The organism is Anoxybacillus tepidamans PS2 (genome assembly GCF_000620165.1).
Lineage (GTDB): Bacteria > Bacillota > Bacilli > Bacillales > Anoxybacillaceae > Anoxybacteroides > Anoxybacteroides tepidamans_A.
This window is the reverse complement of record NZ_JHVN01000006.1, coordinates 57437-171530: the sequence shown is the minus strand read 5'-3', so window position 1 is coordinate 171530 and position 114094 is coordinate 57437. Positions and strand designations below refer to the sequence as shown.

At 45.3% G+C, this 114094-nt stretch carries 123 protein-coding genes, 1 other RNA gene, 1 pseudogene and 3 riboswitches (2 of these 128 cut by a window edge); of the genes and pseudogenes, 25 read left to right on the top strand and 100 right to left on the bottom strand.

Going from position 1 to position 114094, the window contains the following annotated elements; genetic code table 11:
- Together bioB and N667_RS0108555 are read right to left on the bottom strand one after the other, a co-directional pair.
- On the bottom strand, positions 1-954 hold the 5' portion of the coding sequence (bioB, locus tag N667_RS0108560) for a biotin synthase BioB (protein WP_027409191.1). It extends 39 nt beyond the left edge of the window; 954 of the gene's 993 nt are visible here — the first part of the coding sequence; the start codon lies at positions 952-954; the stop codon falls past the left edge of the window.
- Positions 955-1077: 123 nt separating this feature from the next.
- Entirely contained in the window at positions 1078-2517 is a 1440-nt protein-coding gene (locus N667_RS0108555; RefSeq protein WP_027409190.1) for an NAD(P)/FAD-dependent oxidoreductase, read from the bottom strand.
- Positions 2518-2701: 184 nt separating this feature from the next.
- On the opposite strand from N667_RS0108555, the gene N667_RS0108550 reads away from it, so the two are divergent.
- On the top strand, positions 2702-3295 hold the full coding sequence (locus tag N667_RS0108550) for a DUF502 domain-containing protein (protein ID WP_027409189.1): 594 nt from the start codon (positions 2702-2704) through the stop codon (positions 3293-3295).
- 135 nt (positions 3296-3430) lie between these two features.
- Here N667_RS0108550 and N667_RS0108545 read toward each other — a convergent pair whose 3' ends face one another.
- Together N667_RS0108545 and N667_RS19995 are read right to left on the bottom strand one after the other, a co-directional pair.
- On the bottom strand, positions 3431-4369 hold the full coding sequence (locus N667_RS0108545) for a magnesium transporter CorA family protein (RefSeq protein ID WP_027409188.1): 939 nt from the start codon (positions 4367-4369) through the stop codon (positions 3431-3433).
- Between the two features lie 285 nt (positions 4370-4654).
- Complete coding sequence (locus tag N667_RS19995) at positions 4655-4792, bottom strand: hypothetical protein (protein WP_198020531.1); 138 nt, start codon at positions 4790-4792, stop codon at positions 4655-4657.
- 181 nt (positions 4793-4973) lie between these two features.
- Between N667_RS19995 and N667_RS0108535 the strand changes: the two genes are divergently transcribed.
- Positions 4974-5261, top strand: coding sequence for a HesB/YadR/YfhF family protein (locus N667_RS0108535; protein WP_027409187.1), 288 nt, complete (start codon positions 4974-4976; stop codon positions 5259-5261).
- A gap of 30 nt (positions 5262-5291) precedes the next feature.
- On the opposite strand, the gene N667_RS0108530 is transcribed toward N667_RS0108535, so the two are convergent.
- From N667_RS0108530 to N667_RS0108450, 17 genes are all read right to left on the bottom strand, one after another.
- The gene (locus N667_RS0108530) at positions 5292-5687 is read right to left on the bottom strand and encodes a hotdog fold thioesterase (protein ID WP_084279055.1); all 396 of its coding nucleotides are present in this window, start codon (positions 5685-5687) and stop codon (positions 5292-5294) included.
- Positions 5688-5705: 18 nt separating this feature from the next.
- Positions 5706-6005 (bottom strand): hypothetical protein, encoded by a 300-nt coding sequence (locus N667_RS0108525; protein ID WP_027409185.1) that lies wholly within the window; start codon positions 6003-6005, stop codon positions 5706-5708.
- Between the two features lie 10 nt (positions 6006-6015).
- Positions 6016-6432 carry an acyl-CoA thioesterase gene (locus N667_RS0108520; RefSeq protein ID WP_027409184.1) on the bottom strand — a complete coding sequence of 139 codons (417 nt, stop codon included), beginning with the start codon at positions 6430-6432 and terminating at the stop codon, positions 6016-6018.
- A 108-nt stretch (positions 6433-6540) separates the two neighbouring features.
- Complete coding sequence (tlp, locus tag N667_RS0108515) at positions 6541-6771, bottom strand: small acid-soluble spore protein Tlp (RefSeq protein ID WP_027409183.1); 231 nt, start codon at positions 6769-6771, stop codon at positions 6541-6543.
- Positions 6772-6832: 61 nt separating this feature from the next.
- Positions 6833-6976 (bottom strand): acid-soluble spore protein N, encoded by a 144-nt coding sequence (locus N667_RS0108510; protein WP_017437393.1) that lies wholly within the window; start codon positions 6974-6976, stop codon positions 6833-6835.
- A 54-nt stretch (positions 6977-7030) separates the two neighbouring features.
- Complete coding sequence (locus N667_RS19415) at positions 7031-7162, bottom strand: FbpB family small basic protein (protein WP_084279050.1); 132 nt, start codon at positions 7160-7162, stop codon at positions 7031-7033.
- A gap of 109 nt (positions 7163-7271) precedes the next feature.
- Positions 7272-7790, bottom strand: coding sequence for a TlpA family protein disulfide reductase (locus N667_RS0108500; RefSeq protein WP_027409182.1), 519 nt, complete (start codon positions 7788-7790; stop codon positions 7272-7274).
- A 74-nt stretch (positions 7791-7864) separates the two neighbouring features.
- Positions 7865-8005: a hypothetical protein gene (locus N667_RS19990; protein WP_183250836.1), complete on the bottom strand. Its 141-nt coding sequence runs from the start codon at positions 8003-8005 to the stop codon at positions 7865-7867.
- Between the two features lie 66 nt (positions 8006-8071).
- Positions 8072-8908, bottom strand: a complete 837-nt coding sequence (locus N667_RS0108490; RefSeq protein WP_027409181.1) for a sulfurtransferase — start codon at positions 8906-8908, stop codon at positions 8072-8074.
- Positions 8909-9184 carry a YpbS family protein gene (locus N667_RS0108485; RefSeq protein WP_027409180.1) on the bottom strand — a complete coding sequence of 92 codons (276 nt, stop codon included), beginning with the start codon at positions 9182-9184 and terminating at the stop codon, positions 8909-8911.
- The gene (locus N667_RS0108480) at positions 9177-9371 is read right to left on the bottom strand and encodes a hypothetical protein (protein ID WP_027409179.1); all 195 of its coding nucleotides are present in this window, start codon (positions 9369-9371) and stop codon (positions 9177-9179) included. Before N667_RS0108480 ends, N667_RS0108485 begins: the two co-directional genes overlap by 8 nt.
- Positions 9372-9440: 69 nt before the next feature.
- Complete coding sequence (locus tag N667_RS0108475; protein ID WP_027409178.1) at positions 9441-13133, bottom strand: dynamin family protein; 3693 nt, start codon at positions 13131-13133, stop codon at positions 9441-9443.
- A 96-nt stretch (positions 13134-13229) separates the two neighbouring features.
- Positions 13230-13754, bottom strand: a complete 525-nt coding sequence (locus N667_RS0108470; RefSeq protein WP_198020534.1) for an isoprenylcysteine carboxyl methyltransferase family protein — start codon at positions 13752-13754, stop codon at positions 13230-13232.
- Positions 13755-13795: 41 nt separating this feature from the next.
- Complete coding sequence (locus N667_RS0108465; protein ID WP_027409176.1) at positions 13796-14866, bottom strand: type III polyketide synthase; 1071 nt, start codon at positions 14864-14866, stop codon at positions 13796-13798.
- A gap of 427 nt (positions 14867-15293) precedes the next feature.
- Complete coding sequence (locus N667_RS0108460) at positions 15294-16013, bottom strand: YebC/PmpR family DNA-binding transcriptional regulator (RefSeq protein ID WP_027409175.1); 720 nt, start codon at positions 16011-16013, stop codon at positions 15294-15296.
- A gap of 224 nt (positions 16014-16237) precedes the next feature.
- Positions 16238-17548, bottom strand: a complete 1311-nt coding sequence (locus N667_RS0108455; protein ID WP_027409174.1) for a nucleobase:cation symporter-2 family protein — start codon at positions 17546-17548, stop codon at positions 16238-16240.
- Positions 17545-18132 (bottom strand): xanthine phosphoribosyltransferase, encoded by a 588-nt coding sequence (locus tag N667_RS0108450; protein ID WP_027409173.1) that lies wholly within the window; start codon positions 18130-18132, stop codon positions 17545-17547. Before N667_RS0108450 ends, N667_RS0108455 begins: the two co-directional genes overlap by 4 nt.
- 143 nt (positions 18133-18275) lie before the next feature.
- Positions 18276-18377, bottom strand: a riboswitch (purine riboswitch).
- 441 nt (positions 18378-18818) lie between these two features.
- Here N667_RS0108450 and N667_RS0108445 point away from each other — a divergent pair.
- The 4 genes from N667_RS0108445 (at position 18819) to N667_RS0108425 (ending at position 22712) form a co-directional block, all read left to right on the top strand.
- Positions 18819-19814 (top strand): HD-GYP domain-containing protein, encoded by a 996-nt coding sequence (locus tag N667_RS0108445; protein WP_027409172.1) that lies wholly within the window; start codon positions 18819-18821, stop codon positions 19812-19814.
- A gap of 624 nt (positions 19815-20438) precedes the next feature.
- Positions 20439-20570, top strand: coding sequence for a hypothetical protein (locus tag N667_RS0108435; protein ID WP_027409171.1), 132 nt, complete (start codon positions 20439-20441; stop codon positions 20568-20570).
- Between the two features lie 22 nt (positions 20571-20592).
- Positions 20593-21081 carry a cytochrome c oxidase subunit II gene (locus N667_RS0108430; RefSeq protein ID WP_027409170.1) on the top strand — a complete coding sequence of 163 codons (489 nt, stop codon included), beginning with the start codon at positions 20593-20595 and terminating at the stop codon, positions 21079-21081.
- Positions 21066-22712 carry a b(o/a)3-type cytochrome-c oxidase subunit 1 gene (locus tag N667_RS0108425; RefSeq protein ID WP_027409169.1) on the top strand — a complete coding sequence of 549 codons (1647 nt, stop codon included), beginning with the start codon at positions 21066-21068 and terminating at the stop codon, positions 22710-22712. Before N667_RS0108430 ends, N667_RS0108425 begins: the two co-directional genes overlap by 16 nt.
- A 36-nt stretch (positions 22713-22748) precedes the next feature.
- Here the strand turns inward: N667_RS0108425 and N667_RS0108420 are convergent, their stop codons facing one another.
- From N667_RS0108420 to N667_RS19985, 3 genes are all read right to left on the bottom strand, one after another.
- Positions 22749-24257: a carboxypeptidase M32 gene (locus N667_RS0108420; protein ID WP_027409168.1), complete on the bottom strand. Its 1509-nt coding sequence runs from the start codon at positions 24255-24257 to the stop codon at positions 22749-22751.
- A gap of 153 nt (positions 24258-24410) precedes the next feature.
- Positions 24411-26348 carry an ATP-dependent DNA helicase gene (locus N667_RS0108415; protein ID WP_027409167.1) on the bottom strand — a complete coding sequence of 646 codons (1938 nt, stop codon included), beginning with the start codon at positions 26346-26348 and terminating at the stop codon, positions 24411-24413.
- A gap of 103 nt (positions 26349-26451) precedes the next feature.
- A complete protein-coding gene (locus N667_RS19985; protein ID WP_198020530.1) occupies positions 26452-26622 on the bottom strand; it encodes a hypothetical protein in 171 nt (56 codons plus the stop codon).
- Between the two features lie 182 nt (positions 26623-26804).
- On the opposite strand from N667_RS19985, the gene N667_RS0108405 reads away from it, so the two are divergent.
- Positions 26805-27356, top strand: a complete 552-nt coding sequence (locus N667_RS0108405; RefSeq protein ID WP_027409166.1) for a DUF3231 family protein — start codon at positions 26805-26807, stop codon at positions 27354-27356.
- A 73-nt stretch (positions 27357-27429) separates the two neighbouring features.
- Here N667_RS0108405 and N667_RS19980 read toward each other — a convergent pair whose 3' ends face one another.
- The 11 genes from N667_RS19980 to N667_RS0108355 form a co-directional block, all read right to left on the bottom strand.
- Positions 27430-27600 carry a hypothetical protein gene (locus tag N667_RS19980; RefSeq protein ID WP_198020529.1) on the bottom strand — a complete coding sequence of 57 codons (171 nt, stop codon included), beginning with the start codon at positions 27598-27600 and terminating at the stop codon, positions 27430-27432.
- A gap of 198 nt (positions 27601-27798) precedes the next feature.
- Positions 27799-28932 (bottom strand): class I SAM-dependent RNA methyltransferase, encoded by a 1134-nt coding sequence (locus N667_RS0108395; RefSeq protein ID WP_027409165.1) that lies wholly within the window; start codon positions 28930-28932, stop codon positions 27799-27801.
- A gap of 23 nt (positions 28933-28955) precedes the next feature.
- Positions 28956-29102: an EAL domain-containing protein gene (locus N667_RS19410; RefSeq protein WP_232223915.1), complete on the bottom strand. Its 147-nt coding sequence runs from the start codon at positions 29100-29102 to the stop codon at positions 28956-28958.
- A gap of 165 nt (positions 29103-29267) precedes the next feature.
- Positions 29268-29660, bottom strand: an RNA gene (gene rnpB / locus N667_RS19405) — RNase P RNA component class B.
- A gap of 80 nt (positions 29661-29740) precedes the next feature.
- Positions 29741-30040, bottom strand: a complete 300-nt coding sequence (gene gpsB, locus N667_RS0108385) for a cell division regulator GpsB (protein ID WP_027409164.1) — start codon at positions 30038-30040, stop codon at positions 29741-29743.
- Between the two features lie 56 nt (positions 30041-30096).
- Positions 30097-30657 carry a DUF1273 domain-containing protein gene (locus N667_RS0108380; protein WP_027409163.1) on the bottom strand — a complete coding sequence of 187 codons (561 nt, stop codon included), beginning with the start codon at positions 30655-30657 and terminating at the stop codon, positions 30097-30099.
- A gap of 67 nt (positions 30658-30724) precedes the next feature.
- Positions 30725-30958: a spore coat protein gene (locus tag N667_RS19400; RefSeq protein WP_084279036.1), complete on the bottom strand. Its 234-nt coding sequence runs from the start codon at positions 30956-30958 to the stop codon at positions 30725-30727.
- Positions 30959-31290: 332 nt separating this feature from the next.
- The gene (locus N667_RS0108370) at positions 31291-32529 is read right to left on the bottom strand and encodes a ribonuclease H-like domain-containing protein (RefSeq protein WP_027409162.1); all 1239 of its coding nucleotides are present in this window, start codon (positions 32527-32529) and stop codon (positions 31291-31293) included.
- Positions 32530-32547: 18 nt separating this feature from the next.
- Positions 32548-34806 (bottom strand): DEAD/DEAH box helicase, encoded by a 2259-nt coding sequence (locus N667_RS0108365; protein ID WP_027409161.1) that lies wholly within the window; start codon positions 34804-34806, stop codon positions 32548-32550.
- A gap of 77 nt (positions 34807-34883) precedes the next feature.
- Positions 34884-36233 (bottom strand): aldehyde dehydrogenase, encoded by a 1350-nt coding sequence (locus N667_RS0108360; protein ID WP_027409160.1) that lies wholly within the window; start codon positions 36231-36233, stop codon positions 34884-34886.
- Positions 36230-36814: a TetR/AcrR family transcriptional regulator gene (locus N667_RS0108355; RefSeq protein ID WP_027409159.1), complete on the bottom strand. Its 585-nt coding sequence runs from the start codon at positions 36812-36814 to the stop codon at positions 36230-36232. Before N667_RS0108355 ends, N667_RS0108360 begins: the two co-directional genes overlap by 4 nt.
- A gap of 160 nt (positions 36815-36974) precedes the next feature.
- Between N667_RS0108355 and N667_RS0108350 the strand changes: the two genes are divergently transcribed.
- A complete protein-coding gene (locus tag N667_RS0108350; protein ID WP_027409158.1) occupies positions 36975-37862 on the top strand; it encodes an ABC transporter ATP-binding protein in 888 nt (295 codons plus the stop codon).
- Positions 37859-38665: an ABC transporter permease subunit gene (locus tag N667_RS0108345; protein WP_027409157.1), complete on the top strand. Its 807-nt coding sequence runs from the start codon at positions 37859-37861 to the stop codon at positions 38663-38665. The genes N667_RS0108350 and N667_RS0108345 overlap by 4 nt, the downstream gene beginning before the upstream one ends.
- A gap of 54 nt (positions 38666-38719) precedes the next feature.
- On the opposite strand, the gene cysK is transcribed toward N667_RS0108345, so the two are convergent.
- From cysK to N667_RS0108325, 4 genes are all read right to left on the bottom strand, one after another.
- Positions 38720-39643, bottom strand: coding sequence for a cysteine synthase A (cysK, locus tag N667_RS0108340; RefSeq protein ID WP_027409156.1), 924 nt, complete (start codon positions 39641-39643; stop codon positions 38720-38722).
- A gap of 370 nt (positions 39644-40013) precedes the next feature.
- The gene (locus N667_RS0108335) at positions 40014-41423 is read right to left on the bottom strand and encodes a sensor histidine kinase (protein WP_027409155.1); all 1410 of its coding nucleotides are present in this window, start codon (positions 41421-41423) and stop codon (positions 40014-40016) included.
- Between the two features lie 3 nt (positions 41424-41426).
- Positions 41427-42098 (bottom strand): response regulator transcription factor, encoded by a 672-nt coding sequence (locus N667_RS0108330; protein ID WP_027409154.1) that lies wholly within the window; start codon positions 42096-42098, stop codon positions 41427-41429.
- Positions 42067-43071, bottom strand: coding sequence for a YncE family protein (locus N667_RS0108325; RefSeq protein ID WP_027409153.1), 1005 nt, complete (start codon positions 43069-43071; stop codon positions 42067-42069). The genes N667_RS0108330 and N667_RS0108325 overlap by 32 nt, the downstream gene beginning before the upstream one ends.
- Positions 43072-43260: 189 nt before the next feature.
- Here N667_RS0108325 and N667_RS0108320 point away from each other — a divergent pair, with 189 nt between their 5' ends.
- Positions 43261-44388, top strand: a complete 1128-nt coding sequence (locus N667_RS0108320) for a histidine kinase N-terminal domain-containing protein (RefSeq protein ID WP_027409152.1) — start codon at positions 43261-43263, stop codon at positions 44386-44388.
- A 12-nt stretch (positions 44389-44400) separates the two neighbouring features.
- Here N667_RS0108320 and N667_RS0108315 read toward each other — a convergent pair whose 3' ends face one another.
- Entirely contained in the window at positions 44401-45081 is a 681-nt protein-coding gene (locus tag N667_RS0108315; protein WP_035098415.1) for a thermonuclease family protein, read from the bottom strand.
- 246 nt (positions 45082-45327) lie between these two features.
- Here N667_RS0108315 and N667_RS0108310 point away from each other — a divergent pair, with 246 nt between their 5' ends.
- A complete protein-coding gene (locus N667_RS0108310) occupies positions 45328-46719 on the top strand; it encodes a peptide MFS transporter (protein WP_027409150.1) in 1392 nt (463 codons plus the stop codon).
- Between the two features lie 304 nt (positions 46720-47023).
- Here N667_RS0108310 and N667_RS0108305 read toward each other — a convergent pair whose 3' ends face one another.
- Positions 47024-47590 carry a YitT family protein gene (locus N667_RS0108305; RefSeq protein WP_027409149.1) on the bottom strand — a complete coding sequence of 189 codons (567 nt, stop codon included), beginning with the start codon at positions 47588-47590 and terminating at the stop codon, positions 47024-47026.
- A gap of 170 nt (positions 47591-47760) precedes the next feature.
- Positions 47761-47948, top strand: a riboswitch (Lysine riboswitch).
- A gap of 108 nt (positions 47949-48056) precedes the next feature.
- Between N667_RS0108305 and N667_RS0108295 the strand changes: the two genes are divergently transcribed.
- Positions 48057-49523: an amino acid permease gene (locus tag N667_RS0108295; RefSeq protein WP_027409147.1), complete on the top strand. Its 1467-nt coding sequence runs from the start codon at positions 48057-48059 to the stop codon at positions 49521-49523.
- A gap of 30 nt (positions 49524-49553) precedes the next feature.
- On the opposite strand, the gene N667_RS0108290 is transcribed toward N667_RS0108295, so the two are convergent.
- The 8 genes from N667_RS0108290 to N667_RS0108255 all read right to left on the bottom strand — a co-directional run bounded on the left by N667_RS0108290 (position 49554) and on the right by N667_RS0108255 (position 55501).
- Positions 49554-49727 carry a twin-arginine translocase TatA/TatE family subunit gene (locus N667_RS0108290; protein WP_027409146.1) on the bottom strand — a complete coding sequence of 58 codons (174 nt, stop codon included), beginning with the start codon at positions 49725-49727 and terminating at the stop codon, positions 49554-49556.
- Between the two features lie 82 nt (positions 49728-49809).
- Complete coding sequence (locus tag N667_RS0108285) at positions 49810-49989, bottom strand: H-type small acid-soluble spore protein (protein WP_027409145.1); 180 nt, start codon at positions 49987-49989, stop codon at positions 49810-49812.
- A 5-nt stretch (positions 49990-49994) separates the two neighbouring features.
- Positions 49995-50192 carry a hypothetical protein gene (locus N667_RS0108280; RefSeq protein WP_027409144.1) on the bottom strand — a complete coding sequence of 66 codons (198 nt, stop codon included), beginning with the start codon at positions 50190-50192 and terminating at the stop codon, positions 49995-49997.
- 64 nt (positions 50193-50256) lie between these two features.
- A complete protein-coding gene (thiE, locus tag N667_RS0108275) occupies positions 50257-50916 on the bottom strand; it encodes a thiamine phosphate synthase (protein ID WP_027409143.1) in 660 nt (219 codons plus the stop codon).
- A 9-nt stretch (positions 50917-50925) separates the two neighbouring features.
- Positions 50926-51741 (bottom strand): bifunctional hydroxymethylpyrimidine kinase/phosphomethylpyrimidine kinase, encoded by an 816-nt coding sequence (thiD, locus tag N667_RS0108270; protein WP_027409142.1) that lies wholly within the window; start codon positions 51739-51741, stop codon positions 50926-50928.
- A gap of 14 nt (positions 51742-51755) precedes the next feature.
- Positions 51756-52565 (bottom strand): hydroxyethylthiazole kinase, encoded by an 810-nt coding sequence (thiM, locus tag N667_RS0108265; RefSeq protein WP_027409141.1) that lies wholly within the window; start codon positions 52563-52565, stop codon positions 51756-51758.
- A gap of 70 nt (positions 52566-52635) precedes the next feature.
- Positions 52636-52745: riboswitch (TPP riboswitch) on the bottom strand.
- 61 nt (positions 52746-52806) lie between these two features.
- Complete coding sequence (locus N667_RS0108260) at positions 52807-53820, bottom strand: glycosyltransferase family 2 protein (protein ID WP_027409140.1); 1014 nt, start codon at positions 53818-53820, stop codon at positions 52807-52809.
- A 13-nt stretch (positions 53821-53833) separates the two neighbouring features.
- Entirely contained in the window at positions 53834-55501 is a 1668-nt protein-coding gene (locus tag N667_RS0108255) for a DUF6044 family protein (protein ID WP_027409139.1), read from the bottom strand.
- Between the two features lie 169 nt (positions 55502-55670).
- Here N667_RS0108255 and N667_RS0108250 point away from each other — a divergent pair, with 169 nt between their 5' ends.
- Complete coding sequence (locus N667_RS0108250; RefSeq protein WP_027409138.1) at positions 55671-56009, top strand: YmaF family protein; 339 nt, start codon at positions 55671-55673, stop codon at positions 56007-56009.
- 75 nt (positions 56010-56084) lie between these two features.
- Here N667_RS0108250 and N667_RS0108245 read toward each other — a convergent pair whose 3' ends face one another.
- Positions 56085-56927 (bottom strand): HAD family hydrolase, encoded by an 843-nt coding sequence (locus tag N667_RS0108245; RefSeq protein ID WP_027409137.1) that lies wholly within the window; start codon positions 56925-56927, stop codon positions 56085-56087.
- Between the two features lie 119 nt (positions 56928-57046).
- Positions 57047-59380, bottom strand: a complete 2334-nt coding sequence (locus N667_RS0108240; protein WP_027409136.1) for an FdhF/YdeP family oxidoreductase — start codon at positions 59378-59380, stop codon at positions 57047-57049.
- Between the two features lie 127 nt (positions 59381-59507).
- On the opposite strand from N667_RS0108240, the gene fdhD reads away from it, so the two are divergent.
- Positions 59508-60278 (top strand): formate dehydrogenase accessory sulfurtransferase FdhD, encoded by a 771-nt coding sequence (gene fdhD / locus N667_RS0108235; protein ID WP_035098464.1) that lies wholly within the window; start codon positions 59508-59510, stop codon positions 60276-60278.
- Between the two features lie 98 nt (positions 60279-60376).
- Here fdhD and N667_RS0108230 read toward each other — a convergent pair whose 3' ends face one another.
- The 17 genes and pseudogenes from N667_RS0108230 to N667_RS0108155 form a co-directional block, all read right to left on the bottom strand.
- Positions 60377-60976, bottom strand: a complete 600-nt coding sequence (locus N667_RS0108230; RefSeq protein ID WP_027409134.1) for a hypothetical protein — start codon at positions 60974-60976, stop codon at positions 60377-60379.
- Positions 60977-61049: 73 nt separating this feature from the next.
- Positions 61050-62018 carry a YbgA family protein gene (locus N667_RS0108225; protein WP_027409133.1) on the bottom strand — a complete coding sequence of 323 codons (969 nt, stop codon included), beginning with the start codon at positions 62016-62018 and terminating at the stop codon, positions 61050-61052.
- A gap of 16 nt (positions 62019-62034) precedes the next feature.
- Positions 62035-62514 (bottom strand): GNAT family N-acetyltransferase, encoded by a 480-nt coding sequence (locus N667_RS0108220; protein WP_027409132.1) that lies wholly within the window; start codon positions 62512-62514, stop codon positions 62035-62037.
- A gap of 65 nt (positions 62515-62579) precedes the next feature.
- Positions 62580-63335 (bottom strand): LamB/YcsF family protein, encoded by a 756-nt coding sequence (locus N667_RS0108215; protein WP_027409131.1) that lies wholly within the window; start codon positions 63333-63335, stop codon positions 62580-62582.
- The gene (locus tag N667_RS0108210) at positions 63322-64302 is read right to left on the bottom strand and encodes a biotin-dependent carboxyltransferase family protein (RefSeq protein WP_027409130.1); all 981 of its coding nucleotides are present in this window, start codon (positions 64300-64302) and stop codon (positions 63322-63324) included. Before N667_RS0108210 ends, N667_RS0108215 begins: the two co-directional genes overlap by 14 nt.
- Positions 64283-64984, bottom strand: a complete 702-nt coding sequence (gene pxpB, locus N667_RS0108205; RefSeq protein ID WP_027409129.1) for a 5-oxoprolinase subunit PxpB — start codon at positions 64982-64984, stop codon at positions 64283-64285. The genes N667_RS0108210 and pxpB overlap by 20 nt, the downstream gene beginning before the upstream one ends.
- On the bottom strand, positions 64984-66516 hold the full coding sequence (locus tag N667_RS0108200; protein WP_027409128.1) for an NAD(P)H-hydrate dehydratase: 1533 nt from the start codon (positions 66514-66516) through the stop codon (positions 64984-64986). Before N667_RS0108200 ends, pxpB begins: the two co-directional genes overlap by 1 nt.
- A gap of 457 nt (positions 66517-66973) precedes the next feature.
- Positions 66974-68014 carry a LysM peptidoglycan-binding domain-containing protein gene (locus tag N667_RS0108195; protein ID WP_027409127.1) on the bottom strand — a complete coding sequence of 347 codons (1041 nt, stop codon included), beginning with the start codon at positions 68012-68014 and terminating at the stop codon, positions 66974-66976.
- 354 nt (positions 68015-68368) lie between these two features.
- Positions 68369-68708, bottom strand: a pseudogene (locus tag N667_RS19395) (cupin domain-containing protein).
- Positions 68683-69114, bottom strand: a complete 432-nt coding sequence (locus N667_RS0108190; protein ID WP_027409126.1) for a nucleoside 2-deoxyribosyltransferase — start codon at positions 69112-69114, stop codon at positions 68683-68685. Before N667_RS0108190 ends, N667_RS19395 begins: the two are co-directional and overlap by 26 nt.
- Positions 69115-69142: 28 nt before the next feature.
- Positions 69143-69529 (bottom strand): thiol-disulfide oxidoreductase DCC family protein, encoded by a 387-nt coding sequence (locus N667_RS0108185; protein WP_027409125.1) that lies wholly within the window; start codon positions 69527-69529, stop codon positions 69143-69145.
- Positions 69530-69693: 164 nt separating this feature from the next.
- Positions 69694-70857, bottom strand: coding sequence for a tryptophan synthase subunit beta (gene trpB, locus N667_RS0108180; protein WP_027409124.1), 1164 nt, complete (start codon positions 70855-70857; stop codon positions 69694-69696).
- A 60-nt stretch (positions 70858-70917) separates the two neighbouring features.
- Positions 70918-71508, bottom strand: a complete 591-nt coding sequence (locus tag N667_RS0108175; protein WP_027409123.1) for a hypothetical protein — start codon at positions 71506-71508, stop codon at positions 70918-70920.
- Between the two features lie 15 nt (positions 71509-71523).
- The gene (locus tag N667_RS19085) at positions 71524-72054 is read right to left on the bottom strand and encodes a YdbC family protein (RefSeq protein WP_051529991.1); all 531 of its coding nucleotides are present in this window, start codon (positions 72052-72054) and stop codon (positions 71524-71526) included.
- On the bottom strand, positions 72035-72586 hold the full coding sequence (locus N667_RS0108165; protein WP_035098413.1) for a GrpB family protein: 552 nt from the start codon (positions 72584-72586) through the stop codon (positions 72035-72037). Before N667_RS0108165 ends, N667_RS19085 begins: the two co-directional genes overlap by 20 nt.
- A gap of 72 nt (positions 72587-72658) precedes the next feature.
- Positions 72659-73054 (bottom strand): hypothetical protein, encoded by a 396-nt coding sequence (locus tag N667_RS18430; RefSeq protein ID WP_232223909.1) that lies wholly within the window; start codon positions 73052-73054, stop codon positions 72659-72661.
- Between the two features lie 258 nt (positions 73055-73312).
- Entirely contained in the window at positions 73313-74260 is a 948-nt protein-coding gene (locus tag N667_RS0108155) for an alpha/beta hydrolase (RefSeq protein WP_035098412.1), read from the bottom strand.
- A gap of 299 nt (positions 74261-74559) precedes the next feature.
- Here N667_RS0108155 and trhA point away from each other — a divergent pair, with 299 nt between their 5' ends.
- A complete protein-coding gene (trhA, locus tag N667_RS0108150) occupies positions 74560-75204 on the top strand; it encodes a PAQR family membrane homeostasis protein TrhA (RefSeq protein WP_027409120.1) in 645 nt (214 codons plus the stop codon).
- A gap of 80 nt (positions 75205-75284) precedes the next feature.
- On the opposite strand, the gene N667_RS20150 is transcribed toward trhA, so the two are convergent.
- From N667_RS20150 to N667_RS0108105, 9 genes are all read right to left on the bottom strand, one after another.
- Positions 75285-75452, bottom strand: a complete 168-nt coding sequence (locus N667_RS20150; protein ID WP_232223908.1) for a DUF5680 domain-containing protein — start codon at positions 75450-75452, stop codon at positions 75285-75287.
- Complete coding sequence (locus N667_RS20145; protein WP_232223941.1) at positions 75413-75655, bottom strand: hypothetical protein; 243 nt, start codon at positions 75653-75655, stop codon at positions 75413-75415. The genes N667_RS20150 and N667_RS20145 overlap by 40 nt, the downstream gene beginning before the upstream one ends.
- 112 nt (positions 75656-75767) lie before the next feature.
- The gene (locus tag N667_RS0108140; RefSeq protein WP_027409119.1) at positions 75768-76547 is read right to left on the bottom strand and encodes a GNAT family N-acetyltransferase; all 780 of its coding nucleotides are present in this window, start codon (positions 76545-76547) and stop codon (positions 75768-75770) included.
- A gap of 103 nt (positions 76548-76650) precedes the next feature.
- Positions 76651-78321, bottom strand: a complete 1671-nt coding sequence (locus N667_RS0108135; protein ID WP_027409118.1) for an acyl-CoA dehydrogenase family protein — start codon at positions 78319-78321, stop codon at positions 76651-76653.
- Positions 78299-79828: a class I adenylate-forming enzyme family protein gene (locus N667_RS0108130; RefSeq protein WP_027409117.1), complete on the bottom strand. Its 1530-nt coding sequence runs from the start codon at positions 79826-79828 to the stop codon at positions 78299-78301. The genes N667_RS0108135 and N667_RS0108130 overlap by 23 nt, the downstream gene beginning before the upstream one ends.
- Complete coding sequence (locus tag N667_RS0108125; RefSeq protein WP_027409116.1) at positions 79825-80211, bottom strand: MerR family transcriptional regulator; 387 nt, start codon at positions 80209-80211, stop codon at positions 79825-79827. The genes N667_RS0108130 and N667_RS0108125 overlap by 4 nt, the downstream gene beginning before the upstream one ends.
- 331 nt (positions 80212-80542) lie before the next feature.
- The gene (locus tag N667_RS0108115; protein WP_027409115.1) at positions 80543-81358 is read right to left on the bottom strand and encodes a lipid II flippase Amj family protein; all 816 of its coding nucleotides are present in this window, start codon (positions 81356-81358) and stop codon (positions 80543-80545) included.
- Between the two features lie 50 nt (positions 81359-81408).
- Positions 81409-82149: an SDR family NAD(P)-dependent oxidoreductase gene (locus N667_RS0108110; RefSeq protein ID WP_027409114.1), complete on the bottom strand. Its 741-nt coding sequence runs from the start codon at positions 82147-82149 to the stop codon at positions 81409-81411.
- Between the two features lie 70 nt (positions 82150-82219).
- The gene (locus N667_RS0108105) at positions 82220-82831 is read right to left on the bottom strand and encodes a dienelactone hydrolase family protein (RefSeq protein WP_027409113.1); all 612 of its coding nucleotides are present in this window, start codon (positions 82829-82831) and stop codon (positions 82220-82222) included.
- Between the two features lie 484 nt (positions 82832-83315).
- Between N667_RS0108105 and N667_RS0108100 the strand changes: the two genes are divergently transcribed.
- Positions 83316-83882, top strand: coding sequence for a dihydrofolate reductase family protein (locus N667_RS0108100; RefSeq protein ID WP_027409112.1), 567 nt, complete (start codon positions 83316-83318; stop codon positions 83880-83882).
- Between the two features lie 216 nt (positions 83883-84098).
- Here the strand turns inward: N667_RS0108100 and N667_RS0108095 are convergent, their stop codons facing one another.
- Complete coding sequence (locus N667_RS0108095) at positions 84099-86087, bottom strand: acetoacetate--CoA ligase (RefSeq protein WP_027409111.1); 1989 nt, start codon at positions 86085-86087, stop codon at positions 84099-84101.
- Between the two features lie 252 nt (positions 86088-86339).
- Here N667_RS0108095 and N667_RS0108090 point away from each other — a divergent pair, with 252 nt between their 5' ends.
- Genes N667_RS0108090 through N667_RS0108080 form a run of 3 tightly spaced genes read left to right on the top strand, consistent with a single transcriptional unit; the run spans position 86340 to position 88684 of the window.
- Complete coding sequence (locus N667_RS0108090) at positions 86340-86600, top strand: ferrous iron transport protein A (RefSeq protein ID WP_027409110.1); 261 nt, start codon at positions 86340-86342, stop codon at positions 86598-86600.
- Positions 86584-87321 carry a FeoB small GTPase domain-containing protein gene (locus N667_RS0108085; RefSeq protein ID WP_027409109.1) on the top strand — a complete coding sequence of 246 codons (738 nt, stop codon included), beginning with the start codon at positions 86584-86586 and terminating at the stop codon, positions 87319-87321. Before N667_RS0108090 ends, N667_RS0108085 begins: the two co-directional genes overlap by 17 nt.
- A gap of 7 nt (positions 87322-87328) precedes the next feature.
- Entirely contained in the window at positions 87329-88684 is a 1356-nt protein-coding gene (locus N667_RS0108080; RefSeq protein ID WP_409978178.1) for a nucleoside recognition domain-containing protein, read from the top strand.
- 42 nt (positions 88685-88726) lie between these two features.
- Here the strand turns inward: N667_RS0108080 and N667_RS0108075 are convergent, their stop codons facing one another.
- From N667_RS0108075 to N667_RS0108055, 4 genes are all read right to left on the bottom strand, one after another.
- Positions 88727-89350 carry a histidine phosphatase family protein gene (locus N667_RS0108075; RefSeq protein WP_027409107.1) on the bottom strand — a complete coding sequence of 208 codons (624 nt, stop codon included), beginning with the start codon at positions 89348-89350 and terminating at the stop codon, positions 88727-88729.
- 294 nt (positions 89351-89644) lie between these two features.
- On the bottom strand, positions 89645-89950 hold the full coding sequence (locus tag N667_RS0108065; protein WP_027409106.1) for a DUF5634 family protein: 306 nt from the start codon (positions 89948-89950) through the stop codon (positions 89645-89647).
- Between the two features lie 14 nt (positions 89951-89964).
- Positions 89965-90576, bottom strand: a complete 612-nt coding sequence (cdaS, locus tag N667_RS0108060) for a sporulation-specific diadenylate cyclase CdaS (protein WP_027409105.1) — start codon at positions 90574-90576, stop codon at positions 89965-89967.
- Between the two features lie 89 nt (positions 90577-90665).
- Positions 90666-92669 carry an EAL domain-containing protein gene (locus N667_RS0108055; RefSeq protein ID WP_027409104.1) on the bottom strand — a complete coding sequence of 668 codons (2004 nt, stop codon included), beginning with the start codon at positions 92667-92669 and terminating at the stop codon, positions 90666-90668.
- A 380-nt stretch (positions 92670-93049) separates the two neighbouring features.
- On the opposite strand from N667_RS0108055, the gene N667_RS0108050 reads away from it, so the two are divergent.
- The gene (locus N667_RS0108050; RefSeq protein WP_027409103.1) at positions 93050-93535 is read left to right on the top strand and encodes a PCYCGC motif-containing (lipo)protein; all 486 of its coding nucleotides are present in this window, start codon (positions 93050-93052) and stop codon (positions 93533-93535) included.
- 189 nt (positions 93536-93724) lie between these two features.
- Here N667_RS0108050 and N667_RS0108045 read toward each other — a convergent pair whose 3' ends face one another.
- The 3 genes from N667_RS0108045 to N667_RS0108035 form a co-directional block, all read right to left on the bottom strand.
- On the bottom strand, positions 93725-95029 hold the full coding sequence (locus N667_RS0108045) for an ammonium transporter (RefSeq protein ID WP_027409102.1): 1305 nt from the start codon (positions 95027-95029) through the stop codon (positions 93725-93727).
- A gap of 490 nt (positions 95030-95519) precedes the next feature.
- A complete protein-coding gene (locus N667_RS0108040; RefSeq protein ID WP_027409101.1) occupies positions 95520-96350 on the bottom strand; it encodes a DMT family transporter in 831 nt (276 codons plus the stop codon).
- Between the two features lie 75 nt (positions 96351-96425).
- On the bottom strand, positions 96426-96647 hold the full coding sequence (locus tag N667_RS0108035; RefSeq protein ID WP_027409100.1) for a YozQ family protein: 222 nt from the start codon (positions 96645-96647) through the stop codon (positions 96426-96428).
- A gap of 287 nt (positions 96648-96934) precedes the next feature.
- Here N667_RS0108035 and N667_RS0108025 point away from each other — a divergent pair, with 287 nt between their 5' ends.
- The gene (locus N667_RS0108025; RefSeq protein WP_027409099.1) at positions 96935-97396 is read left to right on the top strand and encodes a DUF2512 family protein; all 462 of its coding nucleotides are present in this window, start codon (positions 96935-96937) and stop codon (positions 97394-97396) included.
- Between the two features lie 30 nt (positions 97397-97426).
- On the opposite strand, the gene N667_RS0108020 is transcribed toward N667_RS0108025, so the two are convergent.
- Together N667_RS0108020 and N667_RS0108015 are read right to left on the bottom strand one after the other, a co-directional pair.
- A complete protein-coding gene (locus tag N667_RS0108020) occupies positions 97427-98620 on the bottom strand; it encodes a toxic anion resistance protein (protein WP_027409098.1) in 1194 nt (397 codons plus the stop codon).
- Entirely contained in the window at positions 98604-99269 is a 666-nt protein-coding gene (locus N667_RS0108015; protein ID WP_027409097.1) for a 5-bromo-4-chloroindolyl phosphate hydrolysis family protein, read from the bottom strand. Before N667_RS0108015 ends, N667_RS0108020 begins: the two co-directional genes overlap by 17 nt.
- Before the next feature lie 165 nt (positions 99270-99434).
- Between N667_RS0108015 and N667_RS20325 the strand changes: the two genes are divergently transcribed.
- Positions 99435-99566: a hypothetical protein gene (locus tag N667_RS20325; RefSeq protein WP_269528347.1), complete on the top strand. Its 132-nt coding sequence runs from the start codon at positions 99435-99437 to the stop codon at positions 99564-99566.
- Between the two features lie 18 nt (positions 99567-99584).
- Complete coding sequence (locus N667_RS0108005) at positions 99585-100265, top strand: SIMPL domain-containing protein (protein WP_051529990.1); 681 nt, start codon at positions 99585-99587, stop codon at positions 100263-100265.
- A 51-nt stretch (positions 100266-100316) separates the two neighbouring features.
- On the opposite strand, the gene N667_RS0108000 is transcribed toward N667_RS0108005, so the two are convergent.
- From N667_RS0108000 to N667_RS0107985, 4 genes are all read right to left on the bottom strand, one after another.
- Positions 100317-100841, bottom strand: a complete 525-nt coding sequence (locus N667_RS0108000) for a GNAT family N-acetyltransferase (protein WP_027409095.1) — start codon at positions 100839-100841, stop codon at positions 100317-100319.
- Positions 100842-100962: 121 nt separating this feature from the next.
- The gene (locus N667_RS18420; protein ID WP_051529989.1) at positions 100963-101679 is read right to left on the bottom strand and encodes a hypothetical protein; all 717 of its coding nucleotides are present in this window, start codon (positions 101677-101679) and stop codon (positions 100963-100965) included.
- A 97-nt stretch (positions 101680-101776) separates the two neighbouring features.
- Positions 101777-102235 carry a histidine phosphatase family protein gene (locus N667_RS18415; protein WP_232223906.1) on the bottom strand — a complete coding sequence of 153 codons (459 nt, stop codon included), beginning with the start codon at positions 102233-102235 and terminating at the stop codon, positions 101777-101779.
- Between the two features lie 124 nt (positions 102236-102359).
- Positions 102360-103631, bottom strand: a complete 1272-nt coding sequence (locus N667_RS0107985) for an MDR family MFS transporter (RefSeq protein WP_027409094.1) — start codon at positions 103629-103631, stop codon at positions 102360-102362.
- 241 nt (positions 103632-103872) lie between these two features.
- Between N667_RS0107985 and N667_RS0107980 the strand changes: the two genes are divergently transcribed.
- A complete protein-coding gene (locus tag N667_RS0107980; protein ID WP_027409093.1) occupies positions 103873-104175 on the top strand; it encodes a hypothetical protein in 303 nt (100 codons plus the stop codon).
- Here N667_RS0107980 and lpdA read toward each other — a convergent pair.
- From lpdA to N667_RS0107945, 7 genes are all read right to left on the bottom strand, one after another.
- A complete protein-coding gene (gene lpdA, locus N667_RS0107975) occupies positions 104167-105603 on the bottom strand; it encodes a dihydrolipoyl dehydrogenase (protein ID WP_027409092.1) in 1437 nt (478 codons plus the stop codon). The two genes, N667_RS0107980 and lpdA, sit on opposite strands and share 9 nt — an antisense overlap.
- Positions 105604-106887, bottom strand: coding sequence for a dihydrolipoamide acetyltransferase family protein (locus N667_RS0107970; RefSeq protein ID WP_027409091.1), 1284 nt, complete (start codon positions 106885-106887; stop codon positions 105604-105606).
- 18 nt (positions 106888-106905) lie between these two features.
- The gene (locus tag N667_RS0107965; RefSeq protein ID WP_027409090.1) at positions 106906-107901 is read right to left on the bottom strand and encodes an alpha-ketoacid dehydrogenase subunit beta; all 996 of its coding nucleotides are present in this window, start codon (positions 107899-107901) and stop codon (positions 106906-106908) included.
- Positions 107898-108968 carry a pyruvate dehydrogenase (acetyl-transferring) E1 component subunit alpha gene (gene pdhA / locus N667_RS0107960; RefSeq protein ID WP_027409089.1) on the bottom strand — a complete coding sequence of 357 codons (1071 nt, stop codon included), beginning with the start codon at positions 108966-108968 and terminating at the stop codon, positions 107898-107900. Before pdhA ends, N667_RS0107965 begins: the two co-directional genes overlap by 4 nt.
- A 25-nt stretch (positions 108969-108993) precedes the next feature.
- Positions 108994-110130, bottom strand: coding sequence for a Leu/Phe/Val dehydrogenase (locus tag N667_RS0107955; protein WP_027409088.1), 1137 nt, complete (start codon positions 110128-110130; stop codon positions 108994-108996).
- A gap of 19 nt (positions 110131-110149) precedes the next feature.
- Positions 110150-110548 (bottom strand): thioesterase family protein, encoded by a 399-nt coding sequence (locus N667_RS0107950; RefSeq protein WP_027409087.1) that lies wholly within the window; start codon positions 110546-110548, stop codon positions 110150-110152.
- 339 nt (positions 110549-110887) lie between these two features.
- The gene (locus N667_RS0107945; protein WP_027409086.1) at positions 110888-111838 is read right to left on the bottom strand and encodes an NAD(P)H-dependent flavin oxidoreductase; all 951 of its coding nucleotides are present in this window, start codon (positions 111836-111838) and stop codon (positions 110888-110890) included.
- Between the two features lie 69 nt (positions 111839-111907).
- Between N667_RS0107945 and N667_RS0107940 the strand changes: the two genes are divergently transcribed.
- Positions 111908-112429 carry a gamma carbonic anhydrase family protein gene (locus tag N667_RS0107940; RefSeq protein ID WP_027409085.1) on the top strand — a complete coding sequence of 174 codons (522 nt, stop codon included), beginning with the start codon at positions 111908-111910 and terminating at the stop codon, positions 112427-112429.
- Between the two features lie 53 nt (positions 112430-112482).
- Here N667_RS0107940 and paaX read toward each other — a convergent pair whose 3' ends face one another.
- Entirely contained in the window at positions 112483-113358 is an 876-nt protein-coding gene (paaX, locus tag N667_RS0107935) for a phenylacetic acid degradation operon negative regulatory protein PaaX (protein WP_027409084.1), read from the bottom strand.
- Between the two features lie 203 nt (positions 113359-113561).
- On the bottom strand, positions 113562-114094 hold the 3' portion of the coding sequence (locus N667_RS0107930; protein WP_027409083.1) for an enoyl-CoA hydratase-related protein. Its footprint extends 244 nt past the window's final position; only the last 533 of its 777 coding nucleotides appear in the window; its start codon lies off the right edge, out of view; its stop codon occupies positions 113562-113564.

Genomic DNA, 114094 nt, shown 5'->3' with positions numbered 1-114094 from the left:
CCCGAGATCTTCAAGCATCCGATAGTCTTCTGACTTTTCTTGGCCAGCCGTTGTTAAATAATCGCCAACAAAGATGGAATTCGCCGCATATAAACCAAGCGGCTGAAGCGAACGCAAGTTGACTTCTCGTCCGCCGGAAATGCGAATTTCTTTTGTTGGGTTCATGTAGCGAAACAGCGCAAGCACTTTTAAACAATAGCGCGGGTCGAGCTCATTGGTCCCCGCAAGCGGTGTGCCATCAATTGCATGTAAAAAATTTACTGGAATCGAATCGGCATCGAGGACTCGCAAACTGCGCGCCATATTAATAACATCTTGCTTTGTTTCCCTCATGCCGATAATGACACCCGAACAAGGGGAAATGCCGGCTTGTTTGACCGTTTGTACCGTTTGAACACGGTCATCGTATGTATGCGATGTCGTAATATTTGGATGGTGCTCTTTTGACGTATTAATGTTGTGATTGTAGCGGTCGACGCCTGCTTCTTTTAGGCGAACGGCTTGTTCTGGTTTTAAAATACCTAGACAAGCACATATTTTAAGTCCAAATCGTTCCTTAATTTCTTTAACTGCGGAAACGACCGTATCGATTTCTTTGTCGCTTGGCCCGCGGCCGCTTGCAACGATGCAATATGTGCCAACTTGTAAGCGGTGTGCCTCTTCCGCGCCGCGAATGAGAGTTTCCTTGTCGACCATTTTATACGTTTTGACAGGCGCGTTTGAGATCGATGACTGCGAACAATATCCACAGTTTTCTGGACATAGCCCTGATTTGGCGTTAATAATCATGTTCAGCTTGACTTTATTTCCGTAGTAGGCTCTGCGAATATTGTAAGCCCCCTGCATCAGTATAAGCAACTCTTCATCCGGACAATTAAGGATCTCCATTCCTTCTTCATCTGTTAACTCATGTCCTTCTAAAACGCGCTCAGCCAATTCAATCCAATTTTGCATCTTCTCTCTCCCCTTTCCATCTGATTACATTTATCGTATGGCAAAGAGTAACAAAATGTCAACCTATTTTAAAATAAAGTTTACTAAAATCATAAAAAAGAGGATGAGCGTCTCTCATCCTTGTTATTTCGTTAATTTTTCCACAATGTCACGAGCGATCCATACACCGCATGCACTCGCCTGCGCAAGACCGCGCGTAATCCCTGCGCCGTCACCGCCGACATAAAGGCCGGCAATTTCCGTTTCAAAACGGTCGTTCAGCTTCGGACGCGCTGAGTAAAATTTCGCCTCGACTCCATAGAATAACGTGTGTTCCGAGGCAATCCCCGGCGTTACATGATTAAGCGCTTCGGTCATTTCAATTAAGCTTTTCATCGTGTTATATGGAAGTACAAGGCCTAAATCACCTGGGACAGCTTCCTTTAACGTCGGTTCGACAAATCCTTCCTTAATGCGCTTTTCTGTCGAGCGTCTTCCCTTTAGAATATCACCGTATTTTTGCACAATGATCCCGCCGTTTGATAAGGCGTTGGCAAGCCGAGAAATTTCATGCGCATATTCATTCGGCTTATCGAACGGCTCCGAAAATTTATGGGATACAAGCAGTGCAAAGTTCGTATTGCTGCTACCAAGCTTTGGATCTTTGTAAGCATGGCCATTCGCAAGCATAATACCGGAGTGATTTTCAACAACCACATGTCCAGACGGATTACTGCAAAATGTCCGAACTTGCGTGCCGACGGATGTGTTGAAAATAAACTTTCCTTCGTATAGATGTTCATTAATTTCTTCCATCACGATATTCGACGTTTCCACGCGCACGCCGATGTCCACTTGGTTGTTAATCATGCGAAGGCGGCGCTTTTTTAACACTTTTGTAAGCCATGCTGAACCGTCGCGGCCCGGAGCCACGACTACTTTTTCCGCCGTTATAATATCGCCGCCTTTTAAAATGACTCCTTTAACGACATGGCCTTCCTCTCCTCTTTCCGTAAGCAAGTCGTCAACTTCTGTTTGGAAGGCCATATCGATTCGTTCACGCAAATACTCATAAATACTTTTCAAAATTTCTAAGTTTTGCTCCGTTCCTAAATGACGAACGTTCGCCCTTAACAGCTTCAAACCAGCCGCATAGGCGCGCCGCTCAATTTCTTTCACTTTCTCCGTCGTCGGATCGGTGATCAACGGTGTCGCTCCATGCTTCAAATTAATATCATCAACATAGCGAATCAATTCAAGAACGGTCGAAGCAGGTAAATAATCCGTCATCCAGCCGCCAAATTCGCTTGTAATATTGAATTTTCCATCGGAATAGGCTCCAGCGCCGCCGAATCCATTCGTGATCGAGCAAGCGGGCACACATCCGGCGTAATCTTTTTTCCCAGCTGGCGGCGGACATTTTTCAATCTTTTTTTGCAAAATCGGGCAATGACGTTTATAAATATCATGTCCTTTGTCAATTAAAAGGACTGCTGCTCCTTTTAGCTTCAATGTTAGCTCGTAGCATGCAAAAATCCCCGCTGGTCCAGCGCCAACAACAATGACATCATAATGTGGCTTCATGACAAAATCCCCCAACATATCATTTTTTCCATTTGTAACTATAGCAAGGATTGGATGGATCGTCAACTATAAACACGAACTTTTATGCATTTTTTATTTTATAACGTTCGTATTTTCATAAACTTGTATTTTTAAAGAAAAGTTGATAAGGTGATAAAGAACGAAGATGAAAGGATGTAGAGTGATGAAATTTTTGGCGAAAAATTTTATCAATGGTGTGTTGACGATTGTACCGATTATTCTAGCACTCTATGTGTTCTTCAAAGTGTTCACATTTTTTGACGGGCTGCTAGGAAGATATTTGCGGCCGTACCTTCATGAAACATACATACCCGGTATCGGCATTGCCTGCACCGTGATTTTAATTACCGTTTTAGGCTGGCTGTCTACGCAATACATTAGCGGCCGTCTCATTAAGCTGATTGATCGGTTGCTAGAAAGCATCCCGCTCATCAAAACGGTTTATTCCGTCTTAAAAGACACGATGGCCTCCTTCATTGGAGAAAAACGGTCGTTTTCGAAAGTTGTACTTGTGGAATTGCCGCATACCGGAATGAAATGCATCGGCTTTATTACATCAGAAGAAGTGGAACATCTTTTTTCTTCATTGCAAAACCATGTAGCCGTCTACATTCCGCAAACGTTTCAAATGGCGGGCATCACCGTGTTAGTGCCAAAGGAGCAAATCGAGGTAGTAGATGTTAAACCAGAGGATGCGATGAAATTTGTTCTTTCTGGGGGAATGACGGCAACTAAAAACAAAGAAGGGCTTTCTTAATGACAGGATCGCCCTTCTTATTTTCCTTCATACGCTATCCTTGACCAGACATATCCCCAATACAGTTGATATCACCTCTAGCTTCGCCTTGATCATAACAAAAAACCGCCTTCTTGAGCGAAAGGCGGTTTTTTGTTAAAAATATCGTTTTTTCCAAAAAACAAACGCTGTAATGCTTGAAAGTAAAGCAGCCAATAGCATCGCGATCATAAACGCATATGGAGAATGCTGATACGGAATCGGCACGTTCATTCCATAGAAGCTCGCGACCATCGTTGGCAGCGAAATAACAATGGTAATAGCTGTCAAAAACTTCATGACAATGTTTAAGTTGTTAGAAATGACCGAGGCAAAAGCGTCCATCATTCCGCTCAAAATGCTGCTATACACTTCCGCCATCTCAATCGCCTGCTTATTTTCAATGATGACATCCTCAAGCAGTTCTTGGTCATCGTCGTACATGCGCAAATAGTTGAGGCGCATCAATCGCTCCATAACAATGTTGTTCGCTTTTAGCGACGTCATAAAGTACACTAAGCTTTTTTCCATGCTTAACAAGGAGAACAGTTCTTGGTTTTTCATCGATTGATGCAACTCTTTTTCAATTTCGCTCGTCCGGCGGTTGATTTGTTTTAAGTAGCGCAAATAATAGGTTGAAATCATATAAAGCATTTGCAATGCAAAGCGCGTTTTCATAAACGTATAGAAATTTTTAATCTTGTTGTTTGCAAACTCCTCGAAAATCGGATTTTCTTGAAGGCAAACAGTAATAAAGCACGTATTCGTAATAATCATGCCGATCGGGATCGTTTCATAAATAGGCCCATCGACTTCATCGTGGGTAATAATCGGGATATCAACGATAATAAGCACATGGTTATCTTCTTTTTCAACGCGCGAACGCTCTTCATCGTCGAGAGCGTCTTTAATAGAATCGATCGGGATATCCAAATGGTTCGCAATATAGCGAATCTCTTCTTCCGTCGGCGCTATGAGTTTAATCCAACAGCCGTTTTTTAATTCATGGATCTCTTCAATTTTTCCGTTTGCGTTTGACAAATACATCTTCATCATACGTACACTTCCTCCTTTTCAAAGCGAGGAAGGTCGCGATTTTTTCCTTTCGAATGGAGCTCGTTTTCGAATGGTGAGTAGCTCGTTCATTCGAAAAGAAAAAGGCAATGCTTCCCCGCTGTATTCCGGTTCAGGTTCGTTTGAACTTCGACTACTCATACGCGAAAACGTCACCCCTTCTCCAAAAATTTCTGTCCTTATTAATAATAGCGTTGAAACAATCATTTGTATAGTAAAAATTTGTTTGTTTTTTTAAATAAAAAAGTAGCCGCGTTCATGGCTACTTTATTCACTTGCCTGCGTTGTGTTAAAAAAGTCTTTGTTTTCATTTTTTGCTGTTGACGATGGCTGTTTCTTTTCTGGTTTTCCCATCATTCCATCCGATTCATAGCTTAAAGGAAATTTTGGCTGTTTTTCGCTCATTTCTTCATTCCTCCTTCAACTTTGTATCTTTACTTTATGTAATAGTCCTCTTGTTTAATCAATCTTTTGAACCTGTACCAGTCTACACTCTGTTTAGCGTGGAACTTTCAGTGGCTCTTTGAGTAAATGTTGGCCGTTTCGGAGAGGAATGCTTTATAATAAAAAACAAGGAGGGTTCTTAATGGAAATTACGATTCAACCGAAAGCACTTGCTTGGTATAAAGAAGAACTTAATTTGCAGGAAGGGGATTTTATTCGTTTTTTTGCGCGGTACGGTGGATGCAGCACGGCACAGAAGGGCTTTTCGCTTGGCATCGAAAAAGCAGCTCCTTCCGATCCAAAAGCACAAACGACCGTTGATGGAATTACGTTTTTTATTGAAGATAGCGATGCATGGTATTTTGATGGACATAATTTGATCGTTCGATTTAACGAACAATTAAACGAACCGGTGTTTTCGCTCGAATAATGACAAAAAACGCTAGCTTTCCGAGGGAAGCTAGCGTTTTTTTATTACCGCGATCGTACAGCGAGATACGCAGACGAGCCGCTTTTGTTCATCGACGATTTTAATATCCCACACCATCGTCGTTTTACCGCGATGAAGCACAGTGCCTGTAGCGGTTACAACGCCGCTTTGAACAGGACGAACGTGGTTAGCATTGATCTCAAGGCCGGCAACGCTTTCAGTTTCATGGTCAACCAGCGCATATGCCCCGATGCTTGCAACCGTTTCTGCAAGCGCGACAGACGCTCCTCCGTGCAAAAGGCCGAACGGTTGATGCGTGCGATGGTCGACCGGCATCGTTGCGGTCACATGCCCCTCTCCCAGTTCAGTAATTTCAATGCCGAGCGCTTCTAATAACGTACCTTTGCCCATGTCTTTAACATTCATTGTTCTTTCCATTCCCCTCTACAACTGAAATCGTTCTAAATGATCGATAAGTCCTTCGCTTCGTAAAATCTCTTTTTGTTTGTCTCCTAATAGATCAAAGTGAGGAAATGTGTGACGCTTATGGACCCATTCAGGGCGAAGGGCATATTTCGCTCCCCATGCGAACAATTTTTCAAGATCGCTGCATCCTACTTTCGTCACGGTTGTATAGTTCGGAAAGCGAGGATCATACCAAAAGTGGGTAAGAAAGGCGATTTCCCCATCTATAACTTTCTTCTTCCACTCTGCCAATTCCTTCTTTCGAACGCCAAATGCCATATGTATCGCCCTACTTTTTTGCCCGTTCGTAAGCTTCATGCCAGTCAGGGAAGTATTTGCGAATTAAAATCGGGCGAAATGACTCGCGTTTGACGCAAACGTGCTGCGACTTACCGACCGCCGCTAGCTCGCCGTCCGGTGTCAAAATTTCATAACCGTATGTAACCCGGATGCCATCATATGTGTCGATCCACGTTTTGACCGTTGCAACCTCCCCATAGCGTAGCGGTTTTTTATAAGAAATTTGTAAATCAGTGACGGGCGAAAGAATCCCTTCCTTTTCCATATCCGCGTAATGAAATCCAAGCTGTTTAATGAGCTCGGTGCGGCCTATTTCCATCCAAACGAGATAATTTGCGTGGTAAACAACGCCCATTTGATCTGTTTCTGCATAACGTACTTCGATTTGTTTTTCGGCAATTTTCATGTTTTTCCCCCATTCTTTTCGTTTTTTTTTATTTTACCATACGAACGGGTATGAGCCCAAAATAAACGTAAAGCGATCCGTCTTTCGCCGGATCGCTTGTTACAGTTATTATTGTCCATTTTGGCGCGCGGCCGCTTCGTCACGAATTTCTTCACGCATAGCTTCGATCGATTGTTCACGCCGTTGATTTTTCGCTTCGATTTTCTCTCGCTCTTCCGGTGAGGAAAATTGCATCGTCTCGTGCGCTTTCTCGATGTTTTCAATCGTGTTTTGCACCATATCCTGCAATTTTTCTACATTATCGCTACGGTCATCTGGATTTGGACGCTGGTAAGCCATTTTCCTTCCTCCTTCATGCGAATGATATAAAATACCAATAATTATATTATGTTAACAGTGATTATTCTCCCTTTGTTTGAATTACTTGAGCATGCTGGCCTGATTGATCTTGCATTTGTTTCCCTTTATTTCCACCAGCAGCACGCGGTTGCGTACCTAGATGGTTCGGGACGAAATGTTTGCGGCTTCCTTTTGGGTTGCTCATATCCTCGCCTCCTCACCATCTAGTCTGTTCGGTTTTATATCCTCTATGCATGGGTTATTCTGCTTTTCTCAAAATTCGATCCTCTAATTTCTTCTCAATTTCTTCCATTGCTTTTTCATCATTTAATAATTGTCGCTTATTTTCCAACACCAATTGCTCAAATGTAAATTTTCGGTTTTTTCTCATCAATGCTTCCTCCTCATCCTTATTCTAATTTTAATAATTTCCAAAATAAGCGGAATTTATTACAAATTTTCAAAAAATAAAAAGAAGCCCTTTTCAATGAAAGGACTTCTTACCGAAGAGAGTCAGCGATATCTTTCATTTGTTTATAAGTCATCGGTCCAACGACCTTTTTATGAATGACGCCGTCGCGGTCGATAATATAGGTGGTCGGGATCGTCTGAATTTGATACAGCTTTAAAATTTTCCCTTTTTCGTCCATTACAACTGGGAACGTTAATCCGTATTGTTTGATAAACGGCTGCAAATTTTCGCGGCGGTCTTGGGATGTTAAATGAACAGAGAGTAATTCAATGTCCTGTTTATGACTTTTATAAAATTTCTCCATTTCCGGCATTTCTTTTTGACACGGCGGGCACCACGTCGCCCAGAAATTCACAATGACCGGCTTTCCCCGAAAGCTTGATAAGCGAATTTCCTTGCCGTCTAGCGTATGTAAGGCAAAGTCGTAAGCAGTATCGCCGACGGCAAGCCCTTCTTCTTTTTTATGCTGCTGTCCTGCGGCTAGCGCTTGCCAAATGCCGTATCCAGTGAGTCCAAGCAGCAGAATGATAGCAATAATTTTTTTCACGATTTTTCCCTCCCATTCACCATTTAACCATAAAAGAAAAAAAAGAAAAAGGGCTGTCAGACGACAAGCCCTTTCTAGCGGATATTTTTATGGTCGTTTTTCATTTTTTTTGCTTCCACTTCTGCATAAGAAGCAAATTCATTGTTAAATCCGTTTTTTTGTTTTGCATTGTTATTGCGTTGCGCATTGGCGTTTCCTAATTTCGTGCGGCCCATTTTGCTCACTCCTTTTAAGATAAGGGTGCAAATATAGTATCAATAAACCGCTGACATAATATGTTGTTAATTTTCCCCTGTGGCAATTGGGTGATCCGGATAGGAAATCCAATCGCTAAAGCTGCCGACATATAATCGCACGTTTTCATACCCGGCTTCATATAAGGCGATCACATTCGGACACGCAGTGACACCCGATCCGCAATAAACGATGATCGGTTCGTCTTTCGCAAGCGAAGCGAAACGTTGCTCTTGTTCAATTGGCTGCTTCCAATATCCTTCATTCGTCAATCCATCTTTCCAAAACGAGTTTTTCGCTCCTGGAATGTGCCCAGCCACACGATCGATCGGCTCTTCAATCCCCAAATAACGCTTCTGCTCCCGCGAATCGATTAAAACAGCGGTTGATTGCTCGCTTGCTCGTTTCACATCCTCTGTTGTTGCCAGAAGAGACGGCTGAAATGCTGGAACGAACGCACGCTTTTCAAACGACGCGACTTCTTCCGTCGTCGGATGTCCTGCCTCTTTCCATTTTCTATAGCCACCGTCTAGCACATAGACATTCGTATGTCCTACATAACGAAGCAGCCACCAGAAACGAGCCGCCATCGCTCCATCTTGATCGTCGTAAGCGACAACGGTCGTGTGATGATCAATTCCTGCCGACGATAATTTCTCGACAAATTCATCAAATGGAGGCAACGGATGCCTTCCCCCATGTTCGCCAACTGGCCCCGATAAATCTTTCTCCAAATCAAAATATAATGCGCCAGGAATATGGTCTTGTATGTATTCTTGCAAGCCGCGAGAAGGATCTCCCATGTAGAAACGGCAATCAATCACCCGGACATTCCTATCATCAAGCCGACTAGCCAGCCATTGTTGTGAAACGATATATTTCACTTATTTCTCTCCTTTCTTTTTCAAGCGCTCCACATATTCTTTCACCATGTCGACCGTCACATATTTTCGTTGCGGAACAATTCCTTGTCTCGCCAGTTCATTGATTTGTTTAGTCACTTCGTTAATGTTCTCGACCGTAAACGGCTGACCATTTTGACAATGGTGCACCGCTTCCTCAATATAGCGCTCTCGTTTGGCATCAAGTTGTAAAAATTGCTTCACGAGCGCGTGTTGTTTGTTAGAATGGGCGGTAATGGCTTGATGGACTTCACTCATGCTTATTCCCCTCTCTCATTCGTTCCTTTTCCATTAATGTGCGAACGTGCGGCTTTGGCGTCCAGCAGTGGAACTGGTAATGCGGTTTTGTTTCATAGCCAAGCCGCTGGCAATAGCGATACATTCCTTTTTCTGTTTTTTTCATGCCATAGTGGATGCACGTGGCACAAGCATGAAATCGATTCATCGCTTTTCCCTCCGTCATATGCCAAAATCGCACGTTCACTTGTTTCAAATGGTTGCTGCTTCTCATTAGCTATTGTTCCCGAAGTAAAGCCGCCAATTGTACCTCTACTTCACGCAAATGCTCGACATCAATTTGTTCTGTCAGTGCTGTTGTCAGACCGGCAAAATAATCCTCGGTTTGCTGTTGCAGCGCGTAAGCTAAATGTTTAAGCCGCTTTTCGTGCTCGTCTTTATAGAAGGCAAAGAGGCGCTTTTCGTTTTCAGACAGATAGTCGCTAATCGGCTGTTGCAATTGTTTTTCAATTTCTTCTTTCATCAACCGTTTTTCATCCCGCTCAAAAAACGATTTGGCGTTTTTATAAAGCGATAGCGCCTTTTTAAACCGCGACTCGTCAATATGTTCAAGCCCTTGTGCAAACTCCGGCGTTACAAACGGAGGCTGCTCGGCTTCAGATAAAGAGATGCCTTGATGGATACGGTTGATTTGGTCCGCGAGAGCAAGAAAACGTTCGTGCGTTTTATTTTCAAGAAAACGCTCAATGCGCAAGCTTGTCGCCCGCATTTCCTGCGCCAAGTCGAACCCAACTGATTGAATCAATTCGTGCAGACAGGCAGAAAGCGCTTGGCGAATGTCGCGTCCGTCGTCGCGCAACGAAGCTGGATTGAACGATTCTTTAAACCAATCTCCCATGCGGAACGATATGCGCTGCTTCACATAATACAGTAATTCTGAAATCTCTTGTTGAAGCGACTGCAAGTCAGTATCTATACCAACCGACTGCAACGTCTGTTGAATGAGCGCTTGCTCACTGGCCAACTTTTCACGTTTGACCGCTTTTTCCTCATTGCCTTGTTTCGCTTGTTCGATGTAATCGAGCAACGTCATGCGCATGCGTTTCAGTTCAGCATATGCCTCAGCGACCGCTACGTTCGTCAGTTCTCCCATAATAAAGCGCGTAAAATCGGCTTCGAACGCCTTGATTCCAGATTCCGTCAAAACGCCGTAATTGTGTTGCACGCTCGCTTCCATTTTTTCTTCAAGCGCAAAACGGCTTGATAACGCGTAAAGACGCGGGAAACGGATGCCAAATTGCACAAGCTGCTGTTCAACATATGCAACCACTGTTTCCAATTCTTCATGCGAATTCGCCAAATCGGCAGCATTCACAATGAAAAACATTTTATCCATGCTGAACGTATCTTTTACGCGGCCGAGCTGAATCAGAAATTCGCGATCCGCTTTCGAGAACGCATGGTTGTAATACGTTACAAACAAGACGGCGTCAGCGTTTTTAATATATTCGAAAGCGACCCCTGTATGGCGAGCGTTAATGGAATCGGCCCCCGGCGTATCGACAAGCGCAATTCCTTGGCGAGTGAGCGCACAGTCGTAATAAAGCTCCATCCATTCAACAAAGCACGCCTTTGTTTCATCGGCTACATATTGCTCAAATTCAGCCAGTCCGATTTGCATCGTCGTTCCAAGCGTATTTTTTACTTGTTCATATCCGCGAACAACGGATTGCAGGAACGTATAATGCGGCTTCTCTTTCGCATCGACCGTTTCAACGAGCAGCGCTTTCTCACAAGCGGCCAACGCTTCTTCCAACGTTTCCGCTTTCATGTGGAAGTAGCGCAATGAGCTTTGCAAATCCTTCAATAGCTGCGAGGCCGTTTTCATCTGGACGATCACCGCGCCGTGCGGCCGGTCAGCAGTCGGCGGAACAATTTTATTAATGGTCGCCGTCGTCGGATTTGGCGACGATGGCAGCAGACGCTCCCCCATTAAAGCGTTAGCGAACGATGATTTTCCAGCGCTGAACGCCCCGAATAAAGCAACTGTAAACGTGCGGTTCTCAAGACGCTTCGCTTTTTCCGTCAGCTCATGAATAAAGCGGTTCATTCCTGGAACGCCAACGGCAAGTTCGGCTGCTTGGCGCAAATGAGCGATCGTTCTTGCTGTTTTTTGGCCTGTTAGATCGTTTTCGTCGTTGTTATGAGCGAACGATTCACCACGAGCTTTGCTCGCTTTTGGCGGCAATGCATCGATCCGTTGTTGTTTATGATCCGAAGGGTGCGGTGCTTTTTCCGTTTTAACAGGCTCTGTCTCGGTAATAAGTGAAACAATGCGTGTTTCACTGACCTCAGGAAGCGGTTCATCCGCCTCAAGCAGCGTAAGCAATTCAGCATAGCGATTTTCCCGATGCTGTTTCCGTTTCTGGAGTTCATCTATAAGCTGCTGTCTTTCTGTTTGCGTTTCTAATTCGTCAAAAAGCTGCTTTCGCTCCGATTCCATCGTCTCTTGCCAACGCTTAAACGCGATTGCAAATAGGCGCAACGCCTCGCTTCGATATCGTTTTTTCAACTCATTAGCGACATCATTTGTATAATTTAACACCGATTCCCCAGTAACGCCGGCGCCCTTTTTCACGAGCCCAGCCAACAATTGCTCATCCCATGATACCGCAAGCTGTTGGCATTCACTCATTAACCCGCTGTCTTGAATGCCATTTTCTTTCAAAAAGCGGACGAGGTGGTCACGCACATGCCACTCCATTTGCGACGTCGCTTTTTCTTTCACATTTTCATAAAATGCGCCTAATCTCGCTTTTCGCTCCTGTTCAGTTTTGGACTTGCTAAAAAGAAAACCGACTTTAAAATCCGGCTGTACCGACTGTAAGTAGGCTTTTGCTAACTCCCGCGTTTCGAACGGCATGACATACGCATGCTCTAAAATATTATCGAGTTCTTTGCGAAATTTTGCTTCTACTTCCGAATAAAGCGTATCGATCGTTTGCAATCTTTGCTGAAGATGGTCAACACTACTTCCTTCATTGTTCTCCGGAATCAGAGCGAGTCTCGCGCGAATCGCCTCTTCTTCTTTTGCATCCTTGCTTTCTAAATAAGTGAGATGGTCGTTCACAAGCCGTCTAGCAGCCACTTCCACCCCAGCCGCAAGACGCGATTCTTTCTCAGCAAATAACAGTTGGAAAAAGTGCATGAGCTCATTCAGTTCATTAAATGGGTGCTGTCGTTCTTTTAACGAGGTAAAAAAGATGCGCTCTACTTGGACGTCCCATTGACGAAACGCATCCCGCACCGACTGTTGAAACTCAGAAAACGGCAACTCCCGATCGCGATGCTTGTCGATCTGATTGACGATTAAATATAGCGATTTTCCGTAACTCGTCAGCTCTTTCGTAAACTGAAAGTTCAGCTCAGACTGCACGTGATTATAATCCATCATATAAAAGACGACATCCGCTAAATGCAGCGCCGATTCGGTTGCAAGACGATGCGCATCGTCCGTCGAGTCGATGCCTGGTGTATCCATAATCGCCGCCCCTTCAGGTATGAGCTTCATTGGGCGGCTGATTTCAATTGCTTCAATTTCATCTCCGTTTTTACAATAGGAACGGATTTGTTCATAATCATACGGCGCCTCATACTCAACCGCTGGCCCATATTTATAAAAGACGCGCGCATATTCCCTTCCCGCTTTCACTTTGACGAGATTCGCGCTCGTCGGAATCGGGCTTGACGGCAAAAGCGGTTCACCGATGAGTTCATTGATCAAACTTGATTTTCCGGCGGAAAAATGGCCGCAAAAAGCAACGATAAACTCTTCATTCGCCACTTTCCGCAACAGCTGTTGCACTTTCTTCGCATTTTCTTGATCGCCTTTGTTCACCCATTCGTCGTGAAGATAAGCTAATTTTGCAAGCCACGGACGCAATGATGAACGATCTGTTACTTGAACCATTGTACCAAAACCCCTTACGTTTGCATCATATATACCCATTTTACTGTATTTGCGCCCTTTTCCCAACAAAAAAAATTACAAAAAAACTCCCCGCTGCTACTTAGCGGAGAGAAACGGAAGAAAACGAGGGCGTTTGTGAAAATGATGCTCGTAATTGGTCATGGCAACAAGCGCTTTTTCTTCCATAGAGATGCGCACCGACAAAACATAAGCATTGAGTAAAGAGAATACAATCGCTGTTACATACGCTTGAAACAATAACGGGATCAACAAAAATTCCAACATAACGACAAGATAATTCGGGTGACGTAAAAAGCGGTACGGTCCTTTGACAACGACATTTGCGTTAGGCAAAACGAGAATTTTCGTATTCCAAAACGTTCCAAGCGAGACAATGGACCATATGCGCAGCGTTTGAACAGCAAGAAACATGGCAAAAAGAAGCGGCCACCACGGGGACAAAGCCCCGCCTCTATATCGCGCTTCCAGTAAAAAAGAAAGGAGAAAAAGGGCATGCATCGCCACCATCAAACGATAATGTCGCTCGCCAACTTCTTCAGCCCCCATCGCCTTTAACACCTTCTCATTTCGCTTGGCAATAAACAATTCGATCACTCTCATGGAAACAACGAAAAAAAAGAAGAGATAAAACCGCACTTTCCTCACTCCCAACGCAATAAAATGAGCTCAGCGCTAAATCCCGGGCCGAGAGCGACCATCAAGCCATAATCGCCTTTCGGAATCGACTGCTGCATAAATTGTTCTAATACAAAATAAACCGTTGCGGATGACATATTTCCAAAACGGCGCAAAATATCAAACGACAGCTTCGTTTTTTGTTCATCGATCATCATCGCTTCCTGATACGCGGCAATCACTTTTTTCCCGCCAGGATGTGCAATAAAATGACGAATATCGCTCATTAAAAGGCCGTTTCTTTGCAAAAAGGCTTCCACATTCGGGGCAAGCCATGTGCGAATAAGCGAAGGGATATCTTTAGAAAATATTACAAACAACCCGTCATCTCGGACATCCCACCCCATCACTTCTTCCGAATGCGGCATCAGCACCGACTGTACATCAATAATATGCGGACAGGTCTCATCAATCGCCGCATCGCCCGCTACGCAAAGACATGCCACTCCATCGGCAAACAGCGACGTGCCAATAAGATTGCTTTTCGAATCGTCGTGTGGCTGAAACGTTAAACTGCAAAATTCTGCCGCAATTACAAGCACTCGTGCCTTAGGAAACGCCAAACAATATTCGTAAGCACGTGCCACCCCCGCCGCTCCGCCCGCGCAGCCTAATCCCCAGATCGGCACGCGTTTTGTATGAGGAGAAAACGGCAACACGTTCATAATCCTCGCTTCGATACTTGGTGTGGCAAGCCCAGTCGTCGATATATAAAAAATCGCTTCTACTTCCTCATAGTCGATCGGTTTATTAAGAAAAGAGCGGTTTTTCAAACACTTTTCAATCGCCTCGCACCCATAGCGAACCGCATTTTCAATGTACAAATCGTTTTTTTCCGAAAACCGGTGTCGCTTTTTATACCATTCAAGCGGTTGCACAAACGATCTTGCTTCAATGCCGCCGTTTGCAAAAATCGGCAGCAATCGTTCGATATGCGGAATGGATGGCTCGAACAGCTCCTTTACATATTGGCGCGCTTCTTCCTGTTGCACTTTGAAAGGTAATGACGCGAGCCCAACAGAAACAATAGCTGGCATGCTTCCACCTCTTTTTTATCAGCTATCTGTACTATTCCCTTTATTTTTTAAAAAATACAAATAACTCCATACACTGTTTCTATCGCAATGTTAAGGAACGACTGAAGGCGCTAGATGACCGGAAAAAGATCGCTAAAAAACACGGCATTTCCCGATACATCAGTCAGCGCTGCCTATGTAATTGTTTCTATCTGATCGTCGCATTTTCCCCCTTCCCTTTCAGCCTTCTGCTAGTCCGGAAACTTTGAGAGCACCGCAGAAACGAAGGCATCTGGTAAAAACGTTCCATATAAAATAAACGCAAAAAGGCCGCCCGATGTAGCGAATGCTTTCTGCACATCAAGCAGCCTATCAAGATACTTACATTTTTCTGTTCATGAATGTAAAATACACTTGTTCGCCTTTTGTTTATCGCACATTTCTTCATCTACTCGCCGAGATCGACGTTATGATAGACGCGCTGAACATCTTCTAAATCTTCCAACGCATCAATCATTTTCTGAAATTGCGCGAGCGCCTCTTCTGGAAGCGTCACGTAGCTTTGCGGAAGCATCGTTAACTCGGCAACAGCAAATTCGGTGATGCCCGCATTTTTAAACGCCTCTTGCATCGCATGGAATTGATCTGGCTCCGCATACACGATGACCATTTCATCCTCTTCTAGAATGTCGCGAGCATCAATATCTGCATCCATTAATATTTCAAGTACTTCGTCGGCTGTTTTGCCTTCAAGTCCGATAACGGCAGTCGCATCAAACATGTAGGCAACCGATCCGCTAACCCCCATATTACCGCCATTTTTGCCAAAGGCAGCCCGCACCTCTGATGCCGTCCTGTTCACATTGTTTGTCAACGCATCGACAATGACCATCGAACCGTTCGGTCCAAAGCCCTCGTAACGCAATTCATCATAGTTCTCGTCCGCGCTGCCCTTCGCCTTTTCAATGGCGCGATCAATAATCGCTTTTGGCACACTGTACGTCTTCGCGCGCTCAAGCACAACCTTTAAAGCGCGGTTCGACTCTGGGTCAGGTTCACCTTGCTTGGCGGCCACATAAATTTGCCGGCCAAATTTTGCGTAAATACGGCTCGTGTTGGCGTCTTTTGACGCTTTTTTCTCCTTAATGTTGTTCCATTTGCGACCCATTATACTTCACTCACTTTCAATATTACTATAAAATCTACTTCTCATTTTAAGATTACTCGGGGAACAATGTAAAGATGGATGCATTTGTTCCTAATATTTTGAACCTCTCCACCTACACCCCATTTAGAGGTGGGAGACTTCTCAGTAGATATGTTAAAGAAAGTAAAAACGCCGCTCCATTTCCTCATAAAATGGCGACGGCGCTTTATTTCATGATTTACACTTTACGATACTTGCTGCTCTCGAAGAGCTGGTGACGAGGACTGACCGCGTTTTTTGGCCGGCAATACGTTAAAGACAATGTTCAAAATAATGGCTGTCATACTGCCTGCGACAATGCCGTTATCGGTTAAAATCCGAATGCTTGACGGTAGATCAGCAAATAGGTTCGGAACAGCTGTCACTCCAAGCCCCATCCCAACGGAACAAGCGATGATCAATAAATTTTCTTGAGAGGCAAACTCGACTTGGCTTAACATTTTAATACCGTAGGCAATGACCATGCCAAACATCGCCACCATCGCTCCGCCTAACACCGGTGCCGGGATAATGGTCGTCATCGCTGCAATTTTCGGAATCAATCCAAGCACAACGAGGAGCGTTCCAGCCACATAAATCACTTGGCGAGTTTTCACCCCTGAAAGCTGAACGAGACCGACATTTTGCGAGTAGGTCGTATACGGAAATGCCTGAAACAGCCCGCCAAGAAAAATCGCAAGCCCCTCCGCACGATATCCATTTGCTAAGTCTTTATCTGTTAGCGGCCGCTTGCAAATGTCGCTTAAAGCAAAGTAGACGCCGGTCGACTCAATCAAGCTCACCGTGGCAACTAGCGCCATCGTCAAGATTGCCGTCATATTAAATGTCGGCATGCCGAAATAAAATAAATGAGGCAAATGCACCCATGATGCTTCTTTCACCGCACTCATATCGACTTTCCCCATCCAAGCTGCCACAATCGTTCCCGCAACCATGCCAAGAAGAATCGCAATCGAACGAATGAACCCGGAAAAAAATCTGTATAAAACAATAATAAATAAAAGCACGCCAAACGATAGAGCAATATTGTCAATATTCCCGAAATCCTTCGCTCCTTGCCCTCCTGCCATGTTGTTCATCGCTGCCGGAATTAAAGTCAAGCCGATAACCGTAACGACCGAACCAGTAACAATCGGCGGAAAAAACACACGCAATTTACTAAAATATTTGGCGATGATCACTACAAAAATCCCGGAAACAATAATCGCTCCGTATATCGCTGATAGTCCGTAGCGCTGTCCGATCGCAATCATCGGACCGACGGCCGTAAAAGTACATCCTAGCATCACAGGCAATCCGATTCCGAAAAAGCGGTTGCGCCATACTTGGAATAACGTTGCGATTCCACACATTAATAAATCCACCGCGACAAGATATGTGAGCTGCTGCGGTGTCAATTTTAAAGCGCCGCCAACAATTAACGGAACGATAATCGCTCCCGCGTACATCGCTAGCACATGCTGCAACCCTAAAGATAATAGTTTCATTGGATTCATTTGTTCATCACCTCTTCTAAAAATTGAAGTTGGCCTCCTTCTAATGAAGCAATGCGGGCAAGCGACACTACGCGGAAGCCGGAACTACGCAATAACTCTCCTCCATCTTGAAATGCTTTTTCGATGACAATTCCGATTCCAACCACCTCTGCCCCCGCCTGTTGGACAACCTGAACTAACCCTAACGCAGCTTGTCCATTCGCCAAAAAGTCGTCAATAATTAATACGCGGTCATTCTGATCAAGAAACGACTGGGAAACGGAAATTTCTGTTTCTTCCTGTTTTGTAAACGAGTAGACTTTGGCTGTGTACAAGCTATGTTGCAATGTAAGGGATTTTCTCTTGCGCGCAAATAAAAGCGGTACGTTCAGCACATACGCCGTCATAAGCGCCGGGCTGATCCCGGAAGACTCAAGTGTTAGTACTTTCGTAATTCTTTCGTCACGAAAGATGTCGGCAAACTTTTCGCCTATTTGCATCATCAATACGGGATCGACTTGATGATTTAAAAAGCGATCCACTTTCAGCACATGATCAGAAAGAATCTCTCCTTCTTCCCGAATTTTTTCATACAATTCTCGCATGCTGTTCCTCCTCAAAAAATAAAAAGCTTAAAAAACACCGCCCCACCCTTATATATGAGTAAGGCAATGTCTTTTAAGCAACAAGAAAACAAAGATGGATATTAGCAAACTTGCATCGCACCTACATAACATCCATCCCATCCGTTCCTGACATTGCCACCCATAGTCGATCGATTTACGGTCGATCGGTAGAGACTCGCAGGCCATATTCCTGCAATTATATGAGTGGGTCAGCGATATAAAGTTACTAGCAGTATAGCACGGTTTATCTTATTTGAAAAGAGGTTTGCAGAAAAACACGAACAATTTTAATTAAATATATCACATCGTTCGTTTGTTTATATTAACCTGCTGATTTACCGTACTAAACAGAAAGCTGATTCAAAAGTGGCCGTTACATGATTGATAACGGAAAATCCGAGAGCTCCCTGATCACAAAATATAAATAAAAACCCTTTTTACGAGACTCGCACTAATCGCGATCCTTCATCATACAAATTCACACAGTAGCACCATTTGCTTCCTTGTTCCATTTATTCAATCATTATATACTTTTATTTGTACTATAGAAAAGCTCTCATTTCTTAAGTTAGCGAGTTGTTGATGTACATATGAACCTCCCCCACCTACACTTCGCTTAGAGGTGGGAGACTTCTCGGTGAATCTGTTAAAGGAGAATTTTATCGATGAGGTTAATTACAATTGAAGAGTACAATGATAAAACAATGCAACTAGCAAGACCGATTTATGACCGCCACCGCCGCGTTTTGTTGGCGGCTGGAAGAACGATTCATCCTAAATATCTTGAACGGCTAAAGCAAATGGATATTAAATACTTATTTGTCGATGATTTCATTTCCGATGGAATATCGATGGAAGAATTAGTGGATATGCCAACATGGATGGATGCCGTCGAGGTCGTCCAACAAGCTTTTGAAGATGCGAAAGTTAACAAACTGCTGGATATTCGCGCGATCCAAAAGCTCGCTTTCAAATTACTTGATGAAGTTAGCAAGCGGAAAATATTAATTATTATTCCATCGACTTCTTTGGCTTCTGAGCTTCAGCTTTATGCGCATGCTGTGAACGTCGCCCTTTTAGCATTGCAGCTTGGAAAAAAGCTGATGCTCAACCATTTGCAAATGAACGACTTAGCGATCGGAGCATTATTGCATGATATCGGAAAGGCGGTGAAAGGCGAGGAACACCATACCGTCAAAGGGTTCAATTATTTAAGGAAGAATCGGGAAATCAGCTTATTGTCTGCTCATGTTGCATACCAGCATCACGAGATGTTTAACGGAGAAGGTGTGCCGCGACAAATTCACGATCAACAAATACATCAATATGCACAAATTTGCGGCATCGCAAACCGGTTTGAAAACCTTCTCTCTAAAGAAGGCGTTCCGCCGCATGAAGCGATGGAAATATTGATGGCTAAAAGCGATATTGATTTTTCACAACAGTTAGTTCGTCTTTTTATTAATACGATTCCTTCTTATCCACCAGGTACAACAGTAACAATGAGCGACGGCAAAGAAGCCATTGTCACAAAAATTGTCGATCATATGCAGCGCCCTCATATTCGCTACTTATCAACAAACGAAGAAGTTTCGCTAGCGGAAAGACCGAATTTGTTGATTGTTAACATCAGTCAAGAACAAAGCGGATCGAACGGCTAGAGAGCTATTCTCCTTTCTTCCCGGCATCCGAACAAAGAATGCTGGGAAGAACAGGCCATTGGTCGTTATGATCGTCTATTCCCAAATGGTTTCATCAACTTTGTGCCATTGGATAAAAAACAACGCCTAACGATTGAGAACCTTTCATTTTTCTCTGCTCTCTCCATCCCCCTCTTTACTGTTAATGTTAGAGCTTAGAATTCCAATTTTTACGCTTTCTTTAATCCGCAACCAAACAAACGATCTGAATCAATTCTCTATCATTCCCCTTTCGCCCCCTTCAATGAAAATATAATTCTTTCTGGAATCTGCGAAACAAGACATCATAATATCCATTTTAACGTGGTACCTCCCGCTTTGATAAGCCAACATTCGTTTCCTGCTATCCCCATCTCAAACACATATTCACAATATCGCCACATTTTCAGAAAGCAACGTATGACTAAAATCCCTATTGGACCAATTTCTCACTGTTGCGATAGTGACAAAGTAAGTAATGAACAATTTGTGAAATGATGTAACCCCCCTACCAAATCATTATTTGTTTTGTATGATGAAAGTGTAATCAATGTGTTGGGGGATGAAAGAAAGGAGGGACAAAAGATGGTTAAGCTACAAGAAAACATGGACAAGCTTCAAGAGAAAACATCAGAGAATAGCAACTTGAAAGGAACGCTCGCTTCTTCATTTTTAGTCGGTTTTTTCCTTATTTTCACATGGGTGAGCGTATATTTTCTATTTTTAAAACGCCTATAGAAGAAAGGAGCGAACAGATGGTATGCATATCCACAAATACGAAAAAATTTGGCTCGCGTTCGGGATTGGTTGCTTATTTGTCTTTTTGACCGTGCTAGGGGTCAGCGCATTCGCAAAAGGAAATCAGCCGCCTAGCTGTTTGACAACGATCGATCCCGAAAAAGTCGATCAAACTCCACCGTTTAACAAACTAGGACTCGTCAAAACCGGAGATAACAAATATCAATTAAATATGGTCGCTTCTGCGTTCAGTTATACACCGTCCCAAATAGAAATTCCAAAAGGTGCAAAAGTCACAATTAATATCACAACGAAAGATGTGATTCATGGCTTTGAAGTGGCCGGAACGAATATTAACATGATGGTTGAACCCGGATTTGTGAACTCATTCACAAAAACGTTCGATCAAACGGGAGAATATACAATTTTATGCAATGAATATTGCGGTGCTGGTCACCATATGATGACAGCGCGAATCAAGGTGGTGGATAAACAATGGCTGAAACAGTAAAAGTAGATCGCCGCGATGCGAAACTAGCATTGGCTTATATTTACGTTGCTTTTATTGCATTAGGGCTTGGTGGTTTAGCAGGATTGTTACAAACGTTGGTTCGTTCTGGAAAATTTACGTTACCTGCCAATATTAGCTATTATACGATTTTAACGACCCATGGCGTGCTGTTAGGACTTGTCTTAACGACTTTCTTTATTATCGGTTTTCAATTTGCCGCCATCAGTCGAACAGCAGGAACGTTTTCTAGCAGAGCTCGTTTTTTTGGCTGGGTTGGCTTTTGGCTTATGACGATTGGAACAGCAGTTACAGCATTTTTTATCTTAACAGGGCAAGCGTCTGTCCTTTACACGTTTTATGCGCCGCTGCAAGCACATCCGGGATTTTACATCGGCTTGACGCTGGTTGTTGTCGGCAGCTGGATTAGCGGATTTTCCATGTTCACTCATTACGCCCGCTGGAAAAAAGCACATCCGGGCGAAGTAGGTCCGCTGCTTTCATTTATGGCGGTAGTGAATATGGTGTTATGGCTCGTTTGCTCGCTTGGCGTAGCAGCAACCGTACTCATTCAACTGCTCCCGTGGTCGTTGGGGCTTGTGGATCGGGTAAACGTGCTTGTGAGCCGGACGTTGTTCTGGTATTTCGGTCACCCGCTCGTTTATTTCTGGTTATTGCCAGCTTATATGATTTGGTATGCAATTATTCCTAAAATTATCGGTGGAAAAATATTCTCCGATTCGCTGGCTCGCTTGTCGTTTATCTTGTTTCTGCTTTTCTCGATCCCAGTTGGCTTCCACCATCAATTAATGGAACCAGGGATTGATCCATTTTGGAAATACGTTCAAGTTGTCTTAACATTTATGGTTGTCATTCCTTCACTCATGACAGCGTTTTCCATGTTTGCTACATTTGAAATGTACGGACGCTCTCAAGGAGCGGTGGGGCTTTTCGGCTGGCTGCGCAAACTGCCTTGGGGGGATGCTCGCTTCTTTGCGCCGTTTGTCGGAATGGTGTTCTTTATTCCAGCTGGAGCTGGCGGACTGGTGAACGCTTCCCATCAGCTCGACCAAGTCGTGCACAATACGATTTGGGTAACAGGGCACTTCCATTTGACGCTTGCTACGACTGTCGTCTTGACGTTTTTCGGGGGAGCGTATTGGCTCATTCCGCATTTAAGCGGACGCATGATGACAAAAGCGATGAACCGGTTGGCCATCATTCAAACGATTGTCTGGGCTGTCGGCATGTGCTTTATGTCTGGGGCGATGCATTTTGCCGGATTGCTCGGCGCCCCTCGCCGCTCAGCATTCTCGACATACGCCAACTCGCCGCAAGCGCTTGAATGGATTCCATATCAAATCGTTCAAGCGGTCGGCGGAACGATTTTATTTATCGGCATTATTTTAGTGCTCGTTATTGTCACAAACTTAGCATTTTTTGCACCAAAAGGCGAAACAGAATTCCCCGTGGCGGAAGTAGCAGAGCAAGCGGAGCGCACGCCGCTTGCATTCGAAAATTGGAAACTTTGGATCGGTATTACCGTTGTTTTGATTTTGCTTGCATACACGATTCCGTTCATCGATATGATTCAAAATGCACCTCCGGGATCGAAAGGCTATAAATTGTGGTAAAAACAGCCCCCTCCTGTCCTAGGGAGGGGCTTAAGCTTATAGCTGATAAACCGCTTTATATTTTTTCTCTAAATATTGAATTAAATAGTCTACATTTAATTCTTCTCCGGTCGCTTCCCGTAAAATATCGAGCGGCTTTTTCGTTTTTCCGAAGCAGTGAACCTTTTCCGTCAGCCAATTGCGGATCGGCAAAAGCTCCCCTTTTTCAAGCAGTTCATCAAAATGTGGCAAATCTTTCAGCATCGCCTGCTTCAATTGCGCGGCATACATATAACCGAGCGCATATGACGGAAAATAGCCGAAGCTTCCGCCCGACCAATGCACATCCTGAAGCACGCCAACAGCATCGTTATGCGGACGAATGCCAAGATATTCTTCGTATTTATCGTTCCAAACATCTGGCAAATCTTTTACTTCAATCGTTCCGTTAAACAATCCTTTTTCAATTTCATACCGGACCATAATATGGAGCGGATACGTCAGTTCATCCGCTTCGATGCGAATCAAGGATGGCTTCGCTTCATTCACAGCCCGGTAAAACGCATCGAGCGAAACGTCTGCAAATTGCTCAGGCGCATATTTTTGCAAAAGCGGATAATTGCGTTTCCAATACGAATAATGGCGACCGATGAAATTTTCGTAAAACAGCGACTGCGATTCATGGATCCCCATCGATGTTCCTGTGCATAAAGGTGTACCGACTAGCTCGTCGGAAATATTTTGTTCATACAAAGCATGACCGCACTCATGAATCGTCCCAAACAACGCCGTGCGGAAATCTCTTTCATCGTATCTCGTGGTGATGCGGACATCGCCAGGGTTTATGCCAATCGCAAATGGATGAACGGTTTCATCTAAACGCCCTGCAGAAAGGTCGTATCCCAGCTCGCGTAACAATTCTAGGCTAAAAGCGCGCTGTTTTTCTTTTGGAAACGGTTGAAACAAAAACGAAGTGTCCGGCTTATGTTCCGCGGCAACAACATCTTGAACAAGCGGGACGATTCGCTCGCGAAGTTTCGCAAATACTTCATCCAATATGTCAACCGTCATTCCCGGCTCGTATAAATCCAGCAGCGTATTATAACGGTTGCCACTGTACCCCCAATACTCAATAAATTTCTTATTAAATTCCACTAGCTTTTCGAGATATGGACGAAACATTGCGAAATCCGACGCCGCTTTCGCTTCTTCCCACACGCTTTCCGCTTTAGACTGGAGAACGACATATTCTTTATATTCATCGGCTGGAATTTTTTTGTTTCGCTCGTATTCTTTTTTACATTCAGCTAATGTGCAGCGGGTAACATCGGATAGTTGCGCCTGCACATCGCTTGGGGAAAGCTTGGCAATATATGCCGCCATCTCTTCAGATGTCGACATTTTGAACACTTCCTGAGAAAGAACACCGATGACCTCCGATCGTTGTTCGATGCCCTTTTTTGGTGCACCTGTGCGCATATCCCAATACATTACTTGGATCGCTTCATTGTAGCTCATCATTTTTTTAACATAACGTAAAAACTGTTGCTCGGTTTCTTTTAACATGCCATCTCTCCTCTCTTTTGGCTTGTCGACTATATAAATTCCACTCAAATCGCCAATCTCCTCTTTTTTACACAAAAACATCTATGACTGATTGGGTTTCTCTTCGCAAACAGGTCTCATGAATGCAAAGATTTCATAAAAAAAGGGAAGAAATCATTCTTCCCTCACAGCCGTCGGCAGGACGCTTTTAACCGCTTCTATTACTTTTTCATTTTCATCGTTTGTCACAAGGATCGATACAATGCCGCGGTCTTCGTGCGTGCGAATCAAGCGCCCGACCCCTTGTCGAAGGCGCAACAGCATATACGGCACATCCACTTCCCAAAACGGGTCGGCATACGCTTTCCGCTTCGCTTGAAAAACGGGATCGTTTGGCGGATACGGAAGAGACCAAATAATGACATTGGATAATGATGGTCCCGGAATATCTAAACCTTCCCATAAATGTTCTGAGCATAAAATCGTTTCCTCTTCCCTTTGGAACGTGGCGACTAACTCGCTAATTTCCCGATCTCCTTCAAACAAGAAAGAAAATTCATGCTCTTTCATCGCATTCTGTTTAAATTGTCTTAATTCTTGCTGCGAAGGAAACAAAATGAGAGCTCGTCCATTAGTTTCGCGTACTTTTTCTAGCACATATCTGTATTTTTCGGAAAACAGCTGGCTATCTTTTGGGAAAGCTGGCATATAAATCGCCATTTGTTCATCATAATCAAACGGCGAGTCCACACTAAAGGATAAAAAGTCGTCGATTCCCAGGCTGTCGGCTATATATTCAAACGATTTGCGGTTCGATAACGTCGCAGACGAAAAAATAAACGGCATTTGTTTACTGAATACTTTCTCGCGCAACACTTCTTGCACCGTCCGCGGCATAATGACAAGCGTCTTCCCTTCGCGCGAAGCTTCTAACCACGTAATGGCTTCGCGGTTATGGATAAACAAATGAAGCGAATGTTCAATTTGATCTAAATATTCATCGACAATATTCAACTGATAGTGATCGATCGTATATGTTTCGCTTTCAAACACGAGCTCATTTCCAATTTTACCGATTTTTTCGTGCAGCTGTTTGGCAAGGTGAACAAGCCTTGGCGAAAACTCGATTTCTTGTCGATTTGAACCGACAACTTCCGTCGAACAACGTGCCAATTCAGCAAAAAATGTATCGCTCATTTGCAGCGTTTCCTCAATCAGATAAGCCAATTGTTCGCGAATGTCGTTTTCTAATAACCGCGAAAGCAACGTCTCTAGCGTTGTTTCTTTCATGCGGTATGTGAGCGCTTTTTGGGCGGCAAATTCTAGTAAGTGTCCCTCATCGAACACAACACAGCTCGCCTCCGGCAAAAGCGGGAGCTGGCCTTCCCGTTTGCGCGCCTCATACGTCCAAACATGCTCCATATAAAAATCGTGAGAACAGACAATTAAATCTGCCGCTTTTCGATAATGTTCACGCGATAATGTTTGTCCACAGCGATGTCGCTTTTCACAGGCAAAACAATCTTGGAACGGATCCCACGCAATCTTTTTCCATTGCTCATCGCTTAAATGCGCATATTCTTTTCGGTCGCCGTAATGGTAAAACGCCTGCAATGCCCGATGGTCGTGGACAAACTCCGGCAGTTCATCAAAAATTTGCTCATACAACTCCACATCGTCTTCTGTCATTAGCACTTCGTCGAGTTTATGTAAGCATAAGTATTGATCTGGCGATTTAGCAAGACGCACATTAATATGTAAATCTAACACTTGCGAAAGCTTGGCGATATCCCCTTCTTTTTTCACCAACTGCTCGATAAGCGTTTCATCAGCGCAGGCGATGATCGCCGGCTTGCCTGTATAACGGGCGTAACAAATCGCATACAACAAATACACAATCGTTTTTCCCGTTCCCACTCCCGCTTCGGCAAACATCACCTTTTTCTCTTTAAACGCACGCTCAAGTTGGAATGCCATATACACTTGCTCATCGCGAAGTTCGAATCCAGCCTCCGGCAAAATATCGTAGAATACATCCCCAATCCATTCACTTAATTTGTCAAAGAAGTTCTCATTTTTCTCTAAGGCAAAAGGATAGCGCCCGCGGCTCATCTTTGACCCCCTCCAAAGTAATAAACATAATAAGAGTAACAATCTATTATTATCCCTTATATGTTGGAAGATGTCAATGTAAGAGCCGGGGCGCTGATTGTCATCAAGCGCGAAATACATCTGATAATGCGTATGTAAACGCCTGTTTCCACTCATGTTTCGCCATTTCAATCTGCTGAAGTTCTTCCGATTGCATCTCTTGCTGCTCAAGAAGCATATACGTGTTTTCAAGCGCTTGTGAAATTTTGATCCAATCCATGCCGAGTTGTTTCATCATCTACCACCCCTTTTTATGTTTATGCTAAAAAACGCAAATCCATTCACCGCCCATCGTCATGAAGCCCCTCGTTCCGCTTCAACCGCAGCAGTTGCTGTGCATCGTATAAATCCTATTTTTCCGGGCAAACTACAGCGTAAAGCAAGCCGCATTAAATGCCCTGTATGGAGGAAGGTCATATGAATTATCTTGGCATGTTATATGATTTGTTTAAACCTTTTTTAGATGGCGAAAAAAAACCGTTGAATACTTTAGAAGTGAGCAATATATGGATGTACACCGTGATGGGGGATAGCACGTTGCGCCTTGAAGAAATTTGGATTAATACAGCCCAAGACAATGAATTAAGGGAAACACTCAAGGACATCTATGCGACCCATAAAGAAATTGTGGCTGATCTAAAAAAGTTTCTTTTAAACGAAGGCGTTCCGTTGCCTAAAGTTTATTCGCCAAAACCGCTTGGCGATTATCGCTCCATCTCGGAAGGCGCAAGATATACCGACCGGGAAATCGCCAATTTAATGTCATATAATCTTGTCGTTGCTTTAACCCACGGTGTACGGGTGCTTTCTGAATCCATTCGCGCCGACATCGGATTAATGTTCTCGAAATTTTTAATTCAACATTTATCAGTCGCCATTCCTTTGAAAGAATTAATGATTAAGCGTGATTGGCTTCAAGAACCGCCGCCATTCATGAATCAAGCCCAACCGTTAGGAAGCAATATATAAACATGCGAACCTCTTCTGCGAAGGTGGGATGTTTTTCAAAAAGCACCATCTGCTACACAGCAGATGGTGCTTTTTATTCAAACTGTTGTGAAGGTACTGCTTTTTGCTCGCGTTTCGCCGATTCCATTCCATATTGCTCTTGAACGTTCAATTGCACCCGTTTTTCCGCGAACATCTCCGTTTTGAAATCTACTTCAGCTGGAGCATTATTGTTTTGGCTCGCTTGTTCGTTCCAGTCTCCCACACGATTCACCTCCATGAATTCGCTGTTTATAGTATGCAAAAACAGCGTCTATTTTATGAAGCCATTGGATTTAGCTGAATATTCTAGATCAGCAATACGATGTATTTAGTTTAAAAGACAAAAAATCACACTTCCTTATCTAAAAATAGAAAAAGAAGTGTGATGTCCATTTCCGTTTAAGAAAAAGAAAGCAAAAAATCACGCCTTCGGTGGCCGCGGTCCCCAGTATTGATAATATTGTGTCTCAATAAATCCGTTAAACAATTTGCGCCGTTTCGTTGCAGGTTTTCCGTAATATTTTTCAAACTCCTTGTGCGCGGTTAACATATAAATCGACCACGTATCGAGTTTCGCGAACGTTTTCCCCATGTCTTCATACATTTTTTCAACTTCTTTACGCTCGCCAAGCCTTTCTCCGTATGGTGGGTTTCCGACGATCACGCCGTATTGTTTTTTCGTCGTAAAATCTTTCACCTGCATCTGTTTAAATGTAATCAAGTCCCCAAGCCCCGCTTCTAACGCATTGTCCTTGGCGACTTGCACCATGCGATGATCAATATCGAAGCCGGAAATGTCGAGCGGTTGATCGTAGTTCGCTAAATCTTCCGCTTCCTCGCGCGCTCGCTCCCATGCTCGCTTTCCAATCCAATCCCATTGCTCTGAGACAAAATCGCGGTTAAATCCTGGGGCGATATTTTGACCAATGAGCGCCGCTTCAATCGGAATGGTTCCCGATCCACAAAACGGATCGACAAACGGGCGGTCTGGTGTCCAATTCGTCAATTGAATGAGCGCGGCCGCCAACGTTTCCTTCAGCGGCGCCTCGCCTTGTCCCACACGATAACCGCGCTTATGCAGCCCCGTGCCGCTTGCATCAATGGTTAAGGTGGCGATATCTTTGTGAAGCGCCACTTCGATCCGATAGAGGGGACCTGTTTCTTCAAACCATGACACGCGATAATGTTTTTTTAAACTCTCAACAACCGCTTTTTTCACGATCGCTTGACAATCTGGCACGCTGAATAATTTAGATTTCACCGACTTCCCAACCACAGGAAATTCCGCGTTAACCGGAATATAATCGGCCCACGGAAGCGCTTTAGTCTGCTCAAATAACTCTTCAAACGTGGTGGCTTGAAACTCGCCAATTTTAATTTTAATGCGGTCAGCCGTACGCAGCCACAAATTGGCGCGGCAAATCGCCGATTCATCCGCTGTAAACGTCACCTTGCCGTTTTCGACGCTGCATTCATAACCAAGGCGCCGCACTTCATCGGCGACGATCGACTCGATGCCCATGGCGGCCGTCGCAATAATTGTTAATTTGCCCACGCATATTCCCTCCTAATTGCCGTTCATTTCTTTAAAAACTGTTGCAATTCACTAAATGGAAGCGGCTTAGACATATAATAAGCTTGTGCACAGTCGCATCCTTGCGCTTGTAAAAATTTCAACTGTTTTTCCGTTTCTACGCCTTCTACGATCACAGAAAGCCGTAGCAACGCCCTTAGCAGCCTTGACCAATAATGTCTGCTCCATCACGCTGAGCATCCTCTCTACGTTCAATAAAACTTCCCAGCAACAGCTTTATGTATACTTCCCCTAAGTAAGAAAAGCTCTCCCACATGCAGGAAGAGCTTTTTCGTTCCTTTTAGCCATTAATAGTGTTCTGTAAGCCATGTTTTGTTCCTTCGTACTGCAATCGGCTTTTCGCCTCGTACTCCGGCGGTAATCATCTATCTACAGATGAAATGCCATCTGTCCTTCCCTCCGTTCATTTCCTTCGGGAAGGTGCCCCTACCATTATTTGGGTTTCTCGCTCGTGGGGTTTACCGCGTTCCACCTCTAAGGTTTCCCTTAGAGCTCCGTCACTGTGGCACTTTCAGGGTAATCAAGCCATATCCAAACGGACGTAGGCTTTTTCCCCGCCGTCAGCCCAGCCGAAGCCAAGCTGCCCTAGCTTATCGTTTCGCTAGGCACGAACACTACGGGCATCTCAGCACCGTGCGAGCATGGACTTTCCTCTACGGCAAACATTGCCGCAGCGATTACCCGAACACTATTAATGTTATTATATCTGCATAATGTAGTATAGTCGATTTTTCGGCTCACTTCAATGGGAAATTTTTTATTATGTATCCTATTCATACAATTTGTTGCCGAACACATGCTTTTCTAAATTCGACAACCGCTGCAAAATGTCAAAATTCGTCGTGCCGGTGGTAGGAGTAGGTTGTCGTTTTTGCGATTCTTGCAACTGATGCTTAAGGCGCATATTTTCTTGTTGCAATTCCTCAATTTCCTGATGAAACGCTTCGTAATCTTTGATGATCATGTCTAAAAATTGATCCACCTCGTCCTGATTGTAGCCACGCATGCTCACTTTAAACTCTTTCTCTAAAATATCTTTTGCCGTTAACTTAATACGACCTGCCAACATGATTCTTCACCTCAATTCCACATTCCGCTATTCTTTTCTTTATTTTTTCAGAAAGTCTACCGATTGTCAATTTCCCATTGACTCATTTGTTCTTCTTCTATGATCGCTTGCAAATCGGCAAAAGAAATAACAAAAATCGGATAACCTTCTTTTTTCCTAGCCGTTTGCAGCATAAACTTCGGCGTCCCCTCTTTTTCTTCATCATAGACGATCAATAATCCTTCGCTTTTAGCGATGATAAATTCATTTTTTAGGCGAAACTGCGCAGGACTTTCGTATGGTCTTTTAGTAATACAATCAAAGAAATCAGCTTGGGAAATGATGAACTCGTAATATTCCCGATTATCCTCCCTCCAACGCTCTTCTTGGTTTTCAAATGGTGCTAATACCGCGAGCTGCAAATGCGGATATGTTTCCTGCAATTCATATACCACCTCCGCCGTCCATAACTCCACTCCAAGCTGTCCGCTAATGACGACCCATTCTAATCCTTCGTCTAGAAGTTCAATCAAATGTTTTTGAATCGCCTTTTTAATGTATGAAACCGCTGGATGATTATTCGCAAAAATATTTAGTTCATATGGCTTATAACCGGTCACTGCCAATATTTTAAGCACTGCCGTCGCCTCCTTTCGCTGAAAAAATAAACAGGAACTGAATATTCAGTTCCTGTTTCACCATCCTTTAGAACCCAAATGGCATCGGACCAGGGCCAGGACAGAAAAAATGTTGGTTTGCTACCTCATTTACAGCAGACTCTGTGTGTGGGAAATAGTGTTGATGTTGATAAATATGGTGATTCACATGTGTTGTATGGGACGGATGAATATGTGGCACAATTGTCGCTTGGACGTGATGCTGTACACAGCATTTTGGTGGATGAACAATTGGCGCCACTACGTTTGGTCTGCAAAACATGCGCATCTCTCCTTTTTTCATAAGCTGTTTTACAATACTAGCCTATGATGAAAGGAGCGGACACGTACTAGTGCACGTACCTATTTTTCAAACAAATGTCCATTATGTTAAATTTGTAAACACAACAACTGTTAAACCGACAACGACAAAAAACAGATACAGAATTTTTTTATACATGCTTCTCACGGCTCGTCTCTCCATCCATCACTTTTTGTACGCTCTATATTCACAACACATAATTGTACACACTCTTCGATTTTTCTACAAGTTTCGTCGATAAAAAATAAATTTTCTGTATTTTCTGTCGTATTTTGCGCTTTCCAAGGAAATAGTTATTTCTTTATTTTCCGCTCAAGCCTCTCGAGCCGCCGTAAAAACTCGTGCGGCGATTCGTTTGTCCGATGGGTGCGAACAAGCTCTTTCCATTCGTGATATGCTATTTGCGCATATTCATATGCACGTTCTGGTTGCTTGTAATGGTGTTCATATACTTTCGCCAACTCGATCGCCGCCTTGACGCTCCACCCGTCATTTCCTCTTGCAAGCAACTCCTGCCAAAGTGCAATCGCCTCATCATGCTTTTTTTCTTTTTTATAAATCATCGACAAATTCCATTTCGCTTTGGCTGCCTCTTTCGCATCACTTTCAGCCACTTTTCCGTACACTTTTTTCGCTTCGTCCGCTTCCCCCACCGCATCAAACCAGCGTGCCATTTCCAATTGTTCAGACGCATGTTCGATCGCTTGCGCCTGCAAAATTTGCTTCGATAGATGAATATATAGAGCAATAAGCGATAGCACGTCCATTTCATTATGCCTAAGCACCCCGGCAATACTGTCGGGGTGTTTCGTAGAGAGAAAATCGAAATACAGCATCGGCGCTAAAAAACCAGGAACATCTTCCGTCCGCTCGACCCCGAGTATGTTTTTTTCCACTTGCGCAAGCCGGAGCGATTCAAGCCGATAGCGCCATATTCTTCTGGCCGCGTGATACAAATCAAAATGTCCGAATGCGGGCAATTTCGGAACGTGATCACGAATAAGAGTATGGCGCGTTTTTACTACAGGCCAATCAAACGCTTTTCCATTGTACGTGACAAGGGTCGTATAATCGACTTCAGATAAAAAGCTTTGGTACAGCGCCACTTCTGCTCCGGGATGCGGCAAAAAATGCTGCCTTACAACTACACGGTCTTCATACACGCGAGCATGCCCAAGCAAAAAAATTGTATTGCCCGCTCCGCTTCCCAATCCAGTCGTTTCTGTATCGAAGAAAAACAAATCGCTCGTATCATGCCCCGCACTAGAGAGCGGATGAGAAAGCGATGAACGCTGCCACTTGTTATGAACATCGTGCAAATCGCCAAGCCGATACATGCCGTGTCTTGCATCGAGCGGATAGACGACCTCGCGAATGAAACAATAGTCGCCGTCGAAAAAGAATGGTTCGGCGTTCCAATCACGCCACTTGTCTAAATAAGGAATGTCGGTTGCTTCTCTTTCCGGTTCACCAACTGGAGAATGTGTTGGCATATGCCCTTTTAATCTGGCTAGTTTTTGTTTGAGTGACATCATTGCAAAACCCTTTCTTTACTTCAGCATATGCAAAAGCCGCTTGGCATCGCTTTTCGCATGCGTCGACCATGCGTCCGTGCCGACGCAAGACGGACATCCAGATTCGCATGGGCAGCGCTCGATCATTTGCTTCGCTTCCGCAAGCACTTGTCCCATCACTTGATACAGCGCATCGCTTAAGCCGATGCCGCCTGGATATCGGTCATAAAAGAAAATCGTCGGTTGTTCATTGTGCACGGATTTAACTTGAGCGACAACATGCAAATCGGATGGATCGCACATAAGAAACAGCGGAGCGACAGATTGCAGCACGTGGGCAATGCCAATCAGCCCCTGTTCAAGCCGCGCATCGTTCCAATGCGGCAGCCATTCGCGTTTGATACTGATCCATGCAGCATTCGTATGCAGCTCTTCTTCCGGCAAATGAATGGGGCCTGAGCCGATGTTTTCATGCGTTTCCAATTTGAGTTTCTTAAAAATCGTCGCCTTCGCGAGCACCATTACATCGCCAAAACCGATTTCTGCAGCGGATGTTTCTCGCTTTCGATCTTCTTCTAATACTTTTAATTCAACAGCTAAATTCGCGTCAGTAAAATAATCGACATCGACTTCACGCACATACGCTTTTTTCTCTTCCCAATCGAGCGTTTCCACCTGATATTGAATCCCCTGATGCAAATAAATCGCTTCTTCATGAAGCAGCGTCATCGCGCTGAATCGGTCCATTTCACCAATGACCCGATGAGCGCCTGTCTGTGAAATATCAATAATCACTACATTTTCCTGCGAAGCGGAGCGCAAGCTAATGCCATGGGCCGGAAACGAATCGCTCATCCAATACCATTTTTCGCCCCGGCGATACAGCACCCGTTCCTCCGTCAAAAATTCGAGAACTTCTTCCACGTCTACTCCATCGAATGTTTCCCCGCGGCGAAACGGCAATTCAAAGGCGGCGCATTTGACATGGTCGACAAGAATGATGAGATTGTTTGGGTTTAAGCGAGCGGTCTCCGGGTTTCGTTCAAGAAAGTACGATGGATGTTGAATAATATATTGGTCGAGAGGACTTGAACTTGCTACCATGACAACGACGGATTCTTCCTGCCGCCGCCCAGCGCGTCCTGCCTGCTGCCATGTGCTGGCGATTGTGCCTGGATAGCCCGTTATGACGCATGCTTGCAGTTGTCCGATATCCACGCCTAGCTCAAGCGCATTCGTGCTTACAACACCATAAATTTCTCCGCTCCTTAATCCTTTTTCAATCGCCCTTCGCTCGCTCGGCAAATAGCCGCCGCGATAGGCGCGAATCGAGCGACTTCCAAGCTCATGCTTCACTAGCTGCTGCAAGTACGACAACAAAAGTTCGACGCGAACGCGGCTTTTCGCAAAGACAATCGTTTGGATGCGATGTTTTAACAGTTCGCTCGCAATCGATTTCGCTTCTAATACCGCGCTCTTCCGAATATGAAGCACCGGATTCACAACAGGGGGATTGTAAAAGACGAAATGTTTTTTCCCCGCTGGAGCACCGTTGCGATCAATTAAAACCGCTTCTTTTCCTGTCAATGTTTCCGCCAATTCTTTCGGATTGGCAATCGTAGCAGATGTACAAATAAATTGCGGTTCGCTACCGTAAAATCGGCAAATCCGCTTTAAACGGCGGATCACATTAGCGACATGGCTACCAAACACGCCGCGATACGTATGCAATTCGTCAATCACAACAAAGCGCAAATTTTCAAACAGCGATACCCATTTCGTATGATGCGGCAAAATGCCAGAATGCAGCATATCGGGATTGGTGATCACAATATTGCCCGCTTTCCGCACTTTTTGGCGAATCACCGGCGATGTATCGCCGTCGTACGTATCGCAATAAATGGTTGCCTCTATTTCCGCAATGATTTCGTTTAAGGCGCTTTTTTGATCTTGTGCGAGCGCTTTTGTCGGAAATAAATAGAGCGCCCTCGCATCCGGGTTGTGAAGGATCGTTTGCAATACCGGCAAGTTATAGCAAAGCGTCTTTCCGGAGGCCGTCGGCGTGACGGCGACGATGTTTTTCCCCGCCTCCACCGCTTCGTACGCGTCTTTTTGATGGGTATACAGCGCAGAAATCCCCCGCTTTTCGAGCGACTCCCGCAGCTTCGGATGAAGGGATTCAGGATATGGGACGACCTTAGCCTCTCTTTCTGGAACCGTATGCCAATAGACGACATGTTCATTTTTCTTCCATTCTTCGACAATTTCTTGCAATGTTTTGCGTTTACTGAGCAATGTTCTTCACCTACCTATGTTCCATTTTAGAAAATAGGCGTTCGTTTTCAAAGAAAAAATGCACGGAAACCCATGCATTATTTAAGCAATCTTTTCATCCACTTGAGCGCGTAAGGGTAGTTAGGATAACGGAACGGAAAATCAAAGCGGGTCGTTTGTTTTAAAATGCTTTTGTAGTGCGAGAACGCATCAAAGCTCGCTTTGCCGTGATAGGCGCCAAAACCGCTTTCGCCGACACCGCCAAACGGCAAATAAGGAGTGGCAATATGCAAAAGCGTATCATTAATGCAGCCGCCGCCAAAGCGAATTTGCTCTAGTATGGTTTTTTGCACTTCGCGGCTTTCTGAAAACAAATAAAGCGCAAGCGGCTTTTCGAATTGCTGGATGATGCCAATCGCTTCATCCATGGACGAAAATGAGAATACGGGCAAAATCGGACCGAAAATTTCCTCCTGCATGACAGGGGCATCCAAAGCAACGTCCTCGATGATCGTCGGCTCGATGTGGCGTTTTTCGATATCATAACGCCCTCCGTATACGATTGTTCCTTTTTCGAGAAAAGAAACAAGCCGCTTTGCATGGCGTTCGCTGACGATTTTTGCGTAATGGCCGTTATTGTAAAACTCGTTAATGTAATGCTTCATTTTTTCAAGAAGCCGCGCTTTTACCGTTTCATGCACTAATAAATAATCGGGCGCAATGCACGTCTGCCCCGCGTTGGAAAACTTCCCCCAAACGATCCGTTTCGCCGCGAGTTCAAGATGCGCCGTTTCATCAACAATGACCGGGCTTTTCCCGCCAAGCTCCAGCGTTACTGGAATGAGGTGCTTGCTGGCTGCCTCCATCACCCTTTTTCCAACAGGAACGCTCCCAGTAAAGAAAATGTGATCAAATCGCAGCTTTAATAATGCTGTGCTAACATCGACGCCGCCTTCAACGACCGTTACGTACTCATCGGCAAACGTCTCGGAAATCATCTTGTTCAATAGAGAAGACATCTTCGGCGTATATTCGGAAGGCTTCACGACAGCGCAGTTTCCTGCGGCGATCGCTCCTACAAGCGGCGCCATTGCCAGTTGAAACGGGTAATTCCAAGGAGCGATAATTAAACTCACCCCATACGGTTCAGGGTATAAATAGCTTTTAGAGCCGAAATGGGTAAGCGGCGTTTTTACGCGCTTCGGCTTTGTCCAATTTCGCAAATGCTTCATGATGAATGAGATTTCTTTATATACAAAGCCGATTTCAGTGCTGTATGACTCAAGCGGTGATTTGTGCAATTCGTCGTGTAACGTTGCGATAATTTCCTGTTCATGCGCTTGAATCGCCCGTTTTAGTGCTTCCAGTTGCTTAAGCCGAAACTTTACTTGTTTTGTTTCCCCCCGATGAAAATAACGCTGTTGCTTTTCCAACAGTTCACTGTTCATCGTTTCTCCCCTTTCACTCCATAGAAAAATAAGCGGATCAACTCCTCAGTCATTCGCTCGTTGTAGATCGAGGGATGAAGCTGCTGACCAATATCCCTCCATATTTTTACATATAATAAAAGTGTATCGATTGAAAGAGTTGGATCGATTTCCCCTTTTCGTTGCGCTTCTTTCACCATTTCAATAAAAAGAGGAATAATTCTTGTTTGTGATAACAGTTCGACGCTGTCACGAAGCTGTTCATCTTCTTTCATCAATTGCTGGAACAGATCGACGCGAATTTGTTGCAGCACTTTTTTCTTTTCAAAAATCATATATTCAACTTTTTCTTGAAATGAACAGTCGGTTCTAAAAAATCGTTCGTATTGCTCGATTTGTTCCACCATATAATCGATGAGAACTTCGCGAATGAGCTGTTCCTTGCTTTGAAAATGATTGTAAATCGTTACTTGCGATACATTTGCTTTTTTAGCAATATCACTGATTTTCAATTGTTTTGGATCTATATCATACAACAATTGCAACGTCGCCTTTTTTATGTCTTGTTTTTTTTGTTCAGCTCGCCTTTGATATCCGTTCATTTGTCTCACCTTTCTGTCTTAGCACATATATTTATTATCTCATTTTTTGAAATCAATATAAATATATATTTCAAAAAATAATTGCTACTTTTTTAAATTCGTCGTATGATGATATTGAAATATTTATTATAAAAAATTTCATTTTATGGAGGCCGTTCATATGATTGAAGTCAAAGGGCTTACCAAACATTTCGCCAACCAAAAAGGAATTTTCGATGTGTCATTTACCGTCGAGAGAGGAGAAGTATTCGGCTTTTTAGGACCAAACGGCGCTGGAAAATCAACAACGATTCGGCATTTGCTCGGATTTATGAAACCGACAAAAGGAACAGCAAGAATTAATGGGCATGATTGCTGGAGGGAAGCTAGCATTGTGCAAAAATACGTCGGTTATTTACCAGGGGAAATTTCCTTTCTCGAAGGAATGACCGGTATGGATTTTTTAAATTTGCTCGCTGGCATGCGCCGCATGACCGATTTCACTTATCGCAACGAGCTGATCGAACGGCTGCAATTCGACGTTGATACACCGATTCGCAAAATGTCTAAAGGGATGAAGCAAAAAGTAGGCATTGTCGCTGCATTCATGCACGATCCTGAAGTCATTATTCTCGACGAGCCAACATCAGGGCTTGATCCGTTAATGCAGCAAACATTTATCCAAATCGTCTTGGAAGAAAAAAAGCGCGGCAAAACTCTCTTTATGTCGTCACATAGTTTTCCGGAAATTGAAAGAACGTGCGACCGGGCTGCGATCATTAAAAATGGCCGCATCGTCGCGATTAATAACGTACACGAATTGCAGTCAATGCAGCGCAAACTATTTGACATCACCTTAGCTTCCGAGCAAGAAGCGCAAGCGCTAGCACAGTCATCTCTCGACATCGTGGAGCATGACGGTGTGCGCGTGCGCATTGCGGTGCAAGGAAATTATAATGCGTTCCTCGCAGAGCTGACGAAATACAAGGTGCAAAACGTGGATATGCATGTACAAAGCTTAGAAGATATTTTTATGAATTATTACGACAAACGGAGGGACGGTCAATGAACGCTGCTTTGTATAAAAATATGCTCAAAGTATATGGAAAAACGATCATAAGCTATTCCGTCGGATCCGCGCTTTATTTGCTTTTAATTATCGGTATTTATCCTTCGATCGCCAAATCAAAAGGGATGGAGCAAATGCTGCAACAAATGCCGAAACAGCTTTTAAAAGCATTTGATTTGCATACGGGAATTGGAACGATCGAGCAATTTATGGCCGGCGAGTATTATAGTCTCTTATTTCTTTTGATCCTTTCCGTTTACTGCGTTTTAATAGCTAACCAGCTAATGGCCCGGCTCATCGACCGGGGCGCGATCGCGTATTTGCTAGCGACGCCAAATTCCCGGCGAACAATCGCAACGACGCAGGCGTTCGTACTGTTGACAGGCGTGATTGCAATCGTCGCTGCGATTATAGTAGCGGGCATCGTCGGCACTCGCTGGCTCGCCGCCGATCACGCACTGAACCATGCCGCGTTCCTCAAAATGAACATGGTCGGGATGCTGCTCTTTTTCGCCGTCAGCGGCTATTCATTTTTCTTTTCTGCCATTGTTAGCGATGAAAAGCAAGCGCTCGCTTTATCTGGAGGAATCACATTCTTGTTTTATAGCTTCGATTTAGCCGGAAAATTAACGGAAAAATTAGAGTGGCTGCGGCATTTCTCGCTATTTTCCGCCTTCCGACCGGCAGAAATTGTTCAAGGTCAAACGGAGCTTCTTCCAGTATGCGTTTTGCTTGGGGCGGTCGGTCTTATCAGCTATATAGCCGCTATTATCGCTTTTTCCAAACGCGATTTAGCCGTTTAATAAAAGGTGTCCCGCTTAGGACACCTTTTCCATTAAATACAACAAACACAACGCTTAAAAGGCAAACAAATCAGACGACAAATACCGTTCCCCCGAATCAGGAGCCATGCAAAGCACGCGCGCAGACGGCGGCAATTTCTTGGCTACTTCAACAGCATAATAAGCAGCGGCACCAGCGGAAGCGCCGACTAAAATCCCTTCCTCGGCAGCCAAACGGCGCGCCATCATTTGTGCATCCTCATCTTTAATAAGAAAAATTTCATCGTAAATATCGCGATTTAAGATTTTCGGAACGAACCCCGGACCCGTTCCCGGAATTTTGTGCGGCCCCGGCTTTCCTCCAGATAATACGGGCGATCCATACGGCTCGACCACATAAATTCGCAAGTGCGGAAGATGTTTTTTTAGCTCCTCTCCTGTTCCCGTCACCGTTCCGCCTGTCCCTGCTGTCAATACGAATGCATCTAACTCGCCGTCGAACGCCTCTAAAATTTCCACGGCGGTGCTATGCCGATGCGCGTCCGGATTCGCACGGTTCTCAAATTGCATCGGGATAAAGCTGTCAGGAATTTGCGCAGCTAAACGATTGGCTTCATCAATCGCTCCTTGCATTCGCTGCGAAGCTGGAGTCAAATGTACTTGGGCCCCATATGCCTTTAACAGCTTGACCCGCTCGACCGTCGCGTTATCAGGCATGGTGATAATGCAGCGGTAGCCTTTTGCGGCACATACCATCGCCAATCCGATTCCGGTATTTCCAGAAGTCGGCTCGATGATCGTGCTTTTTCCTGGTGTAATCTTTCCTTCCTCCTCCGCGCGGCGAATCATCTGAAACGCGGCGCGGTCTTTCACGCTGCCGCCCGGATTAAACGATTCAAGCTTTATGTACACTTCCGCACCGCTTGGATCAGGGATGCGATTGAGTTTCACAACCGGCGTATTGCCGATTAAATCTAAAATCGAATCGTATCGCTTCATTTATATCGCCAACCTTTGCTCACTCTTTTTCTCTTAAGATTGATTATATGGTTTGATTGATTTTCTTTCAATCTTTCATACATTCTTCACAGTTTCCTCGTTTATTCGACATATTTGCCCATGATGCTGAATCTAGAACTATATAGAAAAGTTGAAATGCGCAATATTCATCTCTGGCTCGAACCCTTGAACAAGGCTGCTGTTGACAGAACGATGGTGAAGAAAATATACGCTTAACAATAAGACTGCCATCCCCTCTAAATACAAAGAGTTTTTTATTTCAACCAATCTACAAAAAACAAAAAAAGACCATTCCGATTTGGACTGGTCCACTCGCCAAAAGCTTTCGCATCTAAGCGGCGGTTTTCGATTATTCATCGTTCCATATCGGCAGGTCAATCAGCACCGTTGTTCCTTTTCCTGCTTCACTTGCAAATGAAATGGTACCATCGTGAAGATGGACGATTTGCTTCACAATCGCAAGCCCAAGCCCCGTACCGCCTTCCGCTCTTGTCCGCGCTTGATCGACGCGAAAAAAGCGCTGCCCAAGAAACGGGATTTTCTCTTTTGGGATGCCTTTTCCAGAATCGCGAATCAGCAAGCAGCAACGGTTTTCATTTGTTTCAAACAGCTGAACGGCAATTGCGCCGCCTTTTGGCGTATAGCGGATCGCATTATCAAGCAGATTATGAATAACCTGCTCTATGCGATCGGCATCGCCTTCAATAATAATGTCTGGATTTAAATCAACCGTAAGCCGGATCGCCTTTTCGTGTAAAAACGGTTCGTATTTAACAAGCGTATCCTCAATGACTTGAGAAAACGCGAGCGGCACTTTTTGCAAAGGGACACTTTTTCCCTCCAACTGCGCTAAATCAAGCAGATCGTGAACGAGCCGCTCCATCCGGCCCGCTTCCCGGTGAATAAGCCTGACATATTTCTCCTCTTCTTCTTTCGTTTTCACCATTCCTGCTAAAAGGGCCTCGCTGTATCCTTTCACGTAACTAAGCGGTGTACGCAATTCATGCGACACATTAGCGAGAAATTCCCGTTTTTTCATATCTTCCTCATAAATCGCCTTCGCCATTACGTTAAACGCTCTCGCCAGCCTCCCCGCTTCATCGTCCGCTCGAATCGGAATTTGCGCCTCATAATCCCCTTGCGACATCTTATAGGCGACTCGTTCCATCTCTTTTAAAGGTCCAGCGAGACGATCGGCCATTTTTTTTCCGAACAGAAGCAAAAGAACGACAAAAACGAGCGCAAGCGGCACCCAAACGACGGCAACTTCCTTTGTCGCTTCTTGAATCGTCGCGAGCGGAATATATAAATAAAACACACCCTCTAAACGCTGTTGATCTAAAAGCGGTACGACGACTCCCATAATTTTGCGGCCAAACCGCCTTTCGTAGCCGATTTTTGTCACAATCTTTCCCTCAAGCAACTTCTGGCGATCCGTCCCGTTAATAAGCGAATCGTAATCAATCTCAAACGGCAAACAGGCGCCCAGTTCCCGCGGGTTGCTGACAAGGAGCACTTCGGCTGTTGATTTTGTATTGTACCATTCTACCCGTTTTCGATATTCTTCCGTAATCGGACCGCCGTGATAGTCGTCCGCTAAATTTTTTCCTTCCTTAATCAGCGTTTGTTTGACTTGATCGACATATAGATTTTCATAAAAATAGTTTAATAGAAAATAAGAAAATGCTGCTGTAAGAATGACAACAATACTTATAGTGAGCCAAATTTTTTGTACTAATGTCATTGATGTTCGCCGCATGCATCACACCTCAAATTTATAGCCAATGCCCCATACCGTTTTAATAAAAGATCCACCTTGTTTTAATTTAAGCCGCAATGTTTTGATATGGGTGTCGACCGTTCTTGCATTTCCCGTATAGTCATAGCCCCATACACGAACAAGCAAGTCTTCGCGGCTGAATACTTGTCCGTGATGCTTGGCGAGAAAAACAAGCAGGTCAAACTCCTTTAACGTTAGAACGATACTTTCTCCAGCGACAGTGACTTTGCGACCCTTTTCGTCAATCGAAATGGATCCCAATGAAATTCCGTCGGTCTGCCTTCCTTGATACGTCCGTCTGATGATCGCCTCAATGCGCGCGATTAACTCGCCTGGACTAAACGGTTTGACGATATAATCATCCCCGCCAATTTTGAATCCTTTCACTTTGTCCCACTCGTCGCCCCGCGCCGTTAAAAAAATGATCGGAACGCTTGATTGCTTACGAATGCGCTCGCATAAAGCAAAACCGTCGATATTCGGCATCATAATATCAAGCAAAATTAAATCGATGTTTTGTTGTTGTATAAGTGCCAGCGCCTCTTCTCCATCTTTTGCCTGCAAGCAGGAAAATCCGGAGTTTTCCAAATACATACAAACTAAAAAGCGCATATCTTCTTCATCATCGACAACAAGAATTGTAGTTCGCTCCATGCTTATCTCCCCCCCGAATCATCAATTGAAAAGGTCCTTTTCCCGCCTTATATCGGTGAACGACTCGCATCGTTCGTCCGTCGATGACATCAATTTCATCGCTGTCATAGCTTGCGACATACAAGTGCCGATTAGTGCCAACGATCGTAAACGGGTTGGCCCCCACTACAAGCGCCGCTTCTTCTTTTCCTCTGTTGTTCCATTTTCGCACCATGTTCGATCCGTGGCTTAACGCGAAGATGCCTTCATTCGTTTCCGTAAAGCCAATCGGCATATCAGGAGCGGGAACGGTTTTGGCCAATTTTCCGTCCGGCAGCGAATATACATGTATCGAAGTTTCCATCGCACTGCCACTTCCATGTCCGCCAATCCATATCTCCTGTTGTTGCTCGCGAAGCAGTCCTCCGAGCGAAGATTTAGGGACGAAGAACATGTGTATGACCTTGCGTTTTGGCACGTCGATAATATCCGTTTTCGCATCATGAAAGTCGATCACATATAGCCGAGTGCCGTCGCTGTTTTGTAAAAGTGTCAAAGGCGCGCTTCCTACTTTAACGGCCCCGATTTCTTTTCCGTCCGTGCGAAAAATGCGGATTTCCTTTTGCTTTTGATCGGCTAAAAATATGTGATGCATATCATTAGATACAAGCGCACCTACAATCCCTTCACCTACTTGCCATTCCTTCTTTAACTTCCCGGTAGCCAGGTCATACTCGTACGCTTGATCGAGATCGTTCCCATATAATAGCAATGTTTGTCCGTTGTTTAACAATGCCCCTCCTCTAATCGGTTTTTGCAAATTCCACTGCGCATATTTTTTTTCACGCTCTAAATCGAAAAACGTCGCACTCCCATCCTTAATGTTAATGCTAATCAGCGTTTCCATTCGTTTCGGAATCGGCGTAAATGATTGTTGATCGCACCCTGTAAGCAATAGAAGGAATAGGAACACAATTAAAGACAACCGTCTCATGATTTCCCCCCTTGTCCAAAGCAATTGCATTATAAACAAACATTGTGAGGAACTTGTGAAAAAAGATTAAAAACTTTTCATAATGCGATGAAAAATAACAAATTTAGCAATATCCCTCTTTCTAAATTTAGCAATTTCCTTTTATAATAATATCATGCGATGGTGAACGGATAAACGAGGTGAGTGAGTTTGGAGTCTTCAAAAGAGAAATTAATTACTTTTTTAGAAGAACATTTATCTGATTTTATTTCCCATTGGCGGAAACATATGTATATCGCCGATAATGATAAGCACATCGATCGCGTAGAGCATAACGGATTGGCTTTTTTTGAGCTCATTAAACAACTTCTGGGCCAACCGTATACCGCTGAGCATCTGAAAAAACTGGCGGAAAAAGTGGCGAAAGAAAGAGTGGAAGCAAATATTAATATAGGCGAGTTTATATATAATACAAATCTCGGACGCAGTTTACTAGTGCGATATGCGTTAAAATCGCAACTTCCGATTGAAGAGCTTCAGCCGCTGATTGATGATATTAACTACTTGTTTGATCAATTTTCGTTTTATGCGGTGGCAAAATATACGGAGCTAAAAGACGCGGAAATTGAAAAAAAGAACCTATTTATTTCTCAATCTCATAAAGATCGGCTGACATTGCTTGGGCAAATGTCTTCAAGTTTCGTTCACGAGTTCCGCAACCCGTTAACCGCAATTATCGGTTTTATTCAACTGCTTAAGTTTGAGCATCCAAACTTAAAGTATTTAGACATTATCAATCACGAACTGCAGCAGCTCAAATTCCGCATTTCTCAGTTTCTTCATGCTTCAAGAAAAGAAATGGTGGAAGAAGAGAAGGAACAGGTTGTGCTTTCGCAACTGTTCGACGAAGTGCTTTCGTTTTTATACCCAAGCTTTGTCGATGAAGATGTTTCAGTTTCAACAAACATCGATGAAACGGCAAATGTCTTTGTCTATCGAAATTTGTTAAAGCAGGTCTTGATGAACATTCTCTTAAACTCCATTGAAGCGGTGAAAGAAAAGGAAAAACCGCGGCAGATCGAAATTCATGTGACAACAAACGATGAGGAAGTTGTAATTTGTATTTCGAATAACGGTCCAATGATCCCTAAAGAAGCGATTCAAGCTATTTTCGAACCGTTTTTCACGACGAAAAAACTTGGGACAGGAATTGGGCTTTATGTGTGCAAAAAAATTATTGAAGATCACGGCGGCAAAATTACGTGTACCTCAGACGAGCATACAACATCGTTCTTTATTTCACTTCCTTCCCAAATTAATCCCTCTCCCCTTGTTTAGGGAGAGAGGGATTTAGCGCAGCGGTTTGCGAAACCCTGCAGCTTGCGCCTCTTTTTCTGTACAAAACATCATTTCTGCTTTTGTCTCCTCGTATTGCGGGCTTCCAGGAACGTGGTAAATTTTCTCTCCATTTCTCGAAATATTTCCTTTAATCATTGGCTTAGAACAACGCGGTGAAAACTTCTCATCACGAAATCCCCGGTCAGTCGCATAGTTTTCAATCGACCAAATGTTCAGCTTCTTTTTCCTAGCTGTTTCTTGAATTTGACGGAACTCATCTACATATTTTGTGTTCGGTTCAAATACGTAGGCAACGCGCGCATAGCCTTTTTCGAGCAGCAACTCATTTAACATTTGTTTGCCGATCCATACATACGCAAGAAGGCGGCCGTATCGATCCCGCTCCCGTACATCCAGTTCCAGCTCCACCTTCGTCCCTTTCGGCAATAGCTTCTTCACATACTGGCTTGCCTCTGGTCCAAACGGCTGCACCGGCTTTGTCGGATGCACCGACTCTGGCGTATCAACAAGCAATAGACGCACCGTTTCCTCTCGTTTTCCGATCGCTACTTTTAATGTATCTCCATCAATCACTCGATCAACAACAGCCGGAATTTTCTTCGGAGACGATTGGCATCCCGCAAACATAAAAATACTAAAAATGAGAAGAAAACAAACGATATATTTTTTCAACTTCAATCCCCCTTCCGTTCTTATCGTAACGTATCGATAGGAGATTGACCACTTTTTAAATACATATTTCATTAAAATTTTTGTTTATTATTAAAATAATATAATATTCTAATGACCAACCGAATTGTTTAATACTGATAAATTAGAAAGTTTGCATTTTTCTATTTCTATATAATTTTATTGACTTATAGAGATTTTTTAAAATAAAATGTTTGCATAATCATCATAAATTTAGGAGGAATGGAAATGGGAGCATTACCTGAAGTTCAGCCAATGCAGCAAGAACAAAACAAAAAACATCCTCCCGGGCTTTATTTACTATTCTTCACAGAACTTTGGGAGCGTTTTAGTTATTACGGAATGAGAGGTCTCCTTATTCTCTACTTAACTACCGAACTAGTAAGCGGAGGCCTTGGCTTTGATAAGAGTGTTGCCATGCTTATTTATGGGTTCTTTACTGGAACTGTATACTTTACGCCAATACTTGGCGGAATGCTTTCTGACCGTTTTTTAGGTAAACGATTGGCCATCACCATTGGCGGTGTGACAATGGCAATCGGTAACTTTATTTTATTTGCCATCAACACTAAATTAGGGTTATACATTGGTCTTTTATTGCTTATCATCGGTAACGGTTTCTTTAAACCAAACATTTCAACCCTTGTCGGTCAACTTTACTCTCCTAACGATAAACGTAAAGATGCCGCATTTACTATTTTCTATATGGGCATTAATTTTGGTGCACTCTTTGCGCCGCTTGTATGCGGTTACTTAGCGGAAAAATATTTCGCAACAACTATTAACGGAGTTGTACATTACGGTTTTAGGTATGGATTCCTTGCTGCATCAATTGGCATGATTATCGGCCAATTAATTTTCAATCTTTTTGGAAACCGCTATTTAGGGGATATTGGTAAAAAACCTACAGGCAAAAAAGTAACAACGAACACAGCAGTAAAAACAAAAACTCCATTAACAAAAAGAGAGAAACAACGCACGGCCGTGATTTTAATTTTAACTTGCTTTATTGTTTTCTTCTGGGCCGGTTTTGAACAAGCGGGAAGCTCGCTAACGTTATATACAGATAAGTTCGTTGATAAATCGATTGGCGGATGGACGATGCCTACTTCCTGGTTCCAATCATTAAATCCATTCTTTATTATCGTTTTAGCGCCAGTTCTTTCAGCATTATGGATGAAACTTTCGAATTCGAAGCGCGGAGATCTTCCAATCCCAGTGAAAATGGCTCTTGGAATGATTTTATTAGGCTTAGGATTTGTAGTATTAATTCCTGCCGTCATGCATACTGGCAGCGACGAACAACACGTTCTTCATAAAGCAAACTTACTTGTAATTGTGCTTACTTATTTCTTGCATACTCTTGGGGAGTTATGTTTATCGCCTATTGGTTTATCAATGGTAAGTAAATTAGCACCGGTTCGCTTCGCATCGCTATTAATGGGAGTATGGCTTTCAGGTACCGGTTTAGCCAACTATTTGGCGGGAGCATTAGCAGCTTATACCGAGTCACTAGGTTATTTGGAGATATTTGCACTAATTGGGGCAATTAACATTGGTTTCGGTCTCATTTTACTTCTTTTATCACGTAAAATTGTCGCTATGATGGGTCTGGAATAATAATTGATTTTTTTCCTTGAAGAAACATTGCCTAAGACTCCTTCTGTGAGTTTGGATATAAACTAGGCTGCGCTGTACGTAAAATTCCTAACTCTAATTCCAATTTTTGCAAAGAGGACTAAAAGTTCTATTTCAAAAACATAAAATACTATATTAATCGCATAGTCATAGAATCAGAGGGGGGGAGGCAATCGGCCTACCCCCCTTCTGATTCAAACAAGGTATCTCGCCAGCTTAATAGTATCGATATGTAAGACAAAACTAGAATCCCAACAATTCTAAATACACTATTATCAGAATAGTCTCACCTTTTCGTGCGTGTAAGCATAGTGGTAACGATCCCTACTACGCAAACAACAATAAAAGAGTTCATAAAGGAGGCAACAGGAACAATAACACTTCCTACCGTAATTACAAGCATATCAATTATAAAAATAATGATCCCAACATTCCAACCGGTCATTTTTCCAATAAATTGCGCCAACAAATCGGTTCCCCCCGTGCTTGTCTCTTCCCGAAGCATCATCCCGATGCCTGTTCCGACGAATATTCCTCCGATGATTGAACTAATCGTTGGCGGGAAAACAATGATGCCGCGAAATATCGAACAAACGTCAATCATAAACGAAGAAACAAGCAGTCCGTGCAAACTATTATAAAAAAATGTCCGATAATAAAACCAAGCAATCACATAAAGCGGAACGCTCAAACAAATAATCGTCATCCCCGCTTTAATATTCCAGAGATATTTTGCAATCAATCCAATGCCGATCATGCCTCCATCCAACAAACGGTGCGGCACTAAAAAAACGTTAATGCCGATCGCTAACAACAAGCTCCCTAGCCCAATGGCCATCGCCTTTTTCCACATATATGCCACCTCGATTTTTTCACCTATTAAAATATATATGGCCTTTTAGGAAGGACTTGTCTTTTTTCATGTTTTCGTCCAAATAAATATTGCTTTAGTAGAAAAATTGTTTTATAATCTTCATACAGTCAAAACAATCAACACACAAATTGATATCGTCCTCATTCAACCGATGAGGTAGAGGTTGCGGCTTTTATGAGTACAGTGAACGAGACGCAGAGAACGTCAAAGACTTCGCGGGAAAGGAAAAGTCGCCGAAGTTTGCGCATTTCTCTGGATGCGCAAGCTGGGGCTGTCACCGAAAAGGGGCAGCACTGTCACGCTTGCATTTTTGCAATCGTGGGGCGCTATCTTCACGGAAGGGTTGATGCGGGTAATGGTTACATTGCCGCCGAATCTCCTTCGGCGGCTTTTTTTATTGCCCGGCTCCTTTCCATTACATTCACAAAAAAGGAGCGATGAAAAGATGGAAAATGTTGTTCAAACCAACAACTCACACGCTGCTACCAATTCGTCAGGACAAGAATTGCAGCGGAAGCTAAAGACAAGGCATTTAACAATGATCTCTTTAGGTGGAACGATCGGCACCGGCTTGTTTTTAGCAAGCGGCGGCGTCATCCACACGGCAGGACCCGGCGGGGCGCTTGTCGCATACGTTGCCATCGGCATTATGGTCTATTTTTTAATGACAAGTCTTGCTGAAATGGCTGCCTACATGCCGGTAACGGGAACGTTTAGCACGTACGCAACTAAATTCGTTGATCCAGCACTTGGCTTTGCTTTAGGCTGGAACTATTGGTACAATTGGGCGATTACGATTGCCGCTGAGCTTTCTGCCGTGACATTGATTATGAAATTTTGGTTTCCACATACCCCTTCCCTTTTATGGAGCGCGTTATGCTTAGCTATTATGTTTTTATTGAATTATTTATCTGTCAAAGGGTTCGGGGAAGCGGAATATTGGTTTTCCATTATTAAAGTAGCAACCGTTATCATTTTCCTGATTGTTAGTTTTCTTATGATTATCGGCATTATGGGCGGTGACGCGATCGGCTTTAAAAACTTTACGATCGGCGGTAGTCCATTCCACGGCGGGTTTATGGCTACTCTTGGCGTTTTTATGGCGGCTGGGTTCTCCTTCCAAGGAACCGAACTGCTTGGGGTGGCGGCGGGAGAAAGCGAGGATCCAAAGCGCAACATCCCTCGCTCGATCCGTCAAGTGTTTTGGCGTATTTTATTATTCTATGTATTAGCCATTTTAGCCATCGGATTGCTCATTCCGTATACAAATAAAAGTTTAAAGAGCAGCGATGTAACCGTTAGCCCGTTTACACTTGCGTTTGATAAAGCAGGAATTGCTTTTGCGGCTTCCGTTATGAATGCCGTCATTTTAACAGCTGTTTTATCAGCCGGCAATTCAGGAATGTACGCATCGACGCGGATGCTTTGGGATTTGGCTCGGGAAGGAAAAGCGCCAAAATTTTTAGCTAAATTAAACCGTCGCGGCGTGCCTGTCAATGCGCTCATCGTTACCGCTTCATTAGGAACGCTCGCCTTTTTAGCATCGCTATTTGGCGATGGCACCGTTTACACATGGCTGTTAAACGCATCGGGCATGTCAGGATTTATCGCATGGCTTGGCATCGCCATTAGCCACTATCGCTTCCGCAAAGCGTACGTGGCACAAGGTCGCGATCTTCATGCCTTGCCGTATAAAGCAAAATGGTTCCCATTTGGACCGCTGTTTGCCTTTATTCTTTGCACCGTTGTCATTTTGGGGCAAAACATTGGGGCATTTACCGGTGACTCCATCGACTGGTACGGCGTGCTTGTTTCATACATTGGCTTGCCGTTGTTCTTGATCGTTTGGATTGGATATAAAGTAATGAAAAAGACAAAAGTCGTACCTCTTGATCAATGTGAGTTAGACTAAAAAAACGCTTGGCAATTTGCCAAGCGTTTTTTAATCATGCTTTCCCGTTTTTTGCTCCTCGTCTTCAATAATTCCCCTTGTAGCGTTTTTAAATTCACGGAGCGTTTTCCCAGCAGCTTGTCCGAGCTCTGGCAATTTTTTCGGCCCAAAAATCAAGAGCGCAAAGAACACAATTAGTGCGATTTCACCAAATCCAATGTTCATGTGATCCACTCCATACGTTCGTTTTTATCATTCATGTTCTTCATCATTATATCACACACGAACAAAGGATGCTATTTCTTCGTTATTGTTCTTCAAGAAGACGAACAGGCACTTCCCACTCTTCTTCCGGTTGATCCTTCCGATAAATCCTTGCCATTTCCCTGTCTTCATCAACATGTTGAATGAGCACATAATCCCCTTGATACGTCACTGGAACAATTTCTGCAGATTCAGCGATTTGTTTAGCGCGCGCCACGTTCATATTTATCATCCTCCTTCCCGAGCACTATCTTCAGCAATCGTGCGCAATTCTTTCCAAAACAATTCTTCATTGCAAACAAGAGAATGATGCGGGCGAGATGAATCAACGATATCGCCTAGCTCCCCCTCATCCCCTTTAGCGTTGATAATCTCGAGCAATTGAGTCATATCGGTTGTTTCACGTTCAATGTTATCGTGTCGCATCGTTCATTCCTCCGAGCACTACGTTTGTATCAACATAAAAAAGGATGCCCTATCATGGACATCCTTATTCGTTCAGCGCTTCGGAAACCGCTGTTGCAAGCAACTGCGCCCTTTCTCTAGGAGAAGCTGCTAAGCTGATCGCACTAATAACGGCCACTCCATCCGCTCCTGATGCAATCACTTCTTTTGCATTGCTTGGAGCGATTCCGCCGATTCCAACAATGGGAACGGAAAGGCCGTATTCTCGCATCCGGCGAAGAACGGCAACTCCTTGCACTTCCTTTGCATCCTCTTTTGTGTTAGTTGGAAAGATCGGACCGACCCCGAGATAATCCGCCCCTTGCTCGATAGCTCGTTTCGCTTCTTCGAGATTATGGGCGGAAACGCCAAGAATTTTTCCACCGATTTTTTGCCGCACGACATCGGCTTGCTCGTCTTCTTGGCCAATATGTACACCGTCTGCATCAAGTGCAAGCGCCAGTTCCACATCATCATTGACGATAAAAGGAATGCCGTGCTTGCGGCAGATCGCTTGCAATTCTTTAGCGAGGGCGTATTTTTCTTTTCCTAAAAGGGCCCCCTTCCCCTTTTCACGAAATTGAAATATCGTAATGCCGCCTGCAATCGCCTCTTCTAGCACCTTGAGCGGATTTTTTTCGCAGTTGTTGCTCCCCATAATAAAATAGACGCGCAATTGTTCTTTCATGTTTAAAATTCTTGCCACTTCTATCACCTATAACATTAATTTTTGCTTTTGTCGATACGCCCAATGATTCGTCGGTCCATGGCCGTTTCCGATGCCTAATTCATGTGTGATCGCTGCTTGAATAAACTGTTTCGCTGTTTCCACCGCTTCCTGAACACTGCGGCCCTTAGCAAGTTCGGCTGTTATCGCTGCGGCAAATGTGCAGCCCGTCCCGTGCGTATGTCTCGTTTCGACTCGAGCGCTCTTGAAATACGAAAATTCATGGCCATCATACAACAAATCGACCGCTTCGTTGCCGTCGTCGTCATGGCCTCCTTTGATGACTACATGTTGGACGCCTAATTCGTGCAGACGTTTCGCTGCTTCGCGGCGGTCGTCTAGCGTGCGAATCGTCATGCCCGTCAGCACTTCCGCCTCCGGAATATTTGGCGTCACCACCATAGCGAGCGGCAACAAGTGTGTCTTTAACGCGGAGACCGCTTCTTCTTGCAACAATGGAGCGCCACCTTTGGCAATCATGACGGGGTCCACCACAAGCTGCCTCCAGCCGAACTGCTTGATTTTTCCGGCAACTGCTTGAATAATGTCAGCGCTAAATAACATCCCTGTTTTCACGGCATCCGTTCCTAAATCCGTCCCGATCGATTCAATCTGCTGCTCGACTGCTTCGACGGACATCGGATACACTCCTTGGACACCAAGCGTATTTTGCGCCGTCACCGCCGTTAATGCTGACATGCCGAATACGCCCAATTCTTGAAACGTTTTTAAATCTGCTTGAATGCCGGCGCCGCCGCCGCTGTCAGACCCGGCGATCGTCAATGCTTTATAAATCTGATCCATAACTACTCTCCCCTTCATCCTATTTTTGTAAAAGAGCCGTATCGAACGATTTCATCTGCTCCCACTTTGGCAAGTTGATTTAAAAAGGCGATTTGAAAGCTTCCAGGCCCCTGTTCCGCCGCTTCGCTTGCCGCGATTTGCGCCGCCACTCCGTAGCTGACAAGCGCCGATGTTGCGGCAAACACAAGATTTTGTTCAACCGCGGCAAACGCTCCGATGACAGACGTGACAAGGCATCCTGTTCCCGTCACTTTTGTTAAAAGCGGATGGCCGTTCTGAATGACGTATGTCGTTTGGCCATCTGTGACGACATCATCTTTTCCAGTCACAGCGACGACCGCTTTTAGTTGCTCGGCTGCCTTTTTCGCCAGCGCTACAACATCGCCGTTTCCTTCGGCGGCATCAACGCCTTTAATCTCCCACTGTTCGCCGATGACGTTAGCGATTTCTGCCGCATTGCCACGAATGACCGAAACATTTAATTCGCGAGTGATTCTGCGGGCCGTTTCCGTGCGGTATGGCGTCGCTCCTGCCCCAACCGGATCGAAAATGACCGGCACGCCATGTTCGTTTGCCGCTTTACCAGCAATCAACATTGCTTCGACTTCTGTTTCATTTAACGTCCCGATATTTAACACAAGCGCTCCCGCCAATTTCGCCATATCGGCCACCTCTTCTTTGGCATAAGCCATGACCGGCGAGGCGCCTAGCGCGAGCAGGCCGTTTGCCGTAAAATTCGTCACAACAACATTCGTGATATTATGGACGAGCGGATTCGTTTTTCGTACCTTTTCTAACACTTCCGCAGCACGTTGCATATCCATCGTGTTCATCCTCCCCCTTATTGTTCTTACAAATAAAAAGGCACTTTGCGCCTAGGCAAAGTGCACCCATTTCTTTTGTCCTCACTTTCCCTGCGCTGGCATTACCCAACAGGTTCAAACGGTCAACGACGGATTAGTCGTACTCTCAGCCTGATTCCACAGACTCCCGCGTTCGTATGCTGTTTACAAGCCCAGTCTACTCCTTCTTGCAAAAGAATGCAAGCGAAAAATCGCTATTTATCTATCGCTTGGTGGACTGCTCTACTGCTTTCGGTTCATCGGCAAGGAAAGAAAGAGGCATGGGCAAATTAAATAAATCTAAATCAACAATATAGCGAGGACGGCGTTTTGTTTCTTTATAAATTTTCCCGATATATTCCCCGATTAAGCCAAAGGCGATCAGCTGAAGCCCGCCGAGAAGCCAAATCGATGTAATCAGCGAGGTCCAGCCTGTTTGCGTGTGACCGGTCCATTTTAAAAATAGAAAATAAGCACCAAACAGGAGGCTCACAAAAAACGAGATAAAACCCATTAGCGAAATCAAGCGGATCGGTGTAATACTAAAAGAAGTAATGCCATCAAGGGCAAAAGAAATCATCTTCTTCAGCGGATATTTCGTTTCGCCCGCCAACCGTTCCTTTCGCTCATAATAAACAACGGTCGAACGAAATCCGAGAAGCGGGACGATGCCGCGCAAGAACAAATTGGCTTCTTCAAATCGTTCCAACTCTTCGACCGCGCGTCTACTCATTAGCCGATAATCGGCGTGATTGTATACAAGATGGACCCCCATCGCTTTCATGAGCCGATAAAACCCTTGGGCCGTATGGCGTTTAAAGAATGTGTCCGTATCGCGCTTGTTGCGCACGCCATACACAATTTCATATCCCTCATGGAATTTTTTAATGAATTCACGAATGACTGAAATATCATCTTGTAAATCCGCGTCAATCGACACGATGCAGTCGGAGCGAGTTTTAGCAGAAAACAAGCCAGCTAACAGCGCATTTTGATGGCCTGCATTGCGGGCGAGTTTGACCCCTTTGACCTCCGGGTAACGCAGACTTGCTTTATAAATGATCGTCCATGTCGCATCGCGGCTTCCATCATCGACAAATAATAAGGTGCTGTTCTCGGAAATCAGCCGTTCGCCCACGAGCTGTTCCCGCAGTTCGCGCAGCTGCCGAATCGTTTCCGGCAGCACTTCTTCTTCGTTATAGCAAGGTACCACAATGGTGAGAACAGGTTCGTTCACAAAGCTCGCCTCCCTATGATGTCACTTTATATAAATAAATCGTCCATGCTGATTCCTTCGATCGAAACACTTTTTCTAGCTTTAACTGATTGCTTGCAGCATTCTCGATCGGCAGCGCTGAAAAAATGTAGCGCCCGCCCATCTCGCGAAATACATTTATATTAAGCTGCAAATGTTTAATTTTTCTCTTCGAATCTTTTTTAAACATGTAATGCTTGCCGAGTTCGTCGACAAATATGTAGCAGCGCCCGCCCCATTCATCAAAATACTCGCGCAATACGCTGTTTTTTGCTAGTTCAGGGGCGATGATTTGGCGAAATTTGTGCTTGTACGAAAGCGGATAAAAATTGTTGTACGTATCTAACGTGTAAAACCCGTTATATTGGGCAATGGCCGGGTGGATGCCGATGCTGGCGACGCGGTATGTATCGACCGGACGGCCAATATACCGTTTGATTTCAGCAAATTGCTTTTCCGCGTAAAACTCGCGAAAGGATGGTTTGTTTTTATATACGATTTCTTCGTTAAACAATATTAAAACGGCGAGTTGCGCCACAAGCGCCGCCCATCCAATGTTCCTCCACGTTCTTCCTTGCCGCCAGATGATTTTTAATGAAAGCGCAAACAAAACATAAATGACCATCGGACGCAAAAAGTGATAGCGAGCAAAATTAAATTTATCAAGAAGGTCGAATCGCTCCGTCAGCGGCAGCCAGCCTTTATAAAACCAAAATGCATACCATGTGGAAAGCGCAAAATTCAAGACATGAAGAAATAAAAATGTTTTTTCTTGCTGCCATCGTTTTTCTTTCCAGACAACGTACAACGCTAAAAATGTAATTGGCAAGATGACGAGTCCATGCACCGTCATCACATGGTTATGGCCTAAAACATAGTTTTTGAATGTAAGGCGAACCGCATGCCAAAACGACAGACGGGCATGAAAATATTCGTCGCGGCTCGTCGGTTCTTCAGAAAATAACAGAGAATGTACAAGCCGATAATCGACAGCTAAATAAAGCACTGTCATATATGCAATCGCCAACAAAAAGCGGACGTTCCATCTTTTGTAGCGGATGACATCGACAAGCCACCATATTCCCAGCGCGCTTAGAAAAAAGAAAAAGCCGAGTACGAGACTAGAGTAAAGCGGCAGCAGCGTTAATACAATGTAGTTGACCGATGAACGTTCTCCGGCGCGGATGTTTAAAAACGCCCAAAGCGCAAGCGGCATGCCTAATGTGCTCAACATCCCGGACGGCCAAAATGGCGTCAAGGCAAAAGCGAGCGACACGCCGATGCGAATCCATGCCCACTCCGGCGCTTTTATGACATGTTTTTTTAGCAATAAGTACATCCCGATAAAGGCAAACACTCGCGTCACCAGTTGGCTGAGCCCATAAGCGTAAATCGATGGAAACAAGGCGTGCAGCCAAACGATGCCGCTAAACTCCGTTCCGAACGCATTCCGCGGCAGACCGTTAATGATTTGCGGAATGACCGCTCCCACTGGCCCAAACAGTTCGCCGCTGTTCGCCAACACTTTGTACCAAGCAATGTTCGAGTCCAAATTGTCATGCACTCGCATATGCGCATCTTCGCCCAAAATAAAATATGGCGACACAAACAAAGCGATCGCAAGGAATGAGAAGAACAAAAGTCGCCTTTCTGTTATCGTCATTTCTTCTCTCCCCCCGTCTAAAAAATGTCTTCATTATTTTTTAACAAAAAGAGGAAAATATACAGACAAATTGTATAAAATATCCTGTCTACAAGTCATGATTGTTTTTTACATTTCATACAACAGTAATAGCGTCATGCACATTCATTTTTTGAAACGGGGTGTTATGATGAAAAGAGTGGGAAAAGACGATTTTGTGTCCGGCTTTGTCCCAAATCACAACCATGGTTCCGTTGATTATACTTCTGTTGAAGGCGGACACGTGCACCAATGCCTCGATGTCACCTCCCCTCCGATCCCGACGGAAGATGGAAGTCACATTCATTATACGGAGGGCTACGTGCTATTCGAAGACGGTCATACCCATTATTACCGCGCCTATTCGGGACCTGCTATTCCTGTCGGGAACGGCATGCACGTGCATTATTACGATTTTTACACATCGGAAGACCACGGCCATCGCCATCGCGTGACTGGAGTGGATAAACCGGCGCCGGGGACGAAATAAATGCATGATGAACCTCTCCCACCTACATTCCATTTAGAGGTGGGAGACTTCTCGGGGGATACGTCAAATACAGTTCTAATTGTCAGGCAACAAATTTCGCAACACGTTCAAGCAATCTGTTATTCTCCCGACGACAACATCAGCGCTTCCATCCGTTCCAATCTGATGCGGATCGATATAAATCGTTTGACACCCAAGCTGTTTGGCAGGAGCGATATCGTTTCGCCAGTTGTCGCCGACGCTGATCATTTCTTCGTAACTAGCGTGAAACTGTTCCGCGATTGTTTTTAAATGTTTGACGGTGTCGATAGGCTTTCGGGCGCGAAAGATTTTTTGGTGGAACAGTTTTGCAAGCCCGAGCTTCTCCAAAATCGCTTCGCTGTCGGGCTCGGGGCTGTTTGTCATCAGCACTAAAGCGATGGTGCGGCCGAGTTTCTGCAGCAGTTCAGCCAACCCGGCGATACGCTTCATTGTGAAATGGGGGCTCATCATAAACGCTCTCGTTTCTAGAAAGGCAGCATACGTGTCTTGGTCCGTCAATCCGTAATGAGAACCGATCGCTTTCGGCACCCACCATAAATCCCCAATGCTTAACATCATGTCCAAGTCAACGGTTACTCGTTTTGCATACTGTTGTTTGACGCGTTCAACTGGCCATGCTGTTCCGTCCCAGTTATAAACAGCAACAACCATGTCGTTCCGATCAACAGTGAGAATCGCATCGTGTTTCACATCGTAAATGGTCCCAATTTTCAGCGGATGCGCTCCAGACAGCACCGTTTCATAATCATGGCGAAACAATGCTTGCTTTTCTTTGTCTAGCCGCTTCTCAATCCGCTCAGCGTAATAATCAAAATGGTGCGTGTCTTCATACAATGTGCCATCCAAATCAAACACGATCACTTTGATGCCGGTCATACCTCTCCCCCTCCTTTTGAAGCCTATGCCCTTATTTTCTCAATGATTTACCATTTTATGATATTTCATAAAAATGGAGCCATTCCCTCTATTAAGAAGGAATGGCTCTTTCGTGAACATTATTCAACGTTCATTTCTAGTTCTTCAATCCGTTTTTCCGCATAGTTTTGATCCTTTTGCGCGTGGTAATGCTCCGCTTTTTCAACGATCGCCACCGTATTGTATTCCGGAATGTGCGCGTACGTTTCATACACTCCTTTTGGAATGAGCACATTCCCTTCCGGCCAATAGACGGCGATGTTGCCGCGTTTGACGTCCGCGTACTTGGCGCGCCCTTGCATCATGCCATGCCGGTTGTACACAACGATCGATTCACCTTCGCGAATATGGAGCGATTTGGCGTCTTCTTCGTTCAACAAAATATCATAACGGTCGGCATTGTTAAACGGATCTTTCTCGCTATAGATCATCGAGTTGAACTGCTTGCCCCGCCTTGTTGTGACGAAAAAGCTGCCTTCCGTCTTGCGCAGCTCCGGCAATTCGATCGGAATAAGGTTTCCGCGGCCGTCTGGGGTCGGGCATATGCCGCCTTCACAAAGCCACGCGCCGCCCCATTGAAACACATCACCTTTTTTCCGTAAATGTTGAATGCCGTCGTAGTTTCGGTTGGCCACCGCAATTTCGTCGCGAATTTGCTGGGCGTTTTGAAACTCGATAAGATGCTTTTGTTCCGGCTTGACTCTAGAGGCGAGATCGACATAAATCTCCCATTCGGCGCGTGCTTCACCGATGCGCGGGCCGTCGATTTCCGGACTGAAATAGACCATTCGCTCCGTGCTGGTCGAAGTGCCGCCGCCCGGCTGCTCATACCGCGTCATCGCCGGCAAAATAATGACTTCTTCTTTCGCATCAAGAAGCGTCGATGTGTTAAAAATAATATCTTGATGCACGCGCATCTCCAGCTGTTCAAGAGCCTCGCGGACGAAATCAGGATTCGGCATCGTCTCAAGGAAATTGCCGCCGCTCGTATACAGCAGTTTCACTTTTCGTTCATGGCCATCTGGAAGCAAGATGTTTTCAATCGTTTGCCCGATTGTGTCTCCTTGCCAGCGCGGAATCGGAAAGCCCCATATTTGTTCCAAGCGGGCGATGTTTTCCTCGTCAAACTCGCCGCCCGGAAGGACAAACGGGTCGGCTCCCATTTCCCCGGAACCTTGCACGCCGCTATGGCCGCGAATCGGCATAACGCCGCAATGTTCACGGCCGATAAACCCGCGAAGCAAGGCGAGATTGACGACTTGCGACACATTATCTGTGCCGAAGCGATGCTGCGTGAGCCCCATGCTCCAGACGAACACCGCCGATTTCGCGTCCGCTAGCAATCTCGCAAACTCGTACATCCGCTCTTTCGATAGCCCCGATGACTTCTCGAGCGTCTCCCAGTCATATTTCGCTACATGTTCCCGCAATTCTTCGACACCATTCGTATGCTTCGCAACAAACTCCCAATCAATCGCGTCTTCCATCTCAAACCAATGCTTGATGACGCCATTGATAAAGGCAATGTCCCCTCCGATATTCACTTGATAAAAATCGTCGGCGATTTTCGTGCCAAACAGCGCGCTTTCCCAAATCGAAGGAATCCAATAGTTCTCCATCGCCGGCTCGCGGTATGGATTGATGACAATAATTTTCGTACCCGCTTTTTTGGCGGCATACATATATTTCGTCGAAACCGGCTGGTTATTCGCGGCAACCGACCCCCAAAAGACAAGGACGTCCGTGCCGATCCAATCTTTATAGCTGCAGCTCGAAGCGCCGATGCCAAGCGAACGCTTTAACGCTGTTTTACTCGGGGAATGACAAATGCGCGAGGCGTTGTCGATGTTATTCGTACCTAAAAACCGCGCCGTTTTTGCCGCCGTGTAATAAACTTCATTTGTAATACCGCGCGCTGTTAAATAAAAAGCAAATTGCTTTGGATCAAGCGAGCGCATTTTTCTTGCTATCCGATTAAGCGCCTCATCCCAGCTAATCCTCGTAAACTTTTTTTCTCCCGGCTTTCGCGACAGCGGATACGGAATGCGGCCGAGCTTGCGCAGCTCTGTACTGTCCATTTTCCGCAGTTCGTCGACATCTTCGAGCCATTTCGGATCGATTGCCGGCATCGTATTGAGTCGAAGCACATTTAAACGCGTCGTGCAAAGATGCGGCCCAGTCAACGTTTGATCGCGAAGCCCGGACACGCCGAGCGCGCAGCCGTCGCACACCCCTTGCGTTAAAATGCGGTACGCATACGATAATTGATCTTTATTTTCCCAAACAACTTTTAATGTATCGCGAATATGATGCGGTTTCACTTTTCCGATTCCCATCGGCAACAAACTTGCCCAAAGCGAAGGGTTCGGGCTTTTGTCTAACTTGATCGGCCCGGTATGTTTCGTTTTTCCCATTATGGACCTCCCTTTTTATGCAAACGCATTCAATTTTCAAAACAATTTTACGATTTTCGTAGTATTATTATATCATCTAGTCTTATTTTCTCAACAAAAGAAGGTGGAATGATTGGATTTAGAAATAATGATCACTAAAAAAATCTATAAATATATGGAAGGCGAGCTTTCCGAACAAGAAGATGCCATTGTGCGGGAATATCCGTTGACGATTGTCGTTAATGGGCAGGAATTCGCCACCCTCGTCTGTTCGCCGGAGCATCTTGATGAGCTCGTCATCGGCTTTCTCGCTTCTGAGGGCGTTATTCGTTCCTATGGCGATATCAAAAAGCTGACAATCGATGAACCGCGCGGCTTTGCCTACGTCGATTTACTAGCGCCGCTGCCGGAGAGCTCGGCGTTTTCCAAACGGTTTATCGGTTCGTGCTGCGGGAAAAGCCGGCAATTTTATTTATTGAACGACGTGAGAACGGCCAAGACGGTCATGTCGACGACCAAGATCGGAGTCGAACAATGTTTTTCGCTTATGAACACGTTACAAAACGGGAGTGTTGTCTTTCGCGAAACGGGCGGGGTGCATAACGCCGCTTTATGCGACGAAAGCGGCATCGTCATCGCCCGCTCCGATGTCGGTCGGCATAATGCGCTCGATAAAATTTATGGCTATTGCCTGCGCCATTCGATTCCGATGCGCGACAAACTCGTCGCGTTTAGCGGCCGCGTGTCGTCGGAAGTGTTATTGAAAGTATCGAAAATGGGAGCGGGCATTGTGCTGTCGAAATCGGCGCCGACTGATTTAGCTTTACAGCTTGCCGACGATTTGCGCATCACCGTCGTCGGCTTTATTCGCGGCGCCACGTTGAACATCTACACCCATCCAGAGCGAATTATTGTATAACAAACAAGCTCGGCTGTAGCGGCCGAGCTTTTTCCTTTTAGTCGTCGTTTGCCTTTTGATTGCTATTTTCTCATTACACGCTGTGCAATAGCGCTTGATTAATAGGAAGCAACCCAATACCAATTTCGGTCCATTCTTTTAATTTCTTTAAAATCGCCCGCAAAATCGTGTTTCGCAGGCGGTTGGTCGTCGGGTGAGTACACAAATCCCGAAAAACCATCTAGCACCCCGCGAAACGTAAAGAACAGAACCATGCATTTGCCGTTTTTTCTCTCGATTACAATCTCTCCCCCGCCTTTCGAAAGCTGTTTGTATTGCTTCGGCAAACGAATCAATGTTGCATCGCCCGATACGTTGGGCCGCAACTCTCCTTTTTCCACCATCTTCGCCACTTGTTCTCGCTCCTGTTGGTTCATCCTAAAGTCAAGATTTAATGTTATTTTGGTGAAGGGGAAGAAAATGAGGAGCAGTATCGTCACAGCGTGGATCGCTGCTGGCTTCCAATCTTTATTTTTGAACAAATGAATGACAGTGCGAACCATTGTAATAAAGAAAAAGCCGAATACCAACAACCATAAGAACGGGGTGAAGAATGGCGTAACAACGTCTATGATTGCCCATTGAAACAATTCGTAAAAAAGCACGAGCAGGCTACTAATGCAAGATAATATCCAAAGTTTTTCTCGTTGTCGATTCATCTCATATCTCCTCTTCGATCGCCTTATATAAAGCCAAATCGGCAAATTCCACCGATTTGCTTGTTTTCTCTTTCTATTCCGTCTCTTTTCCTTTCGCCGAATCGCTCATGTCGACAAGCGCTGGCGGATACGGCTCAAAGTAGCGCTGCTGCAAAAGATATTCGTTCCCGTAACGGATGACCCACGATTTCAGCACGCTTGTGATGCTGCTGAGCGGCAATTTTTGCTCGCGGTATTTTTCCAGCAGCTCCAAAAAATACGTTTTTTCTTGCGGCGACAATTCGTTTTTAAAATACCCCATCATATGTTGGCAGACATTGATGTGGGAGTTGCGCCGCGCCCGTTTGGCAAACAGCGAGTAAAGTGCCGCTTCGTACTCGGCAAGCACTTGCTCGATCGGCAGGCGCTCTCGATTAGCGACAATGTTGCCGAGCTGTTTTAGTCGCGTCTGGTTGTACGCCATGAATAAATATTTATGCTGTGCGTGAAATTCGACGAGTTTTTGCATCGAGCGTTCTTTCTTGATGTCGCGGAATAACGCCAACGTAAATAGTTTCGTTAAAAAATGCTCACGAATCGCAAAATTGGTCAGCCTCCCTTCTTCCTCAATCGCCGCGTGCGAAAAAGTGCCGCTGACGGCCTGTGCGAACAAACCTACCCCTTTGCCAATCACCGGGGTTTTTTCGACTCCCGCATATACTTTCACGTCCTTCGTTCCGCACGTTGGCGAGCGGCTTTTGAGGATAAATCCGTCGATGTCGCCGAGCGAACTTAAAAACGATAGGGAAAACTGCTTCATCGGCTCGGTGAGATCGCGCCCGGTAGACGGCTGAACGAGCCTGATGTCTTCTCCTTCTTTTACTAAACGAATCGTCTCGCGCGGCACTCCAAGTCCAATCTCCATCTCCGGACAAACGGAAATCACTCGAACAAATGGGGTTAATTGCTGAACGAAACGGTCTTGAATGATATCGCCGTTATAACGGCATTCCGCAAATCCAAGACATTTGCTGATAACAACGGTCGGCGTCGCAAATGACAATGTCTCCACCTTCCTCCTACGTATATGAAAGCTGTTTTTGCATTTCGGCTGTTTTGACAAACGACCCGTTTACGGCTGTCACTATCCGTTCCTCTAAGATAGTATATCCCATGGATTCATACAAACGAACGTTCTTCGTCAGCGATAGCCGCACCGAACAGCGAATTTCATAGCAGCCATGCTCTTTGGCATACTGTTCGAGCGCGCGCAACATCGCTTTTGCGATTCCCTTGCCGCGGGAATCGGGACGAACGGACAGCCGGAAAAAATAAAGCGACGTCTCGTCCAATGTAAACCGCACCATGCCAATGGGCCGCTTGCCGTCAAAATAAAGAAGCGCTTGTTCTTTGCCGCTTTCAAGTACTTGCTGAATCGATTCAACCGTTTCCTCAAGCGCGCTGGACGGAACATCCATCTCCCGATATTCAGCGAACGCCGCCATCATCACTTCGTGAATGAGCGGCGCTTCTTCCTTTACAGCCAGGCGAATCGTCATCTTCATCTCTCTTCTCTCTATGATTTTATTTACTGTGAATGGCGCCCGAACACATCACGTTTTAGTTATCCGATCGCTCTAATTTCAACCATCGCGCCATGCAACGCTTGAACTAACCGCTTCGCAAACGAAACGGCTTGACTCCCGTCTCCGTGAATGCACACCGTTTCCGCCTCAATTACAACATCATCGCCTTCAAGTGTTCGCACGCGCCCTTCTTGAACCATTTTCAACACTTGCTGCACCGCTTCCGCTTCATCTGTGATGAGCGCCCTCGGATCATTTCTTGGTGTCAATGAACCGTCTTTTTGATACGTCCGGTCGGCAAACACTTCACTGGCCGTTTTCAAGCCAAACCGCCTGCCGGCACGAATCAGTTCGCTGCCGCTAAGCCCATATAAAACGAGCGACGAATCCACATCGCGCACCGCTTGGGCGATCGCTTCCGCCAATTCTGCATCTTTCGCCGCCATATTATACAAAGCGCCGTGCGGTTTGACGTGGGAAAGCCGCCCTCCTTCCGCCTTGACAAATGCCGATAGCGCTCCAATTTGATAGACAACATAGGCGTACGCCTCTTCAAACGTGACATGCATATTGCGGCGCCCAAAGCCAAGCAAATCCGGAAAACCGGGGTGCGCGCCGATCGCTGTTCCCTTTTCGAGCGCCATCTGCACCGTTTTCCGCATCACAACCGGATCGCCCGCATGGAATCCGCACGCAATGTTGACAGACGTGACGTAATTTAAGAGTTCTTCATTCCCGAGCTCGTATACACCAAAGCTTTCGCCAAAGTCGCAATTGAGATCAATTTGTGCCACCTGTATCCCTCCATTTTTGCTGGATGACCGCTTTCCACTGCCTCATCTCATGCTCGCGTTCGATATATAACCGCTCTGCTTCCTGCCAGGACACTTTTTGAAAGCGAATGCGGTCGCCGGGGCGCGCTTGCGCTAAAATCGGCAAATCGACCGACAACACTTGGGCAATGCGCGGATAGCCCCCTGTCGTTTGCCGGTCAGCCATGAGCACGATCGGTTCTCCCGACGTTGGCACTTGCACCGTGCCAAATGCCACCGCTTCTGAAAGCATTTCTCGGTCGGTATGCCGCTTTAACTCCGCTCCTCGCAATCGATAGCCCATGCGGTCCGATTGCGTTGTCACTTCATATGCTGTGGTAAAAAAACGCTGCACGCTCTCAGCGGTGAACATATGATGTTCTGGTCCTGCAATGGCGCGAACGATTTTTTCACCGCCGTATATGTACGAACGCGCACGATACGCAATGCCCCAATCGAACCGGCGCATTGGCACACGGCGAGGCGGCTGAAGCGGAAGCACATCCCCTTTTCGCAACGGGCGGCCGTTCAAGCCGCCGATCGCCGCTTTGATGTATGTCGAACGGCTGCTCAAAACAAGCGGCACTTGCAAACCTCCCGAAAAAGCGATATATCCCCGATACCCGTGATGGCACGGGCCAATTGAGAGCACATCGCCCGGCTTCACCGAAAGCGGCTGCCAAAGCGGCGCTCGTTGATCATTGAGCTGGCAAGAAAATTCGCCGCCGCAAACCGCCACAACCGCTTCCATTTCAAATCGCAATGTCGGACCAATCATTGTCATTTCTAATACGGCTTCGGATTCGTCATTCCCCACTAAAAAATTGGCGAGGCGGCTCGCAAAAGCATCCATCACGCCTCCAACTGATACACCGTCTTTTTGAAATCCCCATCGCCCTAAATCTTGAATCGTCGTTAAAAAGCCGCCATCAAGAACGAAAACACCCATCTCTTCCCCACATCCTGTATTCTTTCTCGTCAATTGGCCGAAACTGCACGATATCTCCAGCTTGCAGCAAACTAGGCGGCTGCTGGTTCGGGTGGAACAACGCTAACGGCGTTCTTCCGATAATTTGCCAGCCTCCAGGCGTGGCGAACGGATACACTCCCGTCTGGCTTCCGGCAATGCCGACGGAACCGGCCGGGACGACAAGGCGGGGAACCGCTCGGCGCGGAGCGGCAAGCTGCGAAGGCAATCCGCCTAAATACGCAAAACCTGGAGCAAAACCGATCATATAGACTTTGTACCGTGCTGCTGAATGAAGGCGAATGACCTCCTCTTCAGCCATGCAATGATAGCGCGCTACCTCCGGCAAATCGGGACCAAATTCCCCTCCATAACAAACAGGAATAACAATCGTTCGTTTCTCTCTAAATAGGCTGGTTGGATCCATCTTTTCCATTTCCGCCTTAATGATGCTGCATGCTTGCTTATACGTACCTAATATAAGCGGATCATAATAAATCGTAACGGACGAAAAGGCTGGAACAATATCAATGATTCCTTCGTATGCGCCGCTACCTAGCAAGCTCGCTAGCTGCTGAACGCATCTGCTCGCTTCTTCGCTCATTTCATTAGAAAAGCGAACAGTCAGGGCGTTTTCGCATAATGGAAATATTGTATACGCCATCATCTTTTCTCTTCACCCAACTGAAAAAGGACGCGCGGAATCGCATCAATCACATCCGTCGCCAGCACATCAAAAGGTGAATGTCCCGTTTGCACAAGAAGATCAGCCGCTTTGCCATGCACCCATACCGCGTTACTGAGCGCCGTTTCAATCGAGCGGTGTTGCATAAGAAAGGCGAGAATGATGCCCGCAAGCACATCGCCGCTTCCGCCCTTGGCAAGAGCCGGATTGCCGGTCGTGTTAATGTACTGTTTTCCGTCCGGTGTCGCAACAATCGTGTAAGGGCCTTTCAAGACGACATAGACGCCATAATCGATGGCAAACTGCCTGCTTACATGAAAACGGTCATTTTCGATTGCTCCAATTGAGGTCCCAAGCATGCGCGCCATCTCGCCCGGATGCGGGGTCACAATCGTTGGACTCGTTCGCTTTTTTACAAGCGAAACGTACTCGTTCCAGAAAAATAGCGCGTCGGCATCAAGCACAACCGGCACATCTTCTCTAAGAGCGGCTTGAACCGCCTGTTTCGTTCCTTCCGTCCTTCCCATCCCCGGCCCGATGGCGATCGCATCAATGTCCAAATTTATAAAATTGATATCTCCAGCAAAGTAGCCATTTTTAGACGAACATGGCAAATACATCGTTTCAGGAATCCAGCTTGCTACTGCGTCATAAATAGCGTCAGGAATCGCCATCGTCAAAAGCCCTGCTCCGCTTCGCAAAGCTGCTTTCGCCGCCAGCATGACAGCTCCGGTCATATTTCGCGAGCCTCCTACAACAACTCCTTTGCCATGCGTTCCTTTATGCGCCGAGCGTTTTCTTGTCGGCAATGTCCGGATCACGTCCTCTTTCATCCATACTTGGCGGAAGGCGGCATGATGTTCAAGTGAACGCGGCGGAATGCCGATATCGACAACCACTAATTCACCGTAATAATCGGCGGTTGGAAACGTATAGGCACTCAGCTTCGGATATTGAATCGTCATCGTCATATCGGCGCAAACAGCCGTTTCGACTTCTCCGCCATCAGCCGAAATTCCGCTTGGCACATCGATCGCATATACAACCGCTTTCTCAAGCTTATTAATCTCGTTAATCATTTCGTTGTAAGGCGCTCTTATAGCTCCTTTTACGCCGATTCCAAGCAGCGCGTCAATAATAACGTCATAACTTTCGAGTTGCTGAAAAAATAGCCCCTCATTTTCGATATAGCTTTTCGTTTCATAACCGCAGTTCTCATAGATTTCAAGCGCTTTTTGCGCCGCACCTCTTATCTTTTCCCGCGGCGGAATATGCCATAAATCTACCGTATAGCCGCGGCTTTTCAGCATTCTCGCAATGACAACCCCATCTCCGCCATTATTGCCCGCCCCCGCCAACACAGCAACGCGCTGAGATGGAGAGATTCGCTCAAACAATATTCGCGCAACAGCCTGTCCTGCATTTTCCATCAGCGATTGTTCGCACATTCCAATTTGTTCAATTGTATATCGATCGATAGCATACATTTCCGAAGCTGTAACAATGCGCATTTGATTCACCCCGTTCCTATTTATTGTTAATTCTGAGATATTCCGCTCGAAAATTGTTTGCGCGCACCATTTTTTGTTACCAACAAGTATAATGGATTTCAATGGCTTTTTCTATTCTGCATCGTTGAATCTACCTATTACAAATAGTACGGCAAATATGATCAAAATACCTTGTTGCACAATGAATCTACTTTTCCCATTCGCATCCCGTTTCGAAAACCTCAAAGTAGTTTAGGAATCATCATTCATTTTTTATCCTCATAGAATAGAACGTTGGGACCGATTCAAAGACATAGGTTTTTGTAAAAATATAATTTGTCTAAACAAAAAAAAAAGCCCCTTTCATAATGAAAGAGGCTTTTTTAAAATATTTTTAATGGTGTAGGGAATAAAACATCAACTGTTAGTGATGGGTGTTCGACTAATCCTTAGCTTCCAACATTACAAATAGAATCTATTAGTTAATCACGCGCGTTGCTTTCACAAAACGTTCTTTCCAATAAGGAGAGTCAATCGACACGTAGCAGACTCCTTTTGAAATTGTGGCATTTAACATTTGCCCGTTACCTGCATATATTCCAACGTGGTTGATCGTTCCATTGAAGTCGGTGTCAAAAAAGACCAAATCCCCTTTTTGCAACCCATTAACAGAAACTGTCGTACCTGCTTGTGACTGCGCCCCCGAACTACGAGGCAAAGAAATTCCTACTTCGCTAAATACCCGCATTGTAAAGGAGGAACAATCAAACGCATCTGTACGGGACGGGCTGGCACCGTACAAATATTTGGCCCCTAAATATTTTTCGCCAATTTGAATAATTTGATCGGCTAAAGAAGAATTCGTAGCTTTTACGCTGCTTTCCGCATAGCTGGCAGAAACTTTTTGCTTTGGAGGAGATACTACTTTCAGCTGTTGATTCGTTCGCTCGACTGAAGATACCGTTTGATTTGACCCGGTAACTTTTATAGCTTGCCCTGCGCGAATAAAGTTTGGATTCGCAATTCCTGGATTTAACGCAAGCAATGAACGAACCGTCGTGTTAAACTTTTTAGCGATGCTAGAAAGGGTGTCTCGTTCTTTTGCTATGTAATACCGATCGGAAGCGGGTTCTACAGCAGGTTTAGCAGGAGCGGAAACCGCTTCAGACAAATAAACTTTTTGGCCAATTTTAATAAAGTCTGGATCCGAAATCCCCGGATTCATTTGCAATAATGAATGAACTGTCGTATGAAACTGCTTTGCAATACCGCTTAACGTATCGCCGTTTTTCACTACATATACATCTTTTTTATCATTCACTTTTAATACTTGGCCGGGAAAAATAAGATCGGAAGTTAAATGGTTCGCTTGCTTTAATGTTTCAACAGTAGTGTTATATTTTTTAGATATGTCCCAAAGTGTATCGCCATCTTGAACCGTGTAGCCGCTCGCAAAAGCCGTTTGCCCCGCTAGCAAAGAAGTCACAATGGTACCTGTAAGAATAACGGATTTTTTCATGCTGTACTCCTCCAGGTAGATTTATTTTTCTATCAACATGGACCATTATATATAAAAAAGATGGCGAATCGGTAACAGAAAGAATAAGAAGTAGTTACAAATCCATTACGATTACATTACAAGATTCCCTTCACATGTTTTCCAACAGTAGAGCGTAAGAATAGAAGTCTTGCAACGGTTGTTTGTAGAAATAAGTAGACAAGAAGAGAACTTTAATAGGGATAAAATGGAATCAAAGAACTTTCCGCTCAGATCGTACAGTAGATTTCTTGTGCCCAGTGCTGATAGAAAAATAGAGAACATGACGATCAAACGACCGCCCCTCATCTCGATCGGTTGCAGTGATAAAGCCTTTTACTTCGCTAATACTCTGTCGCTTTTACTGAACGGCTGAGAAATGACCAAAAATTGTACCTCCTGTTCAGATCGATTTAGCATTTGATGAGGAACAAGCGGCGGAATTGCTACTCCTTCGTGCCGCTGAAGAACGATTTCCTCACCGTACATTTCGATCATTACAGTTTCAGACAAAACGAAAAAAATGGCCGCGATTTTCTATGATAGTATCTCATTTCAAAGGTGCCAGCAGGCATTCGCTCGTGAATCACGCTCAAATCATCGTCTTTTACTAAATGCCAGCCGGCGCAGTGTCCTCCCACACATCATGTTCAGCATTTCGCTTGCTTCTTTTCATTGATAATCTCCTGTTTCTTTGCTTCACATAAAATAAGCTGCTCCACAAAAGCATCGAGCGTGCCAACAAATTTTTGGACTTCAGGAAGATGGTAAAATGTCGCCGTTGTCGTTGGATCATAAATCTCCTCATCAGGCGAGTACATGTATACCCGCTTCCCGGATGCAAGGGCAATGCCTAATTCGACATGGCTTCCTTTTCCTGCTGGAAGCAAAATTACAAAAAAATCGGCTGCCATTACGGCTTGTCTCTCTTCTTCTCCTACTTTTAGAAGCTGCTCGATCGTCGAAGCGCGTTCGTTTTCAGTCCAGTCATATGTTTGCGTGAATCCTCTCTCGATCAATCGGCGAGCGCAGACACGAACCGCTTCCTTATTGACAAAACTTGATGCAATATAAAATTTCATCGGTTTCTTCCTTTCTGCAAAAATATTATTATAAAAAGCGTTTCCGAATCTCTTCGGTTGGAATGAGGCAGTTGTTTGCTTTCCCAAACCACTTGTATCGGTTTTTCGCGACCCAATCATACACGTAATCGCGAAGCGGGCGCGGGATAAGAACGAATATATAGAAATATTTCCACCATCCTCGCAAATGCTTGCATATGTTCAAGGCTGCGCTTGATTTCGTGTAATAAGCAGATCCGTCAATGAATACCAAACTATCGATCCGTTCAGGGACACCGTGCTTCCTCAACAGTTTCTGCCCCGCTTCGCTCTGCAATGAAGCAAAACGAAAATACGCGTGCGGGTCCCTTTCGATAATAAAACGGACGCTTGCACTGCAAAAATTGCAAACGCCGTCAAACAAAATGACTTTCATTTAACAACCTCTCCAATATTTGTTATATCGGTATGGATGCTCTTATATATACAGCCTAGCTCACTCTTTTAATATAATAGTAGGAAAAGTCTCCTTCACACCGCAACATAAAAACGTGAAACCCGCAGCCGAAACCGCGAATTTCACGCTTATATGGAGGATGCTTATTTTTTCAACATGCGGAATACTTGTTCCACATCTTTGTCGCCGCGTCCCGATAAATTGACGATAATGATTTGATCGCGATTCAAGGTCGGCGCCAATTTGAGCGCGTACGCTACCGCGTGGGCGCTTTCTAGCGCGGGAATAATTCCTTCCGTTTTAGAAAGGAGTTGAAACGCTTCAAGCACCTCATCGTTTGTAACTGTATAATATTCGGCACGCCCCGATGTTTTTAAATAGCTGTGCTCTGGTCCGATTCCCGGGTAATCAAGTCCGGCAGCGATAGAATACGTCGGCTGTGGATTGCCTTGTTCATCAAGCAGCACGAGGCACTTAAAGCCATGAATCAGCGCCGGAACTCCCTTTGTGAGCGTTGCCGCTTGTTCCGGTTCGACGCCAATCAATCGCACGTGCGGTTCGTCGATATAATGAGCGAACGCGCCGATCGCATTGCTGCCGCCGCCTACGCAGGCGATCACCGCATCAGGCAAACGTCCTTCTTTTTCGAGAATTTGTCGCTTGCTTTCTTCGCTAATGACAGACTGAAAATGTTTGACAATGCTCGGATACGGATGCGGACCGACCGCCGAACCGAGCAAATAAAACGTATGCTCATAATTTGCCACGTAATCATTTAGCGCCTCATCGACCGCATCTTTTAAGCGTCCCTGCCCTTTCGATACCGCAACAACTTTCGCGCCGAGCAGCTCCATACGAAAGACATTTAAAGCTTGGCGTTTCGTATCTTCCGCTCCCATATAAATTGTACAATCCATGCCGAACATTGCGCACGCTGTTGCCGTCGCGACTCCATGCTGTCCAGCGCCCGTTTCCGCAATGACGCGATGTGCTCCCATGCGCTTTGCCAGCAAAATTTGTCCGATGACGTTATTGATTTTATGAGAGCCAGTATGGTTCAAGTCTTCCCGTTTCAAATAAATTTTCGCTCCGCCAAGCCGCTCTGTCAGCCGTGATGCGAACGTGAGCGGATTTTCGCGGCCAATATATTCTTTTAGATAAAATCGAAATTCCTCATTGAACGCTTCGTCATCTTTATACTTTAAAAACTGCTCCTCTAAATAATCAAGCGCCGTCTGCAACGCCGGCGGCACAAAACTTCCGCCAAATTCGCCAAAATAGCCTCGCTCGTTCTGAACTGCACTCATAACTCCACTCTCCTCTTCTTTTGAAATTTATTACAATAATAGTCGTTTTGCCCATAAAAATCAATGAACCGCCTTGCTTCCTTTAAAATTCACTAAAAGGACAAAAATAAGAAGGAACAAAACAACACTACAAAACATAATCGCATCGGAGTGATGACGCCATCCTGCCTGAACGTGGCGTGTTATCGTATGCCAAAACGGCTCGCGAATCGGTTCGATGCGCTTTGGTGCGTACGACAAATGACGAACCGTCCAGCCGCCTAGAACAGGTTCCCAGCCCATTTTTCCTTGCTTCAGCCACACTTCCACCACATCGCCTCTAGCCATATATAGCGGTGCAGCACCTACTATTTCATCTCGTTGCCACGACGGAACGTATACGTAATAAACGGTCGCTTCAGACAGCGGTTGATGAGGCGGCGCTTTGATGATCCGCTTAGCCGATAACGTGATGCGGCGAATTTGCGACGGGCGGTCGGTCTCTGTTGCCAAATCTTGATACAGCTGATCGGACGTGACCACGCCGATCAAATGTACGGGAGCTTCCGCCTTCGCTTTGGCAATTTCCTTAGGCGGAGGAGAAGCGAACGCGTTGATAGGCCAAAACAGCGCGCACAACATAAAAATAAGAAGCGGCATCGTTGCTCTCATCGGTCTTCCTCCCTGTTATAAAAGGGGCTCGCTGCTTTTGTTTGGGCATACCGTCCATGAATCTTCAAGCATGATTGTCGTCACATCGCCGACGGATGGCGGCATCGTCGAGACGATGAGAAGGCGGCGCTGGTCGTTCATATGCCGAAACGACACACAACCCTCTTTATCCAGCAAGTTGGGCCACGGTTCCGTGCATTCTAATACGTATAGTGTTTTACCTTTATCGAGCATCTCCATGATAGAGGGCGTTTCGCAACCATCTAGTACATTTGTGTACAATTCAACAGAAATGCGATAATACGTGCTGCGCTGGCTGTTTTTCGCCACGATTTCATCATGGTTCCTCTCCATAAACGTCTCATAGGAAGATCGATCTTGCCATAGCGAAAAAATACATGCTTCATTCGCGTCGGTCGCATTCCAACCGCCCATTTGCCTGAGGAACCCACGAACCTGTCCTAGCTCCTGCCATTGCTCTTGCGCGAACGAAAACCTCCGCTTTTGCTCCGGAAAGACACCGCATTTAATCCATTTCAAAAGCACCCGTTTCCCCCTTTCTTCGCTTGCGATACCATGCTAACGCTTCTTGCTCCGCTTTTTTGATAAATGAATCCTTTCCTTCTATGTACGATTCAATAGCGAAAGGGAATTGTTGCGCTAGCATTTGTTTCAGCTTGCTATATTCCTTTGCTTTATTCGGGTGAGCGACCATATATTCTTTAAACGCTAAATGCCGCTCGATATGTTCGCTTCCTGTTTGATATATATGAACGTGATGCGTCCGCTCTTCGCCTCCTTTGCGAAAAAATCTCCGCTTTACAATCCCATGTTCCCCCAATGCTTCATAACCAAGTTCAGCCATTTGCTTATTAAAACGATCGACTTCATCAATATGGTGGACCTCGACCATGATATCAATAATGTGCTTGGCGCACATTCCAGGAATCGTGGTGCTTCCGATATGGTATATTTCGACGCACTCGCCTTGAAAGACGTCTTTAATTTTGTCTGCTTCACAGCGAAACTGCTCCGCCCATTGTTCAGAAAATGGAACGACTTCGACTTTTCGTACCATCAATCATCACCTTTTTTGCCGTTAACATGTCGACAGAGAAGTCTCCCAGCTCTAAGTGAAGGTGGAAAAAGTTCATACATTTCGGCTCCTCATTACTTTTATGCCAAATTGCAGGCAATCCCGACAAATCAACGCAAAGGGCCCCTTTACCAGCGGCTCTTTGTGCTGAAGGCAGAAGGAGCATCGTTGTTTTATTTCTCGCGCAAATACATGCTGACTTTTTTCTTCGCTTAAAGCTTTTATATTCTCGTACACGCAGTTTAAAAATGTTTCATCAATATACTCAAATCCCCTCTTTAACTTCATTGCCATAAGCTTGCAAGCAACAGCCATTCCTTCATAAAATCTTCTATTCTCTATATCTTTACTGTTGCCGGCCTGATTTCCTATCTCTGTCGCGAACTCCTCCAATTCCTCTATGATTCCCTCAACATCCTGATTAGTAAACCATTTTTTTTGTTTGCTCACTAACATCCCCTCCTTATACAAACGGCTACGTAGATGTTAATACTACACAAAGGTAAATTATTCCTCTAAAAAAATAAACTATTGGATAATTTTTACCAATATAACCGTTTATTCTAAACAAGATCACAGAGCTTCCAAGCAGTAAAAAGCCGCTTGTTCATGAACCCCCTCCCACCTACTTCCATTTAGAAGTGGGAGACTTCTTGGCGGATTATGTTAAAACTATAACCCCCTTCTTCATCAACACTTCGTTCAACGTCATGATTCGGCTTTTGTCTTTTGTACTTTTTCTAAAAATTGAAGCACCTTTTGAATATACTCATCTTTGTACATTTCAAAGTTTTTCACATGCTTTGCTTTGTCGGTCAGCCAAATTTCGAACACGTCCGGATGTTTGTTGTACATTTTCACACTTTCTTTATACGGAATAGATTGGTCATCTTTGCTGTGGATAAATAAAATTGGGCGCGGTGCTATTTGATCAACCGCCTTAATCGGGATGGATTCCACCGGATTTAAATCCGTAAGCATCGGAATGAGGGTGAGGATCAAATAGGTGAATGGCACGTTAGGCAAATGGGTCCATACGGGCATATACGTTCGCAAATAACCTTCTAAGTCGCTAAAAGGGCTGTCAGCAATCACCGCTTTTACATCTTGGTCCATTCCCGCTGCTAAAATCGATGTTGCTGCTCCCATTGAAACGCCGTAAAGAACGATCGGATCGGAATAATGTTGTTTTGCGTAATCGATGACACCAAGCAAATCATATTTTTCTTTCGCTCCAATCGTCGTCATGTCCCCTTCCGACTCACCGCTCGCTCGAAAATCAAACATAATGACGCGATAGCCTTCGTTCACGAGCGGTTTGGCAAGCGGCAGAAACGGAACGTTCGGCTCGTAGCGGTTGCCGCCGTAGCCGTGGGAAAAAATAATCGTCATTTTCGCTGGCTTTGCTGGTTCTATCACCCATCCTTTCAATTTCAGCCCGCCGTCCTTGCCTCTGAAAGTGACGTCTTTATAAGCCAGTCCGTAAGCTTTCGGCGTCTCTGCAATCGGCTTTCGCGCTTTATGTGTCAAATTCCAGCCAACATAAATGGAGATTCCGACACAGGCAACGAGCGCAGCGAGCAATACACTAACAAGGGAAATTGCGAGCCTTTTTCTTGCACTTTTTCTTCTCTCGAGCTGCAATGGCAAACTCATGATTATCACCCCATTATTCATGTCGCTCAAATCAACAAGAGCAGCTTAGGACAACAAAACGTTGATCGCCTCCTTCTTTGCGCTTTATCATTTTAGCTGAGGTTAATCAGTATTATACTGAATATTCTGATAAATAAATTAAGACGAATGCCTCGATAAACTTTTTCCCTTTTCCCCATTATATCGAAGCCGATCATTGCTATAAAGCAAAATTTCCGAGTTGGTTCTTTTTGTAAAAGCGCCATTTATGATACAATAAACAAAATTATTTTGCTGTTTCCAAGAAGGGGATGACTTATTTGGCCAATACCCATGCATTTACAAAGGAAGAAGAAATCGTTCATGCGATTACGCACGGATTGGGGGTAGTCTTTAGTATCGTCGCTCTTGTCGTATTGACGACCAGCGCCTCTATTCGCGGCAACGCTTGGCATGTGGTGAGCTTTGCGTTATTTGGGGGCACGATGCTTCTATTATATGCCTCATCGACAGTCGTACACGCCTTGCCGGAAGGAAGATGGAAACGATTATTCGAAATTTTCGACCATTCGGCGATTTACTTTTTTATTGCGGGCACATACACGCCGTTTCTGTTTTTAGCGGTCAAAGGGGCGATCGGCTGGACGCTGTTTGGCATCGTCTGGGGGCTTGCGCTTGCCGGCACGGTGTTTAAATGTTTTTTCGTCAATCGTTTTCTCTATACATCTACAGTTGTCTACATCGCGATGGGCTGGCTGATTGTGTTTGCCTGGAAACCGCTCGTTGCTGGTCTTTCATCGGAAGGGGTCACATATTTGGTCGCCGGCGGGATTTTATATACGGTGGGGGCGTTATTTTATGTTTGGCGCGGGTTTATATTTCACCATGCAATTTGGCATTTGTTTGTGCTCGGAGGCTCGATGGCGCATTTTTGGGCGGTGTATGTTTTATTGAAAGCGCCCTAAACGTCAAAAAGGAGACTTGGATTGCCGGTCTCCTTTTTCGCTTCTATAAAAAATGAAAGCTCATCAACGACTTGAGGCACCTACTTAACAAACTCTCCACTATACCGCAGTTCGTACACTTTTTCTCTTTCGTGAAAAATGATTTCTTCCCCAGCAAACTGTTCGAACGTTTCCGTCCACATGTTTTTATATACATATGGCCCTATTTCTACATATTCGAGCTCCCGGTACGGAGCATCGGTGTCCACATGACGGAGCGCTTGACGCAAAAACAAATAAAATAAATAGAAGCGATGTACTCATGTAGCCTATCAAGGTGAATCACTCCCCTGAATATACCATCGACCAAATATTCAACCGTTTCCTGTCCAACAAAAAAAGCGAAGCCAAAGTAAATGTCGCGGTATACATAGTCTCCCTCGCGATATTCAAGCTGCTTCGATCCGTTCAAAAGCGGGGCACCGCTGCCGCATTCCCGCTAGCGGTGTACGTCTGTTTTTTCGCTCCGCTAAGAAATGAGATGAATGCACTTTCGTTCACGAAAGCGGCCCCCTTTTTTACCGTCATCGATACATCATCCACATGCCGATGTCAGAAAATCCAAGCCGTTTGTAAATGCGGCCCGCCTCTGGATTGTCATAAAACAAACATAATGTCTTTCCGGCACGAATGTAATCTTGAATGATGCGCTTCATAATGTCGCTTGCATACCCTTTTTGCCGGTAATGCGCATCGGTACAAACGCCGACGACCATCGCCGACAGCGTATTCTCCGCCGTCGTCGAAACAGCCGACACCATGCGGCCGTCTTCCTCAATATAGTACGTGCGGCCAGTGTTCGTTTCCAATGCCTTAAGCAACATCGTCCTCGATGATGGAGTTGTGACAAACTCTGTAATGCGACTGCGCAATTCAATAATCCGGTCGACATCATCCACTGTCGCCAATTTGATTTCATAACGGTTTTCTTCTTCGGGAAACGTTATTTGGTTGCACTCGCAAAAATACATAACGCGCTTTGCCCCAAGCGGCAAGAGGCTTTCAAATTTCTCGACGAGCTCCGCCTTGCCGGAGAGCGTGACAGGCCCGGAGGTGCTGCGCATGATCTCAGCAAGCCCGTCAATATCAAAATCGCCCGGGGCATACGGAATATAAGAATCATAGAATCGCAATAAAACGGCCCGCAACGCGCCGCGCTCATCAAAGTCTCCCCATAGCTCCTGAAAGTCTTGTTCGTAGCCGAACGCTTCAATATCACCGATGATAAAAAGATTAAGCGACGGTTCTTGCTTTAGAAAAGAAAAGACAACATCGTGGTCCGCTTGATTCAGCTTGCGAATCACGCCTATCCCTCCTTGGAAAAAGATATATGTTTATAAAACTAGCAAAAAAAGAAATTATTTTCAATATTTTCATAAAAAGAAAAACCGACAGACAGCCGGTTTTTCACACTTTTACCCTGTTCGTGTTGTTCATTACCAGATCGAAATAGCAAACGGACAGCATGTCGACGTCCAATAAATCCTTATGCCAAACGTGCTGTAAAAAGAGGCGGGCGATGACTTCGTTTCGTTCGCTGTCGACCGCGTTTTTCAGCGCGACGACGCTCAAATAGATGTCGCATAGACGGTTGGCGATCTTTTTCGCGTGGTAAGTTTGCGCATCTTCGGAAAGTGCTTGCAGCTTTTGCAGCGATTGCGCAAGCTCGGTCAAACCTTTTTCAACCGGAGCGGCCAGTGGCTGAATCGTTTCCGGAAGGGCGGCGAGTTCTTGCCGCATCGTTTCGTGAAATGTTTCGTGAATGCGATATTTGCGGATCAGGCGCAGCACTTCCAAGCCTAAAATGTTCGCCGTCCCTTCCCAGACGGTGAGCACTTGCGCATCGCGAAGCAGGCGCGGTGTGACAAAATCTTCGATGTAGCCGTTGCCGCCGTGCATTTCAATCGCCTCATGGGCAAAGGCGATGGCCTCCTCGGCCGTGCGCATTTTTAACAGCGCGATCAACAGGCGGTTCCATGCTTTTTCGTCTTCCGTCGCTTGCTTTGGCTCTTGCATGACGCGATCGAAAAAAGCAATCAGTTCAAAGCAAGCGCTCGTCTGCACTTCTTGGCGCGCGGTTAAGTTCGCAAGCGTCTCTTTTATCATCGGATATGATGTGAGCGTTTGACCGAACGCGGAACGGTTTAAAGCATACTCCTTCGCTTCCTCGAGCGCCCGCTTCATAATGCCGATTGAGGCGACGGCGTTGCAGACGCGCGATAAATTGAGCGCTTCCATCATATAGTAAAACCCTTTTTTCGCATCGCCGACTAAATAGGCTTTTGCCCCATTAAATACCACTTCCGCCGACGGCACCGCGCGTACACCCAGCTTATCTTTCAGGCGGCGGATTTCGATGCCGTTGAGCGTTCCGTCTTCGTTGCGCCACGGCACAAGAAACAGGCTGAGCCCCTTCGTCCCCGCTTCGCTGCCGTCGATGCGCGCCAACACCATCGCCACGCCGCACATGCCGGCATTGCTCGCAAAATATTTTTCTCCGTAAATTTCATAATAATCTCCGCATGGAACCGCCCGCACTTCATTCGCTCCGACATCCGAGCCCCCCTGGCGCTCCGTTAAAAACGTCGCTCCCTCATACAGCTCCATATCCCCTGTCGCAATGACATGCGGCAAATATTTCTTTTTTAATTTTTCATCAGCGAAATGTTCCAGTAAATACGCGGTCGCCATCGTCAGCGTCACCGGGCAGTAAAAGCCTGGCTCAGCTTGCGACAATAAATATCCTTGCGCATATGAATAAATGTAGTTGCCTTTTCGGCCAAGCTTTGGAATCGGCTTATGGACATAACCGACGATGCCGGTTTCATACGTTTGTTTCACCGTTTGTTTGTACCCTTCGTTCACCCATACTTCCGAGATGTCGTTGCCGAAGCGGTCGTATTTGACGAGCCGCGGCTGCCCTTCGCGGTCGGTATGAACGGCGCGCCGATCAATATCAGTCATGCACAGGCGCCAAAACGACTCCAACTCGTTCGCTGCATACTCATAAAGCTCCGGATCTAAATATTTTTGCAAGTTGAAAAGCAGATTCGGATCAACCTCGCGCAGTTGTTTCATGACCTCTCCCCCTCAACACTTGTTTTAATATTTTTCCGGTCGCGTTGCGCGGCAAAACTGGAATCGCTTCGTACAGGCGCGGAATTTTATAGTCGGCAAGCTTTCCTGCTAGAAACCTTTTACACTCGTCGGCAAGATTATCAATCGGCTTAGCGGCAACGATGAACGCCTTCACCGTCTCGCCCCATTCCGGATGCGGCACGCCGACAACAGCGACATCGACAATATCAGGATGCGCTCGCAGCGCATCTTCCACTTCTTTCGGATAGACATTGACCCCGCCGGAAATAATGACATCTTTTTTCCGATCGACAATCCAAATGTAGCCGTCCTCATCGCGGCGCGCCAGATCGCCGGTGTAAAGCCAGCCGTTTTTTAATGTTTCCGACGTTTTTTCCTCGTCTTTGTAGTATCCTTTCATCGTTCCTTCGCCAGCGAGCACGATTTCGCCAACTTCGCCAATCGGCACTTCTTGGCCGTGTTCATCGACGATTTTCACTTCGCAGTTGAGCGCGGCCCATTTGCCGACGCTGCCCGCTTTTTCAGCATGCTCTTCCGGCGACAAATACGTGCCGTTTGGTCCGGCTTCCGTTAAGCCGTATAAACACATGAGGCGGTCGGTGCGAAACTGTTTGGCGACAAATCGAACTTCTTCAGCTGACAGCGGCGCTCCGCCATACGTCCAATACTCAACAGAAGAAAGATCGTATTCGTGAAGGCGCGGATGTTTGGCAGTAAGCAAGTAGGCAACAGGTGCTCCGAAAAAGTGGGTAATGCGATGCTGTTCGACAAATTGAAGCAACGCTTCCGGGGAAAACGTAGGTGATAATACATGAGTGGCCCCAACATACATGCCGCCGATGAAAAATAAATGAAGCGGTGCAGAGTGACTGAGCGGCATCATATGCAGCAAGCGGCTGTTTTTATTCAACTTCGTTTCCAGCGCCATCATGACGGCGACTGCTAAAATGTTGCGGTACGTAAATAAGACGCCCTTTGGCCTTCCTGTCGTGCCGGATGTATATAAAATCGTCGCTTCATCGTCTTCTTGAAGCGGACAAACAACAGGCTCGGCGCTTCCGTCATGGATGAGCTGCGCGAGCGACCGCCAGCCGTCTTTCGCCTCGCCGGTTTTAATCCATAGAAGATCAAAATCGCGGACAAGCGGCGACAGCGCTTCATAAATCCATTCGTGGGCAATCACTGCTTTCGCTTCGCTATGCTCTACAATATAGCGCACTTCTTCAGCCGTCAGCCGGGCGTTGATCGGAACGGCAATCGCTCCGAGGCGCAAAACCGCAAAGTAGGCATACACAAATTCTTTCGTGTTTGGCATGTACAAAACGGCTTTATCCCCCCGCTTCAGCCCGAGCCTTTGCAGCGACGCAGCGAGGCGATTGACCGTCTCATCGACTTGTTTGTACGAAAGAAGGGTGTCTCCATCGATGATCGCGATTTTTTCCGGAAATTTGCGCGCATTTCGCGCCAAGAGTTCAGAAATGTTCATTCGCTTTCCTCCATTTCTCGCAATCTCGTTTTGAAATCTTGTAAAATCGTTTCCATTTCATGTTTCAGCTGCAGCAAATCGTCAATCCGCTCCGTCACCTCCTTCAGCTTTTGCTCGCCGTATTCAATCGTTTTTTCAAGCTGCTTTCGTCCGGTGCGATCTTTGTCAAAAAGCGAAATCATTTTATGAATTTCCTCAAGCGAGAAGCCAAACCGCTTGCCGCGCAAAATAAGCTTCAACACAGCCCGATCTTTTTTCGTGTACAAGCGCTGGCCCGACTCAGTGCGAATCGGCGCAATGAGCCCGCGTTCTTCGTAATAGCGAATCGTTCGCGTGCTAATGTCGAATTCCTGCGACAGTTGGGAGATGGTATAAAAGTTCATCGAGTCCACCTATATTTTTATTTTTCTGAATTTCATTTTAATTTTCGTTTACGTCAAAGTCAATCGAATAAAATAGATATGTAGGACCGTATATGTTGCGATTTTGCCTACAAAACTTTACATAAATGATGATAAAATTGGTTGCGATGCTTTGCTTCTCAAAAAGATTAGGGGAATGTAGATGAATACCGCTTTGCTCATGATCCATATTCAAAACAGCTATTTTCTAAATGGAATTTTCAGCGCTTATAAGAAAAGGACATTACAGCGAAAATGTAATGCCCTTTTTTATTATTATAATGAAGACCGCCGATAGTGGAACAACATCCCCTTAAACCCACTTGGCAAACCAAGCCACATAATAAGCAGCAGGAATAAATAAAAATTGCGCTACGATGGTACCTAAAAACTTGGAACTAACCATTGTCAAACAATAGCTTTTCAAATAAATGTAATCAATTTGATTTTTCATGACCTTATCTGCTAATACGGAGGCTTTTGGGTCAATAAATAAAGTTAACAAAATGGTTGCTATTCCATTTATGATCCCAGATGACATTAACGCAGTCTGTGCATAATTGTTCGGAACTAACAGTGAAGCATATATTGAAGAGAGAACACCGGTTGTAAATATAGCTGAAATCATAATATTCATGATGAAAAGACGTTTAGGGATTGTTTTGAACGTAATTCCTTTTAGATAGGTAAACCTCGGCAATTTAAAACATTTTACAACTTTTTTAACCCCAGCTATATTAAAGAACTTAAAGAATAAAGTAACCATCGAACCTTGTTGATTCGACAATTGAACGATCGCTCTTGAGAAGATGTTGATAAAGGTCGGAAACAGAAAAATTCCCAGCAAAACCCCAATGGATGTCACCGCAATTAAAATTCTGTACTGCTCCTCGATAAAACCTAGCTTATTGATCTCTGGCGCTTCTGCAATGAGTTTTGCCGTTAAAGGTTGTTGAATCGTTGTTGATAATCTTGAAACGACTACTAATGTGCTAAACAAAGAGATAGCGGTTGCGATTAGCTTTACCCTTGCCCCAGAAATCCGCGCTGAATAGGCTAAAGTCTCAATCGTTGTAATAACTAACAAACATAAAGAGATGATCATTACTTTACTTGTGATTAATCCCATAACAATCGCCCCACAAATAAAAGGATTGTAACCATGCCGACAACATTCTTCTACTCCACGTATATCATTTTCCGCGTCATTCCGCCATCGACAATCAATTGAATCCCCGTGACAAAATTATTATCAGGGTTCGTCAAATACAAGCAAGCGCGGGCGATATCTTCCGGTTTCCCGACTCGTCCGGATGGATGCTGGGTGTGGTCTTCTGGTCGAAGCTGCTCGTAATCGCCCGTTTCGATCCATCCTGGACAGATGGCGTTGACCGTAATCCGGTCCGGCCCAAGCGAAACGGCCAAGGCGTGCGTCAACGACAAAATGCCGCCTTTAGAAGCCGCATACGCCTCCGAGTTCGCTTCCGACATGAGCGCCCGCGTCGAAGAAATGTTCACGATCGCACCTCCCCCATGCGTCCGCATGATTTTCGCCGCTTCTCGCGAGCAAAGGAACGTGCCGCGCAAATTTGTATTGATGACATCATCCCATTGTTCGACTGTGAGATCATATGGAGAAACGAAAATGCCAAACCCGGCGTTGTTAATGAGCACATCCATTCGGCCAAACGATTCCCCGATTTGCCCGAACATCTTCACAATGTCAGCTGGAACACTTAAATCGCATATGTACGGATGAACATCATATCCTTCCGCTTGCAGCCGGCTTGCGATCCGTTCCACTTCTTTTGCTTGATCGGTGGCGACAACCGTTGCGCCTTGCTCCGCGTACGCTTTTACCAGCCCGCGTCCGATGCCTCCCGCCGCTCCGGTAATGACGACGACTTTTCCTTGGTACATGCTTTGAATCCCCCTTCTTATTTTAATCATGTACTCCACTGAAACGGTAAATCGTTAAAAATTCCTCTGTTTATTTTTCGCCTGTCCGAATCGTTTCAATGAATTTGAACGACCAATCAAGCGCTCTTTTTTCCGATTCAGGGTGATAAAAACGCGAGAAAGGATCGGCAAACCCGTGTGCGCCTTCCACCATCTCGATGTTCACGCCCGATGTGCACGATAATCGTTCCGTCAGCTGATGGACATCAACCGATGGCTCTTGTTCGGCAAACAATAAAAGTACAGACATTTTTGGACGCAAATCAGTATAGTCTCGAATTCGGGAACCGTAGTAGCCGATTGCTGCATCCCCTATCCCATCATATTCAGAGCATAACCATGCCACAGTGGCGCCGACGCTGTATCCCCAAAACACGACAGTTTCGTACTTCTGTTTTAAGGATTGCGCTAAATTTAAAGTTTGGTGTTTCGCCTGTTCAAATCCAATTTCATTTCGAAAATATTGATAAGCTTCTTTCTCATCATTGTAATGGAAAGCTTCCCTATTGAGCAAATTAGGGCAATAGACGTCATACCCTTGAGCAGTAATCATTTGCGCTGCATATTTCATATGATCATTGATTCCGTAGATTTCATGGATTAAGACTACAGCAACATTTGAATCGTTACAATGTTTCAACATAAAGTCTTTGTTCCCTCCCTCGAGCGCGCCAAAATGACAAGGACACATTGCCGTTTCTTCGCACAATCCACTTCCATTTCACGGTTCATTATAGGAGATGCTAAAAAATATGTAAACAAAAAATGGAATTTAAAGATAAATAAAGACTCTGTTAAAGGTAACTGTTGATATTTGAACCTTCTCTGAACTTTTGATATAATCCGATAGGAACAAATATTCGTATAAAGAACTTAAGTTGAGCAAAGCGCTTAGCAACTTCTTAAAACACATCGACTAATCATCACATACAAAGAAAGAGCAAGTATATCAATAGATTAAACATGTCAAACCTTTATTTTCTGTTGATGGGCGTCTAACTAATGAAACGAGAGAGACTTTTTAGTAACTTCAGTCACTTTTTCAGCAATAAATGCTGTCAATAATGAAATATGGAATTATTAAGGAAGAAGAAACAATACCCAAATGATAAAAAGGAGGATGAGTTATGTCAAATAACGTAAGACAGAGAAGAATCATTTTAGATTTAGCAGTTACTTTAGATGGTTTTATTGAAGGGAAAAATGGAGAAGTTGATTGGTGCATCATGGACTCTGAGATGGAGTTTATTAATTTCTTAAACCAAATTGATACTATTTTATATGGAAGAAAAAGCTACGATTTATGGGGACAAATTACCCCAGAAACTACTGATGATGCTGAAAAAGAAATTTGGGAATTAATTCATAGCAAAAAAAAATATGTGTTTTCCAGAACACAAAAAGAGGCTGATGACAAAGCGACATTCATAAATGATAATATTTTGGAAGAAGTATTAAAACTAAAGAATGAACCTGGTAAAGACATCTGGCTATATGGCGGAGCAAATCTTATTACTACTTTTATCAATTTAGGGCTTATTGATGAATTTAGATTATCTGTCCACCCTGTTATTTTGGGAGAAGGAAAACCGTTATTTATTGATATAAAGCAGAGATTGAATTTAAAACTAGTTAATACAAGAACGTTCTCCTCTGGCGTTGTGCAACTAATTTATCATTGGAATGGTAATTAATAATATGATTCATTCCAATGATAAATTGCCATAAATAGTAATGGTCATTTATTCAACAATTGACGGGTTAGTGCAAGAACAATTAAAAAACTAAAATAATAGGTTTCCTTCAGCATTTTGACATTATCAACATGAAATTTTAACAGAAATGAAATAAAAAACGAGGCCGCTGCCGCAAAGCAACAGCCTCGTTTGCTTCATAGCGAATAATCCCCGTTATCCGTTCAACATCGGGCTCCCCAACTTTTTCGCCAGCTCGACAAAGAACGCAAGCGAATCTGGATTGGCCATGGAGCCGACATTCACTGCCTTTTCAAGCGGGAAGCCTAATAAAATTTTCCGGATCGGGATTTCCATTTTCTTGCCGTTCAGCGTTTTCGGGATTTGCTCTACCTGATAAATTTCATCCGGAACAAAACGCGGCGACACTTTTGTTTTAATTGCTTCTTGAATTTGGTTTTTCAAATCGTCATCAAGCGTCGCCCCCGGCTGCAACACAACAAATAGCGGCATAAATGACTGCCGACCCATTAATTCTAAGTCGATAATCAAGCTTTCGAGCACGCCGTCGACCGTTTCCACTGCCCGGTAAATTTCGCTCGTTCCCATGCGGACGCCAGCGCGGTTGATCGTCGAGTCGGAACGACCGTAAATGACGCAGCTTCCTTGTTCGTCGATTTTAATCCAATCGCCATGTTTCCAAATGCCTGGATATGTGTCGAAATAGCTGTCAGTATAACGCTTGTAATTCTCATCGTTCCAGAAAAAGAGCGGCATCGATGGCATTGGAGCGGTTATTACTAACTCTCCGACTTCATCCGTAAGCGGCTTGCCGTTTTCGTCAAACGCCTGCACGCTCGCACCAAGCGCGCGGCATTGCAGCATTCCTGCCCGAACCGGCAAGATCGGCGAGCCGCCGACGAAAGCGGTGCACACATCCGTACCGCCGCTGCACGATACAAGCCAAACATCTTCTTTTACATGCTCATACACCCAGGCAAATCCTTCTGTCGTCAGCGGTGATCCAGTCGATAGAACGGCTTGTAAATGAGAAAAGTCGTACATTTCTTTCGGGCTGATGCCAAGCTTCATGCAGACGTTAATAAACGCGGCGCTCGTCCCGAAATGCGTCACTTTCGCCCGCTCGGCCAGCTCCCACAACACGCGCCCGTCCGGATATGTAGGGCTTCCGTCGTAAAGAACAACTTTCGCTCCAACTAACAGCCCTCCAATTAAGAAATTCCACATCATCCATCCCGTCGTCGTAAACCAGAAAAACGTGCTGTCGCTCGTTATATTTTGCTCGATCATTAAGATTTTTAAATGCTCAAGCAAAATGCCGCCATGTCCTTGAACAATTGGCTTCGGCAATCCTGTTGTTCCGGACGAATATAAAATCCAAAGCGGGTGGTCAAACGGAACGTGTTCATACGAAAGCTCGCTTTTCTCTTGGATGATATCGTTCCATAACAGCACTGAATCGTCCGGCGCTTCGATTTGTTCGTTTAAATACGGCACGAGAATCGTCTTTTTCAACGTCGGCAATTTTTCGCGCAGCTCGTCCACGACCGAGCGTTTATCAAACGTTTTTCCGTTATATTGGCAGCCGTCGACAGCGATGAGCACGGTCGGCTCAATTTGCTGGAAGCGGTCAATCACGCTGTTGGCACCGAAATCCGGAGAGCAGCTCGACCAAATTGCTCCGATGCTCGCACACGCTAAAAAGGCGATGACGGTTTCCGGAATGTTCGGCATGTAGGCAACGACCCGGTCGCCCTGCTTCACTCCTAATTTTTTCAGCGCGCTCGCTACTGCCGCTGTCTGTTCTTTAAGCTCTTTCCATGTTACTTCCCGATATGGGATGCGCTCCGAGCGAAAAAGAAGGGCCGGCTTTTCCTCTTGAGCGTTGCGAAAAACATGTTCCGCATAATTGAGGTGCGCCCCTGGAAACCATTTCGCTCCAGGCATGTTTCGCTTTTCAAGCACGCATGCATAAGGAGTCGATGACTGCACATCGCAATACTCCCATACTGTTTCCCAAAACTCCTCCAACCGCTCGACCGACCATGACCATAATTGGCGATGCGTTTTGAAGTCGAGACCTTTCTTCTCCTTCAGCCAATTCATGTAGCGTTGAACCGTCGATTGTTGAATTTGCTCTTCCGTTGGCGTCCATAGTACTGTTCCGTCAGCAACCGCTTTCATGCTTCCCTGCGCCCATCGTATTTCGCGCAGGATTCACCACCTTTCCCCTTTGTTTGAAATCATCCATCAATATGAAATATTCAGACTATTCTTATCATAACATCTTTTTCTAATATAAGGAATATGTTCTTTTCACAAGAAAATAAGCAAAATCGTTGACAAAATGACATTCGCTGAATAAGATAAAATTAAAATTTGGTTTAGGGCAAAATTATAACCTCTGTACAAATTATTAATAAGGGGGAAACTGTTGTGACCGAAGCAAAACTTGCACGTTTATGTGATGCAAAGCCGGGAGAACGTTTCCGTATTGCTGAACTTCATATAGATGGAACAATGAAACGAAGATTGCTTGATTTAGGGTTTGTGCCGGGCTGTGAGGTAACGGTGCTGCAAAAAAGTCCGCTCGGTGATCCGACCGCTTATCGAGTGAGTCATACGACGGTCGCCTTGCGTATTGAAGAAAGCTCAAATATTTATGGGGAGAGGATCGGGCATGAGCAATCATTATGAGTATACGATCGCACTGGCTGGAAACCCAAACACCGGAAAAAGCACACTATTTAATTTGCTTACCGGCTTGCGGCAGCATACGGGCAACTGGCCAGGAAAAACGGTGATTCACGCGGAAGGATTTTTTGCACACAATAATCGAAACTATCGCATGATCGACCTTCCAGGAACGTACTCACTATATTCGAATTCGGCTGACGAGGAAGTAGCGCGGGATTTTATCATTTTCGGAAAGCCGGATGTCACACTTGTCGTTTTAGATGCAACAGCGCTTGAAAGAAATTTGAATTTAGCTCTTCAAGTATTAGAAATGACACATCGGGTTATCGTCTGCGTCAATTTAATGGACGAAGCGAAAAAGAAAGGAATTCGCATTAACGTCAATCAACTTTCTAAAAAATTAGGCGTTCCAGTCGTGCCGATTTCCGCTCGCAATAAGGAAGGAATCAATGAACTCCTCGATACAATCGACCGAATGGTATGCGGAGATATAGAAACGAATCCAATCGTCATTTCCTACAGCCGTTCTATTGAAGAAAAAATCGCCAAACTCGTACCACTTGTTCAAGAAACGATCGGCAACGAATATCCGGCGCGCTGGGTGGCGCTTCGTTTGCTCGACGGGGATACATCGCTGCTTCAAGCACTACAGCAAGAACAACATCGCTTACTAAAGGAGGTACCGCATTATGCGTGCCACTGTTCCGCCAAATCCGTTTGATGAATTGATGAACAGCGCTCAAAGTTTGTCAGACGGCAACACAAGGGAACAAATTGTTTCTGCGATTTTCCAAACATCGCAAGCGATTTGCCATGAAACTGTCACATACACAAAACAGGAAAAACGATATGAAACGGAAAAGCTTGATCGAATTTTTACATCAAAGCTATGGGGATTCCCGATTATGTTGGCAATGCTTGCAGTCGTCATTTATATTACGATTGCCGGGGCCAATATTCCATCATCTATGCTTGCTGAATTATTCGGCTGGATCGAAGGTTATTTGACGCTCGCTTTCAAAGCGATGCACGCTCCCGATTGGCTGCACGGAATTCTCGTGTTGGGATTATACCGCGGCACCGCTTGGGTCGTAAGCGTCATGTTGCCGCCGATGGCCATTTTCTTCCCGATTTTCGCCTTATTAGAAAACTATGGATACCTTCCGCGCGTCGCTTTTAACATGGATCGGTTGTTCAAAAGTTCCGGTGCGCATGGAAAACAGTCGCTTACAATGGCGATGGGGTTCGGTTGTAACGCCGCTGCGATCATGTCAACACGAATTATCGAATCGCCGCGCGAACGAATGCTAGCCATTTTGACAAACAACTTCGTTCCATGCAATGGCAGATGGCCTACTCTCATTTTACTCGCCTCATTATTTATGGCGGCGGGCTATACCGGCGGTTGGAAAACGCTAGTTACAGCCGGCGTCGTTATGTCGATGGTACTATTCGGAATCATCGTTACTCTTACTGTTTCATGGGTGTTGTCCAAAACGGCGCTGCGCGGGGTGCCGACCCATTACACCCTCGAGCTTCCGCCATATCGCCGACCGAAAATATGGGATACGATTGTTCGGGCCACGCTAGATAAATCGCTTTACGTCTTAAAACGGGCGGTCACTGTCGCTGCTCCGGCGGCTATACTAACGTGGGTGTTAGGCAATATTCATATCGGCGACACAACGATTCTTGCCTACATGGCCCATGCTCTTGATCCGTTTGCGCGCGAGCTCGGGCTTGATGGCTACATTTTGCTTGCTTTCATCTTAGGTCTTCCGGCCAACGAAATTGTGTTGCCGGTTTTGCTGATGGGCTATTTATCGACAGGAGCCTTAACGGAAGTCGATAGCCTCTATTCGTTGAAACAAATTTTCCTTGACCATGGCTGGACGTGGCTGACAGCATTAAATATGATGCTTTTCTCTTTGCTTCACTATCCATGCGGCACAACGCTTGTCAATATTTATAAAGAAACGAAAAGCAAAAAATGGACGTTTGTTTCATTTGCGCTTCCAACCGGCATCGCCATTGCCGTCACCTTCTTGACCACTCAGATCGTTCAATGGCTCGGTCTTCTATAAAAAATATCCCGCCTGCTTTCGATAGCAAGCGGGATATTTTCATTATACATGCCTGACTTCCTCGATATGCGACGCATCGCCTTCACTAAGCAATGTCATCGCTCCATTCTCCACTTGAATCGTCGTCACGCTCGTACCATAAATGTACGGCGGATCCCAAAGCCGCTCAAGCGGCGCATTTTTTAAAAGAGTCGTCAACGCTTTTAAGACCACCGCATGGGTAACAATTAAAATATCGCCTGACGCATGGCGTTCAATAATGCTTTCTAATGCCGCAAACGCGCGTTGTTGCACATCGCTAAACGTCTCGCCGCGCGTTGGTTTATATAAATGAGGCTCGTTCCAAAAATAATGAAACCCTATTGCATCGAATTTCCCAATCTCTTCATGTGTTTTTCCTTCCCAATCACCAAGATGGATTTCCCGCCATCTCTCGTCTTCATAGATAGGAATCAATCGTTCGCCGCGGACAAGCCTCGCTGTTTCAAGCGCACGGCCGCTTGTGCTTGTGTAAATCGCCGTTAGCTCGATATCTTCCATCCTTTTTCCAAGGCGAATCGCATCTTTTCTTCCCTTCTCCGTTAATGGCGAATCGTTCCATCCTTGCATTCGTTTCTCGATATTCCATTCCGTTTCCCCGTGCCTTGTTACGTATAATGTCAACATGCCGTTTTCCTCCGTTTCGCAAATCTTCAACCAAGCCGAAATGGCGATTGAGGTGCTGCTTATGTGAATCAGCGCCACGCTTTTTCTATTTCTCGATAAACTCCTTCATTTCCTTTTTCCCTTTTCGAAAAGCAAATGAATACCACATTTTTGCATTGCAATCATCGCACAAAAATAGCGCTTCACTTGCCTTCCTTTTCATCATAATGATAAAGGAAACGATGCAAGGGAGCGCTTAGGCCATTCACGAAGATATATGAAGAATCGCTTTTCAGTTATCAAAATCACATTTTTCTAGTGCCGCGTTATTACTTTCTCCATTGCTTCCTGCAGCGAATGATACCCTTTTTCCTCTTTTCCATCAGCACGGATCGTCCACTCCTCTTTCTCAAGAGCCAACTCGCCGCGCTCATTTTTTACAAACGGCATATGAAGTATAATCATGTCATCGTCTTTGTTAATCGTATAGCCAATATAATACGTATCCCCGTTCCCTTCTTCCTCGAAAATCCCAACTTGGTCTAACCCATACACATCCATCATCGGCTCTAGCGTATCAATAAATTCATGGATGATGGCACTTCTTGGTACAAATTCCATAAGTCCTGCTCCTTTCACGAACGTAGTGCATATAATTGACCGTTAATAGCAAAGGAAATCGTTCCCGTTTCCTCAGAAACGACGATAACAAGCGCATCGCTTTGTTCCGTTAACCCGATAGCAGCGCGGTGGCGGGTGCCTAATTTTTTTCTCGCATCCACATGTTTAGCGAGCGGCAGAATGTTCCCTGCGGACACAATTTCGTCGTAACGAATATGTACTCCGCCGTCATGAAGCGGGTTGCCCGGATAAAAAATCGCTTCTAACAGCGCATGCGATACCTTTGCCCCGACAGGAATCCCTTGGTACAACAAGTGATGGATGGGGTCGTTTCGTTCGACGACGATGAGAGCGCCATGACGCCTCGATGCTAAATGTTTGGCAGCCAACGATAAATCAACATAATGCGGCGTATGTTCTGCTAAATACGAATGAAGGTAAAAGGAAGCGGCCATTGTTTGTACATCTGTAACATGCTGTTGCAATATCTCAAGCTGCGAGAGGATGCAGCATGTTTCCTCTGCTAATGAATGGCGCGTTGCTTCCACCTCTTGTTCGATTTTATATAAGGCGTCCAGAATTTGTGCTTTTATCAATTCGTCCAACGGCAATGATTCACGAATCATGTCGTTCCCCCATCAATGTTTGTTTCTATTAGCTTGCGATATGAACATCAAAAATAATCGGGAATAAAAGGAAAATCCCCTCTTACCATCTAGAGGGGATCGTTCATCTGAAATACTTTTTCGTTATAGTCCTCCAACCATTTTCGCAGCTTTTCCGCTTCCAATGACTTGCTGAAATAAAATCCTTGCGCAAAATCACAATTCATCTGCTGCAAGAGAGAAAGCTGGCCGTTTGTTTCGACACCTTCTGCGAGCACTTGGATATCAAGGCTTTTCGCCAAATGGATAATCGTATCGACGATCGTCGCATCCTTTGAATTTTCCGCAATCCCTTGAATAAAACTTCGGTCAATTTTAAGGAGCGAAACCGGCAAATTGCGGATATAGGCTAGCGAGGAAAAACCTGTTCCGAAATCATCAATTGCCACTTCTACACCGATGTTTTTCAGCTCTGTCAAAATGTGTTTGCCTGTTTCGATGTTTTCCATTAGTCCGCTTTCTGTCACTTCCAAAATTAAATGCTCCGGCGCAAACTCCGTTTCGTTCAATATATATGTCACATGGCCGACAAGTTCTCTCCGATTCAATAAAAATGGCGATAAATTCACTGCTAGCTTCAAATGTTGAAATTTCGTTTGCCATTCCTTCACTTGCCGGCATGCTTGCTCTAATACCCATAAAGTAATTTCGAAAATAAATCCGCTTTCCTCAGCCAAAGAAATAAACTCAAGAGGCGGAATCTCTCCTAATTCCGGATGCCGCCAGCGCAGAAGTGTTTCCACTCCCATGGTCGCGCCGCTGCCTAGCTCAATTTTCGGCTGATAGCACAAATAAAACTGCTCACGAATAATCGCAAACGGAAGATCGCGTTCAATGATTGCGGCACGGTCTTGAACCGGCTGATAAAAATAATAGCCGTTTTTCCCTCGCTCTTTTACATGACCAAGCGCTTGATCGGCAAATTTCATTACCTGTTCTGCGTTATCAGTGTCGGCCGGGAAAAATGAGATCCCAATTGACAGCGTAGATTGAATCATTTGCTTTTCATAGCGAAACGGTTGATGGAACGCTTGAATAAGCTGCTCGGCTAATTCCGCTACTTCTTCCCTCGCTGCATTTGGCAAAAGAAGGGCAAACTCGTCACCGCCGATGCGCGCGAAAAAATCACCGGGACGCAGCACTGTTTGTACTCGTTTGACTGCTTTCTTTAAAAAGTAATCTCCTGCTTGGTGCGAAAAATGGTCGTTGATCCATTTGAACTTATCAAAATCCAAATAACATACAGCAAACTCGACGCCCTGTTCCACAAGATTCTGCATGTATTGTTCAAAATAAGTTCGATTAGCAATACCGGTTAACGAGTCAAAATAGGTAAGCCGATACAATTTTTCTTCATATTCTTTCCGTTCATTAATATTTTTGGCGACAACAATGACGCAATCAAGCTGTCCGTTTTCGTTAACGATCGTTTTAGCGTGCGCCTCTATCCAAACCCATTCACCTTGTTTATTCAATCCGCGAAACTCTGCTGTTTGCGGTTCTTTCGTTTCATATAGTACTTCTAATTTTTGCTGCAAAGCAGACACATCTTCCGGGTGGATGCAACAAAACAAATCGCTCTTTACTGCTTTTTCGAGGGCCTCTCCAAACGATTTCGTAAAAGATGGGGAAATATATGTGATTTCTCTCTTTTTTGAAAAAATGAAAATGTAATCGGAAGAATGCTCCGCGATGAACTTTAGCTGATTCTCACGCTCCTCTAGTGCCGCTTCCATCCTCTTTTGTTCTGTACCATCACGCAATACGCATAAAATTGGGCAATCCCCTTCTTGATTAAGAGGAATGAGCGAGGCGCTGACCGGAATGGAGCTTCCGTCTGCTTTCATGACGTTCCATTCTTTATAATGGATAACGCGTCCTTTTGTAACTTCATAAAAATCTTCCAATGGAAAGCCGAGCGTTTCGATGTCACACTCATTCCATCCTAATAGTTTCTTGAAAGCGGGATTTATATGTATACTACGTCCATTCGGACCGACAAGGGCAATACACTCTATAAAATCATGAAAGAAAGTCGCAAAGTTGTCTCCCATATGAATAATGACCTCTCCAGTATTTTTTTGCTACCTTCAACTGAAAGCCGCCATCATGCTCTTTTTTCTATCCTTGTACTTTCATTTTCACTAATATGACGGCAAAAATCAACAAAATGCACAAATTTTTTTCGAAAAACGAAAAAATTTGTATCGTTCATGGATAGAATGTAATAGCCTATTTTACCTTCTATATGACATCATCGTATGTTCTAGTTCGTTGTTTTGTAGTAGAGATGCATTTTCTTATACAGTCATCAATAGAGAGTCCAAACGGAAAATCAACCGTATTTTTAGTAGTACCAAAGTTTCAAAGTTGCCGTTTGTATTTAATTATGCTAGATTCAAAGTATGCATTGGACGATAGAAAGGGTGAAACAATGAAACGCTTTATAACGGCAGCGTGCGTGCTGTCATTCAGTTTATTAATGGGCGCCTGCTCATCGAACGAAGCGAAAGAGCATCATCATACAGCTGCCTATACGACGAGCTCCGGCGACATTCGCGAAACGACAAAATCAATCGACCACCTTCCTTCTTTTTTAAGCCAATACGAAGAAGATATGGCTGTGCTATATCAGCAAGCAGCGAAACATCGGGAACTGTTAGAAAGCATTCCGTGTTATTGCGGCTGCGGGCAATCAGCCGGACATAAAAACAATTACGACTGCTTTGTTCACGAAAATAAAAAGGACGGTTCTGTCGTATGGGATGACCACGCGACCAAATGCGGCGTTTGTTTAGAAATTGCCGCTGAATCAATCACAGCATACGAACAAGGGAAATCGATCAAAGAAATTCGTCAAATGATTGACTCCAAATATAAAGAAGGTTATGCGGAACCAACGCCGACAAAATCTTTATAAAAAAGCAGAAGGCGACCTCTACTAGACGAGATCGCCTTTTTTTCTAGCTCTTGCAGAAAGAATGTTTTCCCTTGCAATCATATTTCACAATCGGCAAGCTAGTTCGCGGTCGGAATGATTCAGTTCCTCCATTGTTTGTGTTTTATTGATTTGTTGAATGAAATCAAATAACGCATCCATACTCATCTTCTATCGAGCCGCCGATTTTGAGCGGTTGATTACTGGGAAATCTAGCTGTTCCGGGTAACCGTACGAACCGTGTTCGCTAATGTCGAGCCCGGAAATTTCTTGTTCCGCCGTCACCCGCAGTCCGATCGTTTTCTTTAATGTAAATAAAATGACAAACGATACAACCGCTACGTAAACACCCGCTCCTAACACTCCGACCACTTGCACCATCAATTGATGAAATCCGCCTCCGTATACAAGTCCCGCTTTTCCGATGCCTGTTGCTTCCACCAACCTCGGAGAGGCAAAAAGTCCGGTGGAAACAGTGCCAATCCCCCCAGCAATCCCATGGACAGAAAAAGCATAAATCGGGTCGTCAATTCCTTTTCGCTCGAAATAGATCGATGTCCAGAACGTAAATGCACCAGCTACCGCCCCAATGACGACCGCGGCCCACGGTTCGACGAACGCACACGCCGCTGTAATGGCAACAAGCGCCGCCAGCACTCCGTTGACCATCGCCGGAATATCAGCTTTTCCGATCATAATTTTCGCTGTAACAATCGCGGATATCGCCCCCGCCGCTGCCGCTAAATTCGTCGTTAAAGCGACATAGCCGAAAAATCCATTCCCTGCCGTCATTGTGCTTCCTGCATTAAATCCAAACCAGCCGACCCATAAAATGAAACCGCCAATGACCGTATATACTTGGTTATGTCCTGGAATGGCGTTCGGTGTCTTATCGCGATTAAATTTCCCGATGCGTGGCCCAAGCAAAACGGTTGCTACTAGTGCGGCGATCGCTCCTTGTAAATGAACGACCGTCGAACCAGCAAAATCTTGCATTCCCATTTTTCCGAGCCAGCCGCCGCCCCACACCCAATGGCCAATCACTGGGTAAATGGCAATTGTAAAAATCGTACCAAACAGAAAATAGACCGATAACTTCGCTCTTTCTGCAAAACCTCCCCACGCAATCGCCAGCGATACTCCAGCAAACGCCAGCTGAAATAAAAATTTAATCGACATTGGCACGTTCGCCCACGATAACGAATCGAATGTTCCTTTTCCTTCCTTTAAAAACCAGCCTTCTGTGCCGATCAATGCGTTGCCCGATCCAAACGTGATCGCAAAGCCGAACGCCCAAAACGCCAGCGACGCAATCGCAAAACTCAAAATTTGTTTGCCAGCGATGTGACCGGAATTTTTCATTCTCGTCGATCCCGCTTCCAACAAAGCAAAACCAGCCTGCATGCTAATCACCAACACCGCGCTAATCATCACCCACAACGAATCGAGCGCCAACGATACTTCTTTTGGACTCATCTCCATCTCCCCTTTTTATTATTTTATTACATGTTATGTTATAATATATTACATAAATTAACCCGCATCAACCGCTAATTTTTAAAGAAAACGATTACAAACAAAAAATATTGTTAACTTTCTTAACAAAAAAAGAGGATGCCTGAACCTTCCCGCATCCTCTAAATCTTTATTGTTAATGTAACACAAATCGCCTTCCCAAACGGCACAAAATCAAGGGGCTTGTAGCCAAAACATCTCGCAATTGCCCCTAGCTCTTCATCTCTCATTTCTTTTCGGTATCATCCGAGCACTTTTATGTAATATGACATAACATATTTATAACATCAGATCGTTGCTGTTCCAACTAGTAACACATCATAGCAAATTTATTAAGAAGTCTCCTACTTCTAAATGACGTACAGGTGTTATGAGCGCCCGTTGCCCTTTTATAGCGACGCCCTCGCTGATAGCCAGGCTGACAAAAGAGCAATAACGTTTTTATACTCTCCTATAATTTTGTCAGTATTAATCCAATAATCGCGGTGACGATACCCACAAATTGATTTGGTTTCAATTTTTCATGAAATATGTAACGCCCCATAAAAACCACGACTAGGCAATTGAGGCTGACGACCGGAAATACAACGGAGGCAACCCCTCGATTTAATGCGTAAAAATAGCAGCTGAATCCGATGACGCTAAAAAGCGCGACCGTCGTTCCAAGCCAAAACTCACGCTTTTGCTCGAATTTTAAGCCGCAGCGGCACAGTAAATACACCGCTCCGCCTCCGTACATCGCCGTTAATACATCAAGCGATGAAATGCCAATGTCGGCACATAGTTTCATCAAAATGCCAACGGCGCCAAAAGAAATAACCGCCAATCCGATATGTTTCAGCCACGGTATGTATTCATGATTTCCTTCCGCATTCGGCGTATATTGAATAATCGCTGCCGAACAAAGCATACAAACAATGCCTGTCCAATGCAGAAGCGGTATATGTTCACCAAATATGACCCAAGCGCCCAGCACAGGAAAAATTGCGTTGACGGCAATGAGCGGTGCGGTTAAGCTCGCCGGGCCTTTTTCAAAGGCAAAAGACATTTGAACATTGCCGTTGGCATTACAAATCCCGACAAGCGCTCCAAGGACGACAGACGCGATGCTCGGGTGCAGCGCCTTCGTGATCGTTCCATATCCCGCCATTATGATAAAAGCTATTACATAAAAATAAAATTGAATGCGCTGTTTTGACATCGCCTGACGGGCACTCCATTTAAACAACGTATTGTTAACACCGAAACAGATCGCTGTTAACACAGCAGAAGCAAGCCACATCTTTTCCTCCCCCACATCAATGCATTATACGACCTCTACTATTATAAACGATTTCCATAAAATAACGTCAAGGTTTTATTCACCTTGACGTTGCTGCAATGATGGATTGTTCTGTTCAACAAGAGGGATGTCTTTTCCATCTACATTATCGATTACGCCGTCTACCGTTCCTTCCGTGTATGCGTCGCTTACTTGTTCGTGAGTTGTCGCCAACGCGTTCGACAAGAAAGACGAACGTTGATAATCGGACGGTTCGTAATATCTTCCGGCTGTTTTTAGCTGTTCCTCTTTCGCCATATTGACGCCTCCTTTATGATGGGAGCTCACTATTAATTTGAAACAATGAACCAAAATAAAAAGAGGAATTTTATGGATATCATAACGTATTGGAAAACGAGGCAAACTAAGGGCGACATCTCCATATCGGAAAGGATGAAATAAGATGGAGCATCGAAAACAAAGTTCAACTCATCGAAAACCTTCTTCCAAACCGCAACTGCGAGAAGAGAAAACCGGTTACGGTGATAAAAAACTCGAAGGACCGAATCGTCCGGCGGAATAACTTTGTAAAGGATGAAGCGCTTATGAGACATCTCGTAGCATTACTTATTAAATATGTGCTATTAACAACGGTATTTTTCGCGATTTTACCGCTCTTTTTAGATATTTCGTCAGCAGGGGTGCTATTGTTCAGTCTGCTGATGACGCTGCTAACCTATGCCATCGGCGACTTATGGATTCTCCCGCGTGTAGGCAACTTAACAGCGACTTTTGCTGATTTTGGTCTCATTTTTTTCGCTGTATGGTTGGCATTTGACGGTCTAAGCATTGCCGCTCCGGCGCTGAACGCTGCGTTCTTTTCGGCCTTGCTTGCCGCCTTTGGCGAAGCGTTATTTCACAGTTACGTCACCGGAAGAGTATTATCCTATCAGCGTGCGGATGAGAAGCCGAAAGCTGTCGTAGAAAGGCTCTCTCCTTCGCTTCAAGCTGAAATCGCTGAAGAGTGGCCGCATGACGACGAAAATAGAGAAGAGCAAAAAAGCTGACCGATGGTTTATTTCGGTCAGCTTTTATTGTTATCCGTTCTTTTTTAGCGACAACAGCGTCTGTTTGAGCTGTTCCTCCATATGAACGAGTTCGCGCTCGACTTGCTGGCGTTTGAGGCGGCCTTCTTGTTGAATTTTCAATGTTTCCTCTAATGTCGTGACCAAGTTTTCTTGCGTTTTTTTCAACGTTTCAATATCAATAAGGCCACGCTCATTTTCCTTGGCCACTTCAATGCTGTTTATCTTCAGCATTTCTGAATTACGCAAAAGCAAGTTATTTGTTGTTTCCGCCACTTGCTTTTGCGCCTCCACCGCTTTTTGCTGACGGAACAAGGTCAAAGCGATGACGACTTGGTTTTTCCACAGTGGAATCGCTGTTAAAATGGACGATTGAATCCGTTCAACGAGCGTTTGATTCATGTGCTGGATCATGCGAATTTGCGGCGCTGTTTGAATCGTCACTTGCCGGCTTAGTTTCAGATCATGGATGCGTTTCTCGAGACGATCGGCAAATTGCAGCAAGTCGTTCACTTCTTGCATATCCATTTGATTTCCCGTGTGCTCAGCCTGCGCCCTTTTTTCCGGAATGAGCACCGTCTGTAATTCCTCAAGCTTCAACTCGGCCGCCGCAATGTAAATATTGAGCGCATCGAAATACTCCTTATTTTTTTCGTACAACGTCTCGAGCATCATGATGTCACGAAACAGCATTTGCCTGTGTCTCTCTAATTGATCGGCAATTTTATCAATTTCTACACCGATTTTTTGATATTTGGCGGCGAGGCCTTGGAACGATTTGGCCACCGAGCCAAACAGCCGCGAAATAAGTCCTTTTTTGGCCGGAAGCAAATCGTCCGGGTTCACCTCCTTAATTTTCGTCATCAACTCGCTGATGACTTCCCCGACCGGTCCGGCGTCTTTTGTTTGCACATGATTTAAAATCGCATGGGAAAACTTTGACAGCTCTGCCTGCGCAGCGACGCCGTATTGAACGATTGCTTGCCGGTTGTTCGGGTCAATTTGCTTTGCTAGTTGAACCGCTTTGTCGCGATGTTCTTGCTTTAATGTATCGATGAGTTTCAAAGGTCTTCCCGTTTCGTCTGCAACATCTTTTTGTTCTTGTTCCATCGGCACCGAAAAAGGGTTTTCGAGCAGTGAATCAAGGGAGCTTGTCCATTCGTGTTCACGCAACTCATTTCCCGGTTCGTTATCGAATAGTTTCATACTTGTTCTCCTCTCTCCATTCAACGCTCTTGGATTGCTTTTGTTCTTCAAGCGACTGTTCAAGCAGTTTTGTTTCCACTTTTAAATCAAACACATCATCAGATAAAATTTCCAACAGTTGCTGCTCCGCAGAAGCCATCAATTCTTCCAACAAATGTTCCGTCTTCTCTAGCGCTTCTTTCATTTCGTCGCTGCGAACAGGCTGATTGATTAAATAAGCGTATTTTTCGATCATAACTACAGCCGCATCTAATTCTTGAATAAAAAACGATTGGGCGATGCGAAATTTTCGCGGCTGCTGTTCAACCGCCTGAATCATTTTGTCTACCGTCGCGCAAATGTGAGAAATTTTTTGCCACATGGCAAGCGAACGGATTTTCAGCCGCGCCCGCCGCATTCGTTTCCATTTTTTCCGCGCCTCGGAAAGCTGTGTGCGTATATAATCTCTTTCCTCTTTTAAGAGATCGCTTGCGACAATTCGCTGCGCTCTTCGCTTCATATAGAACGATGTAAGCAGCATCGCCGCGGTGCCTGACGCAAACGAGAGAAGAAATTGATAACCCGATGCAAAAAAGGCGATGGCGGCTGTCACCAAGCCGACATTCCACGAAACAAACCAACGCCACAGCGTCATGAATAATCGTTTCATCCATTGATCCCTTCCTTAGCCAAATGAATTACCCATATTATAACATGTCCCTTTATTACATACGAAACGGTCATTGATTTTGTTTCATTTGCGCGCGACGAATAAGACAACTTAAGGCAAGAATATGCTGACAGTAAAAGTTTTTTATGAGAGGATGAATAATCAGTGAGACAAATCGATTGGCAAATGATGGCGTTTGTTGGCATTACGTTATTGCAGGAGTATTGGTGTTATTTTGGGCTGCCGCGCATCTATTATTGGCAAGCGAACGAAGATGACCATCATAAAGCGGCATAAAAGAAAGAAGGTGTTTCTATGCACGATTTTCGCCAACCTGTTTACTATACAGAACCATCATTGTTAGCAGGCGGCTCATCCGTTCGGACCGTTACCGTCACTGGCCAAGCGACGTTGTCGGCTAAACCCGACACCGTCATCATTTCCATTGGCATCCGCACCGAGCACACAAACGCCCGTGAAGCGCTTTCCGACAATGCGAACCGAGCGAATGCCATGATCCAAGCGCTCGAGGCGATCGGCGTGCGCCGTGAAGATATCGACACATCGTCTTTTTCCATTTATCCAAAATATACGTACACGAACAATGCAGCCATATTAGCAGGATACGAAGTGGAGCATATGTTTGATATTACGGTCAAGGATGTCCAAAAAGTAGGAATGATTTACGAAACCGCCGTCGCTAACGGCGCCAACATCGCCCGGCAGCTGCAATTTCAGCTCGCCAATGAGCAACCCTATTACCAGCGCGCATTGGCACTGGCGATCAAAAATGCGCAAGAAAAAGCGCGCGTTCTCGCTCGAACGCTCCAACTTCCGTTAACCGATACGCCGATTGAAATCAAGGAAGAAGGCATCACACCGATCGTCCCGCCGCCCTCTCCCCGCACGATGGTTCTCTCTGAATCCACCGCTCCCCCGATCCAAACACAAGATGTCACCATTACCGCTACGGTGCGTGCTGTTTTTACGTATTAACCAAGCGCTCGGACATTTGTTCCGGGCGTTTTTGTACGGCAAGGCTTCGATTCATTTCAAGAGAGCGTACATGTTTACGTCATACGGAACACCATTTTGATACATATAATTTCGCAACACTGCTTCTTTTTGAAAGCCGATCTTGGTGAGCAACTGGTTCGAGGCTTGATTTCCTATAAAAACAACTGCTCCGATCCGCGTTAAGCCAAGTTCATGAAGTCCATAGGATATGACTTTAGAAACGGCTTCTGTTGCATACCCTTTTTTCCAATAATGCGGATGAAGCTCATAGCCGATTTCAGCTCTCTTATGTTTCGGGACCCAATTATTAAACCCGATCGTTCCAATTAGTTCTCCCTTTCCTTTCAGTTCGATCCCCCATCTTATGCCGCGCCTTTCGTCGTAGTTTCTGGCGAAAAACTCAATTAGCTGTTGCGCTTGTTCCACGCTTGTCAACGCTTCTTGTCCATAATAACGCGTGACGTCGCTGTTTGAAAAACAATGGAAAATCGCTTCGATATCTTTTTTCACGATTTCTCGCAATATCAATCTTTCGGTTTTGAGGACTGGAAACATGGTTCTCCTTCCTTTCTACGTTTGTGGAATCTAATTTCCACAAACCTTCCGAGCAATCCTGCCTCTGCCTCGTTCAAATAAAAAAGACCCCTTCGCCCGAACACGAATGGGGTCTATAAATTCAAAATTTAATCTCGCGAATACGGCTTCCGCCGAACAATACGACCGTTTTCGTTTTATTCCCTTGCTTCGTTTTGAGCGTAATCTCGTATTGCCCTGGAAGGTACGGGCCATATTTTTTCACGAACGGATCTTTCGTTGCCGCTCCTTGCGCCGGCTCCCCATTCACCATCACCTCCGCGTCTTCTTCTTGGCGAATGACGAACGAGTAAAGAGTCGGCTTAAATACATATTGATTTAGCGGCGACAACTGTGTTTCGTACACCGTCATCGTAAAAACGGGCGGAACGGACGTCAAGCCTTTAATGTACACATGCTTTTCCTTCGACTGTCCTTCTAGTTCGCGGTGAATAACGTCATACGCCTTCGGATGTCGATCGATGTACGTCAAGAGCGGCGCCAGCGTTCGGTCATTGATCGCAACCTCTTCGCTGCGAATGTACATTTTTAATACGCTCATATCTTTCTCTTTCAGCGCCTCTTCAAAACGTTCAATGGCTGCCCCCCTTTCCATCTCCCTTTTTAACGCTCCAAGTCCCTTTAGTAGAGCGGCGGCTAAAAACAACAAAACAGCCAGCATCACAGCTGTCCGCAAAAAGGCACGAAAATATGTGCGTCGCACAAGCTGCTTTCGCTTCGCCGACCGGGTCGCCGCTCCTTCTCCACTCACAGAGGTTAACACTGCTGTCTCATCGCGGCTCGTTTCATTCTCTCTCACGAATTTTCCCCTCTTCTGTTCTTTGCTTCTCGACTCATATGTATGCCAAAATAAGGGAAAATATGTGAAAACATGAACGATTGTATACGCTTACATGTTATCGAGCAAACGTATACGAGCAAGCATGCCAATGAGCGGAACTTTGCTTCGTCGTGCACGTCCACCCTTTCTTTTCTAATTGCTTGCCAACAAGACGATGAAACCAGCCGTGTCCGACAACCGCCACCTTTCCATATGCTTGGGCGTATTCAATAAGAACTAGGCTGGCTTTTTCGGCACGAGCCACCGCTTCCGCGTAAGACTCGACCCCTTTCGAATAGCCGCAAAGCCAGCAAAGCCGCGCGAGCACAAGCCATAGGCCCTGCGGCAGCCGGACAAAGCGAGCGCCCGCCAGCGGAACCGGCATGTCTACCTCACGGAACAGTTCGCTCGTTTCGACGATACCGGCCGGCGCCAACAACTCCACGGAATGGATCGCGCGCCGCAAAGTGCTTGTAATCAGCACATTGGCGCTTTGTGCCTTTTGTGTTGTCACTGTAGGGATTGGATCGTCCATACATACTCCATGCGCATCATACATGGCGATCGATTAGGCAAATTCTCTAGGGGTCAGCCAACGATGTTCCTGCCATTGCGATTTCCCGTGGCGAATGAGTGTAATTTCCATTGATCCCTCTCCTTTACACACTTTTCGCCGAGGCTGTTTTTTGTTTGTCAAACAGCTGAAACATAACAATGTATAACAGTGCGCTCATAAACGCCAACAACGCAAGCAGAACAAATGTCCATTGATAGCCTAACCAAAGCGTCGCGGTAATCGAAAAAGGAGCGAGCATTCGGCCAATCGTCCACCGCAAGCCGGCGGCAGCAAAATATTGCCCGCGCATTTCCTCAGGAGCAAGCTTGGAAATAAATGTTTGTTGAACACCCGCTGTCATCAATTCAGCGAATGTAAAAATCCCCATCGACACTATAAGTCCCCAAATATTGCTCGTTTGGCTAATTAAAAGCATCGATATTCCATATATAGCGGATGAGCCGACAAACAAAAAGCGGTCTTGATAGCGTTCCATCCATTTCGTTACGACCACCGTGAATAGCACAACAAGAAGACCGTTTTCCGAGGTCAATAGCCCAAACGCCTTTTCCCCGCTTAATGTCACAGACCAATCGCCGAATGATACGAGCGTCTGCTTGTCAACAACCTCTTTCGTGTACACCGGAATCAATACGTCGAGCTGCATGAACGTCTGGGCCACTAAAATCCCCGATGCAATAAATAAAAAAAAGATCCGGTCGCGCACGATCACGCTGTATTGACGAATTTGTTCTCTTATAAAATCACGCCATTGGTTGCCGCTTACAGATGAAAGCGATGAAGGGGCCGTCTCGCGCAAAACTTTCATTAACACGGTCGCCATCGACAAACAAGAAACGGAAGCAGCGAGCAACATCCCAGACAAATGGTTTTCATAAAACAGGCCGCCAATAATTGGACCGATCACGACCGCAATATTTGTGGATGTATAGAACACCGCAAATACGTTGCTTCGGTGTTCTTCTTCCACCACATCGACCACCATTGCTTGGCTCGCCGGCCAATAAAATGAACCGCAAACACTAGCGAGCGTAAAGCAAAAAAAGCCGACAAGCGGCGATGTGAACCATGAAGAGCTCGCAATGGCAAACAAAAGAAAAGCCATTCCTTGTCCGTATGCTGATAGCACCATCATTCGTTTTCGGCCGAACTGATCGGCGCAATACCCTCCGATCAAGCTGGCTGCAACGGAAAACAGTTGCGAAAAGACAAGAAGCATTCCCGCTTTTTCTTTGCCGAACGACTCTGTAAAATAAATCGCCATGAAAGGGAAAAACATCCAAAATGTAATATTAATAAGTGCTTCCCCAAATAACCGAGTTTTTAAATTCCGATCCCACTCTCTTATTTTCACTCTTCTGTCCTCTCTCTCTAACAAAAGCAACGACGATGATCTTCCCTTCTCTATTATACCATTTTTTCCTCGTTCTGGATTGTAAAGATCTTTTATATGTAAAGTCGCACGAGACGAGTTGTCACATAACGTTCAAATCTATATGACGATTTTGTGAACGTTGGCGAAACGGGATATACGTTCTGAAACATTAGTCGTATATTCTCTATGGAATATTTTTTCGAGAAACCGGGGGAGAAAAATGGTTGTTCATGAATTGGTTAGCACGGAAGAAATTTTTACGGAAGAACTGAAACAAGGATATCATGTATTATTGCGGAAGTACGAAACGGTCAATGTGCGAGTATCCGACGCTGGCTGCATTCAAGAAATGGAGCACGGAAACGAAGATGTTGTAGAAGTCGTTTTCGATCCTGGCAATGAATATTCGCTCGTTCAACTCGGTTCCTATACATTCGAGAACGAAAAACCTTCCCTCTTGGAAGTGCAGCAAACGATTCTAAAACATCACCGTGACATTTTTAAAGGAGCGATCTCAGCTTGAGACCGCTCCTTTTTGTTTCGTCGGCGGAAGGTGAATCGCTTCAGCCCGAAGCGCTTCAACTGCTTCCAATAACCCTTCGTTGATGCTTGGATGCGGATAAAGCGGAAACTTCCAATCCTCTTCACGGCCTACCATTTCAAGGCCAATCACTCCGCTCGAAATCAGTTCAACCGCTCCAGCCCCCATCATATGAATACCGAGTACCATTTCACTGTCGGCATCGCTGATCACTTTAATAAAGCCGTCTTTTTGTCCGATAATGCTCGCATAGCCGTTTCCAGTGAGCGGAAACTGTCCAATGCGAACGTCTTTATATTGCTCTTTCGCTTCTTCTTCTGTCAGCCCGACGCTAGCAATCGGCGGAATCGAATGAACGATCGTCGGTAAAAACGTCGTATCTGCTTCTGATTGCTTTCCGGCCATCGTTTCCGCTGCCACTTTCCCTTGCTTAATCGCTTTGACTGCAAGCGCTGGGCCGCCTGTCACATCCCCCACGGCAAAAATATGCGGAAGAGATGTTTGCGCTCGTTCGTTCACATCGATAAACCCTTCTTTTGTTCGCTTCAAGCCGAGGCGATCAATCTCTAGCCCATCAACATTTGCCTTCAATCCACATGAAACAAATAGATGGGAACCTTCTAGAGATACTGTTTCCTGCTCTTTGACAGCGAGCGAAACCGTGACTTGTTCTTGTTCGCTTTCTACATGCGTGATGCGGCTATTTTTATATACTTTCACTTTCATTTTTTTCAATAGGCGTTGCAGTTCCCGGTTAATCGACGAATCAAAGACGAAGTCGTCCGATTCTAAAACGATCGATACGTCCGCGCCGAACGCTCGAAAACTTGTAGCCACTTCAAGCGCTATATAATCGCTGCCATAGACGATTAGATGATTCGGCAGCTCTTCGAGTCCATAGATGGAATAAGCGTTCAGCACGCGCTTGTGGTCTACATTAATCGCAGCTGGGGCAACGAGTGCCGCTCCAGTGGCGATAACCGCATACCGGAAGCGGTACACATCGAACGCATCACCCTTTTCCACCCCGATCCGATCTTCCGCTAAAAAGGATGCCGTTCCTTTAATGACTTCGATTTTGTTCGCTTTGCAGAGCGCTTCCACGCCTTGGCGCAACTGACCAATCACTTTTGTTTTATATTGTTGAAGCTTTCCAGGATGGAAAGCAACATGAGCCCATTCGATCCCCATGTCGTTCATGTGCTGAACGCTCGTCATGCTTTGCGCCGCATGGGCAAACACTTTTGACGGAATGCATCCTTTATTCAAACAAACGCCGCCAAGCGCCTCTTTTTCGACCAATGTGACTGATAACCCGAGCTGCGCGGCGCGAATCGCCGCATGATATCCCCCCGGGCCCCCGCCGACGATGACTACGTCACGTTCGTGGGCAAGTTCCCCTACGACCATTTAGATCAACTCCATCAACATCAATTTCGGATTTTCGATTAGTTTTGCGAAATAATTAGTAAATGCGACCGCTGTCGCTCCGTCGGCAACGCGATGGTCGAACGACATCGAAAGATTCATCATCGAGCGGACAGCAATTTCATCATTCTCCATTACGACAGGGCGTTTTTTCGTTTTATGGAACGCGACAAGCGCCACTTCTGGATAGTTAATAATTGGAGTGGCCCCGATGCTTCCGCCAAGCGGACCGACGTTGCTGATTGTAAATGTTCCGCCTGTCATTTCAGCTAGTGACAATTGATTTTCCAATGCTTTCTTTGTCAACGCTTTCGCTTCTTCATGAATTTGGCGCAGCGATTTCTTTTCGATATTTTTAATCACCGGAACAATCAGTCCGTCCTCTGTGTCAACCGCAATGCCAAAATGATGCTCTTTCTCAAGGCGGATGCATTCGTTTTCCTCATCAAGCTTTGCGTTGAAAATCGGGAATTGTTTCAGCGCAAGCGAGAGCGCTTTGATGAAAAACGCTGTTGCCGAAATGTTCATGCCGTGTCCTTTTAACTCCTCGCGCAACGCAATAAGCTCCGTTACATCGATTTCTTCAAAATGCGTGCAATGCGGAATAGTAAAGAGCGATTGCGTCATTTTCTTCGCGATTTGCTTGCGGCGGCCGCGGAACGGAATGATGGTTTCCTCTTTCGTTTCTTCTTTTGTTACCGTCACAGTTGCAGGCTCGTGTTCGACTGTTGGGGCAACTGGCTGTGCTGCTTGTTCTTGTTGTGTCGTTTGTGGCGCCTGTTGCCCTTGAACATAACGATACACATCCTCATCGGTAATGCGTCCTGCTGGTCCCGTCCCTTTGACAAGAGATAAATCAACGCCATGTTCGCGCGCAATTTTTCTTGTGTATGGCGAAGCAAGAATTCGCTGTGGTTTTGTTTTGCTTTCATTCGTTCCGATAGGTTCGCTTACGACCGGCTCGCTTTCAGTTTCGACTTCCGCTTCGACCGTCACGGCCGCTTGCTCCTTTGCTTGTTCATGCCCAACCGCTTCCGTCTGCAAAGAGAGCAACGTCGTTCCGACCGCAATCGTTTGACCTTCTGGAACGAAAATGTCAAGAACGGTCCCCTCCGCTGGCGAAGGAATTTCCGCGACCATTTTATCTGTTTGCACCTCGACAAGCGGCTGGTCGGCTTTTACATAATCGCCTTTTTTGACAAAATAATGGATGACAACCGCTTCGGTCATTCCTTCACCGATATCGTGAAGTTTCACTTCTAGCATCTCCCGTACCCCCTCTGACTAAAACTTCACTACTTTTTCAATCGCATGCAACACCCGTTCTGGTGTCGGCAAATAGTAATCTTCAAGCGCGAAAAACGGCACAGGAACATCAAAGCCAGTAACCCGTTCAATCGGCGCTTTTTGATACAAGAATGATGTATCGTTAATGATCGAAACGATATCGTTGGCGACTCCACCTGTCGCGTGCGCCTCCTGAACGATGACCGTGCGTCCGGTTTTTTGCACTGATTCGGCGATGAGATCCCGATCAAGCGGATAAAGGGTGCGCAAATCGATCACGTCCGCTTGAATGCCTTTTTTCGCCGCTTCCTCCGCTGCTTTCATGGCTACCGGTACCATCGCTCCCCAAGCGATAACAGTCACATCATCGCCCTCGCGCAGCTTTTTCCCTTTGCCAATCTCAATCGTATATTTTCCTTCCGGCACTTCCTCGCGAGATGAACGGTAACATCTCATCGGTTCTAAAAACAACACTGGATCTGGATCTTCGATAGCCGCAATCAGCAACCCTTTCGCATCGTACGGAGTCGATGGACAAACGACTTTGATTCCCGGCATATGGGTAAATAATGCTTCCGTGCTGTCACAGTGGATTTCCGGTGCGCGCACTCCTGCTCCATACGGCGCACGAATGACCATCGGCACCGTAAAATGCCCCATTGTGCGCGAACGGATTCTTGCCGCATGTGTCATAATTTGCTCATAAGCCGGATAAATAAACCCTAAAAATTGAATTTCAACAATTGGCCGGAAGCCGTTGACGGCCATGCCGATCGCCGCTCCGGTAAACCCGGCTTCGCTCAATGGAGTGTCGATGACTCGATCTTCTCCAAATTCCGCTTGCAAACCGTCGGTGGCGCGGAATACTCCACCGTTTTTGCCGACATCCTCGCCAAGCACGATGACATCATCGCGTTCACGCAACATAGTCCGCATCGCGTCTGTCACTGCCTGAACAAGCGTCAACGTATTTGTTTTGACCGCCATCGTCATCGGATACTCCCCCGTTTCCATGCGTTATATTCATTCTTTTGCTGTTCAATCGTCCACGTTGGCTGAGCGAATACATAATCAAACATATCGTCCGATTTTGCTTCTGGATAGCTTTCCATTTCCGCAATGGCTTGCTCGACTTCACGGCTTGCTTCTTCTTGAACCGATTGCGCCCACTGTTCATCCCAAAAGCCTTCCCGCTTCATGAAGCGCTCAAGACGCTGGATCGGATCGGCAAGCTCGCGGCGCTTTTTGCTTTCCTCTTGGTCGCGATATTTCGTCGGGTCATCAGCCGTCGTATGGGCCCCGTATCGCCATGTGATCGCTTCAATGAGCGTTGGCCCTTCGCCGTTTCTTGCCCGTTCAAGCGCTTTTTGTGTTTCAAAATACACCGCGAACACATCGTTTCCATCGACGCGAACGCCCGGAATATCGTATGCTAACGCTTTTTGCGCGATCGTTTTCGAATTCATTTGTTTTGTAATCGGCACGGAAATCGCATATTGGTTATTTTGGTTGAAGAAGACGACCGGCGCTTGGAAGACGCTCGCGATGTTCAACCCTTCATGAAAGTCCCCCTCTGATGTCGCCCCGTCTCCAAAATAAACAATCGCCGCGTTCTTTGTCCCTTTCCGCTTTTCGGCATATGCGGCTCCTGCTGCGTGCGGCAGCTGCGTCGCAATCGGCACGCTCGGCGGGAAGATTTTCTTGCCGTTTGGCGGAACGCATCCTTCGTTTCGGCCTCTCCAATACAGCAAAATGCGAGTTAACGAATGACCAAATGTCATCGTTGCCCCATGATCGCGATATGTTGGAAACAGCCAATCATCATCTTTTAGCGCGAGCGCGCTGCCGACTTGCGCTGCCTCTTGTCCTTCATACGGTGCATATGTTCCAATTCGGCCTTGCCGCTGAAGGCTGACGCATTTTCGGTCGAACGTTCTTGTGCGCATTAAATGGCGGTAGAAGGTCATTGCCAATTCTTTTGTGATTTGTTCACGATATTCTGGCATTACAAGTTCGCCGTCGTTATTCATCACTTGAACAATCGGAAATTGCTGTTCCATCCCGTCACCCTCTTTTCTTCATTTTTTACAGACGAATATCCCATTTCGGGCGCTTTTTATGAGAGAAGAAGTTGTTTCTTCTGCTTCGCATTTCCAAGCGATTTTCACAGAAACGGTTCGCTGCTTCGATCGTTGTAAGTTGTTCATTTTCCGCTTGCGTATAAATATCAAGAAGCGTCGAATAAATCGCTTTCGTTTTTTGCAACACACGCTCTTTATTTGGGCCGTATAATTCATCCGATACTTGAATGAGACCGCCCGCATTGACGATATAATCTGGCGCGTATAAAATGCCTCTTTCTTGCAGCATTTGACCATGGCGCACATCAAGCAATTGGTTGTTGGCTGATCCGACAATAGCTTTTACTTTGAATAAATCAATGGTGTCATCGTTGACAACGTTTCCAAATGCGCATGGCACAAAGACATCCGCATCGGTTCTGTAAATTTCGTCACCGTCGACCACTTTTACAGAGCCGCCGATTTCTTTCGCATAAGAAACAATCGAATCAACAGCCGCCTGGTTAATGTCGCAAACATAAAGGTTGGCCCCTTTTTCTAGCAGCTGCTCGGCCACTTTATAACCAACCTTGCCAAGCCCTTGAATCGCATACGTTTTGCCTTGAAGGTCGTCGCTTCCCCATAACGCTTTGTTCGTCGCCTGCAAGCCGTAAATCACACCCAACGCTGTCGGAACGGAGGAGTCTCCGCTTCCGCCATACTCTTGCGGCACACCGACGATACAGTTCGTTTCTTTCATTGCGTGCACGAAATCTTCTGGAGTTGTTCCCATGTCTGTTCCTGTGTAAAAACGACCATTTAACGACTCCACGAACTGTCCGAACGCGCGGAACAATTCCGGCGATTTGTCTTTGCGCGGATCGCCGATAATAACCGCTTTTCCGCCGCCGAAATCGACATCCGCAGCGATGCATTTATACGTCATGCCCTTTGAAAGACGGAGAACGTCAAAAAGCGCTGCTTCCACAGTTGGGTATGGCTGCATGCGGCATCCGCCAAGCGCTGGACCTAATGTTGTATTATGAATTGCAATAATCGCTTTAAGCCCTGTTTTTTCATCATTGCAAAAAACAACCTGTTCATGCTCTCTCATTTGTGTAAATAGATCCGCCGATTTCCATTCGTTTGTAACCGTGTTCATGTTCCTTATCCCCCTATGTTTATGAATGTAGCGACGCTTGAATCATCTCGTGGATTTTTTGCTTTGGTAAAATCACTTGTTTCACTTCACCGACGCCTACTACTCGCTCTCCCTCTTTCGCTTCTACTTTCGTAATGACGATGTTATCGCGAAGCTCGGTCAAAGTAGCTGTAACGGTTACCGTCGAGCCTTCCGGAGTGGGCGCAATGTGTTTGACGGAAACCGCAGCCCCCATTCCTTCTTCGTGATCCTCCAAATATGGCAAAATGATTTTTCGCGATGCCCATTCCATGTGGTAGACCATCGATACCGTCGAATAAACAGGATGGACGACATTGCCTTCAAACTGCGCAAACATGTCCGGAGTCACGACCGCTTCTACCACAGCCGTATCTCCGACTTTCATCCCCGGCTTCATTCCTCTCACCCCTCTGATACGTGAATGGACACAAACGTTTTATAAACGTTATATAAAAAACAAACAGAAAAAAATCACTGACCTATGGTTTTTATCACCTCTATATGCAAGTAAAACCAAAGGTTTTAGTGGTTTAAAGCGTTTAATTTGTAAACGTTTACATTATCAGCATAATAAAAATGTTTATTAACGTTAAAATAACGTCATGATAAATTAATATTATCAATCTATAAAAACAAAAGTCAATAATTTTCTCAAAAATAAAATCATTAAAAATAAAGAATACCCCAGTTGCCAGTTGACTGGAGTATTCTTTATTCGCTGGTTTAAAATGATATTTTAAAAAAATATTTTTTGTAGCTGGTTTAACTGTTGCTTCGCTTCTTCCATCATTCCATCAAGCAGCTCTTGAACTGTCGGCGCATCTTGAATCAATCCGGCAATTTGACCCGCGTTTACAAATCCCTCGGAAAAATCGCCCGAAAGAGCTCCGCGGCGATGATGCTCTTCTGATGTATATTGATTGAACTCGTCGAGCGTGACGCCTTCTTTTTCATATTGTAACAACTTTTCCGCATAAGGTGTGCGCATAATTCTTCGCACTCTGCCGACCGATCGTCCGACAATCACCGTCTCGTTTTCTCCCGCATCCATAATCAATTGCTTATACGCCTCATGAAACGGAGCCTCTTTTGTTGCGATCAACCGCGTTCCAAGCTGCACCCCTTGCGCTCCGAGTGCAAACGCAGCCAAAAGTCCCCTTCCATCGCCGATTCCACCGGCTGCGACGACCGGCACGCGAACCGCTTTGGCGATTTGCGGAATCAATGTCATCGTTGTCAATTCAAGATGCGAATTAATTCCTGCTGCTTCGTATCCTTCAGCGACAAGCACATCCGCTCCCGCCGCTTCCGCTTTTTTCGCTTGTTTTACCGAAGCGGTGACAACGATAATTTTGACTCCATGCTCCTTCAAGCGCGGGATCAGCGGAGCTGGGTTTCCCGCCGACAGAGAAACGACTGGCACGTTATGCTTCAATACGAGCGACGCCATTTCCTCGACATACGGCGTCACTTGAATCGGAATATTCACAGCAAACGGCCGGCTCGTTCTGCGTTTCGTTTCTACAAGGATGCTCTCAACTTCATCAGGCGCCATCGTTCCAACGCCGATCGTTCCAAGCCCTCCCGCTTCGGAGACAGCGCTTGTGAGCTCGGCATTGCTAATATTGCCCATTCCACCTTGAATAATCGGGTAACGAATTTGAAGTATGCGGCAAACATCGTTCATAAAATTCTCTCCTCGTAAAAAGTATGTTATACTTATCATAACCTTATCACAATTTGAGGGGGATTGGAAATGCTTTATTCATATAACGGAAAAACGCCAAAAGTTGATCAAACGGTCTTTATCGCCCCTGGGGCTCACATTATCGGCGATGTAACGGTTGGCAAAGAATCGACCATCTGGTTTAACGCGGTATTGCGAGGGGATGAAGCGCCAATTATCGTCGGAGAACGATGCAGCATTCAAGATAATTCAACGTGCCATTTGTACGAAGGGTTTCCGCTTGTCATTGAAGATGAAGTAACAGTCGGCCACAATGTGATTTTGCATGGGTGCACAATCCGAAAGCGTTCGATTATCGGCATGGGCTCGACGATTTTAGACGGGGCTGAAATCGGTGAAGAATGCATTATTGGGGCTAACACGCTCATTCCTTCCGGCAAAAAAATTCCGCCGCGTTCGCTTGTGATGGGCGCTCCTGGAAAAGTCGTGCGCGAAATCACGGACAAAGACTTAGCATTGATTCAACTGTCCATCGATACATACGTGCAAAAAGGGAAGGAGTATCGCGAGTTGCTAGGCGGTTCGCGGTAGGAAACGGCACGAGCCCTAAAAATAAAAGCACTGCTACCATCTAGCAGTGCTTTTTATTCCACGATGAGCGGGTGATCGTATACATCGTACTGTTCGTCTTTTTTCTCTAATTCATTTCCGTCCATAAATACCGATTCAAAGAAGCGGCTTGCCGGCTTTGCCAACTCTTTATAATATTCGCCAAACAGCGAAGCCGCATGGCTGCCCATCCATTCTTTTGGCAGCAATTCCTCCGGCAGACCCGGGTCGATAAATAAAAACTTCCGATACTCGTGTACAAGCTTCGTGCGCTCCACGAAACATTCAGCATCCGACATTTCTCCGCGCTGGATTTTGTTTTTGTCGATAATATATTTTTGGCTGTACACTGAAATAAATTCCTCGTACTTTTCGTTAATCGCTTTTAAATCCCAGCATTTCTCGACGAGGCGCTCGTTCGTATGCGGCCCGTCATATTCCGCGATAAAAAAGTCGACGTACGGCGCAATTTGATATTTATCAATTAAATCATACACTTGCTTTTCCAAATTGTTCGGCGAAATCCACGAGCTGTTGGAAATCGTGCCGAATCCGCTCCAGACAAGCTCTTTTCGCAGCTCATCGCGCAGCGAGCGCTTTTCTTCTGGAATCGTATAAACAAAAATGCGCCACTTTCCGTCCCATTTTTCCGGACGGATTTTATAAATGCGCTTCGCCGCTTCATCCATGCGTTTTACACCGCGCGGTGTCAGCGAATAGTAGCTTTTATTGCCTTTTTTCTCCGCTTGCACCCACCCTTGCTTGCTCATGCGGGAAATGGCCGCGCGCACCGCTTGATCGTTATGGCCGAACTCTTTTAACAAACGAATCAAGCTGCCGATCCAAATTTGGTTGCCGTAATGACGAATATAGTCACCGTAGATGGTAAAAATCATCGATCGCGTATTGATGCTCATGTCTGACACCCTTTATCTCGTAATCTATCATTTTCCGTCCTGCCCGAATTGGCCAAAAGCTTTTTTCAAGCGGTTTCCCGGCCGCTTTTATGGTTCATAATTTTAACAAATTTTTATGACACTGACAACACGATCGCGAAAAAAACATCGAATAATAAAGAAGGAGGCTCATAAAATTATGAGTCTCCCTTGTTTGATTATTGTCCTGTAAACTGCGGCTTCCGCTTCTCACTGAACGCCGCAAGCGCTTCTAAACGATCTTTTGTTGGAATGGTCAATTCATACGCTTTCGCTTCAATGGCAAGCCCTGTCTGCAAATCGACGTTCATGCCTTGTTGAATCGCGTATTTCGCTTGCTGCAGCGCGATCGGACCGTTTTGCATCATTTCGTGCGCCAGCGCCTCGCAGCTTGCCATCAATTCTTCTTTTTCGACGACCTTTGTTAAAATACCGTACGCGTACGCTTGCTCCGCCGTAATTTTACGAGCCGTCAAAATCAGCTCTTTCGCGCGCGCTTCACCGATCAATCGCGGCAGGCGCTGCGTTCCGCCAGCTCCTGGAATAATCGCCCAGCTCACTTCCGTCAGCCCCATGACCGCTTCTTTAACAGCGATGCGGAAGTCGCATGAAAGCATCAGTTCAAACCCGCCGCCAAAAGCATAGCCGTTCACCGCCGCGATCGTCGGCTGCGGCAAATCGGCCACCGCGTTAAACACGTCGCGGATTTTTT

Excerpts from the sequence above, each read along its gene's own strand:
- N667_RS0108445 (WP_027409172.1), top strand. The coding sequence starts at position 18,819 with ATGAGGTTAATTACAATTGAAGAGTACAATGATAAAACAATGCAACTA.
- pdhA (WP_027409089.1), bottom strand. The coding sequence starts at position 108,968 with ATGGAACAGCAATTTCCGATTGTTCAAGTGATGAATAACGACGGCGAA.
- N667_RS0108545 (WP_027409188.1), bottom strand. The coding sequence starts at position 4,369 with ATGATGAAGATGTATTTGTCAAACGCAAACGGAAAAATTGAAGAGATC.
- pxpB (WP_027409129.1), bottom strand. The coding sequence starts at position 64,984 with ATGGCGTATACAATATTTCCATTATGCGAAAACGCCCTGACTGTTCGC.
- N667_RS0108080 (WP_409978178.1), top strand. The coding sequence starts at position 87,329 with ATGAACAGCGCTCAAAGTTTGTCAGACGGCAACACAAGGGAACAAATT.
- N667_RS0108055 (WP_027409104.1), bottom strand. The coding sequence starts at position 92,669 with ATGGGAGACAACTTTGCGACTTTCTTTCATGATTTTATAGAGTGTATT.
- N667_RS0108455 (WP_027409174.1), bottom strand. The coding sequence starts at position 17,548 with ATGAATCCAATGAAACTATTATCTTTAGGGTTGCAGCATGTGCTAGCG.
- fdhD (WP_035098464.1), top strand. The coding sequence starts at position 59,508 with ATGATCACTAAAAAAATCTATAAATATATGGAAGGCGAGCTTTCCGAA.
- N667_RS0107980 (WP_027409093.1), top strand. The coding sequence starts at position 103,873 with ATGGTTGTTCATGAATTGGTTAGCACGGAAGAAATTTTTACGGAAGAA.
- N667_RS0108430 (WP_027409170.1), top strand. The coding sequence starts at position 20,593 with ATGCATATCCACAAATACGAAAAAATTTGGCTCGCGTTCGGGATTGGT.
- N667_RS0108230 (WP_027409134.1), bottom strand. The coding sequence starts at position 60,976 with ATGAATCGACAACGAGAAAAACTTTGGATATTATCTTGCATTAGTAGC.
- N667_RS0108095 (WP_027409111.1), bottom strand. The coding sequence starts at position 86,087 with ATGAAAGCGGTTGCTGACGGAACAGTACTATGGACGCCAACGGAAGAG.
- N667_RS0108020 (WP_027409098.1), bottom strand. The coding sequence starts at position 98,620 with ATGAAACTATTCGATAACGAACCGGGAAATGAGTTGCGTGAACACGAA.
- N667_RS0108470 (WP_198020534.1), bottom strand. The coding sequence starts at position 13,754 with ATGAGAGTGATCGAATTGTTTATTGCCAAGCGAAATGAGAAGGTGTTA.
- N667_RS0108195 (WP_027409127.1), bottom strand. The coding sequence starts at position 68,014 with ATGAAAAAATCCGTTATTCTTACAGGTACCATTGTGACTTCTTTGCTA.
- N667_RS0108345 (WP_027409157.1), top strand. The coding sequence starts at position 37,859 with ATGAACGCTGCTTTGTATAAAAATATGCTCAAAGTATATGGAAAAACG.
- N667_RS0108105 (WP_027409113.1), bottom strand. The coding sequence starts at position 82,831 with ATGTTGAAACATTGTAACGATTCAAATGTTGCTGTAGTCTTAATCCAT.
- N667_RS0108165 (WP_035098413.1), bottom strand. The coding sequence starts at position 72,586 with ATGGTACGAAAAGTCGAAGTCGTTCCATTTTCTGAACAATGGGCGGAG.
- N667_RS0108050 (WP_027409103.1), top strand. The coding sequence starts at position 93,050 with ATGAAACGCTTTATAACGGCAGCGTGCGTGCTGTCATTCAGTTTATTA.
- N667_RS19995 (WP_198020531.1), bottom strand. The coding sequence starts at position 4,792 with ATGAGCGAAAAACAGCCAAAATTTCCTTTAAGCTATGAATCGGATGGA.
- N667_RS19990 (WP_183250836.1), bottom strand. The coding sequence starts at position 8,005 with ATGGGCCGCACGAAATTAGGAAACGCCAATGCGCAACGCAATAACAAT.
- N667_RS0108460 (WP_027409175.1), bottom strand. The coding sequence starts at position 16,013 with ATGGGTCGCAAATGGAACAACATTAAGGAGAAAAAAGCGTCAAAAGAC.
- N667_RS0107940 (WP_027409085.1), top strand. The coding sequence starts at position 111,908 with ATGCTTTATTCATATAACGGAAAAACGCCAAAAGTTGATCAAACGGTC.
- N667_RS0108250 (WP_027409138.1), top strand. The coding sequence starts at position 55,671 with ATGAAAAGAGTGGGAAAAGACGATTTTGTGTCCGGCTTTGTCCCAAAT.
- N667_RS0108330 (WP_027409154.1), bottom strand. The coding sequence starts at position 42,098 with ATGGAGCGAACTACAATTCTTGTTGTCGATGATGAAGAAGATATGCGC.
- N667_RS0108125 (WP_027409116.1), bottom strand. The coding sequence starts at position 80,211 with ATGAACTTTTATACCATCTCCCAACTGTCGCAGGAATTCGACATTAGC.
- N667_RS0108420 (WP_027409168.1), bottom strand. The coding sequence starts at position 24,257 with ATGTTAAAAGAAACCGAGCAACAGTTTTTACGTTATGTTAAAAAAATG.
- N667_RS0107950 (WP_027409087.1), bottom strand. The coding sequence starts at position 110,548 with ATGAAGCCGGGGATGAAAGTCGGAGATACGGCTGTGGTAGAAGCGGTC.
- N667_RS0107970 (WP_027409091.1), bottom strand. The coding sequence starts at position 106,887 with ATGCTAGAAGTGAAACTTCACGATATCGGTGAAGGAATGACCGAAGCG.
- N667_RS0108220 (WP_027409132.1), bottom strand. The coding sequence starts at position 62,514 with ATGACGATTCGCCTGGCTGTAAAGGAAGAAGCGCCGCTCATTCACGAA.
- N667_RS0108305 (WP_027409149.1), bottom strand. The coding sequence starts at position 47,590 with ATGTGGAAAAAGGCGATGGCCATTGGGCTAGGGAGCTTGTTGTTAGCG.
- N667_RS0108450 (WP_027409173.1), bottom strand. The coding sequence starts at position 18,132 with ATGCGAGAATTGTATGAAAAAATTCGGGAAGAAGGAGAGATTCTTTCT.
- N667_RS0108350 (WP_027409158.1), top strand. The coding sequence starts at position 36,975 with ATGATTGAAGTCAAAGGGCTTACCAAACATTTCGCCAACCAAAAAGGA.
- trpB (WP_027409124.1), bottom strand. The coding sequence starts at position 70,857 with ATGAGTGCAGTTCAGAACGAGCGAGGCTATTTTGGCGAATTTGGCGGA.
- N667_RS0108405 (WP_027409166.1), top strand. The coding sequence starts at position 26,805 with ATGAATTATCTTGGCATGTTATATGATTTGTTTAAACCTTTTTTAGAT.
- N667_RS0108425 (WP_027409169.1), top strand. The coding sequence starts at position 21,066 with ATGGCTGAAACAGTAAAAGTAGATCGCCGCGATGCGAAACTAGCATTG.
- cdaS (WP_027409105.1), bottom strand. The coding sequence starts at position 90,576 with ATGATTCGTGAATCATTGCCGTTGGACGAATTGATAAAAGCACAAATT.
- N667_RS0108035 (WP_027409100.1), bottom strand. The coding sequence starts at position 96,647 with ATGGCGAAAGAGGAACAGCTAAAAACAGCCGGAAGATATTACGAACCG.
- N667_RS18415 (WP_232223906.1), bottom strand. The coding sequence starts at position 102,235 with ATGGACGATCCAATCCCTACAGTGACAACACAAAAGGCACAAAGCGCC.
- thiD (WP_027409142.1), bottom strand. The coding sequence starts at position 51,741 with ATGGATCAGATTTATAAAGCATTGACGATCGCCGGGTCTGACAGCGGC.
- N667_RS0108175 (WP_027409123.1), bottom strand. The coding sequence starts at position 71,508 with ATGAGAGCAACGATGCCGCTTCTTATTTTTATGTTGTGCGCGCTGTTT.
- N667_RS0108100 (WP_027409112.1), top strand. The coding sequence starts at position 83,316 with ATGTCAAATAACGTAAGACAGAGAAGAATCATTTTAGATTTAGCAGTT.
- N667_RS0108110 (WP_027409114.1), bottom strand. The coding sequence starts at position 82,149 with ATGTACCAAGGAAAAGTCGTCGTCATTACCGGAGCGGCGGGAGGCATC.
- N667_RS0108525 (WP_027409185.1), bottom strand. The coding sequence starts at position 6,005 with ATGGCATTTGGCGTTCGAAAGAAGGAATTGGCAGAGTGGAAGAAGAAA.
- N667_RS0108005 (WP_051529990.1), top strand. The coding sequence starts at position 99,585 with ATGCACGATTTTCGCCAACCTGTTTACTATACAGAACCATCATTGTTA.
- N667_RS19415 (WP_084279050.1), bottom strand. The coding sequence starts at position 7,162 with ATGAGAAAAAACCGAAAATTTACATTTGAGCAATTGGTGTTGGAAAAT.
- N667_RS0108550 (WP_027409189.1), top strand. The coding sequence starts at position 2,702 with ATGAAATTTTTGGCGAAAAATTTTATCAATGGTGTGTTGACGATTGTA.
- N667_RS19400 (WP_084279036.1), bottom strand. The coding sequence starts at position 30,958 with ATGTTTTGCAGACCAAACGTAGTGGCGCCAATTGTTCATCCACCAAAA.
- N667_RS0108200 (WP_027409128.1), bottom strand. The coding sequence starts at position 66,516 with ATGCGCATTGTTACAGCTTCGGAAATGTATGCTATCGATCGATATACA.
- N667_RS0108280 (WP_027409144.1), bottom strand. The coding sequence starts at position 50,192 with ATGCGACACGATAACATTGAACGTGAAACAACCGATATGACTCAATTG.
- N667_RS0108475 (WP_027409178.1), bottom strand. The coding sequence starts at position 13,133 with ATGGTTCAAGTAACAGATCGTTCATCATTGCGTCCGTGGCTTGCAAAA.
- N667_RS0108040 (WP_027409101.1), bottom strand. The coding sequence starts at position 96,350 with ATGTGGCTTGCTTCTGCTGTGTTAACAGCGATCTGTTTCGGTGTTAAC.
- N667_RS0108155 (WP_035098412.1), bottom strand. The coding sequence starts at position 74,260 with ATGAGTTTGCCATTGCAGCTCGAGAGAAGAAAAAGTGCAAGAAAAAGG.
- N667_RS0107965 (WP_027409090.1), bottom strand. The coding sequence starts at position 107,901 with ATGACGATGGCGGTCAAAACAAATACGTTGACGCTTGTTCAGGCAGTG.
- N667_RS0108335 (WP_027409155.1), bottom strand. The coding sequence starts at position 41,423 with ATGCGGCGAACATCAATGACATTAGTACAAAAAATTTGGCTCACTATA.
- N667_RS19985 (WP_198020530.1), bottom strand. The coding sequence starts at position 26,622 with ATGAAACAACTCGGCATGGATTGGATCAAAATTTCACAAGCGCTTGAA.
- N667_RS0108435 (WP_027409171.1), top strand. The coding sequence starts at position 20,439 with ATGGACAAGCTTCAAGAGAAAACATCAGAGAATAGCAACTTGAAAGGA.
- N667_RS0108370 (WP_027409162.1), bottom strand. The coding sequence starts at position 32,529 with ATGTCACTCAAACAAAAACTAGCCAGATTAAAAGGGCATATGCCAACA.
- N667_RS0108535 (WP_027409187.1), top strand. The coding sequence starts at position 4,974 with ATGGAAATTACGATTCAACCGAAAGCACTTGCTTGGTATAAAGAAGAA.
- N667_RS0108360 (WP_027409160.1), bottom strand. The coding sequence starts at position 36,233 with ATGAACAGTGAACTGTTGGAAAAGCAACAGCGTTATTTTCATCGGGGG.
- N667_RS0108025 (WP_027409099.1), top strand. The coding sequence starts at position 96,935 with ATGAGACATCTCGTAGCATTACTTATTAAATATGTGCTATTAACAACG.
- N667_RS0108290 (WP_027409146.1), bottom strand. The coding sequence starts at position 49,727 with ATGAACATTGGATTTGGTGAAATCGCACTAATTGTGTTCTTTGCGCTC.
- N667_RS0108045 (WP_027409102.1), bottom strand. The coding sequence starts at position 95,029 with ATGAGTCCAAAAGAAGTATCGTTGGCGCTCGATTCGTTGTGGGTGATG.
- N667_RS0108255 (WP_027409139.1), bottom strand. The coding sequence starts at position 55,501 with ATGACGATAACAGAAAGGCGACTTTTGTTCTTCTCATTCCTTGCGATC.
- N667_RS0107955 (WP_027409088.1), bottom strand. The coding sequence starts at position 110,130 with ATGAACACGGTTACAAACGAATGGAAATCGGCGGATCTATTTACACAA.
- N667_RS0108185 (WP_027409125.1), bottom strand. The coding sequence starts at position 69,529 with ATGAAAGTCATTTTGTTTGACGGCGTTTGCAATTTTTGCAGTGCAAGC.
- N667_RS0108210 (WP_027409130.1), bottom strand. The coding sequence starts at position 64,302 with ATGGGTGTTTTCGTTCTTGATGGCGGCTTTTTAACGACGATTCAAGAT.
- N667_RS0108245 (WP_027409137.1), bottom strand. The coding sequence starts at position 56,927 with ATGACCGGCATCAAAGTGATCGTGTTTGATTTGGATGGCACATTGTAT.
- N667_RS0108285 (WP_027409145.1), bottom strand. The coding sequence starts at position 49,989 with ATGAACGTGGCGCGCGCTAAACAAATCGCTGAATCTGCAGAAATTGTT.
- N667_RS0108485 (WP_027409180.1), bottom strand. The coding sequence starts at position 9,184 with ATGAGTGAAGTCCATCAAGCCATTACCGCCCATTCTAACAAACAACAC.
- N667_RS0108015 (WP_027409097.1), bottom strand. The coding sequence starts at position 99,269 with ATGAAACGATTATTCATGACGCTGTGGCGTTGGTTTGTTTCGTGGAAT.
- N667_RS0108085 (WP_027409109.1), top strand. The coding sequence starts at position 86,584 with ATGAGCAATCATTATGAGTATACGATCGCACTGGCTGGAAACCCAAAC.
- N667_RS0107945 (WP_027409086.1), bottom strand. The coding sequence starts at position 111,838 with ATGAACGATGTTTGCCGCATACTTCAAATTCGTTACCCGATTATTCAA.
- cysK (WP_027409156.1), bottom strand. The coding sequence starts at position 39,643 with ATGAAGCGATACGATTCGATTTTAGATTTAATCGGCAATACGCCGGTT.
- N667_RS0108520 (WP_027409184.1), bottom strand. The coding sequence starts at position 6,432 with ATGAAAATTGCCGAAAAACAAATCGAAGTACGTTATGCAGAAACAGAT.
- N667_RS0108555 (WP_027409190.1), bottom strand. The coding sequence starts at position 2,517 with ATGAAGCCACATTATGATGTCATTGTTGTTGGCGCTGGACCAGCGGGG.
- N667_RS0108510 (WP_017437393.1), bottom strand. The coding sequence starts at position 6,976 with ATGAGCAACCCAAAAGGAAGCCGCAAACATTTCGTCCCGAACCATCTA.
- N667_RS0108190 (WP_027409126.1), bottom strand. The coding sequence starts at position 69,114 with ATGAAATTTTATATTGCATCAAGTTTTGTCAATAAGGAAGCGGTTCGT.
- lpdA (WP_027409092.1), bottom strand. The coding sequence starts at position 105,603 with ATGGTCGTAGGGGAACTTGCCCACGAACGTGACGTAGTCATCGTCGGC.
- N667_RS0108240 (WP_027409136.1), bottom strand. The coding sequence starts at position 59,380 with ATGGGAAAAACGAAACATACCGGGCCGATCAAGTTAGACAAAAGCCCG.
- N667_RS0108310 (WP_027409150.1), top strand. The coding sequence starts at position 45,328 with ATGGGAGCATTACCTGAAGTTCAGCCAATGCAGCAAGAACAAAACAAA.
- N667_RS0108325 (WP_027409153.1), bottom strand. The coding sequence starts at position 43,071 with ATGAGACGGTTGTCTTTAATTGTGTTCCTATTCCTTCTATTGCTTACA.
- N667_RS0108415 (WP_027409167.1), bottom strand. The coding sequence starts at position 26,348 with ATGAGCCGCGGGCGCTATCCTTTTGCCTTAGAGAAAAATGAGAACTTC.
- N667_RS0108355 (WP_027409159.1), bottom strand. The coding sequence starts at position 36,814 with ATGAACGGATATCAAAGGCGAGCTGAACAAAAAAAACAAGACATAAAA.
- N667_RS0108530 (WP_084279055.1), bottom strand. The coding sequence starts at position 5,687 with ATGAATGTTAAAGACATGGGCAAAGGTACGTTATTAGAAGCGCTCGGC.
- N667_RS0108000 (WP_027409095.1), bottom strand. The coding sequence starts at position 100,841 with ATGTTTCCAGTCCTCAAAACCGAAAGATTGATATTGCGAGAAATCGTG.
- N667_RS0108130 (WP_027409117.1), bottom strand. The coding sequence starts at position 79,828 with ATGAACATTTCTGAACTCTTGGCGCGAAATGCGCGCAAATTTCCGGAA.
- N667_RS0108065 (WP_027409106.1), bottom strand. The coding sequence starts at position 89,950 with ATGGAATTTGTACCAAGAAGTGCCATCATCCATGAATTTATTGATACG.
- gpsB (WP_027409164.1), bottom strand. The coding sequence starts at position 30,040 with ATGTTGGCAGGTCGTATTAAGTTAACGGCAAAAGATATTTTAGAGAAA.
- N667_RS0108480 (WP_027409179.1), bottom strand. The coding sequence starts at position 9,371 with ATGAATCGATTTCATGCTTGTGCCACGTGCATCCACTATGGCATGAAA.
- N667_RS0108075 (WP_027409107.1), bottom strand. The coding sequence starts at position 89,350 with ATGTTGACATTATACGTAACAAGGCACGGGGAAACGGAATGGAATATC.
- N667_RS0108295 (WP_027409147.1), top strand. The coding sequence starts at position 48,057 with ATGGAAAATGTTGTTCAAACCAACAACTCACACGCTGCTACCAATTCG.
- tlp (WP_027409183.1), bottom strand. The coding sequence starts at position 6,771 with ATGGCTTACCAGCGTCCAAATCCAGATGACCGTAGCGATAATGTAGAA.
- N667_RS0108115 (WP_027409115.1), bottom strand. The coding sequence starts at position 81,358 with ATGGGATTAATCACAAGTAAAGTAATGATCATCTCTTTATGTTTGTTA.
- N667_RS0108135 (WP_027409118.1), bottom strand. The coding sequence starts at position 78,321 with ATGAAACAACTGCGCGAGGTTGATCCGAATCTGCTTTTCAACTTGCAA.
- thiM (WP_027409141.1), bottom strand. The coding sequence starts at position 52,565 with ATGGATATGCAACGTGCTGCGGAAGTGTTAGAAAAGGTACGAAAAACG.
- N667_RS0108465 (WP_027409176.1), bottom strand. The coding sequence starts at position 14,866 with ATGCCAGCTATTGTTTCTGTTGGGCTCGCGTCATTACCTTTCAAAGTG.